The organism is Escherichia sp. WS1152, from assembly GCF_046487665.1.
Classification (GTDB): domain Bacteria; phylum Pseudomonadota; class Gammaproteobacteria; order Enterobacterales; family Enterobacteriaceae; genus Escherichia; species Escherichia coli.
This window is the reverse complement of the sequence record NZ_JBJQJA010000002.1, coordinates 115,343-230,685: the sequence shown is the minus strand read 5'-3', so window position 1 is coordinate 230,685 and position 115,343 is coordinate 115,343. Positions and strand designations below refer to the sequence as shown.

Genomic DNA, 115,343 nt, shown 5'->3' with positions numbered 1-115,343 from the left:
CGACCTCCCTGGTTCACATTGATGACAACCACGCTGTAATCAAAATGACGATTATGGATTCTGGAAGTGGATTATCGCAGGAAGAACAACAACAACTGTTTAAACGCTATAGCCAAACAAGTGCAGGTCGTCAGCAAACAGGTTCTGGTTTAGGCTTAATGATCTGCAAAGAATTAATTAAAAACATGCAGGGTGATTTGTCATTAGAAAGTCATCCAGGCATAGGAACAACATTTACGATCACAATCCCGGTAGAAATTATCCAACAAGTGGCGACTGTCGAGGCAAAAGCAGAACAACCCATCACACTACCTGAAAAGTTGAGCATATTAATCGCGGATGATCATCCGACCAACAGGCTATTACTCAAACGCCAGCTAAATCTATTAGGATATGATGTTGATGAAGCCACTGATGGTGTGCAAGCGCTACACAAAGTCAGTATGCAACATTATGATCTGCTTATTACTGACGTTAATATGCCGAATATGGATGGTTTTGAGTTGACTCGCAAACTCCGTGAGCAAAATTCTTCCTTACCCATCTGGGGGCTTACAGCCAACGCACAGGCTAACGAACGTGAAAAAGGGTTAAATTGCGGCATGAACTTATGTTTGTTCAAACCGTTGACCCTGGATGTACTGAAAACACATTTAAGTCAGTTACACCAGGTTGCGCATATTGCACCTCAGTATCGCCACCTTGATATCGAAGCCCTGAAAAATAATACGGCGAACGATCTACAACTGATGCAGGAGATTCTCATGACTTTCCAGCATGAAACGCATAAAGATCTACCCGCTGCGTTTCATGCACTAGAAGCTGGCGATAACAGAACTTTCCATCAATGTATTCATCGCATCCACGGTGCGGCTAACATCCTGAATTTGCAAAAGTTGATTAATATTAGCCATCAGTTAGAAATAACACCTGTTTCAGATGACAGTAAGCCTGAAATTCTTCAGTTGCTGAACTCTGTAAAAGAACACATTGCAGAGCTGGACCAGGAGATTGCTGTTTTCTGTCAGCAAAATGACTAAATAGCGGCTCCCACAATGTTCAAATGTGGGAGCTATTTACCAGCACATCTTACATTTATGATGAGAACTCCTGGCGAATTTGCTCCCCATGCTGGTCGAGCGTTGCCGCTCCCGGCATAACATGCGGGTCCGCGCAGCCACTGATTTTTATCGGATTACCCGGCATCATTATTCCCCCGGCTTCAATCAACATATTTCTCGCCTGAGTTTGTGGCAAATTAATGGCCTCAGCCACACTTAATAACGGCGCGACGGGCACACCGACTTCATGTATTTTGGCTAACCAAACTTCAGCTGCCTGCGTTTTTAACGTCCGCTCAATATATTGTTTAAGAATAGCCTGGTTTTGTACGCGTAAAATATTGCTGCTAAATCTGGGATCATTAACCAGTTCCGTAAGCTCCAGTGCCTGGCATAACGCAGAAAAAAGCTTGTCATTACCACAACAAATCGTAATCGGCTTATCCTGAGTATCGAAAACATCAAAAGGTGCCATGTAGGGATGGCGATTTCCCAGGCGTTGTGGTGACTTCCCTGTCGCAATATATGCCATCAGACCATGCTCCAGAAAACTCAGCGTGGCATCAAACATCGCTATATCGACATGCGCCCCTCTTTGGCTCTTTTCGCGGCCATAAAGTGCACTCACTATTCCGCTGAATAAATAAACACCGCCGCATAGATCCGCAAGAGAGGTACCAACACGCACTGGCGGAGCATCAGGGTACCCTGTTTCCATCATTATCCCGCTCATTGCCTGAATGATGGTATCGTAGGCAGGAGCATCTTTTAGCGGACCGGTATGTCCGAAACCTGACGATGAAGCATATATGAGGCGCGGGTTGATTTCTTGTAACCTTTCCCATGAAAACCCCAGTTTTTCCATTGTACCTGGGCGAAAATTCTCAGCTAATACATCAGCTTGTTTAAGCATATTTATAAATATACTTTTATCGTGATCATTCTTTAAATCAAGAACCACACTCTCTTTACCATGATTAATAAAACTGTAATAGAGTGACTGTCCATCCACATAGGGACCAAATGTGCGGGTATCATCACCATGACCTGGTGGCTCAACTTTAATTACCCTTGCGCCCATATTACAAAGAAGTTGAGTTCCGAAAGGTCCATTAAGGACATGTGTCATATCGATAACTAATAAGCCTTCAAACGGCCCTTTGCTTTCATTATTTGTCATTTGCTTATGCCTTGAAAAAAGCCGAAGGTGAAAAGACACTTCGGCATTTATGTAAAATCAATAACATGATTAATTATGAAACCAGTCGACTGACATAAATCCACAAGGGAGCCGTGACGACAAAACCCAGTACGCTCACAGCCAATGACGCTGTACCAGTGCGGGTGTAGACATTAAACCGGCTGGCAATAATGATTCCGGAGAATGCCGGCGGTAATGCGCCTGCCAGTACCATCATCTGCAGATGTTCGCTGTTCAGATGACATGCCATACCAACAAGAAGCAGCGCCAGTGGCATCAGAATCAGCTTCAGGAAGGTGTTATAAGCAATTTCGGCACTGAACTCGAATTTATGTGCAGCCAGAGTCAACCCCGCAGCGAATACCGCTACCCCTGAGTTAGCCTTCGCAATCAGATTAAAGGTTGGGTCCCATGCTGCCGGAATTTTTACCCCAACCAGCACCAGGATCGTTGCCAGAACAGGTGCCCATACTACAGGCTCCTTTGCCGCAGAAATTAATGCGCTCAGATTACTATTCTTCTTACCATCCGCTCCTGAGGAAGGATTCAGCAAATACAGACCAATAGGAATAGTAATTGCGTTAACAATAATAGAAATAATTGCTACCACTAAACCTGTTGATACGGAATCACCATAAATAGGATCGAGAACTGCAAATCCCAGGAATCCAATAGTAGGTGAACCTGCAATTAATGCACATACAGCTGCTTCTGCATGAGTACGTTTAAAAAATTTGTAGCAACCGAACCAGGAGAAAAAGAAACATCCGACAATAACCACAAGTGATACAAGGGTCAGACGAGTGTCCGCAAAAATCATTTCCCTGTTTGCCCGGGTAATAGATACAAATAGAGCCGCAGGAAGCGCGTAGTTTAATACCAGTTTATTAAATGCCCGAGCTTGATCTTCTGAAAATGTTTCTCGTCTGCCGCTAAAATAACCCAACAGCATGATTACGATAATAGGCAATAAATCGCCAATAAAAAATGTTAGCATAATAGTATTTCCGATAAGGGTCCCCTCACCATCGCATAATGAGTTGGCAAGAGGAGACGATGTCAGTATTTAATTACCAGCGACTTGTTTTGGGTTCAGTTTGGTAATATGGCCACTTTCAGTTCCTGCTGCAGGGTCGATGACCACGTTAATAATGGTCGGTTTGCGCGACTGAATACCGGTGGTTAAAGCATGACGAAGTTCATCTGTCGTGGTGACGTTATAGCCAACGCCACGAAACGCATCCATTAATTTGTCATACCTTGCATGGTGCAACAGATCCGTTGGTGATGGTGCACCAGCGCCACTGAGATCAACACCGTCTCCTCTGTAGATGCCGCCATTATTAAAAATAACGATTGTCACCGGCAGGTTATATCGACAAATCGTTTCAATTTCCATCCCACTGAAACCAAAAGCACTATCACCTTCAATGGCGACAACCGGAGAACCAGAAGTCACGCTAGCACCGATGGCATAGCCCATACCGATGCCCATGACACCCCAGGTGCCACAATCCAGACGACGACGTGGTTTATACATATCAATAATATTTCGTGCATTATCCAGGGTATTTGCCCCTTCATTAACTAAATAAATATCCTGGTTCTCACGCAATACATCGCGCACAGCACTCAATGCATTAAAGTAATTTAATGGTTGGGTATCTGTACTCAATTTTTCATGCATTTTTTGTGCATTTTGCTGCTTGTGGATATTTAAAATATCGCGCCATACCAGTGGAGTCGTAAATGTGTTTTGTTTCAGTTCTGCCAGCATACCTTGCATACTGGATGCAATATCGCCAACGACTGGCACAGCAATGGGGCGGTTGCTGTCAATTTCCTGCGGTTCAATATCCAGTTGAATAAACTGTGTATCTGCCGCCCATCCTTTTTTACCGTGTGCCAGTAACCAATTCAGTCGTGCACCAACAAGCATGACAACGTCAGCATTTGCCAGGGCAAACGAACGCGCAGCTGCCGCAGAAAGTGGATGCGTATCTTCGAGGATCCCTTTCGCCATAGACATTGGCAGGAATGGAATCTGGGCACTTTCAATAAATTCACGAAGCTGTTCGTCAGCTTGTGAATACGCCGCGCCTTTGCCAAGGATAATTAATGGCCGTTCAGCTTTTGCTAAAAGCGAAATTGCGCTAGTGACTGACTTCGGGCATGGCAATAATGCTGGCGACGGATTTTCAACTTTTACAATCGTGGTTAACGCTTCGTCTTTTTCCATCGTCGCGGCCAGGACATTTGCTGGCAAATCAAGATAAACTCCGCCAGGGCGACCCGATACTGAGACCCGGATAGCGCGTGCCAATGCAATGCCAAGATCCTGCGGCTGATTAACGCGAAATGCTGCTTTGGCATACGGTTTTGCCGCATTCATTTGGTCCAGCTCTTCATAATCACCTTGCTGTAGGTCGACGATCGCGCGGTCGCTGGAGCCGCTAATCATGATCATCGGAAAACCATTTACCGTTGCGTTGGCCAATGCGGTCAAACCATTGAGGAATCCTGGCGCAGACACTGTCAGGCAGATCCCTGGTTTTTGGGTAAGAAAACCGCTTGCCGCAGCGGCATAGCCTGCCGACTGCTCATGACGAAAACCAATATAACGAATGCCTTCCGCCTGGGCATGGCGCGCCATATCCGTCACAGGAATACCTACAACACCATAAATAGTGTCAATATTATTCTGTTTTAATGCTTCAACGATGATATGCATACCATCTGTCATTTGAAGTTGATCTGACATGATTAATAACCTCGAAATTTTTATAAATTGGGAGCCAGAAGCCCCCGTTAATATCAGATGGCGTGGTTTTGCTTCATTGCAGCAATTTCATCGTCGCTATAACCCAGCTCCTGCAATACAGCAGCGGTATGTTCACCTAATAGCGGCGCAGCTTTAATATCTGGCGTAAAGGCAGAGAATTTCATTGGACAACCAACTGTCAGATATTTTCCACGCAACGGTTGTTCCACTTCGACAACACTGCCACTTTGGCGCAAAGAGGGATCAAGTGAAATTTCTTTCATACTTAAAACCGGTGCACAAGGAATATCAAATTGAGTCAAATAGGCCACCGCTTCATGTTTATCAATAGTGACAGTGTATTTTTCGATTTCAGCAAAAATATCGAAAATATGTGGCTGTCGGGCATGGGCTGTACTGTATGCCGGATCGGTAATCCAATCTGGTTTGCCGATGGCTTTGCAGGTGTTTTCCCAGTTTTGCTCCTGAATAGTGAAATAAATATAGGCGTTAGGATCGGTTTCCCAACCTTTACATTTCAGGATCCAGCCAGGCTGACCGCCACCACCCGCATTACCTCCGCGGGGAACTGCATCACCAAATGTGCCATTCGGATACTGCGGGTATTCTTCCAGATAACCCAATTTATCGAGACGCTGCTGGTCGCGTAATTTCACGCGGCAAAGGTTCAATACGGCATCCTGCATTGACATGGTGACTCGTTGCCCACGCCCCGTTTTTTCGCGATGCAGCAAAGCAGCAAGTAAACCGATCAGTAAATGCATTCCGGTGTTGCTGTCACCCAACGCTGCAGCGCTTACCAGCGGCGGACCGTCCCAAAAACCCGTAGTGGATGCCGCGCCACCCGCTGCCTGAGCAACGTTTTCATAGGCTTTTACATTCACATAAGGCGAACACTCATCAAACCCTTTGATCGAACCAAAAATCAGACGTGGATTGATTTCTTGAATATGCTCCCAGGTGAAACCCATGTGATCAATGGCCCCTGGATGAAAGTTCTCGACTAAGATATCAGCTTCGCGGATCAGCTTTTCCATTACCTCTTTGCCTTCCGCTGTTTTGGTATTTAACTCAATAGAACGTTTGTTACTGTTAAGCATGGTGAAGTAAAGCGCATCGATATCAGGAATATCTCGCAGCTGGTGACGCGTTACGTCACCAACGCCGGGACGTTCAATTTTAATAACGTCAGCGCCAAACCAGGCCAGCATTTGAGTACAAGATGGGCCAGATTGCACACCGGTGAAATCGAGAACTTTAATTCCTTGAAGTGGAGTTGACATAGCAATACCTATTAGTTAATTAAATATGTGTTAATTTAGCGTTTATTTAAGGCATAACGCCTCTATAAATAATCCGCAAAATATCGTCGTAGCTGCACTCGATATTTTTACATTCCTGTATCAAGTGCTGAAAATCATTTCATCGCTACTTCCAATTCCTTTCTGCATGGTAAGTAGTGAGGACGAAAAGAAGAATATGATAAATATTGGTTCGTGGTAATCAGAGAGAGTCGCGACATTTGTGATGTTATTCTTACAACTGTAAGAAGCGCCGGTGATTTACAAGTAAGGGTATGATTACGCTTTTTAAAGCGTACCATAAAATATAACATATTAAATGATTTGTGATGACACGGGATTATTGCGGTTTACTTTGAGGAATATAAAATGCGAGTTTATAGAACAGCGAGCGCCAAATAATTTTATGACCACAACCTGTCGTATTGTGGTCATAAAAAATTGTCGTCTGGAGGGAGTTAAATCCTTTACCTCAATATACTGCCAGTCAGCATTAGTTCACAAACAGTGCTTCGCTATCGACGATGATTCCATCTTCCGCACCTTTAAGCGCCAGGTTTGCCTCGTAGTATTGCTTTTTATCAAGCAGTTTCTGCGCATCAGCAAGTGCATTACGAGTCTGTTTAAGCGGCATCAGATATTGGTTTTCCATTACACCAACACCGGCCAGGCGAAGCTCTTCCATTGCGCCCTTTTTATCCCCTTTCGCCATTTTTTCATTGGCAATTTTTATCGCGGCTTCTTTTTCGGGTGTCGCTACATAACTCTCAGAAATTCCGACAGATGCATTAATGACAATATATTGGTCATCATTGAGATTGGTCTTTTTACCTGGCTTAGCGAACTTTGCCCATTCGGTACTGTCATCTGACAACAAAGCGGAAGCTTCATTGGTCAGTTCTTTTGCCTTTTCCGGATCGCCATGAAACAGAGCCAGGCGCGCTACCTGCACGTCACGCATCGCATATAAACCTTGTTCAGAGATACGCTCTGCTGCTGCCGTTTTCTGGGTTTGCTGAACTTGCTGAGTTTGCTGTTGTGCCGCTACCGGTGCATTATCAGCAGCCCATACAGTTGAAGATGCCAGAATAGCTGTGACCATCGTAGCCATAATTAAACGTTTCATACTTACCTCATTCTTTAACAGTTTTAGAAAACGCCGCCATCATATTGGGTGAGCATGAAATGAGAAATCAGAGAGCAACGGTCATTTTGAAAGGGTTATCTTACACTTGTAGTTATTATCGCAAGAAGTATTTTAATCTTACAGTTGTAGGAATCTGCTTCCTGTCACAGAGAACTATTCTTATATACCACAAAGAGATGTCATTTATTATATCGATGTAAATACTGATTAATTATATGTAAATACAGCCATAACGTCGTAGGTTTTCAGTGAACCATTTTCAGGATAACTTTCTATGAAAGTAAACTTAATGCTTTTTAGCTTATTTTTATTGGTCTCTATTATGGCATGCAATGTTTTTGCATTTTCTATTTCTGGTGGTGGTAGTGAGGCGAGCTATAAAGAGACGGAAAAAACGTCAGCGATGACGACAACTCACTCTACAAAATTTCAGCCATCACAGGCGATTTTGTTTAAGATGAGAGAAGATGCGCCACCATTAAACCTCACAGAAGAAACCACGCCCACTTATCCGACAAAGGCGAGTTATCTTATTCATCCTGTGCGATAGCGTCTGTCACATGGCAGGTGAGCAATCATGTCTGATGCTGATGTGAACACCTGCCCAAATGAGCCATCCTGACCCACTACCGCCTGCCATACCCCACCATAAAGCGAATCATCAAGCCACAAGCCGGGGCAAGAAACATAAATATCCCCGTCACCAGTTCATTACCGCCTGTTAACCACATGGTGAAGTAATAAATGAGTGCAGCGAGGATCACCATGCCGAAGAAAGAAGAGACCGCCGATACCACGTTCAGTACCTGACCGATGTAGCCGCTTACGCAGACAATACACAGGGCGAGAAACATCCATAAATAAATCATAGCTCAACCTCCTGCCGCGCTAAAAAACCTGTAACTTCAGTCACTTTAATAGTAAGACAATCCTTAACCTCTGGCAATTTTTGCTAAGCATCAATGAAAACAGTATGTTAAATGCAAGACTGTTATGTACGGAAAAATATTTACTTTGCACGATTAATAATCAGTAGCTGAAAGCAGTCAGCCAGTGATAAAGTAGAGCCACCGCATTCATGCTCCTCGTGGTTATGTCCTGACTAGTCTTTACACTCTTTACAGGAACCATTGTCGTACATGATGGCCCAACCAATTGAGTGTACCGCTGTCGACATGGAATCTTCTGCGATACAACAATTCGTATCTACAGAAGGTAACTATGTTTCCACAATGCAAATTTTCCCGCGAGTTTCTACATCCTCGCTACTGGCTCACATGGTTTGGGCTTGGTGTACTCTGGCTTTGGGTACAGCTTCCTTATCCTGTTCTCTGCTTTCTCGGCACGCGTATTGGCGCAATGGCGCGACCATTCCTGAAACGGCGTGAATCTATCGCCCGTAAAAACCTGGAACTTTGCTTCCCGCAGCATTCTGCGGAAGAACGCGAGAAGATGATTGCCGAAAACTTTCGTTCACTCGGCATGGCGCTGGTAGAAACCGGCATGGCGTGGTTCTGGCCCGACAGTCGCGTACGTAAATGGTTTGATGTTGAAGGGCTGGATAACCTTAAACGCGCACAAATGCAAAATCGCGGCGTAATGGTTGTCGGCGTCCATTTTATGTCGCTGGAACTGGGCGGCCGCGTGATGGGACTTTGTCAGCCAATGATGGCTACCTATCGTCCACATAATAATCAGCTGATGGAATGGGTGCAGACCCGTGGTCGCATGCGCTCTAACAAAGCGATGATCGGCAGAAATAATCTGCGCGGCATTGTCAGTGCACTGAAGAAAGGTGAAGCGGTATGGTTTGCTCCCGATCAGGATTATGGTCGTAAAGGCAGCTCCTTCGCGCCGTTCTTTGCGGTAGAAAATGTCGCCACAACCAATGGCACCTATGTTCTCTCCCGTCTCTCTGGCGCAGCCATGTTGACCGTAACGATGGTAAGAAAAGCGGATTACAGCGGATATCGTTTGTTCATCACCCCAGAGATGGAAGGCTACCCGACAGATGAAAATCAAGCCGCTGCCTATATGAACAAGATTATCGAGAAAGAAATCATGCGCGCACCGGAGCAGTACCTCTGGATCCACCGTCGCTTTAAAACGCGCCCGGTGGGAGAATCGTCGTTATACATTTAACAAACTGCTCTGACTCTTTACCTCCTCACATAAGCCATAATAACCTCATGGTTTTTATGGCTTTTTTCTTAAGGTTTTTTCCTTCGCTGAATATCTAATTATTACCGTCAGAAATTAAACTGTCGCCGATATGAGACACCTGTAAGTTACTAAAAGTAAATAAGAAAATGCCTCTTGTCTCGTTTCAGTTTTAGGCGTACATTAGCGCCGTCTCGAGCAGTTTAGCTCAGAATTCTGGGGTGATGCCCACGGTAAAATACAGGACTTTTAAGGTCGTTTTGCCCGGTGTCAACTCACTGTATCAGGTGTAATGAAGTCATTCAGGCGTAACAGCAATTACGCGGAGAGATGTAAAGTGAAATATTTCTTTATGGGCATTTCTTTTATGGTCATCGTTTGGGCCGGTACTTTTGCCCTGATGATCTAAAAGCAAACTGTGCAATGAAAAACAGGAGCCATCAGGCTCCTGTTTGCATTTCTGAGGTCGGTGTTTATTCCGCGTTTTCGTGAATATGTTTGCTGCTGGCGGGTAGTAAACCGTCGGCACGGAACATCGCTTTAATCCCACGAATCGCCTGACGAATACGGTCGCGGTTTTCAATCAGTGCAAAGCGCACATGCGTATCACCATAGTCGCCAAAGCCAATCCCCGGAGAGACACAGACCTTCGCTTCGTTAAGCAATTTCTTGGCAAATTCCAGCGAGCCCATGGCAGCATACGGTTCCGGTATTTTCGCCCAGACATACATCGAAGCCTTCGGCATTTCGACCATCCAGCCCGCTTCATGCAGCCCTTTAACCAATACATCACGGCGGCGTTTGTACTGTTCGGCAATGTCGCGCACGCACTGTTGATCGCCCTCGAGTGCCGCAATCGCCGCCACCTGCAACGGCGTAAAGGTGCCGTAATCGTGATAGCTTTTAATACGTGCCAGGGCGCTGACCAGCGTTTTGTTGCCAACCATAAAGCCGATACGCCAGCCCGCCATGTTGTAGCTTTTCGACAGCGTAAAGAACTCGACCGCCACATCGCGTGCACCCGGCACCTGCATGATTGACGGCGCTTTCCAGCCATCGTAGACGATATCGGCATAGGCCAGGTCATGGACCACCAGCACATCGTAGCGTTTCGCCAGCGCCACAACCTTTTCGAAGAACTCCAGTTCCACGCATTGCGCGGTTGGGTTCGACGGGAAGCCGAGGATCATCATCTTCGGTTTCGGATAACTTTCACGAATGGCGCGCTCCAGTTCGTTGAAGAAATCGACACCTTCCACCAGCGGCACTGAGCGTACCTGAGCCCCGGCAATCACCGCGCCGTAAATATGAATGGGGTAACTTGGATTCGGCACCAGCACTGTGTCACCGTGATCCAGTGTCGCCAGCATCAGATGCGCCAGGCCCTCTTTCGAACCAATAGTGACGATGGCTTCTGATTCCGGGTCGATTTCAACGTCGTAGCGATCCTGATACCAGCGGGAAATGGCGCGACGTAGCCGCGGAATACCGCGTGAAGTGGAGTAACCATGCGTGTCCGGGCGCTGGGCCACAGTACATAATTTTTCGACGATATGCGGCGGAGTCGCACCGTCCGGGTTACCCATACTGAAATCGATAATATCTTCGCCGCGCCGACGCGCAGCCATTTTCAGTTCAGCGGTAATGTTAAAAACATAGGGCGGGAGACGATCAATGCGCGTAAAGCGACGTTCAGGGCGAGTGTCAGCCATAATTTCCTCAGATTAACGTTAGCGCCCGGACCGTCCGAGCGACGCTGCCACGATGGTGGCTGTTTTGAAAATAGCCTGATTAATTTCTGTCTGTCCAGCGTTTTAGAACATTTTTATTAATGACGTTAAATGAGGAACTCTGCTTTAAAAACAGGAAAATTATCTGCGCTAACAAGAAAATTACCACTCATTTTATTAACATAATAATTTCAATAAATTTACCAACCAGAAGTGCATTATCAAGAGATGCATTGCTAATACACCATTTATCTATCAATCCCCTTTTAAAATTGTGGTTTTTCCTCAAAAACGGCCTGCTGGTCATCAGCCTTCAGGTTACCTATCATAGAGGTTTAATCCTTATTCAGAGTCACCCGTGCACGAAATATTCAACATGCTGCTGGCGGTCTTCGATCGGGCAGCGTTAATGCTTATCTGCCTGTTCTTTCTCATCCGTATCCGCCTGTTTCGCGAACTGTTGCACAAGTCGGCACACTCACCGAAAGAGTTGCTCGCCGTTACCGCCATTTTCTCTCTGTTCGCCCTCTTCAGCACCTGGTCCGGCGTTCCCGTAGAAGGCTCGCTGGTGAACGTACGTATTATCGCGGTGATGTCCGGCGGGATTCTGTTTGGCCCGTGGGTGGGCATCATTACCGGCGTGATTGCGGGTATTCATCGTTATTTAATTGATATCGGTGGCGTGACGGCGATCCCCTGCTTTATCACCAGCATTCTGGCTGGTTGTATATCGGGCTGGATCAACCTGAAAATCCCCAAAGCACAGCGCTGGCGCGTCGGTATTCTCGGCGGCATGTTGTGTGAAACGTTGACCATGATTCTGGTGATTGTCTGGGCACCAACTACCGCGTTGGGGATCGATATCGTCTCTAAAATCGGGATTCCAATGATCCTCGGCAGCGTCTGTATCGGCTTTATTGTGCTTCTGGTGCAAAGCGTTGAGGGCGAAAAAGAGGCCAGCGCCGCGCGGCAGGCCAAGTTGGCGCTGGATATCGCCAACAAAACGCTACCTCTGTTTCGCCATGTCAATAGCGAGTCATTACGCAAAGTTTGTGAAATTATTCGCGATGACATTCACGCCGATGCGGTGGCGATTACCAATACCGATCATGTGCTGGCCTATGTTGGCGTGGGTGAACATAACTATCAGAATGGCGATGACTTCATTAGCCCGACTACCCGTCAGGCGATGAATTACGGAAAAATCATCATTAAAAACAATGATGAAGCCCACCGCACACCAGAGATTCATTCCATGCTGGTGATCCCATTGTGGGAGAAAGGCGTTGTGACCGGAACGCTGAAAATTTACTACTGCCACGCGCATCAGATAACCTCGTCATTACAGGAAATGGCGGTTGGTCTGTCGCAAATCATCTCCACGCAACTGGAGGTTTCACGCGCCGAGCAGCTACGTGAAATGGCAAATAAGGCAGAGCTTCGCGCCCTGCAAAGCAAAATTAATCCCCATTTCCTGTTTAACGCTTTGAACGCTATTTCATCGTCAATCCGTCTGAATCCGGATACTGCTCGCCAGCTGATCTTTAATCTGTCGCGTTATCTGCGCTATAACATTGAATTAAAAGACGATGAGCAAATCGATATCAAAAAAGAGCTGTATCAAATTAAAGACTATATTGCCATTGAGCAGGCCCGCTTTGGCGACAAGCTGACGGTTATCTATGATATTGATGAAGAGGTGAATTGCTGCATTCCCAGCCTGCTGATCCAGCCGTTGGTGGAGAATGCCATTGTCCACGGTATCCAGCCTTGCAAAGGTAAAGGCGTTGTCACCATCAGCGTTGCAGAGTGCGGCAATCGGGTACGCATTGCCGTGCGGGATACCGGGCACGGCATCGATCCAAAGGTGATTGAGCGGGTCGAAGCGAATGAAATGCCGGGCAATAAAATTGGCCTGCTGAATGTCCATCATCGCGTGAAGTTATTGTATGGCGAGGGGCTGCATATCCGCCGCCTGGAACCAGGAACGGAAATTGCGTTTTACATTCCTAACCAACGCACCCCAGTCGCCTCACAGGCTACGTTATTGCTTTGAGCCGGAGTGATATTGTGAAAGTCATCATTGTTGAAGACGAATTCCTGGCACAACAGGAACTGAGCTGGCTAATTAAAGAGCACAGCCAGATGGAGATTGTCGGCACCTTTGACGACGGTCTGGACGTGTTGAAGTTTTTGCAGCATAACCGCGTCGACGCCATTTTTCTGGATATCAATATTCCGTCGCTGGATGGTGTGTTGCTGGCGCAAAACATCAGCCAGTTCGCCCATAAACCGTTTATTGTGTTCATCACCGCGTGGAAAGAACATGCGGTAGAAGCGTTTGAACTGGAGGCGTTTGACTACATTCTCAAACCGTATCAGGAGTCACGCATTACCGGGATGCTGCAAAAACTGGAAGCGGCCTGGCAACAACAGCAGACCAGCAGCACGCCTGCCGCGACGGTAACGCGTGAGAATGACACCATTAATCTGGTGAAAGATGAGCGAATAATCGTCACGCCAATTAACGATATCTATTACGCCGAAGCGCACGAGAAAATGACCTTTGTCTATACGCGGCGTGAATCCTACGTAATGCCGATGAACATTACCGAATTTTGCAGCAAACTGCCGCCGTCGCATTTTTTCCGCTGCCATCGCTCATTTTGTGTCAATCTGAACAAAATCCGCGAAATCGAACCGTGGTTTAATAACACCTATATTCTGCGGCTGAAAGATCTGGATTTTGAAGTGCCAGTCAGCCGCAGCAAAGTAAAAGAATTTCGCCAGTTAATGCATCTTTAATCGGGAACTTTCATGAAAGCACCAGGCTTGCCCGCCGATCAACAATTTTTCGCCGATCTGTTCAGCGGCCTGGTGCTTAACCCGCAACTACTGGGGCGCGTCTGGTTTGCCAGCCAGCCTGCCTCGTTGCCGGTGGGCAGTTTATGTATTGATTTTCCCCGTCTGGATATCGTGCTGCGCGGCGAATACGGCAATCTGCTGGAAGCAAAGCAGCAACGTTTGGTGGAAGGAGAAATGCTGTTTATTCCGGCGCGCGCGGCTAATTTACCGATCAACAACAAACCGGTGATGCTGTTAAGTCTGGTGTTCGCACCGACCTGGCTTGGGTTATCGTTTTACGATAGCCGCACCACGTCGTTGTTGCATCCTGCTCGCCAGATCCAGCTTCCCAGCCTGCAACGCGGTGAAGGTGAAGCGATACTTACCGCCCTCACCCATCTTAGCCGTTCGCCGCTGGAGCAGAATATCATTCAGCCACTGGTGTTAAGTTTGCTGCATCTTTGCCGCAACGTGGTGAATATGCCACCGGGCAATTCGCAGCCGCGCGGCGATTTTCTCTATCACAGCATTTGTAACTGGGTTCAGGATAATTATGCCCAGCAGCTCACCCGCGAGAGCGTGGCACAGTTTTTTAATATCACGCCCAATCATCTGTCAAAACTGTTTGCTCAGCATGGAACAATGCGTTTTATCGAATATGTGCGTTGGGTGCGAATGGCGAAGGCGAGGATGATTTTGCAGAAATATCATCTGTCAATTCATGAAGTGGCACAGCGTTGCGGTTTTCCGGATAGCGACTATTTTTGTCGCGTTTTCCGGCGTCAGTTTGGTCTGACGCCGGGAGAGTACAGCGCCCGTTTTCAGGGCTAACGTCAGAAGGTTAATTCTGTTTCCAGCAGCGTCAGGATACTTTGTGCATCTTGCGCGGCAAACAACGACTGGCGGAAGTTTTTATTCACCAGTTTACGCGCCAGCTGCGAGAAGACTTTCACATGATTCATCCCTTCGTTAGCACCCAGCGTCAGCATGATCACCAGTTCGACTTCGCCCATTTCTGACTGCCAGTCAACCGGTTTCGCCAGCCGGGCAATGCTGATACTGGAATGACGGATCCACTGAGATTTGGTGTGCGGGATCGCCACGCCAAAACCAACGCCAGTGGTGACAATCTCTTCCCGCTGCCAGACATCCTCTTCCAGCTCGAACGGATGTTCAGTGCGCCCGTTAACGCCGAGGTTACCGCACAGGAACTGGATCGCCTGCTCTTTATTGCTAAAGGCCTGATCAACGAAGATATTCTCCAGCGCCAGCAGTGGGCGAACGTCTTCTTCCGGCGTAAAGGCGGTGAGTAACGCTTCAATTTCCTGCGCGCTGCGACATTCACACGCCTGACGTGCCAGTTCCCGACACGCCTCGCTATCCAGTTGACGAAGCTGGCTTTTCACCGCCGGAATGCGCGGGCTACTCATACTCAGCTCATCCAGGCCCAGCCCAAGCAGTAGCGACAGATAACGGCTTTCACCGCCCAGTTCACCGCAAATGCCTACCCATTTGCCCCGCTGATGCGCAGTGGTAACTATTTGCTGCAACATGCGCAGGAACGATGGCGTAATCGGGTTATATAGCGGCGATACGCGCGGGTTATTACGATCGACCGCATACAGATACTGGGTCATATCGTTGGAGCCGATACTGAAGAAATCGACCTCATCGCAGAAGTGATCGATGATGTAGCACACCGACGGTACTTCCACCATGATCCCCAGAGGGATCGTTTCTGCGTGACGCAAACCATCGCGCTTAAGCTCAACGATCGCCTTCTGGATCTCGCCCTTCACCCATAAGATCTGATCGAGACTGTGGACCATTGGGATCATCAACTGGGCGTTGCCGAAACTGGCTGCGCGCAAAATGGCCCGCAGTTGAGTGCGGAACAGGCCAGCAAATTCCGGGTAAATACGTACCGCGCGATAGCCGAGGAACGGGTTCTCTTCCTGGGGAATATTCAGATAAGGAATGCTTTTATCGCCTCCGATGTCCATTGTGCGGAAGATAATCGGCTTGTCGCCCGCTGCCAGTAGCACCTGCTGGTAGGCTTCAAATTGCTCCTGCTCGTCCGGCGCGCTGTCGCGATCCATATAGAGCATTTCGGTACGGAACAGCCCGACGCCTTCCGCGCCGTTGGCAAACGCGCCAGGCGCTTCCAGAGCGGTGCCAATATTCGCCGCGATATCAATACGCTTGTTATCACGGGAATAAGCCAGCTGCGCGGCAGCCTGCGCCTGTTGTTTTTGGCGTTTATCCGCCAGCGTCTGCGCGACCTGATAATAACCGCTCACCGCGTCATTCGGGTTAATCGCCAGCACGCCGCACTGGGCGTCAAGCACTGCAGGTTGCCCGGCATAACGGGCAATCGCATCCAGCGGCAGGCCGCTCAGTACCGGGATCGCCGAGGCGCGGGCCAGAATCAGGGTATGCGAGGTGCGCCCGGTTTTCTCCAGAATCATGCCCGCAAGATTTTTTAAATCCAGGCTTAAAAACTGGCTTGGGGCTAAATCCTCGGCCACCAGAATAGTCGGTTTTTCCAGCACCAGATTGTTGCGCGGCTTCAGTTCCGGCCAGGTAATATGCAGCAACTGTTCGCTAATATCGCGAATGTCGCTAACACGTTCGCGCAGATAATCGCTGGCAGAAGCAGAAAGTTTGGCGCAAACCTGCTCCATATTGCTGATGATCGCCGCCCCCAGCCCCTGATGCTGTTCTGTCATCAGGCGACGGATATTGCCCGCGAACTCATCATCCTGAATCAGCGACAAATGGGCGCTGAGGATAGTTTTGCTTTCGCCGTCACGCTCACGCAATTGCTGGTTCAGTTGCTCGGCAAGCGTTGCCAGGCTGTGCTCCAGCCGGGTGGAGTCTTGCGCACTGGCGGGGATTGCCCGATAACTGTCGAGGCTGTCGCTTTGTAACAGGGTCAGCGTACCCACGCCGACGCCGCTTGCCAGCACATTGCCGTACAGTAAATCCGGGTTAAGGCGGCTTAATGAACGCGGCAGCGGATGCGCCGTCAGTTCTGCCTGCGTTGGCTGAACGCTGTCGCTGTCAATAAAGCACACCTGGATGTACTCTTCCAGCACGCGCCGCGCCTGCTCTTCATCGCTGCCGCTAATGTTCAGGCTGCAACTGTCATTAAATAAGGTGCCGGTGCCAATCAGCGCCAGCGAGCTTTTGGCATCGGCCTTTGCGTTCTGGCGATGGTTGATGAAGGTGATTTCGCTTTGCCACTGGCTGCACTGTTCTTTAAGTTCCCACGCCGGACGGGCATGAAGACCGTTAGGCAAAGGACAGAGAAATTGAATCGTTAGCATAACCGCTCCGGGTTAATCAGGAGATCATCTGAAATCCGTCAGTTGAACAACCGTCTCACGCGTAAGACGTTGAATAAGGGCAGATAAAAGTTGCTGCATCTGCAAAATGTCGCGGCAATCGGCAATCGATGCGGCGCAATGTCCATGGCGGGTTGCTGGCCCCATCACCACTGTGGGCACGCCGGTGCCGGTTAAGTGCACCGCCCCGCCGTCCGTGCCGCCGTTGCTGAACATATCTGCCTGCAACGGCACGCCAATTTCTGCCGCCACGGTTTCGACCCAGGCGGTAAGTTTTGGCGGCGCAATCAGCGACTTGTCGCTTAACACCAGCATCGGCCCGTTACCAATCTGGCGATGGTTAGCCGCGCCATAATCAAAGTTTTTCGCCCAGCAGGCGGTATCAAGCACAATGGCGACGTCCGGCGACACCGCGCGGGTGGCAGTTTGCCCGCCGCGTAATCCCACCTCTTCGCTGGAACTTGCCACCAGCCACACTTCCGCAGGCAGTTCGGCGTCGTGCAGCTCACGTAGTAACGTCACCAGCAGATAGCAACCGAGGCGATCATCAAAGGCTTTCCCCATCACCCGCTGGTGAGGGAGAACCTGAAAAGTGGTATCGAACGTGACGCGATCGCCTGGACGAATTCCCGCCTGCATCACTTCGTCATACGAGCGCGCGCCAATATCCACGCGCATGGCGCTGACATCATTCCCCTGCCGGTCGCCGTCAAGCAGGCCTGGAATTTTGCACTCTTCACGGGTGGTGATGCGCACCGGCTGCAGCTGGCGGGCAGCCATGCGTACATTGCCAACCGGCAGCACATCAATCGCCCCTTCGCGGGAGATACTGCGCACCATAAATCCAACTTCGTCCATATGCGCACAGATCATCACTTTCGGACCTGTCGATTCATTGAGGCGGATCAGCACCGATCCCAGACCATCAAATCGCACTTCTTTTTGCAGGCGATCCGCTTCTTCCAGCAGGATCTGCCGCACTTCCTGTTCCGAGGAGGCGATCGCATCTGCCTCGCTCAACGCTTTTAATAGCGATAAATCCATTATGCCTCTCCCGTGAGCAACACTGTTTTCGGCATGGCGTAGAGCACTTCTGCGCCTTGCGGGGTGACCAGCACAACATCCTCGATGCGCACGCCCCCTTGCCCTGGCAAATAAATCCCCGGCTCCACGGTCAGTAACATGCCTGGCTGTAGCGTCGTGGTATCCCGCGGTGAAAAGCGCGGATCTTCGTGTACTTCAATGCCAATAGCATGACCGGTGTTGTGACCAAAATAGTCGCCAAATCCTGCCTCGGTAATCACCCGACGCGCGGCGTCGTCAACCTGCTGGCAGCGCACGCCGGGGCGAATTGCAGAGATTGCTGCGAGCTGTGCCTGCAAAACAATCTGATAGACGTTAAACAGCGGATGAGATTCGGCGCTCACCCCTTCGCCATTCACCAGCAAGGTGCGCGTCATATCAGAGCAGTAGCCCTGATACAGCGCACCGAAATCGAGAGTGACAAACTCGCCCGCTGCAACAATCTTGTCGCTGGCTTTGCCGTGCGGCAGCGCCCCACGCCAGCCACTGGCGACAATGGTGTCAAAAGAGGTTTTTTCTGCGCCCTGCTGGCGCATAAACCACTCCAGTTCAGCGGCAATCTCGCGCTCGCTCATCCCCGCCTGAATAAAGCGGCGAATATGCTCTGCACCGCGATCGGCAATCCCACTGGCAAGGCGGATTTTCTCCACCTCCTCTGGCGTTTTGATTTGCCGCAGCACATCCGGCGTGGCGCTAACCAGTTTCGCATTGAGTTCAGACTGCCAGCGGTGCGCGGTTTCCCAACTCACCTGCTGGCCTTCAAAACCGAGCGTTTGCAACTGCTCATCGGCAATGATTTGCCTGGCGATGGTTGCAAGCGTGTGCGTCGCGTCAAGCAAATGCAGCTGGTAGCCTTGCGTGCGGGCTTCCACATCCGCGTAATATCGCGAATCCACCAGAATGTGCGCACTTTCTCGGCTAATCACCACATAACCAGATCCGGTGGAGATCCCCAGATGCGGCTGTTTGTTCTGCCGTGATGAGAGAAGCACTGCATCCAGTTGTTGCGCCTTAAGCCAGTCGCGCAGCGAAGCGAGTAATGTCATCTGGATTTTCCTTCTTACAGGCTATCGATTAACAATTTGCCTTTACGGAACATCATCAGACGCAGGAACACCACCATCAGCGCAGTTATGACTGCCCCCAGCGCGATCCCCGCCATGTAGACGCCGAGGTTAGTGACCAGTGGCCATGCCCAGATAGCGGATTCCGGGAACCATTGCACTGCGCCCAGCCAGACAGCGGCGGTTGAGCCGACAATCGCGCCAACCATATACGACGGAATGGCGGTGATGGGGCTTTCCAGTGCAAACGGAATTGCACCCTCACTAATCCCCATAAAGGCAAGGAACATCGCGGTCTTACCCTGCGGATAAAGTTGTGCGTTGAACAGGCGTTTGCCGGTTAAACGACGGTCAATAATGGTCGCCAGACCCAGACCAATCGGCGGAATAACGATAGCGATAGAACGTGCGGTGACCGGTAATACGTGGTCAGTGGTAAAGCTGAAGGCAACAAAACCTGCGGCTTTGTTGATCGGGCCACCAAGGTCGATTGCTGTCGCCGCGGCGATCCCCATTGCGTACATCAGCGCGCCCTTCTCACCTGCGGCAGTCAGCACGGTACGGATACCGCCGTTGATCCAGCCACCAAATGGTGTGATGACGTAGTACATCGCCAGCATGACAAAAATAGCGGAAAGAATCGGTAGCAAAAATGTGGTTTTGAACGCTAACAGGAAATCCGGTAACTGGATTTTCTGGTTCATCCATTTCACAAGGTAACCGGCAACGATAGAAATAATCAGCGCACCAATAAAGGTGGACGGCACCGGCGAAGAGGTCGCCCATTGCATAGTGCTGGGATCGAAGTTCAGCAGTTGCGTCGGCTGGGTAGACATCAAGCCGCCGATAAAACCAGCCGGAAACGCCAGTTTGCCACCGATAGAGTTCGCCACAAAAGCAGCAAACATCGGAATGGCAAAACCAAACAACACGCCGCCGAAGGACTGCGACAACCAGGCAAATTTCAGTAAGGAGAGGTCGAAACCGGAGAATTTCCCGCTATTAAGAGCATCCATGATGCCGATCTCAGCAGGAATTTTAAGCCAGCTATAAGCAATCAGCTGGCTGAAAGCGAGGATCACACCGCCCATAATTAAGGTCGGCACCATGCGTGAAATCCCTGACATCACATGCTGCGGGAGTTCACCCCAGAAGCTGCTTTTAGAGGCCTGCGGATTCTTAACTGCCGCTGCCGCACCGGATGCGCCAGGCACAACGGTTGCACTGCGTTTTTTAATGGCCATAACAATTATCCCTGTCGAATATTACTGTTGTTCAGAGGCAATCATCTCTTCGATTTCTTTGATGATGCCCGCAGCGTTTTTAATTGCGTCCTGCAAAGTGATTTCATAAACGTCGCGTGATTCGAAACGTTCGTTATCTTCCGGGGTAACTGCCACGGAGTGGATGATGATGGTCGCTTCGGCGATATCCTGCGCCGTCAGGCGATTCTGGATACCGTCCGCGCCCTGGGTTTCAATTTTCACTTCATAACCGGCTTCTACCGCTGCTTCTTCCAGCGCCTGAGCGGCCATAAAGGTGTGAGCCAGGCCCATTGGGCAGGCACATAAGGCAATTAGTTTCTTACTCATCGTTAATTCCTCGTTCAGTGATAGTTGACGAGTGAAATTATGAACGTGCAAAACAAATCGCCGTTACCAGACAAATAATGCATTTACTGGAGAATTAATCCCGCTGTACGGAAGTGTGACGCAGGTCGGCCTTGTGAGGGGGACACAAAGAAAAATTGAATTAACTGTATGATTTAAAAGATTATCGGGAGAGTTACCTCCCGATATAACAGGAAGGATTTACAGAATGTGACCTAAGGTCTGGCGTAAATGTGCACCGGAACCGAGAAGCCCCGGATTGTCATGGACGATGAGATACACCGGAATATCATGGACATATTCTTTAAAGCGCCCTTTATCTTCAAATGCGGCACGGAAACCAGAGGCTTTGAAGAACTCAAGGAAGCGCGGCACGATACCGCCCGCAATAAACACGCCCCCAAATGTCCCGAGATTGAGCGCCAGATTGCCGCCAAAACGGCCCATAATGACGCAAAACAGCGACAACGCACGGCGGCAATCGGTGCAGCTGTCAGCCAGCGCGCGTTCGGTAATATCTTTTGGCTTGAGATTTTCTGGCAGGCGGTTGTCAGCTTTCACAATTGCGCGATACAAATTCACCAGCCCTGGGCCAGAAAGCACGCGTTCCGCCGAAACATGACCAATTTCCGCACGCAATATTTCGAGGATAATGGCCTCTTCTTCACTATTCGGCGCAAAATCAACGTGACCGCCTTCGCCCGGCAAGCTTACCCAACGCTTATCGACATGGACCAGATGCGCAACCCCAAGCCCCGTTCCGGCACCGTAAACCGCAATAGGCTTACCTTCTATCGGCTCTGCGCCACCAAACTGAATCAGATGCTCTTTTTTCAGCATCGGGATCGCCATCGATACAGCGGTAAAATCGTTAATAATTTCCAGATGGCTAAAACCGAGATTCTTTTTCATTTCGGCAATTGAGAACGCCCAGGTATGGTTGGTCATTGCCACCCAGTCACCGGTAATTGGGCAAGCGATGGCAATACAGCCGTCTTTCACCTCGACCTTATGTTCTTCAAGATAAACGCGAATGACCGCTTCGAGGCTGGGGTAATCAAGCCCTGAATAGGTCTTAGCCTGCGAGATTTCACCACTGGCAATATCACACAGAGCAAGACGTGCGTTGGTGCCGCCCACATCACCGACTAATGCATACTTTGTCATTCTTCAACTGCTCCGCTAAAGTCAAAATAATTCTTTCTCACACTGTAAATACCTGGGGGCATAACAACAACGCCGGAAAGGCAGGCTCCCTGTAAATATCGATCTGGGTCACACAATTACTTTATCGTTTCAGCACCAATTGCAGCGATGCCTTTTTGCAAGCTGGGCAAACTAAGTATCTGACCCCGCATAAGGAATAGAACATGCTCCATCCGCGAGCCAGAACCATGTTGTTATTATCGCTCCCCGCCGTGGCAATTGGGATTGCGTCCAGTCTTATTCTGATTGTGGTGATGAAAATCGCCTCGGTATTACAGAATTTGCTCTGGCAACGACTGCCGGGAACTCTGGGGATAGCCCAGGATTCACCCCTCTGGATCATCGGTGTATTAACGCTAACGGGTATTGCGGTGGGGTTGGTTATCCGTTTCAGCCAGGGTCATGCCGGACCAGACCCCGCCTGTGAACCGCTGATCGGCGCACCGGTTCCGCCCTCTGCGCTACCAGGACTTATCGTAGCATTAATTCTCGGTCTTGCTGGCGGCGTCAGCCTGGGGCCGGAACATCCGATCATGACCGTCAATATCGCCCTTGCGGTTGCCATTGGCGCTCGTCTGTTACCGCGCGTCAACCGAATGGAGTGGACTATTTTAGCCTCTGCCGGAACCATCGGCGCGCTGTTTGGTACACCTGCTGCGGCGGCGTTGATATTTTCGCAAACCTTAAATGGCAGTAGTGAAGTTCCGCTATGGGATCGTCTTTTTGCGCCGTTAATGGCGGCAGCAGCTGGTGCACTTACTACCGGATTATTTTTCCATCCCCATTTTTCACTGCCCATTGCGCATTACGGACAGATGGAAATGACCGATATTCTCAGCGGTGCAATTGTCGCGGCGATTGCCATCGCAGCAGGGATGGTCGCCGTATGGTGCTTACCACGGTTGCACGCGATGATGCATCAAATGAAAAATCCGGTGCTCGTGCTGGGTATTGGCGGATTTATTCTCGGTATTCTGGGGGTTATTGGTGGACCAGTTTCGCTGTTTAAAGGGCTGGATGAGATGCAGCAGATGGTGGCAAATCAGGCTTTCAGCACCAGCGATTACTTTTTGCTGGCGGTGATTAAACTGACCGCCCTGGTCGTTGCTGCCGCCAGTGGCTTTCGCGGTGGACGAATTTTCCCGGCAGTGTTCGTCGGCGTGGCATTAGGGTTGATGCTGCATGAGCACGTCCCCGCCGTTCCAGCGGCAATAACCGTTTCCTGCGCTATTCTCGGCATCGTGCTGGTGGTAACACGCGATGGCTGGTTAAGCCTTTTTATGGCGGCAGTCGTTGTACCCAATACCACATTGCTACCGCTGCTCTGTATCGTCATGCTTCCGGCATGGCTGTTATTAGCAGGTAAGCCGATGATGATGGTCAATCGTCCGAAGCAACAGCCCCCCCACGATAACGTTTAGCAAAAAATGCTCTCCTTTATGATTTAAGAGTTATGGCGATGATACGGGGCTTTACCTCCCCGTAATATTGCGTTAACAGGCCGCTGACGGCTTCGATCGTGAAGGAGAATAACAATGTTCAGGTCACTGTTTCTGGCGGCCGCCCTGATGGCATTTACCCCGCTTGCAGCAAACGCAGGCGAAATCACCCTACTGCCATCAATCAAATTACAAATTGGCGATCGCGATCATTACGGTAATTACTGGGACGGTGGTCACTGGCGCGACCGTGACTACTGGCATCGCAATTATGAATGGCGTAAAAACCGCTGGTGGCGTCATGATAATGGCTACCATCGTGGCTGGGATAAGCGTAAAGCATATGAGCGTGGCTATCGTGAAGGCTGGCGCGATCGTGACGATCATCGCGGAAAAGGCCGCGGACATGGACACCGCCATTAAACACATTCGCCAATGGAGCACAATGCCTGATGCGACACTAGCGCGTCTTATCAGGCATACAAACCGGCTCTTTAACGCGTAGGGCGGATAAGGCGTTTACGCCGCATCCGCCAATAGTGCCAGATGCGACGCTCATTCAACTACAATCCCAGCGCCGTCCCCACCAACAACCAGATATTCAGCGCCACGACCAGCACTACAATCACCCAGCCTGTCTGTTTTACACGTTTGCTGTTCACCAGATCGCCCATCAACTTGCTGTCACTGGTGAAAATCAGCAGTGGAACCAGCGCCAGGGCGATACCAAAACTTAACAGTACCTGACTCATAACCAGAATCCGTGTCGGATCTAATCCCATCAGAATGACAATAAATGACGGCAGCATGGTGACTGTACGACGCACCCACAGCGGGATATGAAAGCGAATGAAGCCCTGCATCACCACCTGCCCCGCCAGTGTCCCCACCACCGTTGAGGACAGTCCGGCAGCAACCAGGCTTAATCCAAAGACCGTTGCCGCAGCATGGCTTAACAGCGGTTGCAGCGTCAGATAAGCCTCATCAAGATCGGCAACACCAGTATGACCAGAAAAGTGGAACGCCGCCGCAGCTGTAGCCATCATCGCCAGATTGACAAAACCGGCAATCGTCATGGCGATAGCCACATCCCATTTGGTGGCGGAATAACGTTGTTGACGCGAACCGCCATGTAAATGCTGAGTGAGCGAAGAGTGCAAATAAATCACATGCGGCATAATCGTCGCCCCTAACACGCCTGCTGCCAGGAAGACCGCCTCCGAAGTAGGTAAACTCGGGATCACCATTCCTTTACCCAGCTGCGCCAGGTTAGGCTGGGAGAAAATCAACTCGACAATGTAAGCCGCGGCAACAAACAACAGTAACCCGCCAATCACTTTCTCCAGCGGTTTTTGCCCGCGACGTTGCAGCATTAAAATCAGGAAAGTCGCGATCCCCGTCAGCACCGCGCCCTGCAACAACGAAACACCAAGAATGAGTTTAAAACCGATCGCCGCACCAATAAATTCCGCAAGGTCGGTTGCCATCGCAATAATTTCTGCCTGAACCCAATAGAACCACACTACGGGACGCGGATAGTGATCGCGAATCTGCTCCGCCAGATTTTTACCGGTGGCAATCCCTAGTTTGGCAGAGAGGATCTGAATCAGCATCGCCATCAGGTTGGCCCAAACGACAACCCACAGTAGCTGATAGCCGAAGCTGGCACCCGCCTGAATATTGGTCGCAAAGTTACCGGGATCGATATAACCAATCGCCGCAATGAACGCAGGTCCCATTAATGCGAGCCTCATCTTGCGCGCCGCCCGTCCGCTGCTACTCTCAACGCGATAGTTCGTCATCTTGTGCCTCTAAAACATAGCCTTTGCTATGTTTCATGCTATGCCAAACGAGAATGATTATCAAATTCATTTAAATGGGTTGTGGTGATTTCTCTGATAGACCAGGATTATGACTACGAAAAGATTGATGACTTGAATGTTATGGTTATGTTTAATGTTAGCACATTTACATAACTTTCAGCTTCCATACACAACATAGCAGAAATGTATGACAGCTCACTATTTTTGAAGCTTGTCACAGGACGTCATTATAGTGTGTGTCAGATCTCGTTTTCCTTAACCATGTTACATAGAATGTGCACGGAAATTTAACCTGCCTCATATTTGGAGCAAATATGGACCGCGTCCTTCATTTTGTACTGGCACTTGCCGTTGTTGCGATTCTCGCACTGCTGGTAAGCAGCGACCGCAAAAAAATTCGTATCCGTTATGTTATTCAACTGCTTGTTATCGAAGTGTTACTGGCGTGGTTCTTCCTGAACTCCGACGTTGGTTTAGGCTTCGTGAAAGGCTTCTCCGAAATGTTCGAAAAACTGCTCGGATTTGCCAACGAAGGGACTAACTTCGTCTTTGGTAGCATGAATGATCAAGGCCTGGCATTCTTCTTCCTGAAAGTGCTGTGCCCAATCGTCTTTATCTCTGCACTGATCGGTATTCTCCAGCACATTCGCGTGTTGCCGGTGATTATCCGCGCAATTGGTTTCCTGCTCTCCAAAGTCAACGGCATGGGCAAACTGGAATCCTTTAACGCCGTCAGCTCTCTGATTCTGGGTCAGTCTGAAAACTTTATTGCCTATAAAGATATCCTCGGCAAAATCTCCCGCAATCGTATGTACACCATGGCAGCAACGGCGATGTCCACCGTATCTATGTCCATCGTTGGTGCATACATGACCATGCTGGAGCCGAAATATGTCGTTGCGGCGCTGGTACTGAACATGTTCAGCACCTTTATCGTGCTGTCGCTGATCAACCCTTACCGTGTTGATGCCAGTGAAGAAAACATTCAGATGTCCAACCTGCACGAAGGTCAGAGCTTCTTCGAAATGCTGGGTGAATACATTCTGGCAGGTTTCAAAGTTGCCATTATCGTTGCCGCAATGCTGATTGGCTTTATCGCCCTGATCGCCGCGCTGAACGCACTGTTTGCCACCGTGACTGGCTGGTTTGGCTACAGCATCTCCTTCCAGGGCATCCTGGGCTACATCTTCTATCCGATTGCATGGGTGATGGGTGTTCCGTCCAGCGAAGCACTGCAAGTGGGCAGTATCATGGCGACCAAACTGGTTTCTAACGAGTTCGTTGCGATGATGGATCTGCAGAAAATTGCTTCCACGCTCTCTCCGCGTGCTGAAGGCATCATCTCTGTGTTCCTGGTTTCCTTCGCTAACTTCTCTTCAATCGGAATTATTGCAGGTGCAGTTAAAGGCCTGAATGAAGAGCAAGGTAATGTGGTTTCTCGCTTCGGTCTGAAACTGGTTTACGGCTCTACCCTGGTGAGTGTGCTGTCTGCGTCAATCGCAGCACTGGTGCTGTAAGACCATACATAAAAAAGCCGGGGATAATTCCCCGGTTTTTTTACGCCTGTTAATCAGCTAATGGCTGCGGGCGACCAATCAAATACCCCTGCAGATATTGCACCCCGAGCTTATGCAATAACGCCTGCTGCTGTTGCGTCTCGACAAACTCCGCGACCACACTCAATGACTTCGCTTTCGCCAGATCGGTAATTGATCTCACAATCATCGCATCCAGCGTATTCGTGACAATATCTTTCACAAAGACGCCATCAATTTTGATGATATCAGCCTGCAAACGCTTTAACCGTTCGTAGTTGGCATAGCCGGTGCCAAAGTCATCAATCGCAATCCGGAAACCAAACTTATGCAGCTGCTCGATGTTGTACATGCTGCTTTCTGCGTTAGAAAACGCCTGCTCCTCGGTGATCTCAAGAATGACCGCCTGCGGGGAGATGTGATAACGCTTAAATAGACGAATAATCCGCCCGGCAATATTCTTTTGCAGCAGCGTGAGCGGCATTAAATTAACTGAAAAGCGCGGGCCTTTTTTGTCGCAAGGGTGTGTTGCCAGCCACTTCAACAAGGATTCCAGCACTTGCAAATCAAAACGCGCGCTAAGATTAAACTGAGCAATAAGGGGCAGAAACTTATCCGGGGTCATAATGCCGCCGTCATATTTCAGTCGCGCGAGGATCTCATCATAACCTTCACCCTCTTTGTTGCGAATTGGCTGGGCGTAGAGCAGCAAATCACCCTGATCTAACGCCGTGCGAATGGTATTCAGCAATAGCACCTGTTTAGTGGTCTGCCCGGAAACCATCTCCTCTCGGCTATCCAGCGCCAGCACATGATGATGTGCGCAGGATTGCTCCGCCAGCCAGCTTAACTGCCCCAACAAGGGTTGCAGGGTTTCCTGATTTCCATCAAAACGCCCCCAGGCAGCACCATAGCCCATATCCAGCCCGGTATTGTTCCAGTGAATTTGCCGACTATTCAGGATGTTAACCATATGCTGGAGTCGCCCTTCCGTTTCCGGCCCGCTCAGCACTAACAGCAGTTCACTACCCGGCAATTGATACAACTTTTCGTTTTCCTGCATCAACGGCAGCAGCGTACGGTAAATTGATCGGATACAGTGAACGCGCATCATTAACCCGTAATGACGACTCATAAACTCAAGATTATCAATGCGCAGGCAGCAAAAACTCTTGCCCGCCTCTTGCTCCGGCGCTTGTTCCAACGCACGAAAGTTGGGCAGGAGCGTTAACGGATCGGTCAGCGCCTGCAAATGCCAGCGGCGATTAAGCCATTCACTGCGATGATAAATGCGCACCATATAGAGCAGGCAAACGCTAAAGGAAATCAGCACCGCAAGAATAAATGCCAGCGAATATTCGGTTTCCACCCCTTGCAAAAAGTTCTGGTTGTAATTCAGCAGGCAAAGCGTTGAAACAGCCCAGGTGAGATTTAAAAACGGATAGCGAAGCTTACCGACCCCGAGGGTAAAGATGATGAAGAAAACGGGTACCAGGTAACCGGCAATAAAGTCGTTTTCATAAGGTGTGCACAACAGAAGTAGCAGCACGCTTAACGCTGCCAGCCAGCTTAAGGTAAATGCGCGTTTCTCTTTGCCCAACGACGGAGCGATATCCCTGCGCCACAATATCTGCGCAAAGTGGGGACTTACAATCATGCGAGTGAGATAGTAGAAAAGCATGTTGTAAATCAGCACCGCGGTGAAAAGGCTTAGCAAATCAACGACCGTGAAAATGGCATCCGCATCGCCGAAAAAGGTGGATATCTTTAGCGGGAAATCAAAGAAGCTCCCCACAAGATACATGCTGCATTTGATGCCGATCGGCGTCACCAAACCAAGCCAGAACAGACGTTGCCAGACATATCGGCTGGTCAATCCATAACGCCAACGCGTCCCCAGCTGCCAGCGTAATATTGCGCAGGCACATAACACGACAAACGTCTGGCTGCTGAGCATGACCGCAGTCTGTAAAAAAGAGAGATGAAAGTTCCACAGATTGGTGCAAAACATCCCGCATAAAACGGGAACGACACCGCGCCAGCCAAAGATAAACAAGATTGACAGCATTACGCACAGTGGCATCCACGCCAGAAAGATATAACTGGAATGGATAATGGCAAGTGGCGAAATAAAACGGGAAAGCTGAATAAGTACCACGGTGAGCGTAAACGCTAGTGTGAATATCTTGATATTTTTTATCAGGTTATGCTCCACAAACATGAGTACACTACTCTCACTGATCGGGGTTTTCAGGCACACAAATAATAAGTTTATTCGCATCGCGAAGCAAACAAGGGCCAGCCTGTTGCCGATTTTTCATCCAATGATGCTTTCACCAGGCGGCGCTAACCCGGACGTAGACTGTATTACAAAAGCGGCAAAAAGCAGAGACAAAAAACCCCCGCTTTGCAGCGAGGGTTGGAAATTTGGTGGAGCTAAGCGGGATCGAACCGCTGACCTCTTGCATGCCATGCAAGCGCTCTCCCAGCTGAGCTATAGCCCCACGATGCGTTTACGTACCAAATTTGCTGGGTGCAAAATTTGGTGGAGCTAAGCGGGATCGAACCGCTGACCTCTTGCATGCCATGCAAGCGCTCTCCCAGCTGAGCTATAGCCCCGTCACGTAAAGCTTGTCGAGTTGACGGGCGGCATCATATGAATTCCGCCCGAATGTGTCAACGGCAAATTGCAACGTGTAGTTTCAATCGCTGAAAAATCAGGCAAATGAACAATTTTGGAAAACCGCTCGCATTCAGTAGTTATTCATGTCACGGTTTCCTGTAAAGTGGTGCTATAAAATGAACTACTAATAGACCCACATACATTCAGGGAATTGTTATGTTCAAGGAGAGGATGACGCCAGATGAACTTGCCAGACTGACCGGCTATAGCCGCCAGACCATTAATAAATGGGTACGCAAGGAAGGCTGGACGACGTCACCAAAACCAGGCGTCCAGGGTGGCAAAGCCCGACTGGTTCACGTCAATGAACAGGTTCGTGAATATATTCGTAATGCTGAACGTCCAGAAGGTCAGGGAGAAGCGCCTGCCCTTTCTGGTGATGCGCCGCTTGAAGTATTGCTGGTGACACTGGCGAAAGAGATGACGCCAGTTGAACAAAAACAGTTTACATCCTTGCTTCTGCGGGAAGGGATTATCGGATTGTTACAACGCTTAGGGATTCGCGATAGCAAATAATATGAAAAGATTACGCAATAAAATGACCACCGAAGAACTGGCTGAATGCCTCGGTGTGGCTAAACAAACTGTTAACCGTTGGATCAGAGAAAAAGGCTGGAAAACGGAAAAATTTCCCGGCGTGAAAGGCGGTCGTGCCAGACTTATTCTGGTCGATACGCAAGTTTGCGAGTTTATTCAGAACACGCCTGCGTTCCATAACACACCAATGTTGATGGAAGCTGAAGAGAGAATTGCTGAATACGCTCCTGGAGCACGCGCCCCGGCGTATCGACAAATCATCAACGCGATAGATAATATGACAGACATTGAGCAGGAAAAAGTCGCGCAATTTTTGTCACGTGAAGGAATTCGCAATTTCCTCGCCCGTCTCGATATTGACGAATCAGCATAAATAAAAAACGGCAGGATATTATCTCCTGCCGTTTATCTTTTTACACGCTAATTACTGCTGGTTTTCGCGTTCAGCAATAAAGGCCAGCGCTTTGTTGATACGCTCAATGCTACGTGTCTTACCGATTGCGTGAACGGTAACATCCAGTGCCGGAGACTGCCCCGCACCGGTTACGGCGACACGCAGCGGCATACCAACTTTACCCATACCCACTTCCAGCTCATCCGCCGTCGCCTGAATAGCGTGATGAACGTTTTCAGCTGTCCAGTCAGTAATCGCGGCCAGTTTGTCACGAACTACTTCCAGCGGCTGACGCGCTACCGGACGCAGATGTTTTTTCGCGGCATCGGCATCGAACTCAGCAAAATCTTCGTAGAAATAACGGCAGCTCTGTGCCATCTCTTTCAGCGTCTTGCAGCGTTCGCCCAGCAGTTTCACCAGATCAGCCAGCTGCGGGCCGTTACGGGTATCGATATTTTCCTGCTCAATGTGCCACTGTAAGTGAGTAGCAACATACTCCGGCGGCAGCGCATTAATGTAGTGATGGTTCAGCCACAGCAACTTGTCGGTGTTGAACGCACTGGCAGATTTGCTGACGGCATTCAGAGTGAAGTATTTGATCATCTCTTCACGAGTGAAGATTTCCTGATCGCCGTGGGACCAGCCCAGACGCACCAGATAGTTCAGCAGTGCTTCGGGCAAATAACCGTCATCACGATACTGCATTACGCTGACTGCCCCGTGACGTTTGGACAGTTTTTTGCCGTCATCGCCGTTGATCATAGAAACGTGCGCGTAAACCGGTACCGGCGCTTTCAGGGCTTTAAGAATGTTGATCTGGCGTGGCGTGTTGTTGATATGGTCTTCGCCACGGATAACGTGGGTGATTTCCATATCCCAGTCATCGACAACCACACAGAAGTTATAGGTTGGGGAACCATCGGTACGGCGGATAATCAGATCATCCAGCTCCTGGTTGCTGAACTCGATCGGACCACGGATCTGATCGTCAAAAACAACAGAACCTTCCTGCGGGTTAGCAAAACGTACGACACACGGCTCATCATCAGCGTGATGCTCATGACTGTGGCGGCAGCGACCGTCATAACGCGGCTTCTCACCTTTCGCCATTTGTTCTTCGCGCAGCGCTTCCAGGCGCTCTTTAGAGCAATAGCATTTATAAGCAGTGCCCTCCTCCAGCATCTGATCGATCACTGCGTTGTAGCGATCAAAACGTTTGGTCTGGTAGTACGGACCTTCATCCCACTCCAGGCTCAGCCAGTTCATGCCATCCATAATGGCTTCGATAGCTTCCGGCGTGGAACGCTCAAGATCGGTGTCTTCAATACGCAGCACGAACTCACCGCCGTGGTTACGTGCAAAAAGCCAGGAGTAAAGAGCAGTACGCGCGCCGCCAACGTGCAGATAGCCTGTTGGGCTTGGCGCGAAGCGAGTTTTGATTTTCATGAAATGGCCTTACGTTTAGAAAGATGCCGACAACCGGCAAATCCTGGAAAAATTGAGTGGGCGATATTCTATCACTCCCGCCTGATTCCTCAATGTAGTTCGGGTTTCTACCTTACGCATTATTGTTTTCGTTGACAAATTGCGCAACACGGTCTGTTTTGCGATCATCTTGCTTAAATTTACGACGAACGAACAATTTCTTTAGAAAATGCGTTGACTCATTTTGAACTCTCCCTATAATGCGACTCCACACAGCGGGGGTGATTAGCTCAGCTGGGAGAGCACCTCCCTTACAAGGAGGGGGTCGGCGGTTCGATCCCGTCATCACCCACCAACTACTTTATGTAGTCTCCGCCGTGTAGCAAGAAATTGAGAAGTGGGTGATTAGCTCAGCTGGGAGAGCACCTCCCTTACAAGGAGGGGGTCGGCGGTTCGATCCCGTCATCACCCACCACTTTCTCGCCAGCTAAATTTCTTGTAACAATGTGAAGTACCGAAGTGGGTGATTAGCTCAGCTGGGAGAGCACCTCCCTTACAAGGAGGGGTCGGCGGTTCGATCCCGTCATCACCCACCACTTCGGGTCGTTAGCTCAGTTGGTAGAGCAGTTGACTTTTAATCAATTGGTCGCAGGTTCGAATCCTGCACGACCCACCAATGTAAAAAAGCGCCCTAAAGGCGCTTTTTTGCTATCTGCGATACTCAAAGATTCGAACCTGCAGCAGGTTCGAGTTGAGCGCAGCGAAACAACGGAGCCGCTCGCGGCGACGGCCCGAAGGGCGAGCGAAGCGAGTCATCCTGCACGACCCACCAATGTAAAAAAGCGCCCTAAAGGCGCTTTTTTGCTATCTGCGATTTGTAAGATTGATTTTTCTTCTCAAGTTCCTTGTTCTTCTACCGATATTACCTCGTACAGTGACGAGGACTGAACAATGGCCACTATCTCTTCAACTTCAATTCCTTCCATACAAACACAGAGTAGTAACATGGCATCACAAGGTAGCGATGTTGCTTCACAAATCGCGCGGATAAGTCAGCAAATCATCAAACTCACTCAACAAATTAAAGAGATTGTAGACACTAGCGGCAGTGCTGAAGACAAACAAAAACAGGCCGAATTGATTCAACAGCAAATCACCCTACTGGAAACACAACTGGCGCAGTTGCAGAGACAGCAGGCAGAAAAGGCGCAGGAAAAAGAGCAGCGTTTGTCTCTGAATGTATCCCTTCTAAATCCTGTTGAAAAAACGACTCATATCGATATCTATATCTGATACAACGGATCCCCTTCCCGCCCAGCCATTAGCGCATTGCCCTGGTCTCGTACCACGTCCCATAACGCTTCAGCGGCGGTGGAAAGTGAACGGTTCTTCCTGCGCACCAGCATCAACTGGCGTTCAACAACCGGCGTAATGCGCTTTACCACCAGCGGGCTACCTTCAGGCAATGGTAGCGCCAGTGCGGGAAGAATACTGATGCCGATGCCTGCGGCTACCATCGGGAATAGCGTCGCCGGATGTCCAATCTCCTGCACAATATTCGCCTGAATACCATTGCGCGCCAGCGCTGCGTCAATCAGCGGTCGGCTGCCTGACGCGTAATCCTGCAACACCAATTTCGCTCCCTGTAATGCCTGCCAGGGTACATAATCTTCCGCGGCCAAAGCGCTATCCCGATGGCAAAGCAGAAAGAAAGGCTCGGAAAGAATCGCTTCACATTGCAGATCGCCCACTGGGCCTGGATCGATGACGATGCCAAAGTCGACATCTCCCTGGCGAATACTTTCCATCACCCACTGCTGCGGACGATCGTGCAGGACAAACTGAATATCTGGATAGCGGCGATGGCTTTCAGCAATGCATTGCGGAATAAGATGCGCGGAAATGGTCTGGCTGGCAGCGACCCGAACTTTTCCGCTCAGTTGTTGCCCCATACGCCCGGTATCGCGCAACGTGCTGTTAAGTTCATCCAGCAGTCGCTCAAGACGCAAAGCCAACTGCTGCCCTGCATCTGTAAGCACCACTTCACGCGTGGTTCTGTCCAGCAGGCGAACACCAGTATGATTTTCCAGCTCCTTCACACTGTGACTTACTGCCGACTGGCTCAGGCCGATACGCTCTCCTGCACGACTAAAACTTTTCTCCTGCGCTACTGTGACGAAAACCTTTAATTGTTTTAAAGAATAATTCATCTGTTTTCTTCATGAATGGATGCAATAAATCAATTTTATTTCTCAAACTGGAAGAAGCACAATAGAACCATCGATCATCTGGAGTCTTTATGAAACTTTTTCGTATCCTCGATCCTTTCACCTTAACCCTGATCACGGTGGTGTTGCTGGCCTCTTTCTTTCCGGCCAGAGGCGATTTCGTCCCCTTCTTTGAAAATCTGACCACCGCAGCTATTGCCCTGCTGTTCTTTATGCACGGCGCGAAGTTGTCGCGTGAGGCGATTATTGCTGGCGGTGGTCACTGGCGACTGCATTTGTGGGTAATGTGCAGCACCTTCGTGCTGTTTCCGATTCTGGGTGTACTGTTTGCCTGGTGGAAACCGGTAAATGTCGACCCGATGCTCTACTCCGGTTTTCTCTACTTGTGCATTCTCCCGGCTACCGTGCAGTCTGCAATCGCCTTCACGTCAATGGCGGGCGGTAACGTCGCGGCGGCGGTTTGTTCTGCGTCAGCATCCAGCCTGCTGGGGATTTTCCTTTCACCATTGCTGGTTGGTCTGGTGATGAATGTTCACGGTGCAGGGGGCAGCCTTGAGCAGGTCGGTAAAATTATGCTGCAACTGCTGCTGCCGTTTGTGTTGGGGCATCTTTCCCGGCCGTGGATTGGTGACTGGGTGTCGCGCAATAAAAAATGGATTGCGAAAACTGACCAGACGTCCATTCTGTTGGTGGTTTATACAGCGTTCAGCGAAGCCGTCGTTAATGGTATCTGGCATAAAGTTGGCTGGGGATCATTGCTGTTTATCGTGGTGGTCAGCTGCGTTCTTCTGGCTATCGTGATTGTAGTTAACGTCTTTATGGCACGCCGACTGGGCTTCAATAAGGCAGATGAAATTACTATCGTCTTTTGTGGTTCGAAAAAGAGTCTGGCAAATGGCATCCCGATGGCAAACATTCTGTTCCCCACATCGGTGATCGGTATGATGGTGCTGCCCCTGATGATTTTCCATCAGATCCAATTGATGGTCTGTGCGGTGCTGGCGCGTCGATACAAACGCCAGACCGAACAGTTACAGGCGCAGCAGGAAAGCAGCACCGATAAAGCTTAAAGCGGACGCTTCAGGGGCTGGACCAGTTGCGTCAGCCCCTCGGTTTTAATCAGCAGCGTGATTTGCATTAGCTCACCGAGCTTCCCTGCCGGAAACTCATCTTTGCGGGCAAACCACAGCAGATACTCCTCCGGCAGGTCGATTAAGCGACGCCCTTTGTATTTGCCAAACGGCATTATCGTATTGGCTATTTCAATCAGCTGCTCTTTTTCCATCTCAGCTACCCAGCAAACGCAGCATTTCCGCTTCGTCGATGACTTCAATGCCCAGTTCCTGCGCCTTCGCCAGTTTAGATCCTGCAGCTTCACCCGCTATCACCAGATCGGTTTTCTTCGACACGCTGCCCGCGACTTTCGCGCCCAGTTCGACCAGTCGAGCTTTAGCGTCATCACGCGACATCTGGCTTAAGCTGCCCGTAAGCACCACGGTTTTACCAGCAAACGGGCTGTCAATCTCTTCCGCGTTGATAACGATCGGCGCAGGCCAGTGAACACCTTCCGCCAACAGCTCGCTGATGACATTGCGGTTGCTTTCTTCGGCAAAGAAGTTGTGAACGTGGGATGCAACGACAATGCCAACATCAGGCACCTTTTGCAGCTCTTCAATCGAAGCGGCTTCCAGCGCTTCCAGCGTGCCGAAATATGCCGCCAGACCTGCTGCGGTGGCCTCGCCGACTTCACGGATGCCAAGTGCATAGAGGAAGCGAGCAAAGGTGGTTTCTTTCGCTTTTTCCAGCGCGTTAACCACGTTTTGTGCCGATTTTGGCCCCATACGCTCCAGCCCGGTCAGTTTGCCTGCGGTGAGTTTGAACAGATCCGCCGGAGTGTGGACATATTCTTTTTCAACCAGCTGATCGATGATTTTGTCGCCCATTCCGTCAACATCCATCGCACGGCGGGAAACAAAGTGTTTCAGCGACTCTTTACGCTGCGCACCGCAAATCAGGCCACCGGTACAGCGGGCAACCGCTTCACCTTCCACACGCTCAACGTCAGAACCACATACCGGACAATGCGTCGGGAATACAACCTCACGGGTATCTTCCGGGCGTTCAGAAAGCACGACGTTAACCACCTGCGGGATCACGTCGCCAGCGCGGCGAATCACCACTTTATCGCCAATGCGTAAACCAAGACGTTCGATTTCATCCGCATTGTGTAAGGTTGCGTTACTCACCAGCACGCCTGCAACATGGACAGGTTCCAGACGCGCAACAGGCGTAATCGCGCCAGTACGCCCAACCTGAAACTCGACGTCACGCACAAAGGTCATCTGTTCCTGCGCCGGGAATTTAAACGCTACCGCCCAGCGCGGGGCTCGCGCGACAAAGCCAAGCTGCTCCTGCTGTTCCAGTGAGTTGACCTTAATCACCACGCCGTCGATATCAAAGCCCAGCGTCGGGCGGTCTTCTTCCACTTTGTGATAGAACGCCAGCACTTCTTCCGCCGATTCACAAAGCGTTACCCGATCGCTGACCGGCAACCCCCACTTTTTAAATTGCAGTAAACGGCCAAGATGAGTATCCGGCAGCTCGCCACCTTCCAGAACACCAACGCCATAGCAGAAAAAAGTGAGCGGTCGCTTCGCTGTAATACGCGGATCAAGCTGACGCAGTGAACCAGCTGCCGCATTACGTGGGTTAGCAAACACTTTCCCGCCCGTGCGTCGCGCATCTTCGTTAATCTTTTCGAACCCCGCCTGCGGCAGGAACACTTCACCACGCACTTCCAGACGCGCCGGGATATTCTCTCCGTGCAGCTTCAGCGGAATGGCGCGAATGGTACGCACGTTAGACGTGATATCTTCCCCGGTGGTGCCATCGCCACGGGTCGCGGCACTGACTAAAACGCCATTTTCATACAGAATACTGACAGCAAGGCCATCCAGCTTCAGCTCACAGCACCAGGTGACTTTCTCGTTGCTTTTCAGACGGTCCTGCACTCGTTTGTTGAAGGCAAGAAAGCTTTCTTCATCAAAAACGTTATCCAGCGACAGCATTGGCACTTCATGGCGAATCTGGCTGAAAGCCGCCAGCGGCGCAGCACCTACACGTTGGGTAGGCGAATCAGGCGTAATCAGTTCTGGATGTTTGGTTTCCAGCTCGCGCAGTTCGCGCATCAGCCTGTCGTATTCAGCGTCGGGAATTTCCGGCGCATCCATCACATGATAAAGATATTCATGATGGCGAAGCGTCGTTCGCAGTTCTGTCAGTTGTTGTTCGATTGATTCCATATCGCACCATCAATGCTAAAAACCCCCGACAAGCGGGGGTTCGAAGAGGAGTTAATTTGCCTTAAGTGTATCAGGCGTTGGCGTCTTTAACTTCGCGGATGATGTCCTGGTACTCGCGCAATTTCTGCGGAGTCATCATACGGCGCTGATCGTCAAGCACGACACCGCCCACTTCATCGGCAATATGCTGCGCAGATTGCAGCATCAGCTTGAAGTTCTGCAGCTCGTCACCGTAAGACGGTACCTGCATAAAGATAGTGACGCCCGGAGTAGTGAAATCCTTCATTTCAGGATCAAAGGTTCCCGGTTTCACCATATTCGCCAGGCTGAATAACGCCGGGCCGCTGCCATCCGGGCTAAGATGACGATGGTAAATATTCATATCGCCAAAAATGAAGCCCGCTTGTTGAATGCTGTTAAGAAGCAGTTCACCGTTTAGCTCGCTACCGTGATGCGCCGCGACGTTCATGATAATCACCGCTTCTTTGCGCTTCGGTTTATCCATAACTGGAGCCGGTTCCGCTACAGGCTCAGGCTGTGGTGCCGCTACGGGTTCTGCAGGCTGGAAAGCCTGTTGTGCCGGTTGCGGTGCTGAATGCACTGGCTGCGGCGCTGGCGCGACCTGTGGCGAAACTGGCTGCTGCAACGGCTGTTCAGGTTGCGGCTGATAGGCAGGCTGCTGCACGGGTTGCTGCACCGGCTGCGCTGGACGCGGAGCATGTTGCGGCGGTACCTGCGCTTCAGGCGGCTGCTGGATCGGTTGACGCGGCTGCGCAGACGCATAAGGCGGTTGGTACTGGTGTTGCGGCGACGGACGAGCAGCCTCATGCTCCTGGGCGTTAGCCGGGGCATGATTCACGCGGTGAACACGAACCTCACCAACGCCCTCATCATCTTCGACATCCTCGTCATAAGAATCGTCGTCACGTTTTGACTTCATTCGTTTTAATGGCCGATCGCGGAACATAGAAGATCGTTCTTTACGGCTGGTCCAGAAACCATGTACCAGTAAAGCGATTATGGCGATCGCGCCAACAATGATTAATATCAGACGCAAATCCTGCATCATTATATTCTCTGTTGTTCTAACACCTTGCCACCACGGCAAACATTTACTCACTAAGAGTATTTGCCGATTACCTCAAGTGCAAGTGCACTATTAACTTTCACAGCACAAAGATAGATGAAATCGTGCTTTTTGCTGTTTTTTCGAACATATCCTAACTGTCCATTGCGCAATTACCCGGTAAAATACGCACAATTTTCCTGGGATTGGTCAAAAGGAGCTCATCCTGATTATGGTTTCATCATTCACATCTGCCCCACGCAGCGGTTTTTACTATTTTGCGCAAGGCTGGAAGCTCGTCTCGCAACCTGGGATTCGGCGTTTCGTTATTTTACCGCTGCTGGTCAATATTTTGTTGATGGGGGGCGCATTCTGGTGGCTCTTTACGCAACTCGATGTCTGGATCCCGACTCTCATGAGTTATGTTCCGGACTGGTTACAATGGCTGAGCTATCTGTTGTGGCCTCTGGCTGTCATCTCTGTGCTGTTAGTGTTTGGCTATTTCTTCTCCACGATTGCTAACTGGATTGCCGCTCCGTTCAACGGTTTATTGGCTGAACAACTGGAAGCACGATTGACTGGCGCTACACCGCCAGATACCGGGATTTTCGGTATCATGAAAGATGTGCCGCGAATCATGAAACGCGAATGGCAAAAATTTGCCTGGTATCTGCCACGCGCAATTGTATTACTAATTCTTTACTTCATCCCTGGTATTGGGCAAACCGTCGCGCCGGTACTGTGGTTCCTGTTTAGCGCCTGGATGTTAGCCATCCAGTATTGCGATTACCCCTTCGATAACCACAAAGTGCCGTTTAAAGAGATGCGCACCGCCCTGCGCACACGCAAAATCACCAATATGCAGTTTGGTGCTTTAACCAGCCTGTTTACGATGATCCCGCTGCTTAATCTGTTCATCATGCCCGTTGCCGTTTGTGGCGCGACGGCGATGTGGGTCGATTGCTATCGCGATAAACACGCGATGTGGCGGTAACAATCTACCGGTTATTTTGTAAACCGTTTGTGTGAAACAGGGGTAGCTTATGCCGCCCCTTATTCCATCTTGCATGTCATTATTTCCCTTCTGTATATAGATATGCTAAATCCTTACTTCCGCATATTCTCTGAGCGGGTATGCTACCTGTTGTATCCCAATTTCATACAGTTAAGGACAGGCCATGAGTAAGATTTTTGAAGATAACTCGCTGACTATCGGTCACACGCCGCTGGTTCGCCTGAATCGCATCGGTAACGGACGCATTCTGGCGAAGGTGGAATCTCGTAACCCCAGCTTCAGCGTTAAGTGCCGTATCGGTGCCAACATGATTTGGGATGCCGAAAAGCGCGGCGTGCTGAAACCAGGCGTTGAACTGGTTGAACCGACCAGCGGTAATACCGGGATTGCACTGGCCTATGTAGCTGCCGCTCGCGGTTACAAACTCACCCTGACCATGCCAGAAACCATGAGTATTGAACGCCGCAAGCTGCTGAAAGCGTTAGGTGCAAACCTGGTGCTGACCGAAGGTGCTAAAGGCATGAAAGGCGCAATCCAAAAAGCAGAAGAAATTGTCGCCAGCAATCCAGAGAAATACCTGCTGCTGCAACAATTCAGCAATCCGGCAAACCCTGAAATTCACGAAAAAACCACCGGTCCGGAGATCTGGGAAGATACCGACGGTCAGGTTGATGTATTTATTGCTGGCGTTGGGACTGGCGGTACGCTGACTGGCGTCAGCCGCTACATTAAAGGCACCAAAGGTAAGACCGATCTTATCTCTGTCGCCGTTGAGCCAACCGATTCTCCAGTTATCGCCCAGGCGCTGGCAGGTGAAGAGATTAAACCTGGCCCGCATAAAATTCAGGGTATTGGCGCTGGTTTTATCCCGGCTAACCTCGATCTCAAGCTGGTCGATAAAGTCATTGGCATCACCAATGAAGAAGCCATTTCTACCGCCCGTCGTCTAATGGAAGAAGAAGGTATTCTTGCAGGTATCTCTTCTGGAGCAGCTGTTGCCGCGGCGTTGAAACTACAAGAAGATGAAAGCTTTACCAACAAGAATATTGTGGTTATTCTACCATCATCGGGTGAGCGTTATTTAAGCACCGCATTGTTTGCCGATCTCTTCACTGAGAAAGAATTGCAACAGTAATGCCAGCTTGTTAAAAATGCGTAAAAAAGCACCTTTTTAGGTGCTTTTTTGTGGCCTGCTTCAAACTTTCGCCCCTCCTGGCATTGATTCAGCCTGTCGGAACTGGTATTTAACCAGACTAATTATTTTGATGCGCGAAATTAATCGTTACAGGAAAAGCCAAAGCTGAATCGATTTTATGATTTGGTTCAATTCTTCCTTTAGCGGCATAATGTTTAATGACGTACGAAACGTCAGCGGTCAACACCCGCCAGCAATGGACTGTATTGCGCTCTTCGTGCGTCGCGTCTGTTAAAAACTGGCGCTAACAATACAGGCTAAAGTCGAACCGCCAGGCTAGACTTTAGTTCCACAACACTAAACCTATAAGTTGGGGAAATACAATGTTCCAGCAAGAAGTTACCATTACCGCTCCGAACGGTCTGCACACCCGCCCTGCTGCCCAGTTTGTAAAAGAAGCTAAGGGCTTCACTTCTGAAATTACTGTGACTTCCAACGGCAAAAGCGCCAGCGCGAAAAGCCTGTTTAAACTGCAGACTCTGGGCCTGACTCAAGGTACCGTTGTGACTATCTCCGCAGAAGGCGAAGACGAGCAGAAAGCGGTTGAACATCTGGTTAAACTGATGGCGGAACTCGAGTAATTTCCCGGGTTCTTTTAAAAATCAGTCACAAGTAAGGTAGGGTTATGATTTCAGGCATTTTAGCATCCCCGGGTATCGCTTTCGGTAAAGCTCTGCTTCTGAAAGAAGACGAAATTGTCATTGACCGGAAAAAAATTTCTGCCGACCAGGTTGATCAGGAAGTTGAACGTTTTCTGAGCGGTCGTGCCAAGGCATCAGCCCAGCTGGAAACGATCAAAACGAAAGCTGGTGAAACGTTCGGTGAAGAAAAAGAAGCCATCTTTGAAGGGCATATTATGCTGCTCGAAGATGAGGAGCTGGAGCAGGAAATCATAGCCCTGATTAAAGATAAACACATGACAGCTGACGCAGCTGCTCATGAAGTTATCGAAGGTCAGGCTTCTGCCCTGGAAGAGCTGGATGATGAATACCTGAAAGAACGTGCGGCTGACGTACGTGATATCGGTAAGCGCCTGCTGCGCAACATCCTGGGCCTGAAGATTATCGACCTGAGCGCCATTCAGGATGAAGTCATTCTGGTTGCCGCTGACCTGACGCCGTCCGAAACCGCACAGCTGAACCTGAAGAAGGTGCTGGGTTTCATCACCGACGCGGGTGGCCGTACTTCCCACACCTCTATCATGGCGCGTTCTCTGGAACTGCCTGCTATCGTGGGTACCGGTAGCGTCACCTCTCAGGTGAAAAATGACGACTATCTGATTCTGGATGCCGTAAATAATCAGGTTTACGTCAATCCAACCAACGAAGTTATTGATAAAATGCGCGCTGTTCAGGAGCAAGTGGCTTCTGAAAAAGCAGAGCTTGCTAAACTGAAAGATCTGCCAGCTATTACGCTGGACGGTCACCAGGTAGAAGTATGCGCTAACATTGGTACGGTTCGTGACGTTGAAGGTGCAGAGCGTAACGGCGCTGAAGGCGTTGGTCTGTATCGTACTGAGTTCCTGTTCATGGACCGCGACGCGCTGCCCACTGAAGAAGAACAGTTTGCTGCTTACAAAGCAGTGGCTGAAGCGTGTGGCTCGCAGGCGGTTATCGTTCGTACCATGGACATCGGCGGCGACAAAGAGCTGCCATACATGAACTTCCCGAAAGAAGAGAACCCGTTCCTCGGCTGGCGCGCTATCCGTATCGCGATGGATCGTAAAGAGATCCTGCGCGATCAGCTCCGCGCTATCCTGCGTGCCTCGGCTTTCGGTAAATTGCGCATTATGTTCCCGATGATCATCTCTGTTGAAGAAGTGCGTGCACTGCGCAAAGAGATCGAAATCTACAAACAGGAACTGCGCGACGAAGGTAAAGCGTTTGACGAGTCAATTGAAATCGGCGTAATGGTGGAAACACCGGCTGCCGCAACAATTGCACGTCATTTAGCCAAAGAAGTTGATTTCTTTAGTATCGGCACCAATGATTTAACGCAGTACACTCTGGCAGTTGACCGTGGTAATGATATGATTTCACACCTTTACCAGCCAATGTCACCGTCCGTGCTGAACTTGATCAAGCAAGTTATTGATGCTTCTCATGCTGAAGGCAAATGGACTGGCATGTGTGGTGAGCTTGCTGGCGATGAACGTGCTACACTTCTGTTGCTGGGGATGGGTCTGGACGAATTCTCTATGAGCGCCATTTCTATCCCGCGCATTAAGAAGATTATCCGTAACACGAACTTCGAAGATGCGAAGGTGTTAGCAGAGCAGGCTCTTGCTCAACCGACAACGGACGAGTTAATGACGCTGGTTAACAAGTTCATTGAAGAAAAAACAATCTGCTAATCCACGAGATGCGGCCCAATTTACTGCTTAGGAGAAGATCATGGGTTTGTTCGATAAACTGAAATCTCTGGTTTCCGACGACAAGAAGGATACCGGAACTATTGAGATCATTGCTCCGCTCTCTGGCGAGATCGTCAATATCGAAGACGTGCCGGATGTCGTTTTTGCGGAAAAAATCGTTGGTGATGGTATTGCTATCAAACCAACGGGTAACAAAATGGTCGCGCCTGTAGACGGCACCATTGGTAAAATCTTTGAAACCAACCACGCATTCTCTATCGAATCTGATAGCGGCGTTGAACTGTTCGTCCACTTCGGTATCGACACCGTTGAACTGAAAGGCGAAGGCTTCAAGCGTATTGCTGAAGAAGGTCAGCGCGTGAAAGTTGGCGATACTGTCATTGAATTTGATCTGCCGCTGCTGGAAGAGAAAGCCAAGTCTACCCTGACTCCGGTTGTTATCTCCAACATGGACGAAATCAAAGAACTGATCAAACTGTCCGGTAGCGTAACCGTGGGTGAAACCCCGGTTATCCGCATCAAGAAGTAATTCTTGCCGCAGTGAAAAATGGCGCCCATCGGCGCCATTTTTTTATGCTTCCGCCAGCGGCGGCAAAATCAATTCATCGCTCTCATGCTGCTGGGTGTAGCGCATCACTTCCAGTACGCGCAACCCCGCTCGGTGCACTGCATCGGTTAACGCCTTCCCTTTCAGCAAGCCACTGATGAGCTGAGCACAAAACAGGTCGCCAGTCCCTTTAAGGTCGGTTTTTACCCGTGAATGGGAAATGACATTCACGCTGTCGGCACTGACCACCACCACCTGCATCTCCTGATTTTCTTCATTACCGGAGGCGCTGGTAATCACCACCCATTTTAATGTGTCTGAAAGCAGACTTTTTGCGGCAGCAATGGCACTGTCGAGATCGCGGCAATTTTTACCGGTCAGGATTTCCAGCTCAAAGATATTGGGGGTAATTCCCTGCGCTAGTGGCAGTAAATATTGTCGATACGCCTCGGGAAGGTCAGGTTTGACATAAATTCCGCTATCAATATCGCCAATCACCGGATCGACCATGATCAATAGGTCAGGATGGTCTTTGCGTAGCGCAGTCAGCCACTCGGCAAGGATTTTGATTTGCGATGCCGTTCCCATATAGCCCGTGGTTACAGCTCGAAGTTGGCGCAGCGCATCACGCTCCTGAAGCGCACGCAAATAGCCGCTAAACCATTCGTCCGGAATCGCACCACCGTAGAAAGTGTCATAATGCGGCGTATTGCTCAGCAATACCGTCGGCACGGCAAAGACATTCAGACCGTTCTGTTTGATAGCAGGCACCGCAATGCTGTTGCCTACGCTGCCGTACACTACCTGCGACTGCACGGCGACGATATCCGCCTGCAGTGCCCTGCTCTTATCGTTAAACAACAACAAACTACTCATTTAATTTTTTCTCCTTGCCGATGATCCTCATCGTATTCCAACCGAAACTTTACCTGATTCTGGCAGTCAAATCGGCTATCACAAAACAAGGATAAGGTAATTCAATGAAGAAAATCATTTGTCTGGTCATTACACTACTAATGACACTCCCCGCTTACGCGAAGTTAACTGCCCATGAAGAAGCCCGCATCAACGCCATGCTGGAGGGATTAGCACAGAAAAAGGATTTGATATTTGTGCGCAACGGTGATGAACATACCTGCGATGAAGCGGTTTCTCATCTGCGTCTGAAGCTCGGCAATACCCGTAACCGCATTAACACTGCCGAGCAGTTTATTGATAAGGTTGCTTCGTCATCATCGATTACCGGGAAGCCGTATATCGTGAAGATGCCCGGTAAGAGCGATGAGAATGCACAGCCTTTTTTACATGCGTTAATTGCGCAGACGGATAAAACAGTGCCTGCGCAATAATCTTAAATCCCCGCCCCCTGGCTAAAATGCTCTTCCCCAAACACCCCGGTAGAAAGGTAGCGATCGCCACGATCGCAGATGATCGCCACCACCACCGCGTCAGGGTTAGCTTTTGCCACCCGCAGTGCTCCGGCAACCGCGCCGCCGGAGCTGACGCCACAGAATATTCCTTCCCGCACCGCCAGTTCGCGCATGGTGTTTTCCGCATCGCGCTGATGAATATCCAGCACCTCATCCACCAGCGAAGCGTTGAAAATCCCCGGCATATACTCCGCAGGCCAGCGGCGAATGCCGGGAATGCTGCTGCCCTCTTCCGGCTGTAGGCCGACAATCGTTACCGGTTTGGATTGTTCGCGCATAAAGCGTGAAACGCCGGTGATAGTGCCGGTCGTCCCCATGCTGGAGACAAAATGAGTGATGCGCCCGCCGGTTTGCTGCCAGATTTCCGGCCCGGTGGTGGTGTAATGCGCATAAGGGTTATCGGGATTATTGAACTGATCGAGCAGCTTTCCTTCGCCACGATTCGCCATCTCCAGCGCCAGATCGCGCGCACCTTCCATGCCCTGCTCTTTGGTGACAAGAATCAGTTCCGCACCATAAGCACGCATCGCCGCACGGCGTTCCTGGCTCATGTTGTCGGGCATCAGCAATTTCATGCGATAGCCTTTAAGCGCGGCAATCATTGCCAGCGCAATGCCGGTGTTACCACTGGTGGCTTCGATTAACACATCACCCGGTTTAATTTCCCCGCGCTTTTCCGCCTCGACGATCATCGAAAGCGCCGCACGATCTTTCACCGAACCGGCCGGGTTATTGCCTTCCAGTTTTAACCACACTTCACTGCCGTTATTCGGCCCCATTCGCTGCAACTTCACCAGAGGCGTATTGCCTATTGTTTGTTCTAATGTACTCACGATCTCTGTCCATACGTGGTGTTGCCTGATGCGACGCTTGCGCGTCTTATCAGGCCTACAGGTTACAAACCTTGCCATTAAAAAGCCCGGATCGCGGGAAGCGCCTCCGGGCGTTTAACATTCACTCAACCTATCAGGCGCTTTGTGCGAGAGCAAGTTCCTCATCTCGGGTTTCGATACGCTCGTCGCCGTTATACAGCCGCGCATGTTGCAGACCAACGAATAAACGCTCGCCACGCTGCGGGGCATCGTCGCCATGCATCACGACCGTCAGCGGTTCGTTGTACCACCCCAGCGGCTGCACCACTAATTGGGTGTAGTGACCTTTCGGGCTGGCTTCCAGTACCTGTACCGGCAGCGGCGAATCGAGACTGGTACGGCGGCTGATATCCACTTCCCACGGGCGCAGGAAGAGATCCACCGGCCCCTGATACGCAGGTGTGTAGCCCAGCGGCCAGCGATGTGCGCCAACATGGAACTGCCCGCCGCGAATGGTTCCCTGCAGGCGGTTCACTTCGCCCATAAATTCGAGTACAAAACGGGTCGCTGGTTCGCGCCATACCTGGTCCGGCGCATCAGCCTGCTCGATATTGCCCTGGCTCATCACCACTACACGATCAGCTACTTCGGTCGCTTCTTCCTGGTCATGGGTCACGAACACGCTGGTGAATTTCAGCTCTTCATGGAGTTGACGCAGCCAGCGACGCAGCTCTTTACGCACCTGCGCATCCAACGCGCCAAACGGTTCATCAAGCAGCAGAATTTGCGGTTCCACAGCCAGCGCGCGCGCCAGCGCCACACGCTGTTTCTGGCCGCCGGAAAGCTGCGCCGGATAACGATCCGCCAGATGGGCAAGCTGCACCATTTCCAGCAATTTTGTCACTTTCGCTTTGATGGCTGCGGCATTCGGGCGCTCGCGACGCGGCAGCACCGTCAGGCCAAAAGCGATATTGTCGAACACCGTCATATGGCGGAACAGCGCGTAATGCTGGAACACGAAACCGACTTTACGATCACGTGCGTGCAGGCGGCTCACGTCGGTGCCGTGGAAGCGAATATGCCCGCTGGTTTGATGCTCCAGCCCAGCGATAATGCGCAGCAGCGTGGTTTTCCCGGAACCGGACGGCCCCAGCAACGCGACCATCTGACCTGAAGGAATATCCAGTGAGATATCGTTCAGCACCTGGGTGCGACCAAACGACTTCTTAATATTGGCAATCTCAATGCTCATGATGTTCCTCCTGCTGTGCGCGTTTTTCCTGATTCTCCAGGCGCCACTGCAACATACTTTTTAAAAACAGGGTGATAATCGCCATCAGCGTTAACAGCGCCGCAGCGGTAAAGGAGCCGACGGTGTTGTAGTCCTGCTCCAGCAATTCAATCTGTAACGGCAGCGACAGGGTTTCGCCGCGAATCGAGCCGGAAACCACCGACACCGCGCCAAACTCGCCAATTGCGCGGGCGTTGGTCAACACCACGCCATAAAGCAGCGCCCAGCGAATGTTCGGCAATGTGACGCGGCGAAACATCTGCCAGCCAGACGCGCCAAGCAAAATCGCCGCTTCGTCTTCCTGGCTGCCCTGGCTTAACATCACCGGCACCAGCTCGCGCACCACAAACGGACACGTCACAAAGATGGTGACCAGCACCATTCCCGGCCAGGAGAACATAATTTGCAGATTATGTTCATCCAGCCAGCCGCCCAGCGGGCCGTTAGAGCCGTAGAACAGCAGATACACCAGACCGGCAACCACCGGCGATACGGCAAACGGAATGTCCAGTAGCGTCAGCAGTAACTGGCGTCCAGGGAAGTTAAAGCGCGTCACCAGCCAGGCCAGCAGAATGCCGAACACCAGGTTTACCGGTACGGCAATCAGCGCGATCATCACCGTCAGCCAAATCGCGTGCAGCATGTCCGGATCGGCCAGATTCTGTAAAACCGGCATCAGCCCCTTGCTGAATGCCTGCACGAAGATGTAAATCATCGGCACCAGCAGGATGAACGCCGATACCAGCATCCCGATGCCAATCAGAAACCATTTGCCCCAGTTAATCGGGCGCGCGTCATAACGCTTCAATTGGGTAACTTCCGCCATTAATGACCTACCACACGCCGACCAAAGCGACTTTGCAGAGTGTTAATTGAGAACAGCAGTATCAGGGATGCCGCGAGGATCACCGAAGCAATCGCGCTCGCCGCCGGGTAATCAAACTCCTGCAAGCGCACAAAAATCATCAGCGACGTCACTTCCGTCTTCCAGGCGATGTTCCCGGCGATAAATATCACCGCGCCAAACTCACCAAGACTACGGGTAAACGACAACGCCACGCCCGCCACCAGCGCCGGAGAAAGTTCCGGCAGCACCACTTTGCAGAAACTCTGCCAGCGCGTTGCACCAAGCGTTTCCGCCGCTTCTTCATATTCCGGGCCTAACTCTTCCAGCACCGGCTGCACGGTACGTACCACAAACGGAATGCTAGTAAAGGCCATCGCCACCGCAATCCCCAGCCATGTATAGGTGACTTTGATATCAAACTTCGCCAGCCATTCACCGTAAAAACCGTTTACAGAAAAGAGCGAGGCCAGCGTTAAACCGGCGACTGCCGTTGGCAGCGCAAAGGGTAAATCCATCAGCGCATCAAGCAGCGTGCGGCCCGGAAAGCGATAACGGGTTAAAATCCACGCCATCAGCAGGCCGAAAACGCCGTTAAAAATTGATGCCACAAACGCCGACAGCAGCGTCACTTTGTAGGCCGCGACCACCTGCGGGTTGGTGATCACTTCCCAGTACTGCGCCCAGCTCATCTCAGAAAGCTGCATCACCAGCGCGGAAAGCGGCAGCAGCAAAATCAGGCAAACAAACAGCAGACTGGTGCCGAGGCTTAAGGTAAAGCCCGGCAGCACGCGTCTTGAAGAAACTGCAAACATTAATTACGCCCCGCCGCTAACAGCTTGTCTAACTCGCCGCCGCTGGTGAAGTGGGTTTTCATCACTTCCGGCCAGGAGCCAAATTTGTCTTCCACGCGGAACAGCTCGGTCTGCGGGAATTTATCTTTCAGTTTGTCCATGACTTCCGGGTTATTCACGCGGTAGTAATAGTCGGTGATGATGGTTTGCGCCTGCGGGCTGTAGAGCCAGTTCAGGTAGGCTTTTGCTGCTTTTTCCGTACCGTTGGCCTGCACGTTTTTATCGACCCACGCCACCGGGAATTCCGCCAGAATGTTGGTTTTCGGAATCACCACTTCAAAGCCCTGCGCTTCATACTGTTTGCGGATGTTGTTCACTTCCGACTCGAAGCTGATCAGCACATCGCCCAGGCCGCGCTCGGCAAAAGTGGTGGTCGCGCCACGACCGCCAGTATCGAACACTTCAACGTTTTTCAGGAACTGGGTCATAAACTGTTCGGTTTTGGCTTTGTCGCCACCGTCAGCTTTATCCGCTGCGCCCCATGCCGCCAGATAGGTATAACGCGCGTTACCCGACGTTTTCGGGTTCGGGAAAATCAGTTTCACGTCGGAGCGCACCAGGTCGTTCCAGTCGTGGATATTCTTCGGGTTGCCCTTACGCACCAGGAAGCCCATGGTGGAGTAGAACGGCGAGCTATTATTCGGCAGGCGCGACTGCCAGTCCGCCGGGATAAGCTTGCCTTTATCGTGCAGAATTTGTACGTCGGTCACCTGGTTATAAGTGACAACGTCGGCTTTTAAGCCCTGCAAAATTGCCAGCGCCTGTTTTGATGACCCGGCATGAGATTGTTTTATCGTCAGTTTGTCGCCGCCGTTATCTTTGGCCCATTGCTGTTCAAACGGCGGGTTCAGGGCGGCAAACAGCTCGCGGGAGACGTCATAAGAACTGTTCAGCAGTTCCGTTGCCTGTACATGGCCCGCCAGCAGCAGAGAAGCGACCAGCGCGAGTGAGTTCTTTTTCAGTAAGTTAACGGCCATTGCGCACCCTTATAAATTTAATGACTTTCTAATAGCCATCATATTTATAACGGACGTGAAAGGAGTAACGGTTTTATATACCGTTTGGTGATTTGGAAGTTGAAAAGGGAATAAGACGAAATCCTCCCCACACATGCAGGGAGGAAACAGAGGTGAATCAGATACCGACGCTAACCGTCTCCGGCAGTGTGCTGCCGCCATCAATCACATTCTGTGTACCGGTTAAATAGCTGGATTCATCCGATGCGAGGAAGGCCGCCAGTTCGCCGACTTCCAGCGGATCGGCGAGGCGACGCAGCGGGATTGCTTTTGCCATTTCAGTCAGCACTGACTCTGGATCTTCCGGGTTCGACTGGCGGGCAATGCTTTCCGCCATTGGTGTGCGAACGTATCCAGGGCATATGGCGTTAACGCGAATACCAGACTGCGCATACTCCACCGCCAGCGATTTTGTCAGGCCAACAATCGCCGCTTTCGTTAAGGCGTACGCCGTTTCACCCGGATCGGCCACCATATCGCCAGTGACCGAAGACATCATCACAATGCGACCATCTTTGCGGGCAATCATCTCCGGCAGCACCGCCTTCGTGACGTTCCATACGCCTTTAATATTGATGTCAATATGGAAATCGCGATCGTCATCGCTCATATCGAGGAAACTGCCCAGACGACAAACGCCTGCGTTATTCACCAGGATATCAATGCGCCCTTCTTTTTCCTTCGCGCGTTTGATAGCTGCGGCTACCGACGCCGGGTCACGCACATCGGCGACAACCGCCGTACAGCGATGACCACGACCACACAGTTCGTCCGCCAGCTTTTCGATCTCAGGGGAGATATCCAGCAAGATTAGGTTTGCGCCATGACGCGCAAAAGTTCTGGCAATTCCTTCGCCAATTCCCTGCAATGCGCCCGTAATCAGTGCTGTCTTGCCCGTGAGTTTACCCATTTTAATGCTCTCCTTGTTAATACAGAGCGTTACACTCCATTCCCTCTGAAAATACAGGATAAACAAAATATTGCTGCGGATCAGCTCACTAATTCAGGAAAATCTCAATCCAGTCGCTGCTTTATGCATCATTTCAGGCGTTGTGTTAGCTCACTGCTGCGCTGAATCATTTTCAATGACTCCACATCATTGAGTTGCACAAGACCAACAAACAGTAAATCGGTAACAGAATTTTGCGCCGTGCGGGTAGACATCGACGAGCTACGCCATTCGGTTTCACCGGAAACGGTATCGAGCGTGAAATGCGCCAGCCGCCGCAGCGGAGAGTCAGCCAGAGAAGTAATGGCAATCACCGTTGCCCCCTGCTTTCGTGCCGCTTCTGCGCACAAGACAATCTCTTTTTTACTGCCGCTGTAAGAGATAGCGATTTGTACATCGCCTTTTTTCAACGCCTGGGAAACGGTGGCTTGTACGTGCGTGTCGGCTTCGCAGGCCACGCGATAGCCAATTTTCATCAGTTTGAACGACAGATCGCGCCCCACCAGCGCCGATCCGCCCAGGCCCGTTATCTGGATAAACGGTGCTTTACTGATGACCTCAATGATTTTTTGCAGCCGCGCGTAGTCGAACAACGTGCAGGTTTGCTCCAGCGCCAGCTCTTTTTCGCGATTCAGTTTGCGGGCAATCACTTCCAGCGAATCATCACTGGTAATCGAACTGTGCAGGTGCAGCGCAGTGGCATTCGTTTTCTCCCGGCTGGCACTGTATTCGCCTATTAACGCCATACGCAATTCAGTAAATCCTTGTGCGCCGAGCTTCTGGGCAAACTTCACAATACTCGACTGGCTGATGCCGAGCTGTTTCGCCATCTTGCGCGAAGAGACGGATTTCAGCTCACTCACGTTGGCCCGCAGAAAGTCAGCAATTTTTTGCTCGTTCTCGGTAAATTCACTTTCCGCATTGCGTATTTTCGTCAGGTACAACATCTTCCACTCTCCTGGGCTGGCAGCAAAAATTCCGCTTAAGTTCTTATGACGCTCTTCACACTCTGCGAGTGTAGACTCAATGATTCCTTTAAGTCTGTCAATTCGGGATATATGATTCCATACATCTGCAATTATTTGATCGTAAATAGTAAGGTCACCACCGATGCAACTTGAAAAGATGATTACCGAAGGCTCGAACGCCGCCTCGGCTGAAATTGACCGCGTATCAACGCTGGAAATGTGCCGGATTATCAACGATGAAGATAAAACTGTACCACTCGCCGTTGAGCGCGTACTGCCGGATATCGCCGCGGCGATCGATGTTATCCACGCCCAGGTCAGCGGCGGCGGTCGTCTGATTTATCTCGGTGCGGGAACATCCGGTCGTCTGGGGATTCTGGATGCCAGCGAATGTCCGCCCACCTATGGCGTGAAACCGGGTTTGGTGGTTGGTTTGATTGCTGGAGGCGAATATGCCATTCAGCACGCGGTGGAAGGCGCTGAAGATAGCCGGGAAGGTGGTGTTAACGACCTGAAAAACATCGGCTTAACCGCGCAGGATGTGGTGGTTGGCATTGCGGCCAGTGGTCGCACGCCGTATGTAATTGCCGGACTGGAATACGCACGCCAGCTCGGCTGCCGCACAGTGGGAATTTCCTGTAATCCGGGGAGCGCCGTTTCAACCACCGCAGAGTTTGCCATTACACCGATTGTAGGTGCCGAAGTGGTTACCGGTTCTTCGCGGATGAAAGCAGGTACAGCGCAGAAACTGGTGCTCAATATGCTCTCCACCGGGCTGATGATTAAATCTGGCAAAGTGTTCGGCAACCTGATGGTCGATGTGGTCGCCACCAACGAAAAACTGCATGTGCGCCAGGTCAATATTGTTAAAAACGCCACCGGATGTAATGCCGAACAAGCGGAAGCGGCGTTAATTGCCTGCGAGCGCAACTGTAAAACGGCCATTGTGATGGTACTGAAAAATCTCGATGCCGCAGAAGCTAAAAAACGCCTGGATCAACACGGCGGCTTTATTCGTCAGGTTTTAGACAAGGAATAACCCATGGTCAAAGAGATCAGCAGTGAACTTCTGAACACCATTCTTACCCGTGTCGGCGGACCGGGAAATATCGCCAGTTGTGGTAACTGTATGACGCGCCTGCGTCTGGGTGTACATGACAGTTCACTGGTTGATCCCGATATCAAAACGCTGGAAGGCGTGAAGGGCGTCATTTTGACCAGTGACCAGGTGCAGGTCGTTTTTGGGCCTGGTAAAGCGCATCGTGCCGCAAAAGCGATGAGCGAGCTGCTGGGAGAAGCACCGGTACAGGATGCCGCAGAAATCGCCGCCCAGAACAAACGTCAGTTAAAAGCCAAACAAACCTCCGGCGTGCAACAATTTCTCGCCAAATTCGCCACCATCTTCACGCCGCTTATCCCCGGTTTTATTGCCGCCGGTCTGCTGCTGGGAATAGCGACGTTAATTGCCACGGTGATGCACGTTCCGGCAGATGCTCAGGGCACGCTACCCGACGCGCTGAATTTTATGAAGGTGTTCAGCAAAGGTTTGTTCACCTTCCTGGTGATTCTGGTGGGCTATAACGCCGCCCAGGCATTTGGCGGCACGGGCGTCAATGGCGCAATTATTGCCGCACTCTTTTTGCTCGGTTATAACCCCGCTGCAACCACCGGTTACTACGCCGGTTTTCACGATTTCTTTGGTCTGCCCATCGATCCGCGCGGCAATATTATCGGCGTGTTGATTGCCGCGTGGGCCTGCGCCCGCATCGAAGGCATGGTGCGCCGCTTTATGCCGGACGATCTCGACATGCTGCTGACCTCGTTAATCACCCTACTGATCACCGCTACGCTGGCCTACCTGATCATTATGCCGCTGGGCGGCTGGTTATTCGAAGGTATGTCGTGGCTGTTTATGCACCTGAACAGTAATCCGCTCGGTTGTGCGGTTTTAGCCGGGCTGTTCCTGATCGCCGTGGTATTTGGCGTGCATCAGGGCTTTATTCCTGTTTACCTCGCGTTAATGGACAGCCAGGGATTCAACAGCTTATTTCCTATCCTTTCGATGGCAGGCGCGGGCCAGGTGGGCGCGGCGCTGGCGCTCTACTGGCGGGCGCAACCGCACAGTGCATTACGCAGTCAGGTGCGAGGGGCGATTATTCCCGGTCTGCTGGGCGTTGGCGAACCATTGATTTACGGCGTCACCCTGCCCCGCATGAAACCGTTTGTTACCGCTTGTTTAGGCGGCGCGGCGGGCGGTTTGTTTATCGGGCTGATAGCCTGGTGGGGTCTGCCAATGGGCTTAAACAGCGCCTTTGGGCCGTCTGGTCTGGTGGCGCTGCCGCTGATGACTTCCGCGCAAGGCATCCTTCCGGCAATGGCGGTATATGCAGGTGGGATTCTGGTGGCATGGGTTAGTGGGTTTATTTTCACCACGCTCTTTGGCTGCCGTAACGTCAATCTGGACTGATTATGAAACGGACAATGCTCTATCTTTCTCTGCTGGCTGTCAGCTGTAGCGTCAGCGCCGCAAAATACCCTGTTCTGACAGAAAGTTCGCCAGAGAAAGCAGGGTTCAACGTCGAACGGCTTAACCAGATGTCGAACTGGATAAGCCAGCAAGTTGAAGCCGGTTATCCCGGCGTAAACCTGCTGATTATTAAAGATAATCAGATTGTGTATCGCAAAGCCTGGGGAGCGGCGAAAAAATACGATGGCAGCGTATTGATGGCACAGCCTGTAAAAGCCACCACCGATACACTGTATGACCTGGCCTCAAACACAAAAATGTACGCCACTAACTTCGCCCTGCAAAAGCTAATGAGCGAAGGCAAACTGCATCCTGACGATCGGATTGCGAAATATATTCCAGGGTTTGCCGATAGCCCGAGCGATACGATTAAAGGCAAAAACACGCTGCGGATAGCCGACCTGCTGCATCACAGCGGCGGTTTCCCGGCAGATCCACAATACCCTAATAAAGCGGTCGCGGGCGCGTTATATTCCCAGGATAAAGGCCAGACGCTGGAGATGATTAAACGTACACCGCTGGAGTATCAGCCCGGCAGCAAGCATATCTACAGCGATGTCGATTACATGCTGCTTGGATTTATCGTCGAGTCGGTCACCGGTCAGCCGCTTGACCGCTATGTTGAAGAGTCGATTTATCGCCCGCTCGGCCTGACGCACACAATGTTTAATCCACTGCTGAAAGGCTTTAAACCGCAGCAAATTGCCGCGACTGAACTGAACGGCAATACCCGCGATGGCGTGATCCACTTCCCGAATATCCGCACCACCACGATTTGGGGTCAGGTACACGATGAAAAAGCCTTTTATTCGATGGGCGGCGTTTCCGGGCACGCAGGTTTGTTTTCCAATACCGGCGATATTGCGGTGTTAATGCAAACGATGCTGAACGGCGGGGGCTATGGCGATGTGCAGCTGTTCAGTGCGGAAACGGTGAAGATGTTCACCACCAGCTCTAAGGAAGATGCCACTTTTGGCCTCGGCTGGCGCGTGAATGGTAATGCCACCATGACGCCGACGTTTGGCACGCTGGCAAGCCCGCAAACCTACGGTCACACTGGCTGGACCGGAACGGTGACCGTTATCGATCCGGTGAATCATATGGCGATTGTGATGTTAAGCAACAAGCCACATTCGCCGGTTGCCGATCCGCAACAGAATCCCAATATGTTCGAAAGCGGTCAGCTGCCGATTGCAACGTATGGTTGGGTAGTTGATCAGGTGTATGCGGCGTTAAAACAAAAGTAATAAAAAGGCCAGTCAGTAATGTTACTGCCTGGCCTTTAATCAATGAATCAGAAACGCTTACAGCGCCATCAACTTGTCCAGCGACGGTGCGAAATAATAGCCGCCGGTTACCGGTTTGGTGAAACGCAACATCGCATCACGCTTACCATCGGTATCGCCAAACATGCTCAGCAGTTGCTGCTCAATGTTATGCAGACGCGCGCAGTAGGCGCAGAAGTACAGACCGTGAGTGCCACTGGCGGTGCCGTACGGCAGGCTCTGGCGAACAATCTTCAGCCCTTTGCCATCTTCTTTCAGATCAACGCGGGTGAGGTGAGAGGTTTCCGGACGTTCGTCGCCGTCGATCTCTTCGTTGGCCTCTTTGGTGCGCCCGATCATCATCTCCTGATCGTGAACGCTCATCCGGTTGAGCTGCTTCAGGTTGTGCTCCCAACGCTGCACAAACACATAGCTGCCGCCGGCATCCACGCCGTCTTTGATAACCGCCACTTCGCGACGCGTCTCTTCACCCGCCGGGTTTTCTGTACCGTCAACAAAGCCGCTCAGGTCACGCTCTTCCACCCAACGGAAGCCGTGGATCTCTTCTTTCACTTCAATGCAGTCACCAAAGGCTTCCATCGCCGCCTGGGCGACAGAGAAGTTTACGTCGTGACGCAGAGAAAGAATGTGGATCAACACATCGAACTGGGTGGTCGGCGCAAGGCCTTTACCGTAGCCCGGAAAATCTTTCAGCTCTTCTGCCCCAACGCCGCCGCTCAGAGCGCGCCAGGTGTTGTTACCAAAGGCAACCACCGCACCAAGATGCGCGTCCGGGAATTTCGCTTCAAAAGTTGCCAGTTTGTCGGCAAATGTTTTACTGGCCGCACGCAGGGCGTCAACTTCCCCTTTTACGTTGGCTTCGATCCAAATCGCCGCGCGGCAATGTTCTGGCAAAATGCCACTCTGAACCTGAGACATTGTTCCTCCTGAAAATAAGAATGCCACGCAATCCGTGGCATTGTTGGGCGCTATTTTACGTGTTTTTTCGCGGCGGCGGTTTGTTCAGACGCAAATTAACGCCGCCAGATAATTTTACTGACTTTCCAGTTTTTCAGGGTATCGTCCGAAGGCATTAACCCTTCAGGACCACTCCATTCCCCGCTGAACTGGTAGCTAATATGTTGACTGCCTTCGGCTTTACATTCGACGGCACGATTATCATCACCATCAGCTTTTTGGCAATTGCCAAATGCTTTGCTGTAAAGGTCGCTAAACGGTGTACCGATTTTAACACCGGTGTCAGCAGGAATATCGCTATCCAGCACATCAATGCGGCTGATCGTGCCTTGATCGCCGTTAATCACCATCGCCACGTTGTCGCCTTTCATCACTTCAAAAAAGCGCACCACGTTGCCGTTCGCGGTTTTCATTCCGCTGCGCAGGCGATAATCGCCATCAAGCGCATCAGCAATGGCTTGTTCTTGCAGTGGTGTGGACGCCGTTAATTCACCCACGCCCTGCTCGCTCACTTTGGTGGACGATCCAAACCAGTTCCACGGATTAGCGGCAGACCAGTTAACTGACGACATCGTGGAACAGCCGGTCAGCATCAACGGCATAGCGCATAACATTAAACGCAGCGATTTCATGTCACTTCCTTTGGTTATTCAATAACGTTGCTTGGAGTGCAAATTCACCAAAAAGTGCCGTTATTCTTTTACTTCATTAAAACAAGCGCGTAAACGTCGATTGGTCAGCAGCCAGATTAACGCCACAATATCCGCCACTACCAGCGCCAGACCGAAACCGCTAACGGATTCACCGTTCAGCCACAGCCACGGTTGCCAGCAAAGTAAAACCACCTGCGCCAACAGCAACAGAAAATAGAGTACACGCCAGGTGCGAGGAAACGTAGCCCGCCGACCGCTCAACAAAAATGCCAGCACCGCCGGAATGCCAGGAATCAGCCCCAGCCAGAAATTATCGTGATCGGGATAAAACAGATTTAGCAGCGCAGTACCCTGCTCGCGCGACGCACCGGCAATGACAAACAGCACCCAGGTTCGCGCCTGAAGCAATAGCACAAGCCAGAAGAGCAAGGGTAAACGCAGGCGACCGTGCGCATCATAATGGACAGGATGAAACTCAGTACTCTTCATCTTCAATCAAACGCTTACCCAGACTCAGCACGTCGGCGTGTTCATATCCCAGGCGTTCATACATTCCGAGCACCATGTCGTTATCTTCCGGCACGTTGATCTGAATTTTCGGGCAGCCGCGAGCAATCAGCTTTTTCTCCAGCCGGTTAAGCAACGCATTGGCAATTCCACGCCCACGAAACTCTGGATGCACGCCAAGATAATAAGCGGACCCGCGATGCCCGTCATAACCGCCCATCACCGTTCCGACCACTTCACCGTTTACCTCAGCGACCAGAAACAAACTGACGTCATGGTTCATCTTACGCTCGATGTCCATTTCCGGATCGTTCCACGGACGCAGCAAGTCGCAACGCTCCCAAAGGGTGATGACCTCTTCGAAATCTTCCTGGCGAAATACGCGTATCTCCATGGTATTCGTTACCTTTTTGCGGGTTAAAAGGCTGATTATGGCGTGAACGGTCGAATTAGCCAATATCTGACGAAAATCGGTTGAAAAAGTGGCATAATGGGGAGTTGTCAACTATTGAAATGAAAAGTAAAACAATTCTCAACAGCAAACGGTCGTAACGGATTACGCGATACGATATAACATCTGGAACTTTATTATTACAACTCAGGCCGTATGAGCACTTTTAAACCACTAAAAACACTCACTTCGCGCCGCCAGGTGCTGAAAGCCGGTTTGGCTGCCCTGACGTTGTCAGGAATGTCGCAAGCCATCGCCAAAGACGAACCTTTAAAAACCAGCAACGGACACAGCAAGCCGAAAGCCAAAAAATCTGGCGGCAAACGTGTCGTTGTTCTCGATCCAGGCCACGGCGGAATTGATACCGGAGCGATCGGACGCAACGGTTCGAAAGAAAAACATGTGGTGCTGGCGATTGCTAAAAACGTCCGTTCCATTTTGCGTAATCATGGGATTGATGCGCGTTTAACGCGTTCTGGCGATACGTTTATCCCACTTTACGATCGCGTTGAAATCGCCCATAAACATGGCGCAGATCTGTTTATGTCAATTCATGCCGATGGCTTTACCAACCCGAAAGCTGCCGGTGCTTCGGTATTTGCCCTCTCTAACCGTGGGGCAAGTAGCGCAATGGCGAAATACCTGTCTGAACGCGAAAACCGCGCCGATGAAGTTGCCGGTAAAAAGGCGACTGACAAGGATCACCTATTGCAGCAAGTGCTGTTTGATCTGGTGCAAACCGATACTATTAAAAACAGCCTGACGCTTGGCTCGCATATTCTGAAAAAGATTAAGCCGGTGCATAAACTGCACAGCCGCAACACCGAACAAGCCGCGTTTGTGGTGTTGAAATCGCCGTCGGTTCCTTCGGTGCTGGTGGAAACCTCGTTTATCACCAACCCGGAAGAAGAGCGACTGTTAGGCACGGCGGCGTTTCGTCAGAAAATCGCCACAGCGATTGCTGAAGGCGTGATCAGTTATTTCCACTGGTTCGACAACCAGAAAGCACATTCGAAAAAGCGATAAGTTATGAAACCCGACGCACACCAGGTTAAACAGTTTCTGCTCAACCTTCAGGATACGATTTGTCAGCAGCTGACCGCCGTCGATGGCACAGAATTTGTCGAAGATAGCTGGCAGCGCGAAGCTGGCGGCGGCGGACGTAGCCGGGTGTTGCGTAATGGTGGTGTTTTCGAACAGGCGGGCGTCAACTTTTCTCACGTCCACGGTGAGGCGATGCCTGCTTCCGCCACCGCTCATCGCCCGGAACTTGCCGGGCGCAGTTTCGAGGCGATGGGCGTTTCACTGGTAGTGCATCCGCATAATCCGTATGTTCCCACCAGCCACGCGAATGTGCGCTTTTTTATTGCCGAAAAACCGGGTGCAGAGCCCGTCTGGTGGTTTGGCGGCGGCTTCGATTTAACCCCTTTCTATGGTTTTGAAGAAGATGCCATTCACTGGCACCGCACCGCCCGTGACCTGTGCCTGCCATTTGGTGAAGATGTTTATCCCCGTTACAAAAAGTGGTGCGACGATTACTTCTACCTCAAACATCGCAACGAACAGCGCGGTATTGGCGGGCTGTTCTTTGATGATCTGAACACGCCAGATTTCGACCACTGTTTTGCCTTTATGCAGGCGATAGGCAAAGGCTACACCGACGCTTATTTACCAATTGTAGAGCGACGTAAAGCGATGGCCTACGGCGAGCGCGAGCGCAATTTTCAGCTCTACCGTCGCGGTCGTTATGTCGAGTTCAATCTGGTCTGGGATCGCGGCACTCTGTTTGGCCTGCAAACTGGCGGGCGCACCGAGTCGATCCTGATGTCAATGCCGCCACTGGTACGCTGGGAGTATGATTATCAGCCAAAAGATGGCAGCCCAGAAGCGGCGTTGAGTGAGTTTATTAAGGTCAGGGATTGGGTGTAACTCCCTCACCCCCATTCCCGCATCCGCTGATGCAACGTCAACGACGGCTTCTCGGCAAACAGCTGCTGGTAATCCGTGGCAAATTGCCCCAGATGCCAGAATCCCCACTGCATGGCGGCGTCTTTTACCGTTGTGCTTTGCGACCACGGGCTTATCAGTTCGCGGCGTACGGCGTTCAGGCGAATGCGTTTCAGCCACGCGTTCGGGCCAATTCCTAAAATAGCGTGAAACGCGTTTTGTAGCGTGCGGCGGCTGACATGCAGTTGATTACACAAGTCCAGCACCGTCACCGGTTCGGACATGTTTTCCAGCACATATTCACGGGCGCGGGAAAGCAACCGACGGTAACTCTGATGACTGATGCTTTCCGCCGTCACCATTGGCTGCGCTTCTTCCAGCATCGCCCCCATCGCCATTAGCAAATTATCCCCCAGCACTTTTCGCACTGCAGGCTGATGAAGATTTTCCGGGTTCTCGCAAAACGTCGCCAGCGCCTGTTGGACAAAGCCCCACAGCGCGGCTTTATGCTGCTCTTTCACTTCCAGCGCCGACTGGCTACGCAACATATGTAATACCCGATCCGGATTATGCAAAAAGTTAGCCTGCCGGGTGATGACATCTTCAGAAAGCACTACGCCCAGGATCGTGTAATCGTCCGGCGTACTTAATTCAAACTCGGTTCCACCAGGGCGCGTCGCTATTTCTGCGCTTCCCAGACATTGCGAACCGATAAATCCCTGCTCACCGCGCGTCGCCGGAATGCCAAACCAGAACGAGTTCGGCCAGACCAGACACGACTGACGCAGCGCCAGACCGGTGTATTCACGAAAAACCTGAATATCATCGAGTAGAATTTCCGTAAATTCACCATGAAACTTGCCCGGATGCAGCTGATCGTAAATCTGCTGCCAGGCGGTAATCGTCAAAGCATGTTCATAGACATCCGTTGTCTGTCGTTGATGAACATTATCCACTTCGACCTTCGGCGTGAGCTTCAGGTTTTCGGGTAAGGGTTCATGATAAAGATGGTGCAAATTGGCTGTACGGGTCTTTTTCATGATGTTAATGCCGGGTGTTGTAGGACACCCGGCACCTCCGACAGGTTAATGGGGCTTGAGACGATAACGACTACTGCGTTTACGTAACGTCCCGGCAGAAAAGAGCTGTTCGAGCGCATTTCTGGCTTTTTCCAGCGGCCAGCCAAAGTGGGCAGCCACTTCTCCTGCCGTCATTCCCTGACGTACTGATGTTAACAGCGCCAACAACTCGTCAGCAGATTCCGCGACGATAACTGGCGCGTCGGGTTCCTTTACGGGTTGCTTCGGCTGGCGGTTAAAGCCAGTAACCAGCCACTGGGTGTCATCGTCTGGCCGACCGATCTCCTTACGGCTGATGACACGCCCGGTACGCATCGCGGCAGCACAACCTGCGTCCAGCGCCGCACGACACGCCGCTAGATCGCCTTCCACCACCAGCGTTAAGCGACCAGGGTCAAGCACTTCGTGACTGAGCAGACGAACGTTAGCTGCTTTGAGCATGGCATCCGCTGCATCTATCGCAGCGACCATGCCGTCCACTTCCAGCAATCCCAGTGCATTGATCATCGGCAACCTCCATTACGCACGCTGGATTGGATTACGCGCGATTTCCAGCACTGCATCGGTAAAGGCGTTACAGGCCGCTTTACACGCTGCCTGGCTACCGGTTAAAAATGCTGCCGAGTAGTTGGTTTCAGACGGTGGCGAGACATAGGTCACCAGCTGTACGTCGGCAGATTTCAACGCTGCATCAATGCCGTAGGTCGCTTCCAGCGGCGGTGCCACCAGATACGCCATCGGATCGCCAAGCGTGATCCCGGCGGTTGATGAGAGATAAGAACCGGTACGCGAAACTACATGTGCCAGGAATGCCGTATCTTGCGCATCATTAGCCCACTGGAAAGCAGCGCCATTTTCAATATGCGCAACCATCGCATCCAGACCGGCACGCACTTCCGCCGGGTTTGGCCCACCAAGCATAATCAGCACTTCACCGGCAGTCGGTGACGGGCCGTGTGCAGCGCCCGCATACAGCGAGCGGCCATACACCACTTCCACCATCGCCTGCTTGGTCGCTTCATCAGCGGCAATGTAGGTGACGTCATCGGAATCAGCAGAAATCAGCCCGAGGCTACGAATATGCGGCGGCAATTTCAGTTCACGCGCAAATTCGGCGTTAACGGAGGCAATCACCCGCATGGCGGTTACCGACGGTCGAATCAAATCTAAAGCTGGCATGATGCCTCCTTATCGGGTCATGTTGATGCCGGATGCTTTCTGCTCCAGCATACGTTTCGCCAAATCCACAATGACGGCTGCGGCTTCAACCGGCGGCGTGCCGCCCTGGTGAATGTTAGAGATGCAGGTGCGATCGGCCTCAACGGTGGTCGCCATACGCGGCGAGTAAACGGCGTAGCAGGAGAGGCTTTCTGACTGCCCTAACCCCGGACGTTCCCCCACCAGCAGGATCACCACTTTCGCGCCGAGGATCTCACCGATCTGATCTTCAATCTTCACGCGACCATAACGAACAAAGAATGGCGTGCCGACTTTCAGCCCGGCCTGTTTCAGGCCCGCCATCAGCGGCGGCAGGATCTCTTCGTAGTTCACAGTGATGGCATCAGTTGACAGGCCATCAGAAATAACGACCTGTACGTCCGGATTAGCAACACACTGTGCTTTCAGCGCTTCAACAGCTTCTGCACACAGGCGGCGGCCCATATCCGGGCGAGTCAGGTAGAGATTTTTGTCGCTAATTTCGGAGCGTACTTCCAGCAAGCCCTGCGCTTTCACCCACTCTTCCGGCACTTCTTTAAGTACGGTATCTTTCGAACGAGAGTGATCGGCCAGGAAACGCAGCAACGCCTGGGTACGCGGACGCGGACCGGCACGACCGGTACAAACGCGGGCCACGGTGCTGCGACGCAGTTCTGTTAACACATCCGCACGATGTGGGTTTTCAACACCAATCCACGCTTTTGCTTCAGCGGAACCTAAATCCAGCGCGCAGCTTTCCGAGGTCACCGGTGCCGCACAGGTGGTAGTGGCGCACTTTGCTTCTGACGGCGCGGGGGCCGTTTGTCCCATTGACGCCATCACGCTGCGTACAATTTCTTCAATCTGTTTTTGATCCATGATGTGTTATCTCCGCGTCATCAGAAGAACAGTGACGGATCGCCCGCCCGTTTGGTCAGGCGACCGTTTGCCATAATGCCCATACTTTCCAGCCAGCGTTCAAACTCCGGTGACGGGCGCAGGTTGAGTAACTGACGCACAGTGGCGGTGTCGTGGAAGGCCGTGGTCTGGTAGTTGAGCATGATGTCATCGCCCAGCGGCATCCCCATGATGTAGTTGCAGCCTGCGGTGGCGAGCAGGATCATCAGGTTTTCGTTGAGGTTCTGGTCAGCGTCAGCGTGGTTGGTGTAGCAGCAGTCACAGCCCATAGAGATGCCGCTCAGCTTACCCATAAAGTGATCTTCTAAGCCCGCACGAATAATCTGGCGGTCATTGTAGAGATACTCCGGCCCAATAAAGCCGACCACGGTGTTGACGATAAACGGATCGTAATGACGCGCCAGCCCGTAGTTACGCGCTTCCATGGTCACCTGGTCTGCGCCGTAGTTGGCACCCGCCGACAGCGCAGAGCCTTGTCCGGTTTCGAAGTAGAGGCAGTTTTCCCCGGCGATACGGTTGAACTCTGCACCCACTGCGCGCGCTTCGTCGAGCATCGCCAGTTCCACGCCAAACTCTTTCAGCCCTTTTTCACTGCCACAGATACTCTGGAAAATCAGCCCGCCTGGTGCGCCACGACGAATCGCTTCGATCTGGGTGGTGACGTGCGCCAGTACGCAGCCCTGAGTTGGGATGTTGAATTTGTCGATCACGCCATAGATGGTGTCCAGCACGCGGCTTAAGTTTTCCACGTCGTCAGTTACCGGGTTGACGCCGATCACCGCATCGCCCACCCCGAAGGAAAGCCCTTCGTAGATTTGCGCGGCGATACTTTGCACGTCGTCACGGGTGTCATTTGGCTGCAAACGGGCGCTGAAGGTGCCCGGAATACCGATGGTGGTATTGGCCTTTTTGATTACCGGCATTTTCTTCGCGCCGTAGATCAGGTCCGCGTTGGAGCAAATCTTCGCTACCGCCGCGACCACTTCCGAGGTCAGCCCTTTGCGGGTAAAGGCAATGTCGTCCACGCTGGTTTCATCGCTCAGCACATACTCACGCAGTTCGCTGATGCTCCAGTTTTTAATCTGGTTGTAGGCCGTTTCGTTAACATCGTCCTGAATCAGCCGCGTCACGCAGTCATCTTCATAGGCAATCACCGGATTATTGCGGATGTCCGCTACGGTCATTTCCGACAACACCTGCTTTGCCGCCACGCGCTCCTGTGAGCTTGCCGCTGCGACGCCCGCCAGCACATCCCCCGAACGCAGTTCGTTGGCTTTAGCCAGCACCTCTTTTACATCCTTAAACTGATATACATTGCCGAACAATGTGGTCTTTAGTTTCATAAGTCGTTCCCTCAGGAAGGAAATGCGAGTGATTTCACCGTCACCGGCACAACCGATCCGCCAAAAAGAGGCGTACCAATGTCGATATAGTCCCCCGCGCGGACAATCACTTCGTCAATGACTGCCAACGGGAGTTGTTGTAGCTGTGGGCGCAACAACATGCCCAGAGCTTTACCAAAGTCCTGCCCGGCCACCACCAGCAGGGGATGCGGATTCGGAAAACGCGCGACGAAATCGACCAACGCGTTGATGACCGTCAGTACCGCGGCGTAACGCACAGGCAGCGAGGCGGGAAGCGCCAGCACGTACGCGTCAGTTTTGGGATCAAGATCCAGCTGAATCAGCGCCTGTTGCCAGGCACCCACCAGATCCGTTTCATCAATCGGGATCGCCACCGGCAAATTGCGCAGCGGCAGTTGTACGCCCTCAAGCCAGATTGTGCTGCCAGAGAGCGAAAGGGTATGCGCGCCCGCGCCAATCACCGTGGCGCGCACGGTTTGCGCCGGAAACTGTACGTTCATCTCACGCAGGCGCGGATGGTCATGCAGCGCCGTTGCCAGCAGCGGGCCAATATCGGCAAAACAGAACGGGTCGGCGGGCTGGTGGCGATAACATTCGCCCACGCCGCCAGAAAGCGTAATGATTTCGGGCGTAACACCTGCGGGCAGCAAACCGGTTTGCATCAATGCCTGCGCGAGCGGTGAGAGCGTTCCGTCAATCACTTCGACAATCAGTTCTGCCATCCGCCGGGTAACCTGCACCAGCTGCGCGCCGGTCAGCGAACGGACGTCAGTGCCTGCACCGAAGCACTCATCCACAATCATCTGCCCCGGTTTATGAGCGTAAACCACGCGCCCCTGGCTGTCGGTTTCCAGCAGGCGACCACCGACGTTGAGGCAGGCGGTGCCGCTGATTTTTCCGGCATCGAACAGGGCGTAGTTCGCGGTGCCACCGCCGATGTCGATATTCAGTACCCGACACAGCCGTTGTTCAGAAAGGGTTTGTGCCCCGGCTCCGTGACCGGCGATCACGGATTCGAGGTGCGGCCCGGCGCTGGCAACGACAAAATCGCCCAGCGACTGAGAGAGCGCCATCACCGCCGGGCGAGCATTGCGGGTTTTCGCGCTTTCACCGGTGATGATGATGGCACCAGAATCAACGCTTTCCGGCTCAATACCCGCAGCCTGATATTGCTCGAGTATTAAGGTTTTCAGTTCCGCTTCTTTTAAACCGCCCTGTTTATCGACAGGGGTAAAGAACACCGGACTTTGCCAGCTAATTTCGCGTTTAATGAATTCGTAGCGCGGCACCTGCGACACCGCCGCACGGTTAACCAGCTCCAGGTGGGAGAAAATCACCTGGGTGGTGGTGGTGCCGATATCGATACCGACGCTCAATAGCTGGCGAGTGTTCACGATTGCGCCTCCGCTTCGGTTTTAGCCGTGGTCGCGTCTTCTTTTGGCACCAGCATCATCGCCACGCCAATCGCCGTTACGCCGCCGATCAATTTGCCGACAATCATCGGGAAGATCATGGCGTTCATGTTGGCAGCGGCGAAGCCTAAGTGGTCGCCCAGGGCGAAAGCCGCGGAAACGGCGAAGGCGCAGTTGATCACTTTGCCGCGGGTATCCATCTGCTTCATCATGCCGAACATCGGAATGTTGTTGGCAAGCGTTGCCACCATGCCGGCTGCCGCGATGTTGTTCATATTCAGTACCTTACCGACGCTCATCAGCGGTTTTTCAAACCAGCGGGTCAGCAGCAGCACCATCGGATACGCCCCTAACAGAACGCAGGAGATAGAACCGATAACTTCAATGGCGCGCATCACCTCACCGGGTTTATCGCCAGGGGCCATAAAGATAGGATCCAGACCGGGGATCAGTTCCCAGCCAAGCAGGAATTTCACTACCGCAGCGGCAAGACCGAGGGTGATCAATGCAACGAGGAATTTGGCGAAGATCTGGAAGCCGTTGATCATTTTTTCCGGGATGAATTTCAGCCCCAGCGCCACCAGAATCGCAACAATGATCACCGGGATCATGTTCATCAGGATCAGGGCGAAAGTGAATTCCACCGGCTGGCCGTTGATCTGAACACCGGAGTACATAGCTACCAGACCACCAGCGATACAACCAATCGGAATGGTCACAATGCCCGCCAGCACGCCGAGCGCCAGATAACGACGGTCAGAAGGTTCGATAATGCCGAGCGCCACCGGAATGGAAAACACAATCGTTGGCCCCATCATCGACCCGAGAATTAACCCAGAGTATAGCCACGCTGCTACGTCGCCGCCCGCCAGCTCTTTGGCGAGGAAGAAGCCGCCCATATCGCACGCCAGCAGCGTTCCGGCGAACATTGACGGGTTTGCGCCGAGCATTTCGTAAACCGGGATAATTACCGGCCCGAGTACGTGAGCCAGTACCGGTGCCAGCGCGGTCATACCGACCATCGCCAGACCCAGAGCGCCCATTGCCATAAAGCCTTCTTCGAACTGACCGCCTGATCCTTCGATACTTTTACCGAACTTACCGAGGAAACGAGCAGAACCGCCGAACTGTGACAGGATCCTGTCTACGGCAGCTATCAGCATAAAGAACATCATGATGTACATGATGATTTCGTTAATTCCCATCGCCTTTACTCCCTGTTAGTTGTTATTTATTAGCGGATGCTGCGTGAAGCCTTATCCGCACTACATGTGCAATCCCACAGACCGGATAAGACGCGGCATTTATTGCGCCGCCGCGTACAGGCCGACAATCTGTTCCAGGCTGGCGGTACGCGGGTTGCTGCGCAGACAAATATCTTCCTGCGCGGCCTGCGCCCATGCACCGTAATGCGCAGATGTCGCGCCAACATCGCCCAGTCGTTTACCAATCCCAACTTCCGCAATCAGCTCACTTACCGCGTTAATAGCGTCACGATCGTCGGATTTTTTAGTTCGCAGTGCCCGACCAATCTGACTAAAGCGTTCGCGACATACCATCCGGTTAAACTCCATCACCGTTGGCAGCAACATAGCGTTCGCCAGACCGTGCGGAATATGCAGCGCCGCGCCCGGCTGATGCGCCATCGCGTGGCACAACCCAAGACCCGCACTGGAAAACGCCATTCCCGCCATACATGAAGCCAGCAACATGCTCTCGCGCGCGGCAAGGTCGTGACCGTAGCCCACCGCTTTCGGCAGCGATTTGCCAATCATCGCAATGGCACCAATCGCCAGACTGTCGGTAAACGGTGTAGCGTTCAGGGCGCTGTATGCTTCAATGGCATGGGTTAACGCATCAATGCCGGTCATCGCCGTGACATGCGACGGCACACCTTCGGTCAATGCGGCGTCGAGGATCGCCACATCCGGCATCAGCGAGGCATGGGCTAACACCTGCTTGCGCCCGCTCACCGCGTCGATAATCACCGTTACATTGGTGGTTTCAGAGCCGGTTCCGGCGGTAGTTGGAATGGCAATCAGCGGCAAGCGCGGTTGCAGAACGCTGGTTTCTGACATCTCTGCCAGCGTGCTATCCGGGTTCGTCACCAGCAACGCCACGGCTTTCGCCGCATCCAGCACCGAGCCGCCGCCAAATGCGATCACCCCGTCACAACCTGACTCACGCAACTGCGCCACGGCTGCACACACGTCGGTAATGCACGGTTCGCCCACCGGACATGGCCAGAGCGTCATGGCGATACCTTTAACGGCCAGGCTACGCGTCAGCCCGGCGGTCATCCCTGCCTGATGCAAAAAGCTGTCTGCCATCACGAACAGATGTTTCAGCCCACGCGTTTGCGCTTGCTGTCCGCAACTGCTCACCGAGCCCGGACCGCAAAGCGTCACCGGTGGAACGCTAAATGTTTTTACCCGTTGCAGATTCAGGGTATCGAACGCCTGAAAGAGCGCGGTCTGCAATTCATTTTGCATATAGCCCCTCCGCTTTCTCTCGCCCACTACTGGCGATCGCCAGCGGGGTCATAAACAAACTGTGCTGCGGTAAATGCACCTGTAACGCCGGGAATTGTTTGCGAAACAGTTCTGCCACGCCCGGTTGCATACAGGAGCCGCCCGCCAGCCATAAATCAGTAATGCCCTGCCCTTCAATATGCCGGGCGACAATGTCCGCCATTTTTTCGTACACCGGTTTCACCGCAGGCCAAATCTCTTCACCGTGACCGCGCTTGTACTGCTCTGCCTCTTCCAGCGGAATACGGCGATTTCCGGCGAGAGTCAGAGAGATGTGATGTCCGCCGGTGGCTTCATCCGCCGAGTACGTCACTTTGCCCTTTTTCACGATGGCAATGCCGGTAGTGCCACCGCCGATATCCACTACGCCTGCGTTATCCAGTTGCAGCAGATCCGCGACTGCGGTTGGCTCATCCAGCACATGGCTCACTTCCAGCCCGGCAGATTCCAGCACGTTGATGGAAATACGCGGGTCCGTACCTGGAGGAAATGAAGTCGCCGCATGGCTAAAACGACGACCGAATTGCTGCTCGAGCGTGTCAAGATGGCGACGAACAATGGTGACCGCGCCGAAGAAATCCCAGACGATGCCGTCGCGAACCACATCGGCCCAGTCGAGGCATACCGCCACCGGCTGACCGTCGCGGTCGACAACCATCGACACCACATCGCAGGTGCCCAGATCCACCCCCAGCCACAGCGGAGATTCCGTCGCGGCGGGCGTCTGGTTACACAGCGTTGCCGCCGTTTGCAGACGTGGGGTGAGCCATTGTTCGTCGTGCGCCATCTGTTACTCCTTAAACAATGCGAAACGCATCGACTAATACACAGCGACGCAGACGGACAAACGTCCGCGCGCTGGTTACCCCTTCACCGGTTGGCGTGGTGATGGTCATGGTGGTCCAGCCTTCCCCGCCCAGCCCCAGCCCGGCAATGCACGGTCCGTTCTTAACGAAAATGCTGGTATCAATGGCATTCGCCATCTGGTTCATGTTCTCGATATTGCGCGAGTGCATTGCCGCCGTGTGGTGGCAACCGCCTTCCAGTTTCACCGCCAGCGCAATGGCATCCGCCACGTTGGCGACGCGCACGACGGGCAACACCGGCATCATCAGTTCAGTCACGGCAAACGGATGTTCTGCGGTGGTTTCCACAAACAGCAGGCGCGTTTCTTGCGGAACTTTAAGGCCGATTGCCGCCGCGATTTTGCCTGCATCGCGACCTACCCAGTCACGGCTGACAGTACCTTTTCCGCGCTCGTCGATATTTTTCAGCAACACCGGTTGCAGCTGCTGCGCCTGTTCTGCGGTCAGTTTCACCGCGTGCTGGCCTTCCATCAGACGCATCAGTTCATCGGCTACGCTATCAACAACAATCAGTACCTTTTCGTCGGCACAAATGATGTTGTTATCGAAAGACGCGCCTTTGACGATGGACTGAGCAGCACGGGCGAGGTCAGCGGTTTCATCCACCACTACCGGCGGGTTGCCAGCGCCTGCGGCAATCAGACGTTTATTGGTGTGTTTACGCGCCGCTTCTACTACCGCTTCGCCGCCAGTCACCACCAGCAGGCCGATACCCGGAAACTTGAACAAGCGTTGCGCGGTTTCGATATCCGGATTTGCCACAGTAACCAGTAAGTTTTCCGGCCCGCCTGCGGCAACAATCGCCTGGTTGAGCAGCGTGATCGCCCGCTGGGAGACTTTTTTCGCCGCCGGATGCGGGGCAAAAATGACGCTGTTGCCCGCGGCAATCAGGCTGATGGCGTTATTAATTACGGTTGCCGCCGGGTTAGTGGAAGGCGTCACCGAAGCCACCACGCCCCAGGGTGCGTTTTCAATTAGGGTCAGGCCGTTGTCGCCAGTCAGCACTTGCGGAGAGAGGCACTCAACGCCTGGTGTACCGCGCGCCTGAGCGACGTTTTTTGCAAATTTATCTTCAACGCGCCCCATGCCGGTTTCACTGACGGCAAGTTCCGCTAAATCTCTGGCGTGTTTTTCGCCTGCTTCACGAATGGCAGCAATGGCTAACTGGCGCATTGCCACGCTCTTTAACCCTTGCTGGGCAATTTTGGCTGCCGCAACAGCGTCATCCAGGGACGCGAAAACGCCCATCTCATGAACGGCGGCGGGCGGCGTGTCACTGCTTTGCATTTTCAGCAGTACCGCTTTCACCACCTGTTCAATATCCTGTTGATTCATGATGTTCTGCCTTATTTGTGGAAAATTACCTGACCGCCAGACACCACCTCATCGACGATGCCAATCACGCACAGATCGACCGGTGACGTTTCGCTTTTATGCGCCTGGCGGGCGGAACTGCCACTCACCAGCAACACCCACTCCCCGGTTCCCGCGCCAATATTGTCGATGGCGACGGCACATTGCCCGTCAGGATTACCTTGTGGATCAATCATTTCCACCATCAGCAATTTGTCATGCGCCAGTCCGTGATGGCGTACGGTACAAACAATTTGTCCAGTGACGACTGCCAGTTTCATACCCGCCTCCGTGGCGTATTTCAGGTAAAAGCTCCCCCTACCCTCCGCGGAAGGTAAAATGAAAAATGAGAGAGCGTGACGCCCGAATCGACGTCACACAGGGTGATTACAGGTTGCTGCTATCGCCTTTCAGGCCGATCGGGAACACTTCTTCCAGGTCGCCGTGCGGACGCGGGATAACGTGTACAGATACCAGCTCGCCGATACGCTGTGCCGCTGCGGCACCTGCATCGGTCGCCGCTTTACAGGCTGCAACATCACCACGAACCATGGCAGTACACAGGCCGCCGCCAATCTGCTTAACACCAACCAGCTTGACGCGCGCAGCTTTCACCATCGCGTCAGAAGCCTCAATCAGTGCAACCAGGCCCCGGGTTTCGATCATTCCTAATGCTTCCATTGTGCTTTCCTCTTTATCAGGGTCCAGAACGGGACCGTTCATTCAACCAGTGTTTGTAAACTGCTTTCGCGGTTCATTTCTGTCTGACGCGGCACAGCTGCCACCAGCGCCAGCTCGATAATTTCCTGCACGCTACAACCACGAGAGAGATCGTGCATCGGCGCGGCAAGTCCTTGTATCAATGGCCCGACGGCACGATATCCGCCGAGTCGTTGTGCGATTTTGTAGCCAATATTTCCGGCTTCCAGCGACGGAAAAACCATCACATTGGCCTTGCCCTGTAGCGGGCTGGCAGGCGCTTTTTGCGCCGCCACTTCCGGCACGAAGGCGGCGTCAAACTGCAACTCGCCATCGACTACCAGCTGCGGCGCGCGCTCACGGACGATTTCTGTCGCCTGCTGGACGTTGGCTACGCAGGGGTGACGGGCGCTACCGTTGCTGGAAAACGACAACATCGCCACGCGCGGCTCTTCTCCGGTGATGGCGCGCCAGGTTTCAGCGCTGGCAAGTGCGATATCCGCCAGCTGCGCCGCCGTCGGCTGTGGCACCACGCTGCAATCGGCAAAACCCAACGCCGGACCGCTGTACTGTGGCAGCATCAGGAAAATGGATGAGAGCGTTTTACAGCCAGGCTGCAAGCCAATAATGCGTAATCCGGCACGCAGCACATTCGCCGTGGAAGAGAGGTTGCCCGCGATACAGACATCCGCTTTACCGGCGCTGACCATTGCGGCGGCGAACATCAGCGGTTCGGTGAGTTTTTCCAGCGCATCCGGCGGCGTTTTTTCGCCCGCACGGGCCAACCAATGCTGAGCAAATTCTTCCCGCATTGCGAGGTTGCCATGCGGATCAATCACCTGTAGCCCGTCCATCGCTACGCCATGACTGAGCGCAAACTGACGAAGTTCAAACGGATTGGCGACCAGAATGGGCGTTGCCAGACCTTGTTGATGTAAATATTGCGCCGCTTTCAGCACACGTTGATCTAACGCATCCGGAAAAACCACTCTGGCGGGCGCTCGCAACGCCAGTTCACGACAACGTTCAATAATCATTGCGTTTCCCCCAGTCGTTGTTGGATCTGCTTCACCGTTAGCGGCGGCTTCGTTACGCTCAGGATCATCATCACGTAGACCGTGCTGGAAAGGCGGTTCAGCGCCTGCAAGATATCCGGGCGTAATACTTCAAAGCTGCGAGTGATAAACACCTGCGCCGCTACGGTTTCGGTTTCCCGCACTTTGGTGCGTAGCAGATTCAGCAACGCCGCATCGCGCCCGTGGCTGGCTTCCGGCACCAGATGATCGTGACCAAGATAACGCAGCGGCTGATGAGAAAGCCGATGCAGATCTTCGTCAGAAAGCCCGACAATCGCTTGATCGCCCAGCGGTTCCCCCAGCGCATCGGCACGCATAATGTTGCCAAGACGCGAACGCATATCCGCAAGCCACGGCTGCCACGGTTCCGCCAGTTCAATTTGCAGCCACACTGCCAGCGCAATGGTGCTGTCGAGAACCGCGCGAAAACCCAGGCGCGGATCGCTTTTGGCGACCATTTTTTCCGCCGACAGGTGAGTCAGCGTATCCGGCTTTTTTGCCACCGGCTGGCGGCACAGTTCGCAGCACGCCTGCGGATGTTCATCGCTGCTGGTCAGCCCATGAACGGGCTGCGGCTGCTGCTGTTCATCGTCAACAAACAGGCGGCCCTGCTCGTCAATAAACTTGATGCGCAGATGGCGGCTTTCCAGCAACTCCCGGGCAGAGGGCGTCAGGCGACTGTCCGCAGGGAGATGGATCTCTGCGCCTTCGCTGAGCGTATGGTTCGCTCTTAGCCATGCTTCGGTGATGAAATCTTTCATAGGGATTGCCAGTTAGCCGGCCAGGCGACATACAGGAATTTCACGCTGGATGTCGTACCAAATTCGATGCTGGAGCCTTTCGGGATAAACATCACGTCGCCTGCTTTAGCGATCATGGTTTCGCCTGCGTGGCGAACATGCAGCTCCCCTTCCAGCACCATGTCGATTTCGTCGTAGTTCAGGGTCCACGGGAAGAATGCGTTCTCCCACTGCATAAAACCGGCGGCCATGCTGCTGCCGTCGTCTCCGGTCACAAGATCAGTCAAGCCCACGCAATGCGGTTGTGCGCCATCAAAGCGACCAAACTTGACGCTGCTACCATCAATAACTTTGATGCCGCCTTTGCCGGTCACCGATTTAAAGCTCGGCTGCATTGCACCCTGCTCCAGCGACTGTTTTTCCTTCATCACTTTTTCCATCAGCTGCGCGACCAGGCTTTCGGTAAACTGGCCTTCCGGCAGCTGGGCAATGATGGTTTCGCGGATGCGCTGGCTTTCGGTTTTATCGGCTGGCACGCTGGCGGGCACGGACGCCGTTACCGGGATCGATTCATCACATTCGGTGATGGTAAAACCCAGTAAATCCGCCACTTCTCGGGCTTCCGGGGTAATAATGCTGGCGCGCAGAACCACGGACATTGCCTGTTCGCCGCGCGCGTGTGCTTCACGAATATCATTCGCTGTGATGAGTTTTTTCACCTGCTTCCTCCTGTTTGGTGAGAGATGCCAGATAATCCACCAGTTGCTGCACGCTTTGCGGGTCGTGGCTGTTTAGCTCGAAAATCGGCTCTTCGAAGCCCGTCTCAAGCAATAACTTTCGCGTTGCGGCGACGTCAGCATCTGGCATGTCCGTTTTACTGATGACGGCGATTTGCCGTTTGCTGACGCCAATATCCAGCAACCCGGCAGGCAACCGACTTTCCGGGTCATTTGCGCCGTGGACATAGATCAGCATGTCCACATCCTGTAGCGTGGTAATTAAGGCGTGATACCAGCGGGGATGGCTAAAATATTCACCCGGCGTATCAATATCGCCCTTATCATTAAATTCCACGGCCTGTGTTTTTCTGGCGAAGGTATAATTCCCCTGCAACGCATTAAATAACGTTGTTTTTCCTGCCCCGACGGTACCCACAAACGCAATTCGTTTCATGAATGCCTCGTATTAACTTTTGGTCATTTCACAAAGCGTATAATTTAATAAGCGACCTAAACCACTGACGGTTTGTGATAATGCTTCTTCTACTGCACCCACCGAGCCATAAATCACCAGCGCGCCGCTAAAACGGTCGAGAAAACCGATATGCACATCGGCGGCTTTCAGTGCTAAATCACCGGCGATCATCGCCGTTTCGCCAGGAGTTAACGTCATAATGCCGATTGCGCCAGCATCCGGAACGCCGATTTTCTTCGCCAGTTCCTCGCCGGGATGCGCGATGAGATGCGCCAGTGTGACCTGTTTGCCGGGCACAAATTCCTGAATGATGCGTTCTTTATCCATGAGTCGCCGCCTGTGAAAAACTTGCGTGTATCGTGACAATTTTTCGTCAGAGTAAATAACAAAATTCGGCAAGCGCGTTTAAAAGGTGAGGTAGATCACTAAGAATGGAGAGATATTTACTGTTATGAATAAACTTTCATATGCGACGCATGAATATAAATAAAATAATATCGAGATATTTTATATTGCTTTTTTTATTATTCGTAAACTCAGTAATAAGCTTTACTAATATATTGCAGCTGGACCGCTTACCCTGAATATTCAGGGTAAGCGTGAGAGTTAAAAAAGAATTACAGCGGTTGGGTTTGCGCTTCAACCACGGCCAGCGCCACCATGTTGACGATACGACGTACCGATGCGATCGGCGTTAACACGTGAACCGGTTTCGCCACGCCCATCAGCACCGGACCGACAGTCACACCTTCCGAGCTGGAAACGCGCAGTAAGTTGTAACTAATGCGGGCAGCTTCCATGTTTGGCATTACCAGAATATTGGCGGAACCTTTCAAAGGGCTGTCCGGCATACGGTCGTTGCGAATCGCTTCCACCAGCGCTGCATCGCCGTGCATTTCACCATCAATCATCAGTTCTGGCGCACGTTCCCTGACCAGTTCCAGCGCCTGACGCATTTTGCTCGACGACGGGCAGTCAGAAGAACCAAAGTTGGAGTGCGACAACAGAGCAACGCGCGGCTCAATACCAAAACGACGGACAGTTTCTGCCGCCATCAAGGTGATCTCCGCCAGCTCTTCTGCATCCGGTTCATCATTAACATATGTATCGGCAATAAAGGTGTTACCACTCGGCAGCAGCAGCGCGTTCATTGCACCTGCGGTGTGAACGCCATCGCGATAACCAAAGACATTTTTCACCACGCTAAAATGTTCATGATAATCGCCCACCGTACCGCAGATCATTGCATCGGCTTCCCCACGCTGAACCATGATCGCGCCGATCACTGTCGGGTTACCGATCAGCGCACGCTGCGCCTGTTCCTGAGTGACGCCGCGACGCTTCATGATCTGGAAGTATTCGGTCCAGTACTCTTTAAAGCGCGGATCGGATTCGTTATTGACGATCTCAAAATCAACGCCCGCTTTGATCTGCAAGCCCAGTTTCTGAATGCGCATTTCGATCACGTTCGGACGACCGATAAGGATCGGTTTCGCCAGTCCCAGCGTTACCAGTTCCTGAGTGGCATGCAGAACGCGCGCCTCTTCCCCTTCCGGCAGAACTACGCGCTTCGGCGCTTTGCGAGCCTGGGAGAAAATCGGCTTCATAAACAGGTTGGTTTTGTAAACGAACTCAGTCAGCTTGTCGATGTAGACGTCGAAATCAGCAATCGGACGCGTCGCCACGCCCGACTCCATCGCCGCTTTCGCGACCGCAGGAGCAATCTTGACTATCAGACGCGGATCAAACGGTTTTGGAATGATGTATTCAGGGCCAAAGCTAAGATCCTGATCGCCATACGCAGAAGCCACCACTTCACTCTGTTCCGCATGGGCCAGTTCTGCAATCGCACGTACCGCCGCCAGTTTCATCTCTTCGTTGATGGCGGTTGCGCCAACGTCCAGCGCGCCACGGAAGATAAACGGGAAGCACAGGACGTTGTTCACCTGGTTCGGGTAGTCGGAACGGCCGGTACAGATGATGGCATCCGGACGCACTTCTTTCGCCAGCGGCGGCAGAATTTCCGGTTCCGGGTTCGCCAGCGCCAGGATCATTGGCGCTCGAGCCATTTTCTTCACCATTTCCTGGGTCAGCACTTTCGGGCCGGAACAGCCGAGGAAAATATCCGCGCCTTCAATCACATCATCGAGGGTTCGTTTGCCGTCATCCACCACCGCATATGCGGCTTTGGTTTCCGCCATGTTTGGCTCACGGCCCTGATAGATAACGCCTTTTGAATCGCAAACCACGATGTTATGTTTTTGCAGCCCCAGAGCCACCAGCAGGTTCATACAGGCGATTGCTGCAGCACCCGCGCCGGAAACCACCATACGCACGTCAGAGATGTTTTTCTCCACCACGCGCAAGCCGTTGAGGATGGCGGCAGTGCTGATAATTGCCGTGCCGTGCTGATCGTCGTGGAATACCGGAATATTCATCCGCTCGCGCAGTTTCTGTTCAATATAGAAACATTCTGGCGCTTTAATGTCTTCGAGGTTGATGCCGCCGAAGGTCGGTTCGAGCGCAGCGACGACTTCAATAAATTTGTCCGGGTCGAGTTCATCAACTTCAATGTCAAATACATCAATCCCGGCGAATTTCTTAAACAGAACGCCCTTGCCTTCCATCACCGGTTTGCCCGCCAGCGCGCCAATGTTGCCTAACCCCAGCACCGCCGTACCGTTAGAGATCACCGCCACCAGGTTACCGCGCGCGGTATATTTGTAGGCTTTTAACGGGTCTTTTTCGATTTCAAGACAAGGTGCGGCAACGCCTGGTGAGTAGGCCAGCGCCAGATCGCGCTGCGTTGCCAGAGGCTTGGTTGGAGAAACCTGGATTTTCCCTGGAACTGGAAATTCATGGAAATCAAGTGCACTTTGTTTTAACTGGTCATCCATTTGGTTGTTCCTTTCACGTAACGTTCACAAATAAAGTGTGTGGGCAACAGCCCCTGCCCACAACGTGGCGCACATTATTACCCTGCCGGAGTCTACAGACTTTGAGCAAGTCCAAACTCTCACCATTAATATAATGTTTTGGTAATAATCCTATAACACTGATGTTACCTGCTTAATCCAGCAATACCATGCCTGTCTGCTATGCTTTTTTGATGCGTTTAGCGAAATTTCTCAGAAGTGTGAATTAACGCACTCATCTAACACTTTACTTTTCAAGGAGTATTTCCTATGAACGAGTTAGACGGCATCAAACAGTTCACCACTGTCGTGGCAGACAGCGGCGATATTGAGTCCATTCGCCATTATCATCCCCAGGATGCCACCACCAATCCTTCGCTGTTACTCAAGGCTGCCGGATTATCACAATATGAGCATTTAATAGACGATGCTATCGCCTGGGGTAAAAAAAATGGCAAGACCCAGGAACAACAGGTGGTCGCAGCGTGTGACAAACTGGCGGTCAATTTCGGTGCTGAAATCCTCAAAATCGTACCCGGTCGCGTGTCAACAGAAGTTGATGCACGCCTCTCTTTTGATAAAGAAAAGAGTATTGAGAAGGCGCGCCATCTGGTGGACTTGTATCAGCGACAAGGCGTTGAGAAATCACGCATTCTGATCAAGCTGGCTTCGACCTGGGAAGGAATTCGCGCGGCAGAAGAGCTGGAAAAAGAAGGTATTAACTGCAACCTGACGCTGCTGTTTTCTTTTGCCCAGGCACGGGCCTGTGCAGAAGCAGGCGTTTTTCTGATTTCGCCGTTTGTCGGGCGTATTTATGACTGGTATCAGGCACGCAAGCCGATGGACCCGTATGTGGTGGAAGAAGATCCGGGCGTTAAATCGGTGCGCAATATCTACGACTACTATAAGCAACACCACTATGAAACCATTGTGATGGGCGCGAGCTTCCGTCGCACCGAACAAATCCTCGCCTTAACCGGCTGCGATCGACTGACTATCGCACCGAATTTGCTGAAGGAGCTGCAGGAAAAAGTTTCGCCAGTGGTACGTAAATTAATCCCACCTTCTCAGACGTTCCCACGCCCAGCTCCCATGAGCGAAGCGGAGTTCCGTTGGGAGCACAATCAGGATGCGATGGCGGTAGAAAAACTGTCTGAAGGCATTCGTCTGTTCGCCGTTGATCAACGCAAACTGGAAGATCTTCTTGCCGCCAAACTATAAACCAGCCACGGAGTGTTATATGTCCCGAAAAGACCTTGCCAATGCGATTCGCGCACTCAGTATGGATGCGGTACAAAAAGCCAATTCTGGTCATCCCGGCGCGCCGATGGGCATGGCTGATATTGCCGAAGTGCTGTGGAACGATTTTCTTAAACATAACCCTACCGACCCAACCTGGTATGATCGCGACCGCTTTATTCTTTCCAACGGTCACGCGTCGATGCTGCTCTACAGTTTGCTACATCTGACCGGTTACGACCTGCCGCTGGAAGAGCTGAAGAACTTTCGTCAGTTGCATTCGAAAACCCCTGGCCACCCGGAAATCGGCTATACGCCCGGTGTTGAAACCACCACCGGTCCACTTGGACAAGGTTTGGCGAACGCCGTCGGACTGGCGATAGCAGAGCGTACACTGGCGGCGCAGTTTAACCAGCCGGATCATGAAATTGTCGATCACTTCACCTATGTGTTTATGGGCGACGGCTGCCTGATGGAAGGTATTTCCCACGAAGTCTGTTCGCTGGCGGGCACGCTGGGACTGGGCAAGCTGATTGGTTTTTACGATCACAACGGTATTTCGATTGATGGAGAAACCGAAGGCTGGTTTACCGACGATACGGCAAAACGTTTTGAAGCCTATCACTGGCATGTGATCCATGAAATCGACGGTCACGATCCGCAGGCGGTGAAGGAAGCGATCCTTGAAGCGCAAAGCGTGAAAGATAAGCCGTCGCTGATTATCTGTCGTACGGTGATTGGCTTTGGATCGCCGAATAAAGCAGGTAAGGAAGAGGCGCACGGCGCACCACTGGGGGAAGAAGAAGTGGCGCTGGCACGGCAAAAACTGGGCTGGCACCATCCGCCATTTGAAATCCCTAAAGAGATTTATCACGCCTGGGATGCCCGCGAAAAAGGCGAAAAAGCGCAGCAGAGCTGGAATGAGAAGTTTGCCGCCTATAAAAAGGCTCATCCGCAACTGGCAGAAGAGTTTACCCGTCGGATGAGCGGTGGTTTACCGAAGGACTGGGAGAAAACGACTCAGAAATATATCAATGAGTTGCAGGCGAATCCGGCGAAAATCGCTACCCGTAAGGCTTCGCAAAATACGCTTAACGCTTACGGGCCAATGCTGCCTGAGTTGCTCGGCGGTTCGGCGGATCTGGCTCCCAGCAACCTGACCATCTGGAAAGGTTCTGTTTCGCTGAAGGAAGATCCGGCGGGCAACTACATTCACTACGGGGTGCGTGAATTTGGCATGACCGCTATCGCCAACGGCATCGCGCACCACGGCGGCTTTGTGCCTTATACCGCAACGTTCCTGATGTTTGTTGAATACGCCCGTAACGCCGCGCGGATGGCGGCACTGATGAAAGCGCGGCAGATTATGGTTTATACCCACGACTCAATTGGTCTGGGCGAAGATGGTCCGACGCACCAGGCTGTTGAGCAACTGGCCAGTCTGCGCTTAACGCCAAATTTCAGCACCTGGCGACCGTGCGATCAGGTGGAAGCGGCGGTGGGCTGGAAGCTGGCGGTTGAGCGCCACAACGGACCGACGGCACTGATTCTCTCCAGGCAGAATCTGGCCCAGGTGGAACGTACGCCGGATCAGGTTAAAGAGATTGCTCGTGGCGGTTATGTGCTGAAAGACAGCGGCGGTAAGCCAGATATTATTTTGATTGCCACCGGTTCAGAGATGGAAATCACCCTGCAAGCGGCAGAGAAATTAGCGGGAGAAGGTCGCAATGTTCGCGTAGTTTCCCTGCCCTCGACCGATATTTTCGACGCCCAGGATGAGGAATATCGGGAGTCGGTGTTGCCTTCTAACGTTGCGGCTCGCGTGGCGGTGGAAGCAGGTATTGCCGATTACTGGTACAAGTATGTTGGTCTGAAAGGGGCAATTGTCGGGATGACGGGTTACGGGGAATCTGCTCCGGCGGATAAGCTGTTCCCGTTCTTTGGCTTTACCGCCGAGAATATTGTGGCAAAAGCGCATAAGGTGCTGGGAGTGAAAGGTGCCTGATGGTGATTGCCGGATGCTGATTGCCGGATGCTGATTGCCGGATGCGACGCTGACGCGTCTTATCCGGCCTACATGTCCCGCCATTTTGTTTAACGGGTGATCCACAACGTGGGCCAGGCATCTGGCCCATGCCAGTTATCGCAGGTCGGTTCTGCGGCGTAACGCACCAGGCGAAAACGCTGACCGTCAAAGCGCCAGCGCGCCTGAATGCCACAATCGCTTAATCCGCGCCCTTTCGCTAAGGTCACCAGCTCACGCGATTTCTCATCAAATGTTGCGTTCATCAGTTCCAGTTCATTCGTCTCCTGACCGTTGTTGAACGGCAAACGCAACCGAACCGGACGCGAGGCTAGTGGCTTTTTACGCGACACAATCCATGCCAAATCAATGGTGTTATAGGCCCCTGCCTCACAGCTAATCATCATCAGCGCTTTATCATCAGTCAGCGCAGTGACATTCACCTCACGACGCAATGGATCAAGCGAGCAGCGCAGACCATTCATCCGCCAGTTTCCATAATCCAGCAAATCGTTGCGTTCTTCGAGTGAGAGTGGCGTCGGCGTTGGGTTAACCACCACGACCTCTTTCAGCGCAGGCGCGGGCGGTACGCTGAGCGGCGGTTCGTCCCCTTTCTTGATCCACGCGGTTTCACTGCCAACGCGCTTTTGCTGAGCATCAATAAACAACAACGCCGCTTTTAAGCCACTCAGAGAAATGGTCTGATTGCCGTCGCGTAAGGTGATCGCCTTCCCTTCCTGAATCATCTGCAAAAACTCGGTGATGGTTGCCGTATCATCGGTTACTAATAACCATGGTGAAATCCGCCACTTGTCACCACTTAACGCCAACGGCTCACCATCTAACAGCAGCCGTGGCGCTATCTCCCCTTCAGACGCATCCGGCGACTTCAACCCGCCGCGCTCAATACGTAAAACGGCATCGGTATGCGCCCCGGCGCTGCGGCTCAGGGTCATCACCAGTCCATTATGATCGCCCGTATTACGCGCCACGCAGAAGTTTTGGTTATTACAGGTGACCTGCCAGTCGGAAAACGCCCGTTGCGCTGGTGCCGCCCACACCAAAGACGTCGGCAACAAAGCGAAAAAAAAGAGAAGGAAAATGCGATAGCGCATGGACGGTACGACCCCAGAAGTTCAAACAAACAGCACAAGTCGTATCTTCGTTGCGCAGGTAGCGCGGCTCAATCGGATTTGTCGGATTGAGCCAACAATAAACAACGAAATATTATTGTTATTTTTCAGTCCATTAAATGTGACGTTTGCAAATAGTTAAGCAATAACACCGTCTTACCGTCACGTATCTCGCCGGTTTTGATCATCTCCAGCGCCTGGCTGAACGGCAGCTCGAGCACTTCAATATCTTCATCTTCGACACCGCCACCGGCGTTAGCGCGCTGATTGTCACTGTATTCGGCGATAAAAAAGTGGATTAGCTCAGTCACACCGCCTGGCGACATATACAGTTCAAATAATTTTCGCACTTCACCCACTTCATAGCCCGTCTCTTCAATCGCTTCTTTGCGAATGCACACTTCCGGTTCGTCGTTATCCAGCAGCCCGGCGCAGGTTTCAATCAGCTGCCCGCTTTCATTGCCATTAACCCAGGTAGCGACACGGAACTGACGAATCAGAACCACGGTCTTTTTCTTCGCGTTGTACAGGAGGATCGTCGCACCATTACCGCGATCGTAAACTTCACGTTTATGGCGGATAACTTCGCCATCTTTGCGCGTGAGATCGTAAGTAATGTTGTGCAGGGTGAAATAGTTATCGGAGAGAATTTTGTCTTTAATGAGGGTGATTTGTTGCGTCATACCGACTCCACAGCGCGAAATGAACAATTATCTTACGCTGTGAAGTCGGGTTTGTCTGCGCAGGCTATCAGTGAGATTTGACTGATTTTACCCCCAGCCAGTCAATAATCCCCTGTGCCGCATGACGTCCTTCTGCCATTGCGGTAACCACCAGATCCGCACCACGCACGGCGTCGCCACCGGCGAAGATTTTCGGATTGGTGGTCTGGTAACGGTACTGGCTTTCCACATCCGCGATGATGCGGCCCCATTTGTCTACCGTTACACCGTGCGACTCCAGCCACGGCATCCCGTGCGGATTGAAGCCAAACGCCATAATCACCGCGTCGGCTGGCATGACAAATTCACTGCCTTCCACCGGCACTGGACGCCTACGCCCCTGGGCATCCGGCTCGCCAAGACGCGTGCGCAGGAAACGAATCCCGCAGACGTGACCTTGTTCATTCAGCTCAAGCGCCACCGGCTGGACGTTAAATTCGAAGTTGGCCCCCTCTTCGCGGGCGTTCTTCACCTCTTTCTTCGAGCCTGGCATGTTAGCTTCATCACGACGATAAGCGCAGGTGACGTTACTCGCGCCGTGGCGCAGCGCAGTACGCACACAGTCCATCGCGGTGTCGCCGCCGCCCAGTACCACGACGTTAAGTCCGGCGGTATTGATAAACGGCTCTTCCGGTAGCTCTTCGAGCCCCATCACCTGTTTAGTGTTGGCGATGAGGAACGGCAGCGCGTCATAAACGCCCGGCGCATCTTCATTGGGTAAACCCGCTTTCATGGAACGGTAAGTGCCTACGCCAACGAAGACCGCGTCGTATTGTTCCAAAAGCGAATCCAAAGAGACATCTTTACCCACTTCACAATTGAGTTCGAAGTGAATCCCCATCGCGCTGAAGATTTCCCGACGGCGTGCCAGCAGGGATTTATCCAGTTTGAAAGAAGGAATGCCGAAAGTGAGCAAGCCACCGATTTCTGGATGGCGATCGTACACCGTCACCGCCACGCCATTGCGGGTCAGAACATCCGCACAGGCCAGCCCTGCCGGACCTGCACCGATAATCGCCACCCGCTTGTCCACTTTGGTGACATGGCTTAAGTCAGGGCGCCAACCTTTCGCCAGCGCCTGATCCGAAATGTAGCGTTCAATGTTGCCGATAGTTACCGCGCCGTGCTCATCGCGAATGGTGCAGGCACCTTCGCACAGCCGGTCTTGCGGGCAAACGCGCCCGGTAATTTCAGGCAGGGTGTTGGTCTGGTGAGAAAGCTCGACGGCGGCGTCGATATCTCCGGCTTTCACCAGTTCAATCCACTGCGGAATATGGTTATGCAGCGGGCAGGTCCATTCACAAACGCTATGCTCGCCGCACTTAAGGCAGCGCGAGGCTTCCCGTTGTGCCTGATCGGCACGGAATGGCAGATAAATTTCATCAAAACCGGTTTTTCGCGCTTCAATCGCCAGTTTATCCGGCTCGCCACGCGCGGGCGTTGCCTGCATTTGTTCGACTTTACTCATTACCGGCATTTCTTGTGCAGCGGTACTGGCATGCCACGGTTGATGTTCCTGACGTGCGGTGCGCAAGCGGCGGGATTTCGCCATGCCGGAGAGTGCGGCATCAGTGACCAGTTGCAGCGCGTCCGCCGGGCAATTCTCGACACAGGCAGGACCATTTTCGCGCCCTGCACAAAGGTCGCATTTATGCGCCGTGGCTTTAACTTTGCCCGCTGCGACGGGTGTCAGGACGATTTGCATCGTACCAAACGGACAGGCCACCACGCAGGATTTACAGCCAATACACTTTTGCTGATTGACCTGAATGCTGTCATCAACGTGGCTGATTGCGCCATTAGGGCAGCTACGGGCGCAGGGCGCATCTTCACAATGGTGACAGGTCACTGCACTACGTTGCTGCTGATGTTTGATAACCGTAATTCGGGGATGAAAATGATGTTGGCTCAGGACATGTTGCTCATCATTGTGAGCCATGACACAAGCGATTTCACAAGCATGACAACCCAGACATTGCTGACTGTTGGCCATAATAAAACGATTCATAACGACCTTCTTTTTTGGTTGTAAAAACCTTATTCTTTATATGAGTGTTGTTATTACCCGACTTACAGGGGAATCGGCAATGTTCATGTGCCCAGAATAAGTAACTATTTCGCTATAAACTGTGGCAGATCAAATAATCCCATCACTGACTAAATTGCGTTTCAGCGAACTGGAACATTAATGATTTTTTGTGGAGAAGACGCGTGTGATTGTTAAACGACCCGTCTCGGCCAGTCTGGCCCGGGCCTTTTTTTACATTGTGCTGCTGTCGATTCTTTCCACGGGTATCGCTCTGCTAACTCTGGCGAGCAGTTTGCGCGACGCTGAGGCTATCAATATTGCCGGATCGCTGCGTATGCAGAGTTACCGCCTGGGCTACGACTTGCAAAGTGGCAGTCCACAACTCAATGCACATCGCCAGTTATTTCAGCAGGCACTGCATTCACCGGTATTAACCAATCTCAACGTCTGGTATGTGCCAGAAGCAGTAAAAACTCGCTATGCGCATCTGAATGCCAACTGGCTGGAGATGAATAATCGGCTCAGCAAGGGCGATTTGCCGTGGTATCAGGCCAATATTAATAATTATGTTAATCAGATAGACCTGTTCGTGCTGGCTTTACAGCACTACGCTGAACGCAAAATGCTGCTGGTGGTGGCGATTTCCCTGGCTGGCGGCATCGGTATTTTCACGCTGGTCTTTTTTACTTTGCGCCGCATACGCCATCAGGTGGTTGCCCCGCTGAATCAGCTGGTTACCGCCAGTCAGCGTATTGAACACGGACAGTTCGACTCGCCACCGCTGGATACCAGCCTGCCGAATGAGCTTGGCCTGCTTGCAAAAACCTTTAACCAGATGTCGAGCGAGCTACATAAATTGTACCGTTCGCTGGAGGCGTCAGTAGAAGAAAAGACCCGCGATCTCCACGAGGCCAAGCGTCGTCTGGAGGTGTTGTATCAATGTTCGCAGGCGCTGAACACCAGCCAGATTGATGTGCATTGTTTCCGCCATATTTTGCAGATTGTTCGCGACAATGAAGCGGCTGAATATCTGGAGTTAAATGTCGGTGAAAACTGGCGGATTAGCGAAGGGCAACCAAACCCGGAATTGCCGATGCAGATTTTACCGGTGACAATGCAAGAGACGGTTTACGGCGAACTGCACTGGCAAAATAGTCACGTTTCATCATCAGAACCGCTGCTTAACAGCGTTTCGTCGATGCTGGGACGCGGTTTGTACTTTAATCAGGCGCAGAAGCATTTTCAGCAGTTATTGTTGATGGAAGAACGTGCAACCATCGCCCGCGAATTGCACGACTCGCTGGCTCAGGTACTTTCTTACTTACGTATCCAGTTGACGTTACTGAAGCGTTCGATACCGGAAGATAACGCCACCGCACAAAGTATCATGGCCGATTTTTCCCAGGCGTTGAATGATGCTTATCGGCAGTTACGCGAGCTGTTGACTACTTTCCGCCTGACGCTGCAGCAGGCGGATCTCCCCTCCGCGTTGAGGGAAATGCTGGATACGTTACAAAATCAAACCAGCGCCAAACTGACCCTCGACTGCCGTCTGCCAACCCTGGCACTGGATGCGCAAATGCAGGTGCATTTGTTGCAAATTATTCGCGAAGCGGTGCTGAATGCGATGAAGCACGCCAACGCCAGCGAAATCGCCGTCAGTTGCGTCACCGCGCCGGACGGCAATCACACGGTTTATATCCGTGATAACGGGATTGGTATCGGTGAACCGAAAGAACCCGAAGGTCATTATGGTCTGAATATCATGCGCGAACGCGCGGAACGGCTAGGTGGGACGCTGACTTTTTCACAACCTTCCGGCGGCGGCACGTTAGTGAGTATTAGCTTTCGCTCTGCGGAGGGTGAGGAAAGTCAGTTGATGTAATGCCTCCTACTGACCAAAGAATACTTGCACTTAAGATTCAGTATAAAAGGGCATGATAATTTACATTAACTCCTTTTTTTCTCCACGATTGGCTCGTACCTTGCCGCTACAGTGAAGCAAGTCAAGCCTACAACGATACGCAGAAACACGAGGTCCTCTTTTAATGGCGAATTTCTTTATTGATCGCCCCATTTTTGCCTGGGTGCTGGCAATCCTGTTGTGTCTGACAGGTACCCTGGCGATTTTTTCATTGCCCGTTGAACAATACCCCGATCTCGCGCCACCGAATGTGCGAGTGACCGCTAACTATCCCGGCGCATCGGCCCAGACGCTGGAAAACACCGTGACCCAGGTTATCGAGCAAAATATGACCGGCCTCGATAATCTCATGTATATGTCATCTCAGAGCAGTGGCACCGGTCAGGCATCTGTCACTTTAAGTTTTAAAGCAGGCACCGATCCGGACGAAGCCGTGCAGCAAGTACAAAACCAGCTGCAATCAGCCATGCGAAAGTTACCGCAGGCGGTGCAAAATCAGGGCGTGACGGTGCGTAAAACCGGCGATACCAACATTCTGACCATTGCCTTCGTCTCTACCGATGGTTCGATGGATAAACAGGATATTGCTGATTATGTTGCCAGTAATATTCAGGACCCGTTAAGCCGCGTGAATGGCGTCGGGGATATCGATGCCTATGGTTCGCAATATTCCATGCGTATCTGGCTGGACCCGGCGAAACTCAACAGTTTCCAGATGACGGCTAAAGATGTCACTGATGCCATTGAGTCACAGAACGCGCAGATTGCGGTTGGGCAACTTGGGGGTACACCTTCCGTCGATAAGCAGGCGCTCAACGCCACCATTAACGCCCAGTCACTGCTGCAAACACCAGAACAGTTCCGCGATATCACCTTGCGGGTGAATCAGGACGGCTCAGAGGTAAGGCTGGGCGATGTCGCCACCGTCGAAATGGGGGCGGAGAAATACGATTATCTTAGCCGCTTCAATGGTAAGCCAGCCTCCGGGCTGGGGGTAAAACTGGCCTCCGGCGCAAACGAAATGGCGACAGCGGAGCTGGTGCTCAATCGTCTCGACGAGCTGGCGCAGTACTTCCCGCACGGACTGGAATACAAGGTGGCGTATGAAACCACCTCGTTTGTTAAAGCCTCCATTGAAGACGTGGTGAAAACGCTGCTGGAAGCTATCGCCCTGGTTTTCCTCGTTATGTATCTGTTCCTGCAAAACTTCCGCGCCACGCTGATACCCACTATCGCCGTGCCGGTGGTGTTGATGGGAACCTTCTCCGTACTTTACGCCTTCGGTTACAGCGTCAACACCTTAACCATGTTCGCGATGGTGCTGGCGATCGGTCTGCTGGTGGATGACGCCATCGTGGTGGTGGAAAACGTCGAACGTATTATGAGTGAGGAAGGACTCACTCCTCGCGAAGCCACACGTAAATCGATGGGGCAGATCCAGGGGGCACTGGTCGGGATTGCGATGGTGCTTTCGGCGGTATTTGTACCAATGGCCTTCTTCGGCGGCACCACCGGTGCCATCTATCGCCAGTTCTCTATTACCATTGTTGCGGCGATGGTGCTGTCAGTACTGGTAGCGATGATCCTCACTCCGGCTCTGTGTGCCACACTACTTAAGCCACTGAAAAAAGGTGAGCATCACGGGCAAAAAGGCTTTTTTGCCTGGTTTAACCAGATGTTTAACCGCAACGCCGAACGCTACGAAAAAGGGGTGGCGAAAATTCTCCACCGTAGCCTGCGCTGGATTGTGATTTATGTCCTGCTGCTTGGCGGCATGGTGTTCCTGTTCCTGCGTTTGCCGACGTCGTTCTTACCGCTGGAAGACCGTGGCATGTTTACTACCTCGGTACAATTGCCCAGCGGTTCAACCCAACAACAGACCCTGAAAGTCGTTGAGCAAATCGAGAAATATTACTTCACCCATGAAAAAGACAACATCATGTCGGTGTTTGCCACCGTTGGCTCTGGCCCTGGGGGCAACGGGCAAAACGTGGCGCGAATGTTTATCCGCCTGAAAGACTGGAGCGAACGCGACAGTAAGACCGGCACCTCATTTGCCATTATCGAGCGTGCAACGAAGGCGTTTAACAAGATTAAAGAAGCTCGCGTTATCGCCAGCAGCCCGCCAGCAATTAGCGGTCTTGGTAGTTCTGCGGGTTTTGATATGGAGTTGCAGGACCACGCTGGAGCAGGTCACGATGCGCTGATGGCAGCACGTAACCAGTTGCTGGCGCTGGCGGCGGAAAACCCGGAGCTAACCCGTGTGCGCCATAACGGCCTCGACGACAGTCCGCAGTTGCAGATTGATATCGACCAGCGTAAAGCTCAGGCGCTGGGCGTTGCTATCGACGATATTAACGACACACTGCAAACCGCCTGGGGTTCGAGCTATGTGAATGACTTTATTGATCGCGGTCGCGTGAAGAAAGTCTATGTGCAGGCAGCTGCGCCGTATCGCATGCTGCCAGATGACATTAATCTCTGGTATGTCCGAAATAAAGATGGCGGCATGGTGCCCTTCTCTGCTTTCGCGACCTCACGCTGGGAGACAGGCTCGCCGCGTCTGGAACGCTATAACGGTTATTCTGCGGTTGAGATTGTTGGGGAAGCCGCACCGGGGGTCAGTACCGGTACGGCGATGGATATTATGGAATCGTTAGTGAAGCAGTTGCCAAACGGCTTTGGTCTGGAGTGGACGGCGATGTCGTATCAGGAGCGGCTTTCCGGCGCGCAGGCTCCGGCGCTGTACGCTATTTCCTTGCTGGTGGTATTCCTGTGTCTGGCGGCGTTGTATGAAAGCTGGTCGGTACCGTTCTCGGTAATGCTGGTCGTGCCGCTGGGGGTAATCGGCGCGCTGCTGGCAACCTGGATGCGCGGGCTGGAAAACGACGTTTACTTCCAGGTGGGCCTGTTAACGGTCATTGGTTTATCGGCGAAAAACGCCATCCTAATCGTCGAGTTTGCTAACGAGATGAACCAAAAAGGCCACGACCTGTTTGAAGCGACGCTCCACGCCTGCCGTCAGCGTTTACGCCCGATTCTAATGACCTCGCTGGCATTTATCTTCGGCGTATTGCCAATGGCAACCAGCACGGGTGCCGGTTCCGGTGGTCAGCATGCGGTGGGTACTGGCGTAATGGGCGGGATGATTTCAGCCACTATTCTGGCTATTTACTTCGTGCCGCTGTTCTTTGTGCTGGTGCGCCGCCGCTTCCCGCTGAAGCCGCGCCCGGAATAAGCAATAAAAAAGGCGACATGCTAATGTGTCGCCTTTTTCAACTTTCCGATTAAGAACCTGCTCAGCGGGTTCTTGCTGTTTGTACTTTGTCTCAGGAATTACTTACGAAGCATAACTTCGATAAAGTCTTTCCAGTTCCCCAGTTCACGTTCAATCATAACAACCTCTCTTATAATTATGGGTATTCTACGGAAACAATATACCGTGGTGAAGCTAATTTACTCGATTGCTGCGAAGACTACCTCCGGGGGACAAACCTTATGTAAATACTATGGTCCTGCGGTGATGATTTGTATGTGATACACAGCAACATTTCGAGATATTCATACGGCATCTAATACTGATTTAATTCTGGTTAAAATACAGACAGATAACAAGATGAATATTCTTAATGTTTACGTTAAAAATGTTTAATATTATTTAATAGTTGTTAATTTGAATACTTCGATAATGTTATATTTCCTGATAATCATTTGCAGGCAAAATGTTTTCACTCTTAAATGAGTATTTATTCTCATAAATCGAAAAAGGATTCATTATGGTTACACTTTACGGCATCAAAAATTGTGACACCATTAAAAAGGCTCGCCGTTGGCTGGAAGCCAATAACATCGACTATCGTTTTCATGATTACCGCGTCGATGGGCTGGACAGCGAATTATTGAACGGTTTTATCAACGAATTAGGCTGGGAAGCGTTACTCAACACCCGTGGTACAACCTGGCGTAAACTGGACGAAACCACCCGCAATAAAATCACCGATGCGGCCTCTGCGGCGGCATTAATGACTGAAATGCCTGCAATTATCAAACGTCCATTGCTCTGCGCGCCTGGTAAGCCTATGCTGCTGGGTTTCAGTGATTCCAGTTATCAGCAATTTTTCCATGAGGTGTAGTCTATGTCGTGCCCGGTTATTGAGCTGACACAACAGCTTATTCGCCGCCCTTCCCTGAGTCCTGATGACGCAGGATGCCAGGCTTTGTTGATTGAACGTTTGCAGGCGATCGGTTTTACCGTTGAACGCATGGACTTTGCCGATACGCAGAATTTTTGGGCATGGCGTGGGCAAGGTGAAACATTGGCCTTTGCCGGGCATACCGACGTGGTGCCGCCTGGCGACGCCGACCGTTGGATCAATCCGCCGTTTGAACCGACCATTCGTGACGGCATGTTATTCGGGCGCGGTGCGGCAGATATGAAAGGCTCACTGGCGGCAATGGTGGTAGCTGCAGAACGTTTTGTCGCACAACATCCCAACCATACGGGGCGACTGGCATTTCTGATCACCTCTGATGAAGAAGCCAGTGCACACAATGGTACGGTAAAAGTCGTCGAAGCGTTAATGGCACGTAATGAGCGTCTCGATTACTGCCTGGTCGGCGAACCGTCGAGTATCGAAGTGGTAGGTGATGTGGTGAAAAATGGTCGTCGCGGATCGTTAACCTGCAACCTAACCATTCATGGCGTTCAGGGGCATGTTGCCTACCCACATCTGGCTGACAATCCGGTACATCGCGCAGCACCTTTCCTTAATGAATTAGTGGCTATTGAGTGGGATCAGGGCAATGAATTCTTCCCGGCGACCAGTATGCAGATTGCCAATATTCAGGCGGGAACGGGCAGTAACAACGTTATTCCGGGTGAACTGTTTGTGCAGTTTAACTTCCGCTTCAGCACCGAACTGACTGATGAGATGATCAAAGCGCAGGTGCTTGCCCTGCTTGAAAAACATCAACTGCGCTATACGGTGGATTGGTGGCTTTCCGGGCAGCCATTTTTGACCGCGCGCGGTAAACTGGTGGATGCGGTCGTTAACGCGGTTGAGCACTATAATGAAATTAAACCGCAGCTACTGACCACAGGCGGAACGTCCGACGGGCGCTTTATTGCTCGCATGGGGGCGCAGGTGGTGGAACTCGGGCCGGTCAATGCCACTATTCATAAAATTAATGAATGTGTGAACGCTGCCGACCTGCAGCTACTTGCCCGTATGTATCAACGTATCATGGAACAGCTCGTCGCGTGATGAGTGGTTCTGCAAGAGGAAATAAGCATGGACTGGCTGGCTAAATATTGGTGGATTCTGGTGATTGTCTTTTTGGTAGGCGTCCTGCTGAACGTGATTAAAGATCTCAAGCGCGTCGACCATAAGAAATTTCTCGCCAACAAGCCGGAGCTTCCCCCGCATCGTGATTTCAACGATAAGTGGGACGATGACGACGACTGGCCGAAAAAGGATCAACCGAAGAAGTAAGCTAAGTGGCCGGATAAGGCGTTAACGCCGCATCCGGCCATGATGCCTGATACGGTCTTATCAGGCCTACCCGGCTATTATTACATCATTTCAATCACATCATCATCGCCAGGCTTACCGCCGCTTAGCGCTTCGTCGAAATAATGTTTCGGAATGGTATAACGCAAGTGATCCAGGGCAAATTGCATACTGCGATTGTCGATCGCATGGCCTAAATCCTCCACGATATCCAGCGTCACGTCACCACCGGCACTGATTAACGCTTCCTGCGCCGCAACCGCATGCGCCAGATCGATAACCGGATCTTCACCACCATGAATCAAGTGAATTGTCGTGGCTGTAGACGCGGTTTCCGGCAGGCTCGCATAGCGTCCGTTAAAGGCAATGACGCGCGAAGCAAGGCCCGGTTCGGCTTTAATGCTCTCCAGCGCCATAATCGCGCCTTGTGAGAAACCAATTAGCGCCGTGGCGTTAGCCCCTACTCCGCTCTGTTTCTGCCAGTAGCGCACCGTCTCAATAAACGTCGGCATGATGGCATCCACACGCGCCTGGCGATTATCTTCCGTAATACCCTGCACCGAAAACCACTGACGCCCCGCCGGATTACCGCTCGGCTCCGCGCCACCGACACTCACCACCAGCGCATCAGGAAATAGCGGCGCAAACCAGCTGCCTATTTCCCCCATTGCCACCGGGTTATCCCCGACACCGTGGAAAAGCAGTAACAACTGTTGCGCAGGTTTATCCGGGCTTTGAACAACAAAATGGTCATGTTTCATGGCGAACTCCTTAACTGATGTCATTAATTTTACGCCGCTGACTCACAATGACCATGGGAGAAAATTGAAGGAGTCAGTGAAAAAATTGCCATTGCGTTATGCGATCGCGCAGACGCTCAGTGCGAACATCATTAAGTGCGAACAGCGCCTGTGCGGCCTCTTCCCGCTGACGGACCAGTAACATCTTGCGGCCTGAAAGTTTAAGTGTGGTACATAACTGCGCGTCGCTGACGTTTTTCTGTAAACGCCCACGCAGCGCCGGTAATGCCAGTTCACTGGTTTGTAGCAGACGCAATAAGCAACCTAACGATGTTAATAGCGGACGATGAGCGAAAGCAAAACCGGCCAGTTCAAGCCAGTCGTCGTCAGAAAGGACGGCATTGTTTAGTGGATCAACAGGGAGTGTTTCGCCATTCCACTGCGCGAGAGCTTGCGCATCGCGACGTAAACGGTAATGCTCACGTTCAGCCAGCTGTTTACCCGCATCACTCATCGGTAACAGCGCCATCGCCGTATAGCAACCGCTGCTGGCTTCACGATGATTACCCATTCGCACCAGCACAAAACCGCAGCGTTGCCAGAAACGCCATAACTCCCCGGTGTAACCAAAACTCACCGAAAGATAGTCGAGGCCAGGCCTATATTGCAAAGCGCTGGCAATGAGCTGTTGCCCAACGCCTTCGCGCTGACGCGCCGGATGAACTGCTATCCGGCTGACCCGCCGTCCACGCAATGTCGCCGCCAGTGGATTGCTGCCGTGCGCCGCCAGCGACTGGGCCACCAGATTACCCCGCGGGCGACGAAAACCTGCCCATACCGCCTGACTGAGTTCTTGAGATAATCCACCCTCATCCACCAGCCACAGCGCTCCGGCAATCTCGTTTTCGCCAGCCGCCTGTAAAAAATGTTGCCCTGGTGCATCCATCATGCGGCGTAAATCCAGTGGCGAAGTCCGGTAGTGCGCACCAGACAATAACTGATAAACCTTTAACGGCGTTTCTGGCTCGATTCGCCATAACGTCTGTTCAAATGCGGAAATGACAATATTGCCTTGTGGTGTATGGGTGAAGTTTTCATCGTCAAAAACCAGTGCATTACTAACCATTTTTTCCAGCGGGCATCCCTGTGCCCAGCGGATCGGCTGTTGCAGTTCAAAACGGTGTAAATGCGGAAAGCGAGCGCAAAATTTCAGCAAAAAACCACGTCCGGTGCCTTCGTAGCCCTGCACCGTAGTGGTTAACAACGTTCGAGGAAAACGCGATACCAGTTGATGCAACAACGGCGCAGGTATGGCTGCGGCTTCATCGACCACCAGCCAGTCGGCTTGCTCATCGCTGGCTAACAAGGCATCCGGCGCAATAAAGCGAAACTTCTCGCCCGCAAATTGTGCCAGTACATCCGTTGCCGCTTTTGCGGGCGCGGTGACAATCGCACTGCCCGCAATACGAGAAATGAGTTGCCCTGCCAGCGCCGATTTACCGCGCCCACGCGCAGCAGTTACCGCTGCCACGCCCGACGGCATGGTCAGTAGCTGCTGTAAGATTTGCTGTTGTTCTGGTTGTGGTGCGCCGGTCGCGGGGTGCCAGTCAGTACGGGGAGTAAAATGCGCCAACGAGAACGGCTGGTTTTGCCGCCAGAAGATAGCGTCGTTATCCGCCGTAAGTACGCGTTTGAAATGCTGGACAAAATGCGGCGTCGCAATAGGGTCAGGGCAATCACTCCAGCGCAGCGAGTCGGCATCAGGTTGGTTTTCCCACTCTTCCCATACAGGGAGTAACAAAACCAGCCAGCTTCCCGCTTTCAACGTTCCGCTAAGTGCGGCAAAGGCAGCGGCATCAAAGCCGTGGCGGGCGTCGAATACCGCATGCCGGAACTCGCGCCCAAGTAAAGTTTGTAGCGCCGAGGGAGAACAGTGGTTTTCAGCATCTGGCTGCGGCGAAATCCACAGCCAGTCGCCAGGTAAGGCATCACGTAACTTAAGCGCATGATCAAAACACCAACCCTCTTCCCCGCTCAACACCAGCAAGCGGCGGATCCCTTCACGTTTCATTTGCGCTGTTAATGTGTGAAGCGCAGTCAGTTCAGCCATCCCTGCCCCGGAAGTTAAATGCTTTTACCAAAAGTATTGCATTGTGCCGGATCGCCGCTGTCGAAACCACGTTTAAACCAGCTGTAGCGTTGCTGAGAAGTGCCATGAGTGAAACTGTCTGGTACTACTCGCCCCTGACTTTGCTGTTGTAAACGGTCATCGCCGATGGCCTGCGCCGCGTTCAGCGCCTCTTCCAGATCGCCGGTTTCCAGAACGCCTTGCTGCTGCATACTATGCCCCCAGACACCGGCAAAACAGTCGGCCTGGAGTTCCATACGCACAGATAAGCGGTTCACTTCCGCCTGCGTCGCGTTTTGTTGCAGTTGACGAACTTTCGGCTCGATGCCTAACAGTTTCTGCACATGATGACCGACTTCATGGGCGATAACGTACCCCTGGGCAAAATCGCCATCCGCGCCAAGTTTGTCTTTCATGTCATCATAGAAGGAGAGATCGATATAAACCGTGCCATCCGCCGGGCAATAGAACGGCCCCATTATGGACTGGCCCGCCCCGCATCCGGTACGCGTCATTCCACGGTACATGACCAGCTTCGGTTGCTGATAGGTCTTACCCATCTTCTCGAACTGTTGTCCCCAGGTGTCTTCCGTGGTTGCCAGAATCACCGAGGTGAATTTTGCGGCTTCGTCTTCATTTGGGCTAATTGACCGCGTTGATTGCTGTTGAGAAACCGGCTGCCCGGTCACCAACCCGGTTAAATCAACGCCATAGTAGCCTGCAACCAGCACGACTATCAGTAAAATCAGCCCGCCTTTACCGCTCGGCAGACGGAAACCGGGACCGCCCATTGACGGACCGCCGGAGCTATTGCGCCTGTCTTCAACATTGTCACTTTCACGTCGCCCTTGCCAACGCATAGATACCTCAACAATATATTCATTATAGAAATGATCGTAGGTGGTTCAGAGGAAGATTACCACAGGAAAGCGGGATGAAATGGCGGAGGAATGAGCGTTCAATGCACATCTTACGAGAATGGTTGTCTTGCCGTGCCAGCAGCACGGCAAGATGATGAACAGAAAAATCAGTCCAGCTGTACACCCAGGCGGCGGGCGACGGCTTCATAGGCCTCGATCAGGCCACCGAGGCTCTGGCGGAAACGGTCTTTGTCCATTTTCTCCAGCGTTTCTTTGTCCCACAGGCGGCTACCGTCCGGGGAGAACTCATCACCCAGTACCACTTCGCCTTTGTACAGACCAAATTCCAGCTTGAAGTCGACCAGAATCAGACCAGCATCATCGAACAGTTTTTTCAGCACGTCGTTCGCTTTGTAGGTCAGCTCTTTCATACGCGCCAGGTTCTCTTTGCTCACCCAGCCAAAGGTTTCGCAGTAAGATTCGTTGACCATCGGATCGTGCATGGCGTCGTTTTTCAGGAACAGATCAAACAGCGGCGGGTTCAGCTCAATACCTTCTTCGATTCCAAGACGTTTCACCAGAGAGCCAGCAGCACGGTTACGCACGACACACTCAACCGGCACCATATCCAGCTTTTTCACCAGACATTCGGTATCGGAGAGCAGACGCTCCATTTGAGTCGGGATACCCGCTTCAGCCAGTTTGCTCATAATGAAGTAGTTGAACTTGTTGTTCACCATACCTTTGCGATCAAACTGCTCAATGCGCGCGCCATCCCCTGCTGACGTATCATTGCGGAATTCGAGCACCAACAGGTCCGGGTTTTCCGTGCTGTATACGGTTTTCGCTTTACCACGATACAACTCAGCTTGCTTTTGCATCTTTATCACTCCTGGGTGTGAATTAACGTTTTAAAATCTTTTGCTGTCTGGTGTGCCGGATGTTTTGTCGGATGCGGCGTGAACGCCTTATCCGAACTACGTCCGACAAACAAATTTCGTGCGAATTACCGCTAAAATCGCGTTTTCCTGCCGACGCACACGTTTGCGTATCATATCAGAAAAAAGGGCCGGATGATTCCAGCCCTGTATTTTTACTTGCTAAACGCAGCCTGGAAGACAGCTACCAGCGCGTCGTTCTGACTCTGAGTCAGAGTATGACCTTTCGGATCGATGAACTGTAGGCTGCTACGGTTATCTAAATCGCCAACCTGCAGTTTATAGTCACCGGATGCCAGGCCTGGATCGCTCGCGCCCAGTTCCTGCCAGTCGCTGTCAGACAGCGGCTTATAAGTTACGGCCATGTTGCCCTGCGAACGGGTGCTGTCGGTCACTTTCATGCCCACTTTTTCCAGCGCCGCTGGCAGACGTTGCCAAACCACATTGAACGGCCCGCGTACGACCAGCATTGGTAAACCGGTGTCATCAGCTGCACTTTGTACGTCCATAGTGGTGGAGGCACGATTTTGCGCAGCGTTCGCGGCGTCAGTGGCAGATTTATCCAGACCAGCGGAAATAACGTTCATCATCTCCGTGCTGTAACGCTGCATGGAAGCCACGTCTGCAACCGGTTTGCCCGCCTGTTCCAGGTTCAGCAGTTTAACCGTAACCGCCTGCTGATAACCCTGCGGCTTAACAGAGATTTGATAACGACCACGATACTGCTCGTCTTCGTCCAGACGGTTCCATTGTACCCAATCGGTGGTCAGTGTCTGACCAGCATCATCACGTTGGGTGATGGTGTAGTTTTTCGCCTGCAGCACGCTAACCACCTGCGGCCACAGAGTATTGCCACGACCATTTTCCACCAGCAATGAAGCGGTATCGCCCGTGAACTGGGTACGCGCGCCAGAAACCAGTGCCAGCGGCTGGGCTGGTGGACGAATGTCCAGCGCCTTACCGACAGCACCACTACCGTTGGTCACCGGGATTGCATAATCACCGGAGGTCACCGGCAAAATCATTCCAGCCGGGGCATGAAGCTCCGCAAGCGGTGCCGCTTCCAGGTAGGCTTCATCACCACTGACCTGACGCTTATAGCGTGAGTCAGAACTACAGGCAGCGAGTAATAAAACAAGCGAAACACCCGCAACCTTTGCCAGGCGCGACTTTTGAACAGAGTAAGCCATCAAATCTCCCTAAACTTTACAGCAAACCGGCATGCTTAAGCGCCGCTCTGACCGTCTCACGACCACTGTCGGTGATTGGTGTCATTGGCAGGCGCAGCGTATCGGTCGCCACAAGACCCAGTTCCTTACATGCCCATTTCACCGGGATTGGATTGGGTTCGACAAATAGTTTGTTGTGTAATGGCATCAGACGCTGATTAATAACGCGTGCCTCGGCAAAATGCCCTTCTGCTGCCAGTTTGCACATCTGGGCCATATCACGCGCTGCGACGTTAGCCGTAACGGAAATAACCCCATGACCGCCTAATTGCATGAAGTCCAGCGCGCTCGCATCATCGCCGCTCAGCAGAACAAAATCATCTGAAACCAGCTCTTTGATCTGGTTTACACGCGTTAAGTTCCCTGTTGCCTCTTTGATTCCGATAATATTTTTTACTTTCGCCAGACGGCCCACCGTTTCCGGGAGCAGATCGCAGCCAGTACGGGACGGCACATTATACAGAATTTGCGGCAGGTCAGTATGCTCAGCGATGGCTTTGAAATGCTGATACAAACCTTCTTGCGACGGACGATTGTAGTAAGGGGTTACCGTCAGGCAGCCGACGATACCACTGTCATTGAAGCGCTGCGTCAGGCTAATGGCTTCCGCAGTAGCGTTAGCACCGGTCCCGGCAATCACCGGAATGCGCCCGTCAGCCAGCTCCAGCGTCATCATCACCACATCAGCATGTTCGTCATGATTTAAGGTAGCGGACTCGCCAGTGGTGCCAACAGAAACGATCGCCGAAGTACCGCTGGCGACATGATAATCAATCAGTTTTTTCAAGCTAGCCCGACAGACATTACCTTTTTCATCCATCGGAGTAACAATCGCGACAATACTTCCCGTGAACATGGGCCATCCTCTGTGCAAACAAGTGTCTCAATGGTACGTTTGGTATGGCATTAAAAGCAAGCAGACAGAACCGTTCTGATTGTTGTATGCATGTTTTTTTTATGCTTTCCTTAAGAACAACTCACCCCTTAAAGGAATAACCAGTTTGACACTGTCATCGCAACATTATCTGGTGATCACTGCGTTGGGTGCCGATCGCCCTGGAATTGTGAACACCATCACCCGTCATGTCAGTAGTTGCGGCTGTAATATTGAAGACAGTCGCCTGGCGATGCTGGGAGAAGAGTTCACGTTTATCATGCTGCTTTCCGGTTCATGGAATGCCATTACTCTGATTGAATCAACGTTACCGTTGAAAGGTGCCGAACTGGATCTTTTAATCGTGATGAAGCGCACGACGGCGCGTCCGCGTCCGCCAATGCCAGCATCTGTCTGGGTTCAGGTCGATGTTGCAGACTCCCCGCATTTAATTGAACGCTTCACAGCACTTTTCGACGCGCATCATATGAACATTGCGGAGCTGGTGTCGCGCACACAACCTGCTGAAAATGAACGGGCTGCGCAGTTGCATATTCAGATTACTGCCCACAGCCCCGCATCTGCGGACGCAGCAAATATTGAGCAAGCGTTCAAAGCCCTATGTACAGAACTCAATGCACAAGGCAGTATTAACGTCGTCAATTATTCCCAACATGATGAACAGGATGGAGTTAAGTAATGAATCCACTGAAAGCCGGTGATATCGCACCGAAATTTAGCTTGCCGGATCAAGACGGAGAACAAGTTAATTTGACCGACTTCCAGGGACAGCGTGTTCTGGTTTATTTCTACCCGAAAGCCATGACCCCCGGCTGTACCGTACAGGCCTGCGGCTTACGCGATAACATGGATGAGTTGAAAAAAGCGGGCGTTGATGTGCTGGGTATCAGCACCGATAAACCCGAAAAACTCTCCCGTTTTGCGGAAAAAGAGCTGCTTAACTTTACGCTCCTGTCTGATGAGGACCACCAGGTGTGCGAGCAATTCGGCGTCTGGGGGGAAAAGTCCTTCATGGGCAAAACCTACGATGGTATTCATCGCATCAGCTTCCTGATTGACGCTGATGGCAAAATCGAACATGTCTTTGACGATTTCAAAACCAGCAATCACCACGACGTTGTGCTGAACTGGCTGAAAGAACACGCCTGATTACTTTGCTCCATTCCGTGCTGGCTGCGCTTGCGGTCAGCACACCTCACTTATCGTGATCAAGATCACATTCTCGCTTTCCCCTGCGACACGGGTGTCGAATCCATTTTTTGCTGAACGTTAATGACCATCATTTTTGTACCGTTCAGAATCCAGTTAATTCATAACTTATTGAATATATTAAATTAATCAGACTGGCATCCTTTATGCAATATGAAATGCAATGTTTCATATCATTTTCAAGGAGCCGACATGAACCGCTTTGTGGTGGCCGAACCACTGTGGTGTACAGGATGTAATACCTGTCTCGCTGCCTGTTCGGACGTGCATAAAACGCAAGGTTTACAGCAACACCCGCGCCTGGCCCTGGCGAAGACGTCAACACTCACTGCCCCTGTCGTGTGTCATCACTGTGAGGAAGCCCCTTGCCTGCAGGTCTGCCCGGTCAATGCCATCTCCCAGAGGGATGATGCGATCCAACTCAACGAAAGCCTCTGTATTGGCTGCAAGCTTTGCGCCGTGGTCTGCCCATTTGGCGCAATCAGCGCTTCAGGAAGCCGTCCGGTGAATGCCCCTGCGCAATATGTTTTTCAGGCTGAAGGCTCACTCAAAGACGGCGAAGAAAACGCGCCAACCCAACATGCTTTGCTGCGCTGGGAACCGGGTGTCCAGACCGTCGCGGTGAAATGCGACCTGTGTGATTTCTTGCCACAAGGTCCGGCCTGCGTTCGCGCTTGCCCGAATCAGGCGTTACGGCTGATCACCGACGATAGCCTGCAACGTCAGATGAAAGAAAAACAGCGCCTTGCCGCAAGCTGGTTTGCCAATGGCGGGGAGGATCCCCTTTCCCTCACTCAGGAGCAACGCTAATGGATGCCCTGCAATTATTAACCTGGTCGCTGATCCTCTATCTGTTTGCCAGTCTGGCTTCGCTGTTTTTACTCGGTCTGGACAGACTGGCTATTAAGCTTTCCGGCATCACATCGCTGGTGGGCGGCGTGATTGGCATCATCAGCGGAATTACGCAATTACATGCAGGCGTAACTTTAGTCGCCCGTTTTGCCACCCCTTTTGACTTTGCCGATTTAACCCTGCGAATGGATAGCCTCTCGGCATTTATGGTGCTGGTTATCTCCTTGCTGGTGGTGGTTTGTTCGCTCTATTCATTGACTTATATGCGCGAATACGAGGGCAAAGGCGCGGCGGCGATGGGCTTCTTTATGAATATTTTCATCGCATCGATGGTTGCCCTGCTGGTGATGGACAACGCTTTTTGGTTCATCGTGCTGTTTGAAATGATGTCGCTGTCTTCCTGGTTTCTGGTCATTGCCAGGCAGGATAAAACGTCGATCAACGCTGGCATGCTCTACTTTTTTATCGCCCACGCCGGATCGGTGCTGATTATGATCGCCTTCTTGCTGATGGGGCGCGAAAGCGGCAGCCTCGATTTTGCCAGTTTCCGCACGCTTTCACTTTCTCCGGGGCTGGCGTCGGCGGTGTTCCTGCTGGCCTTTTTCGGTTTTGGCGCGAAAGCCGGGATGATGCCGTTGCACAGCTGGTTGCCGCGCGCTCACCCTGCCGCACCATCGCACGCTTCGGCGTTGATGTCTGGCGTAATGGTCAAAATCGGTATTTTCGGCATCCTGAAAGTAGCGATGGATCTGCTGGCGCAAACGGGTTTGCCTCTGTGGTGGGGCATTCTGGTGATGGCGATCGGCGCAATCTCCGCGCTCCTGGGCGTGCTATATGCGCTGGCGGAACAGGATATCAAACGGCTGCTGGCCTGGAGTACCGTCGAAAACGTCGGCATTATTTTGCTGGCAGTCGGTGTGGCGATGGTCGGTCTGTCACTGCACGACCCGCTGCTCACCGTGGTTGGACTGCTCGGCGCACTGTTTCATCTGCTCAACCATGCGCTGTTCAAAGGGCTGCTATTTCTCGGCGCGGGCGCGATTATTTCGCGTTTGCATACCCACGACATGGAAAAAATGGGGGCACTGGCGAAACGGATGCCGTGGACAGCCGCAGCATGCCTGATTGGTTGCCTCGCGATATCAGCCCTTCCTCCGCTGAATGGTTTTATCAGCGAATGGTACACCTGGCAGTCGCTGTTCTCACTAAGTCGTGTGGAAGCCGTAGCGCTACAACTTGCGGGTCCTATTGCTATGGTAATGCTGGCAGTCACTGGTGGGCTGGCAGTAATGTGCTTCGTAAAAATGTACGGTATTACTTTCTGTGGTGCGCCGCGCAGTACACACGCTGAAGAGGCACAGGAAGTGCCAAATACGATGATCGTCGCCATGCTACTGCTCGCGGCACTCTGCGTATTAATTGCGCTTAGTGCCAGTTGGCTGGCACCGAAGATAATGCATATTGCCCATGCGTTTACCGATACCCCTCCCGTCACTGTCGCCAGCGGAATAGCACTTGTACCCGGCACGTTTCATACACAGGTCACCCCCTCATTACTGTTGCTGTTACTACTGGCGATGCCTTTGCTGCCTGGCCTTTACTGGCTGTGGTGTCGTTCGCGCCGCGCAGCGTTTCGTCGCACAGGAGATGCCTGGGCATGCGGCTACGGCTGGGAAAATGCGATGGCCCCGTCAGGCAATGGCGTGATGCAGCCGCTGCGTGTGGTCTTTTCTGCGCTATTTCGTCTACGACAACAGCTCGACCCTACGCTGAGGCTAAATAAAGGTCTTGCGCACGTCACCGCCAGGGCCCAGAGCACAGAACCCTTCTGGGATGAGCGGGTGATCCGCCCCATCGTGAGCGCCACCCAACAGCTGGCCAAAGAAATACAGCATCTGCAAAGCGGCGACTTTCGTCTCTATTGCCTGTATGTGGTCGCCGCACTGGTTGTGCTGCTAATCGCTATTGTCGTCTAAGGAAATAACCATGAGACAAACTCTTTGCGACGGATATTTGGTCATTTTTGCGTTAGCACAGGCCGTGATTCTGCTGATGCTAACCCCACTTTTTACGGGTATTTCCCGGCAGATACGCGCGCGAATGCACTCCCGCCGCGGACCGGGGATCTGGCAGGATTATCGCGATATCCACAAACTGTTTAAACGGCAGGAAGTTGCGCCGACATCTTCAGGTCTGATGTTCCGCCTGATGCCGTGGGTATTAATCAGCAGCATGCTGGTGCTGGCGATGGCCCTACCACTATTTATTACCGTTTCCCCTTTTGCGGGCGGCGGCGATCTGATCACCCTTATCTATCTTCTTGCCCTGTTTCGTTTTTTCTTTGCTCTTTCAGGGCTGGATACCGGAAGCCCGTTTGCGGGAGTCGGTGCCAGTCGCGAGTTGACGCTCGGCATTCTGGTCGAACCCATGCTCATTCTCTCACTGCTGGTATTGGCGCTGATAGCAGGTTCCACGCATATCGAGATGATCAGCAATACGCTGGCAACGGGCTGGAACTCGCCGCTAACCACCGTACTGGCGTTACTGGCCTGTGGTTTTGCCTGCTTCATTGAGATGGGAAAAATTCCCTTTGATGTTGCTGAAGCAGAACAGGAATTACAGGAAGGCCCGCTGACCGAATATTCCGGTGCCGGGCTGGCGCTAGCGAAATGGGGGCTGGGGCTGAAACAGGTCGTGATGGCAGCACTGTTTGTGGCCCTGTTTCTGCCCTTTGGGCGCGCGCAAGAGCTTTCTCTCGCCTGCCTGCTGACTTCACTTGTCGTTACGCTGCTCAAGGTTTTGCTGATTTTTGTTCTGGCCTCTATCGCAGAAAACACGCTGGCACGCGGGCGTTTTTTACTCATTCACCATGTGACCTGGCTTGGCTTCAGCCTTGCTGCGCTTGCATGGGTCTTCTGGTTAACCGGTCTGTAAGGAGCACTGACGGAATATGGAAAATCTTGCTCTGACGACGTTATTGCTGCCTTTTATCGGCGCACTGGTCGTTTCGTTTTCGCCACAACGTCGGGCCGCCGAATGGGGGGTTTTGTTCGCCGCGCTGACCACGCTGTGCATGTTGTCGCTGATCTCCGCGTTTTATCAGGCCGATAAAGTTGCCGTCACGTTGACGTTGGTCAACGTGGGGGATGTGGCATTGTTTGGCCTGGTCATTGATCGCGTGAGTACGCTGATTCTGTTTGTGGTGGTGTTTCTCGGTTTGCTGGTCACGATCTACTCCACGGGTTATCTGTCGGATAAAAATCGCGAACACCCGCATAACGGCACGAATCGTTATTACGCATTTTTGCTGGTGTTTATCGGCGCGATGGCGGGACTGGTACTCTCCTTGACGCTGCTCGGTCAGTTGTTGTTTTTTGAAATTACGGGCGGCTGCTCCTGGGCGTTGATCAGTTATTACCAGAGCGATAAAGCGCAGCGTTCAGCACTAAAAGCGTTGCTTATCACCCATATCGGTTCGTTGGGGTTGTATCTTGCCGCCGCCACGCTGTTTTTGCAGACCGGAACGTTTGCGCTTAGCGCGATGAGCGAGTTACACGGCGACGCACGTTATCTGGTTTATGGCGGCATCCTGTTTGCCGCGTGGGGGAAATCGGCCCAGCTACCGATGCAAGCGTGGCTACCGGACGCAATGGAAGCGCCAACACCGATCAGCGCCTATCTCCACGCCGCATCGATGGTGAAAGTGGGCGTTTACATTTTTGCCCGCGCCATTATCGACGGCGGCAATATCCCGCATGTGATTGGCGGCGTTGGCATGGTCATGGCGCTGGTCACCATTCTTTATGGATTTCTGATGTATTTGCCACAGCAGGATATGAAGCGGTTGCTGGCCTGGTCGACCATCACTCAACTTGGCTGGATGTTCTTCGGCTTGTCGCTCTCCATCTTCGGCTCGCGGCTGGCGCTGGAGGGTAGCATCGCCTACATCGTCAACCACGCGTTCGCTAAAAGCCTGTTTTTCCTTGTAGCAGGTGCGCTGAGTTACAGCTGCGGCACGCGCTTGTTGCCGCGTCTGCGTGGCGTATTGCACACCCTGCCGTTGCCAGGCGTGGGTTTCTGCGTGGCAGCGCTGGCGATTACCGGCGTACCGCCGTTCAACGGCTTCTTCAGTAAATTCCCGCTTTTTGCCGCCGGTTTTGCGTTGTCAGTGGAGTACTGGATCCTGCTGCCCGCCATGATTCTGCTGATGATTGAATCGGTCGCCAGTTTCGCCTGGTTTATTCGCTGGTTTGGTCGCGTCGTCCCCGGCAAACCGAGCGAGGCCGTCGCCGATGCCGCACCGCTGCCAGGGTCAATGCGCCTGGTGCTGATTGTACTGATTGTGATGTCGCTGATTTCCAGCGTAATCGCCGCGACCTGGTTGCAGTAAGGAGATGATGAATGGCCGGTTCTATGATCGTAAATAATCTAGCGGGACTGATGATGCTGACATCGCTGTTTGTGATTAGCGTCAAAAGCTATCGCCTGTCATGCGGATTTTACGCCTGCCAGTCGCTGGTGCTGGTGTCTATTTTCGCCACCCTCTCGTGCCTGTTCGCCGCAGAGCAACTGCTGATCTGGTCCGCCAGCGCCTTTATCACCAAAGTGCTGCTGGTACCGTTAATCATGACTTACGCTGCACGAAATATTCCCCAGAACATCCCGGAAAAAGCCTTATTCGGTCCGGCAATGATGGCACTGCTCGCGGCGTTAATTGTCCTGCTTTGCGCATTTGTCGTTCAGCCCGTGAAGCTACCGATGGCTACCGGGCTGAAACCGGCGCTGGCGGTGGCGTTAGGTCATTTTCTGCTTGGCCTGCTGTGCATTGTTAGCCAGCGCAATATCCTGCGGCAAATTTTTGGTTACTGCCTGATGGAAAACGGCTCCCATCTGGTGCTGGCGCTTCTAGCCTGGCGTGCACCGGAACTGGTGGAAATTGGTATCGCTACCGACGCCATCTTCGCCGTCATTGTGATGGTGTTACTGGCAAGAAAAATATGGCGTACCCACGGCACGCTGGACGTGAACAACTTGACCGCGCTGAAGGGATAATGAGATGAGTTATTCTGTGATGTTCGCTTTACTCCTGCTCACGCCGCTGCTTTTTTCGCTGCTCTGTTTTGCCTGCCGGAAACGGGGGCACTCTGCGACTCGCACGGTGACAGTATTACATTGCTTAGGGATCACACTGCTGCTGATTCTGGCACTCTGGGTGGTCCAAACTGCCGCTGATGCAGGAGAAATATTCGCTGCGGGACTGTGGCTTCATATTGATGGTCTGGGCGGTTTGTTCCTCGCCATTCTTGGTGTGATTGGCTTTCTCACCGGTGTTTACTCGATTGGCTACATGCGTCATGAAGTGGCACACGGCGAGCTTTCACCCGTTACGCTGTGCGATTACTACGGTTTCTTCCATCTGTTTTTGTTCACCATGCTGCTGGTTGTTACCAGCAATAACCTGATTGTGATGTGGGCGGCGATCGAAGCCACCACCTTAAGCTCGGCGTTTCTGGTAGGCATTTACGGTCAGCGTTCATCGCTGGAAGCAGCATGGAAGTACATCATTATTTGTACTGTTGGTGTCGCTTTTGGTCTGTTCGGTACCGTGCTGGTATACGCCAACGCCGCCAGCGTTATGCCGCAGGCAGAAATGGCGATATTCTGGAGCGAGGTTCTTAAGCAATCGTCCTTGCTTGACCCAACATTAATGCTGTTGGCCTTTGTGTTTGTGCTAATTGGCTTTGGCACTAAAACCGGGCTATTCCCCATGCACGCCTGGCTGCCAGATGCTCACAGTGAAGCGCCGAGTCCGGTCAGCGCCCTGCTCTCCGCCGTATTGCTGAACTGCGCGCTGTTGGTGCTTATTCGCTATTACATCATTATTTGCCAGGCCATCGGCAGCGATTTCCCCAACCGGTTATTGCTCATCTTCGGCATGTTGTCGGTTGCCGTGGCGGCATTTTTCATTCTGGTACAGCGGGACATTAAGCGTCTGCTGGCGTACTCCAGCGTGGAGAACATGGGACTGGTCGCGGTGGCGTTAGGCATTGGCGGGCCGCTGGGAATTTTTGCCGCGCTGCTGCACACCTTAAACCACAGTCTGGTAAAAACGCTGCTGTTCTGCGGTTCCGGCAATGTACTGCTCAAGTACGGCACACGCGATCTCAACGTCGTCTGTGGGATGCTCAAAATCATGCCATTTACCGCCGTGCTGTTTGGCGGCGGTGCGCTGGCGCTGGCAGGGATGCCGCCCTTCAACATTTTTCTTAGCGAATTTATGACCGTTACCGCCGGACTGGCACGTAATCATCTGCTGATTATCGTCCTGCTGTTATTGCTGTTAACGCTGGTGCTGGCGGGCCTGGTACGGATGGCTGCGCGGGTGTTAATGGCGAAACCGCCGCAGGCCGTTAACCGGGGTGATCTCGGCTGGTTGACCACCTCGCCAATGGTGATTCTGCTGGTCATGATGCTGGCGATGGGAACGCATATTCCACAACCTGTCATCAGGATCCTGGCGGGCGCTTCCACTATAGTCCTCTCAGGGACGCACGACCTGCCTGCACAACGTAGCACCTGGCATGATTTTTTGCCTTCAGGCACCGCATCTGTTTCGGAGAAACACAGTGAACGTTAATTCATCGTCAAATCGTGGCGAAGCGATTCTCGCCGCCCTGAAAACGCAGTTCCCCGGCGCGGTGCTGGATGAAGAGCGACAAACGCCTGAACAGGTCACCATTACGGTGAAAATCAATCTGCTGCCTGACGTTGTACAGTATCTTTATTATCAACATGATGGCTGGCTTCCGGTCCTGTTTGGCAACGACGAGCGGACACTTAACGGTCATTACGCGGTTTATTATGCCCTTTCTATGGAAGGGGCCGAAAAATGCTGGATCGTGGTGAAGGCACTGGTCGATGCCGACAGTCGGGAGTTTCCGTCAGTCACACCGCGCGTCCCTGCCGCGGTCTGGGGCGAGCGAGAAATTCGCGATATGTACGGGCTGATTCCGGTTGGCCTGCCGGATCAGCGTCGCCTGGTGTTGCCCGATGACTGGCCGGAAGATATGCATCCGCTGCGCAAAGATGCGATGGATTATCGACTGCGCCCTGAACCGACGACTGATTCCGAAACGTATCCGTTTATCAATAAGGGCAACAGCGATGCGCGGGTGATCCCTGTCGGCCCGCTGCATATCACCTCCGATGAACCGGGTCACTTCCGCTTGTTTGTGGATGGCGAGCAAATTGTCGATGCTGATTACCGCCTGTTTTATGTCCATCGCGGCATGGAGAAACTGGCAGAAACGCGGATGGGCTACAACGAAGTGACCTTCTTATCGGACCGCGTGTGTGGGATTTGCGGTTTTGCCCACAGTGTGGCCTATACCAACTCGGTTGAAAATGCACTGAGGATTGAGGTGCCGCAACGAGCGCATACCATTCGCTCGATTCTGCTGGAAGTCGAACGGTTACACAGTCATTTGCTCAACCTTGGCCTCTCCTGCCATTTTGTTGGTTTTGATACCGGCTTTATGCAATTTTTCCGCGTGCGGGAAAAGTCGATGACAATGGCGGAATTGCTGACCGGGTCGCGTAAAACCTACGGTCTGAATCTGATTGGTGGTGTTCGCCGCGATATTCTCAAAGAGCAACGTCTGCAAACGCTGAAACTGGTGCGCGAGATGCGCGCCGACGTGTCGGAGCTGGTAGAAATGCTGCTTGCCACGCCGAATATGGAACAACGCACTCAGGGCATTGGCATTCTAGACCGACAAATCGCCCGTGATTATAGCCCTGTAGGGCCGCTGATCCGCGGCAGTGGTTTTGCCCGTGATTTGCGCTTTGATCACCCCTACGCCGACTACGGCAATATTCCAAAAACACTGTTTACCTTCACCGGCGGCGATGTTTTCTCCCGCGTGATGGTCCGTGTCAAAGAGACGTTTGATTCGCTGGCAATGCTGGAATTTGCTCTCGACAACATGCCGGATACCCCACTGCTGACCGAAGGCTTTAGCTATAAACCTCACGCATTCGCGCTCGGCTTTGTTGAAGCGCCACGCGGTGAAGACGTGCACTGGAGCATGCTCGGTGATAACCAAAAATTGTTCCGCTGGCGCTGTCGTGCCGCCACCTACGCCAACTGGCCGGTGCTGCGTTACATGCTACGCGGCAATACCGTTTCTGACGCACCGCTGATTATCGGTAGCCTTGATCCCTGCTACTCCTGTACCGACCGTGTGACGCTGGTTGATGTGCGCAAGCGCCAGTCAAAAACCGTGCCGTATAAAGAGATCGAACGCTACGGCATTGATCGTAACCGTTCGCCGCTGAAGTAAGGACAGAAGATGCTGAAGTTACTGAAAACTATTATGCGCGCCGGAACCGCGACGGTGAAATATCCCTTCGCGCCACTGAAGGTCAGCCCAGGCTTTCGCGGGAAACCGGACCTGATGCCCAGCCAATGTATTGCCTGTGGTGCCTGCGCCTGTGCTTGTCCGGCAAATGCGCTGACTATCCAGACCGACGACCAGCAAAATTCGCGCACCTGGCAGCTCTATCTGGGGCGTTGTATTTACTGCGGACGTTGTGAAGAAGTGTGCCCGACCAGAGCCATCCAGCTTACCAATAACTTTGAACTGACCGTCACCAATAAAGCCGATCTCTATACCCGCGCGACGTTCCATCTACAACGTTGCAGCCGTTGCGAACGCCCGTTTGCCCCGCAAAAAACCGTCGCACTGGCTGCTGAATTGTTGGCACAGCAACAAAATGCGCCACAAAACCACGAAATGTTGCGGGCGCAAGCGAGCGTCTGCCCGGAGTGCAAACAACGCGCGGCGCTGATCAACGACGATACAGATGTACCGCTGGTGGCTAAGGAGCAGCTATGAGTCCAGTGCTTACACAACATGTCAGCCAGCCCATCACGCTGGACGAGCAAACGCAAAAGATGAAGCGGCATTTGCTACAGGATATCCGTCGCTCAGCCTACGTTTATCGCGTCGATTGCGGCGGCTGCAACGCCTGTGAAATCGAAATTTTTGCCGCCATCACACCAGTATTCGACGCAGAACGTTTTGGCATTAAGGTTGTTTCATCACCGCGTCACGCCGATATTTTGTTATTTACTGGCGCAGTCACCCGGGCGATGCGTATGCCTGCACTTCGGGCGTATGAGTCTGCCCCCGATCATAAAATCTGTGTTTCCTACGGCGCGTGCGGTGTCGGCGGCGGTATTTTCCACGATCTCTACAGCGTCTGGGGCGGCAGCGACACCATTGTCCCCATTGATGTTTGGATCCCCGGCTGCCCGCCAACACCGGCCGCCACCATTCACGGTTTCGCCGTGGCGCTCGGTTTGCTGCAACAGAAGATTCACGCGGTGGATTATCGCGATCCCACCGGGGTGACTATGCAACCGTTGTGGCCGCAGATCCCGCCATCACAGCGTATCGCCATTGAGCGAGAAGCGCGGCGGCTGGCGGGCTATCGTCAGGGGCGAGAAATTTGCGATCGGCTCCTGCGCCATTTAAGCGACGATCCTACAGGAAATCGGGTTAACACCTGGTTGCGCGATGCCGACGATCCACGTCTCAATAGTATCGTTCAGCAACTCTTTCGCGTACTCCGGGGGTTACATGACTGAAGAGTGCGGGGAAATTGTTTTCTGGACGCTGCGAAAAAAATTTATCGCCAGTAGCGACGAGATGCCGGAACACAGCTCCCAGGTAATGTATTACTCGTTGGCTATCGGTCATCACGTTGGCGTGATTGATTGTCTGAATGTCGCCTTCCGCTGCCCACTGACGGAATACGAAGATTGGCTTGCACTGGTCGAAGAGGAGCAAGCCCGACGTAAGATGCTGGGGGTGATGACTTTTGGTGAGATTGTTATTGACACCAGCCACACCGCCCTGTTGACCCGGGCATTCGCGCCACTGGCGGATGACGCGACGTCTGTGTGGCAGGCGCGTAGCATTCAATTCATTCATCTGTTGGATGAAATTGTGCAGGAACCGGCCATCTATCTGATGGCCAGAAAAATTGCGTGAGAAGGATTTCTCATTAATAAGGACTGTTGATGGCTATGTCAGACGAGGCGATGTTTGCCCCGCCGCAAGGAATAACAATTGAAGCGGTAAACGGAATGCTCGCGGAGCGGTTAGCGCAGAAACACGGCAAGGCGTCTTTATTACGCGCCTTCATCCCGCTGCCGCCGCCGTTCAGCCCGGTACAACTTATTGAACTGCATGTTCTCAAAAGCAACTTCTATTACCGCTACCATGATGATGGCAGCGATGTGACGGCAACAGTAGAGTATCAGGGCGAGATGGTCGATTATTCGCGTCACGCCGTCCTTCTCGGCAGTAGTGGAATGGCGGAGCTACGCTTTATTCGCACCCACGGCAGTCGTTTTACTCCCCAGGATTGCACACTGTTTAACTGGCTGGCACGCATTATCACCCCGGTTCTGCAATCATGGCTCAATGATGAAGAACAGCAGGTGGCGCTGCGTTTGCTGAAGAAAGATTGCGATCATCATCGGGTACTGGTTGATATTACTAATGCAGTGCTGTCACATCTTGATCTCGACGATCTGATCGCTGACGTCGCCCGTGAGATCCATCATTTTTTCGGTCTGGCTTCAGTCAGTATGGTACTGGGCGATCATCGAAAGAACGAGAAGTTCAGCCTGTGGTGCAGCGATCTTTCTGCCTCACATTGTGCGTGTCTGCCACGCAATATGCCTGGCGACAGTGTATTGCTGATACAAACGCTACAAACCCGACAACCGACCTTGACGCACCGTGCAGATGATCTGTTTCTCTGGCAACGCGACCCGTTATTACACTTACTTGCATCTAACGGCTGCGAATCTGCGCTCCTTATACCGCTTACCTTTGGCAACCATACACCGGGTGCATTGTTGCTGGCGCATACCTCTTCCACTCTCTTTAGTGAGGAAAACTGCCAGCTACTACAACACATAGCCGATCGCATCGCTATTGCCGTTGGCAATGCCGATGCCTGGCGTAGCATGACCGATTTGCAGGAAAGTTTGCAGCAAGAAAACCACCAGCTTAGCGAGCAGCTCCTTTCGAATCTGGGCGTCGGTGACATTATCTATCAAAGCCAGGCAATGGAAGACCTGCTCCAGCAGGTAGATATTGTGGCGAAGAGCGACAGTACGGTGTTGATTTGCGGTGAAACCGGAACTGGCAAAGAGGTAATCGCCAGAGCGATCCATCAACTTAGCCCGCGACGCGACAAGCCGCTGGTCAAAATCAACTGCGCTGCCATCCCCGCCAGTCTTCTGGAAAGTGAGTTATTCGGTCATGACAAAGGGGCGTTTACTGGTGCGATTAATACCCATCGTGGTCGTTTTGAAATTGCCGATGGCGGCACGTTGTTTCTCGATGAAATTGGCGATCTGCCGTTAGAACTTCAGCCTAAACTGCTGCGCGTATTGCAGGAGCGGGAGATTGAGCGTCTCGGCGGGAGTAGAACGATCCCGGTGAATGTCAGAGTCATTGCCGCCACCAACCGTGATTTGTGGCAAATGGTTGAAGATCGCCAGTTTCGCAGCGATCTCTTTTATCGCCTGAATGTCTTCCCACTGGAATTGCCGCCGCTACGCGACCGTCCGGAAGATATCCCTCTTTTAGCAAAACATTTCACGCAAAAAATGGCGCGCCATATGAATCGCGCAATTGACGCCATCCCGACCGAGGCGCTACGCCAGTTGATGTCGTGGGATTGGCCGGGCAACGTGCGCGAGCTGGAAAACGTGATTGAGCGGGCGGTACTGTTGACTCGTGGTAACAGTCTGAATTTACATCTTAATGTCCGACAAAGCCGTTTACTGCCGACGCTAAATGAAGATTCAGCGCTTCGCAGTTCAATGGCGCAGTTGCTGCACCCGACGACGCCAGAGAATGACGAAGAAGAACGTCAGCGCATTGTTCAGGTATTGCGAGAAACCAATGGCATTGTTGCCGGGCCCCGTGGCGCGGCGACACGATTAGGGATGAAGCGCACCACGCTGCTGTCACGAATGCAGCGTCTGGGGATCTCGGTTCGCGAGGTGTTGTAATCTGCTTTTGCAGGAGTATGCATGAGAAACAAACTCTCTTTCGACTTGCAGTTGAGCGCCAGAAAAGCGGCAATCGCTGAACGGATTGCCGCCCATAAAATTGCCCGCAGTAAAGTGTCGGTCTTTTTAATGGCGATGTCCGCTGGCGTGTTTATGGCGATCGGATTTACTTTTTACCTTTCCGTTATCGCCGATGCCCCGTCTTCACAGGCATTAACCCATCTGGTGGGCGGCCTTTGCTTTACACTCGGCTTTATTTTGCTGGCGGTTTGCGGCACCAGCCTGTTCACCTCGTCGGTAATGACGGTGATGGCAAAAAGTCGGGGCGTTATTAGTTGGCGAACTTGGCTGATTAACGCACTTCTGGTGGCCTGCGGTAATCTGGCAGGTATTGCCTGTTTCAGTTTGTTAATCTGGTTTTCCGGGCTGGTGATGAGTGAAAACGCGATGTGGGGAGTCGCGGTTTTACACTGCGCCGAGGGCAAAATGCATCATACATTTACTGAATCTGTCAGCCTCGGCATTATGTGCAATCTGATGGTTTGCCTGGCGCTGTGGATGAGTTATTGCGGGCGTTCGTTATGCGACAAAATCGTCGCCATGATTTTGCCCATCACCCTGTTTGTCGCCAGTGGCTTTGAGCACTGTATCGCCAATTTGTTTGTGATTCCGTTCGCCATTGCCATTCGCCATTTCGCCCCTACCTCCTTCTGGCAACTGGCGCACAGTAGCGCAGACAATTTTCCGGCACTGACGGTAAGCCATTTTATTACCGCCAATCTGCTCCCGGTGATGCTGGGTAATATTATCGGCGGTGCAGTGCTGGTGAGTATGTGTTATCGGGCTATTTATTTACGTCAGGAATCCTGAAAAATCAGCCCGGCGAAACAGTTCGTCGGGCTGAAGATTATTCTTGCGCTATTTGCCCATCGGGCCAGGCGTGGATCACGGCTTTGATCAGCGTCGCCAATGGAATGGCGAAGAATACGCCCCAGAATCCCCACAAACCACCGAAGATCACCACCGATAAAATAATCACCAGCGGATGCAGGTTAACCGCTTCGGAGAACAACACCGGTACTAACAGGTTGCCGTCCAGCGCCTGAATAATCAGATACACTGCGAAGCAGCTCCAGAATTCCGTGCCTGCACCAAACTGGAATAGCGCCACGCCAACCACCGGAATGGTCACCACAAATGCGCCAATGTACGGAATAAGTACCGAGAAGCCGACCAGCACCGCCAGCAGCAGCGAATAGTTCAGCCCAAAGAGCAAGAACCCCAGCCAGGTGGCGATCCCCACCACGATCATCTCCAGCACTTTGCCGCGGATATAGTTGGTGATTTGTTGATTCATCTCCTTCCACACCTGTCCTGCCAGTCCACGGTTGCGCGGCAGCACCCGACGAACGGCGTTCAGCATCTGCTCTTTGTCTTTCAGCAGGAAGAAGACCATCAATGGCACCAGCACCAGATAGACGGCAATGGTCAGCAAACCGACCAGCGAGGCGAGGGAAATTTTCACCACCGAATCGCCCATGGTCAGCATCCGACTGCGCATATTTTCGGCCATTGCATCAATAATGCCCGCGTCCATTAACGCCGGATAGCGGCGCGGCAACGTGGCGGCAAAGTCAGAAAGCTTATTGAGCATCCCCGGCATATCGCGGATTAAGTAGATGCCCTGTTGCCAGGCGATAGGCAGTACCACGAACGCCATCAGTAGCAATATACCGACGAAAACCACCAATACAATCGACGTCGCCCAGCGGCGGGAGCAGCCAATAGATTGCAGGCGCACGGTTGGCCATTCCAGCAAATAGGCCAGCACAATAGCCACCAGCAACGGAGCAAGCAGGCCACTAAAGAAAAAGATA

General features: G+C 52.2%; 107 protein-coding genes, 6 tRNA genes and 1 other RNA gene (2 of these 114 running past the window's edge). 51 read left to right on the top strand and 63 right to left on the bottom strand.

The features are described from left to right. Positions 1–1,040 carry the final stretch of an acid-sensing system histidine kinase EvgS gene (gene evgS, locus ACJHW7_RS05030; protein WP_071843980.1) on the top strand. It extends 2,554 nt beyond the left edge of the window, so the window shows 1,040 of its 3,594 coding nt (coding positions 2,555–3,594); the start codon falls outside the window, past its left edge; the stop codon is at positions 1,038–1,040. A gap of 55 nt (positions 1,041–1,095) precedes the next feature. On the opposite strand, the gene yfdE is transcribed toward evgS, so the two are convergent. The 5 genes from yfdE to ACJHW7_RS05005 all read right to left on the bottom strand — a co-directional run bounded on the left by yfdE (position 1,096) and on the right by ACJHW7_RS05005 (position 7,471). Further along, on the bottom strand, positions 1,096–2,241 hold the full coding sequence (gene yfdE, locus ACJHW7_RS05025; RefSeq protein ID WP_001433504.1) for a CoA:oxalate CoA-transferase: 1,146 nt from the start codon (positions 2,239–2,241) through the stop codon (positions 1,096–1,098). A 73-nt stretch (positions 2,242–2,314) separates the two neighbouring features. Further along, complete coding sequence (yfdV, locus tag ACJHW7_RS05020; RefSeq protein ID WP_000955028.1) at positions 2,315–3,259, bottom strand: transporter YfdV; 945 nt, start codon at positions 3,257–3,259, stop codon at positions 2,315–2,317. Between the two features lie 69 nt (positions 3,260–3,328). Continuing rightward, on the bottom strand, positions 3,329–5,023 hold the full coding sequence (gene oxc / locus ACJHW7_RS05015; RefSeq protein ID WP_001283490.1) for an oxalyl-CoA decarboxylase: 1,695 nt from the start codon (positions 5,021–5,023) through the stop codon (positions 3,329–3,331). A 53-nt stretch (positions 5,024–5,076) separates the two neighbouring features. Next, positions 5,077–6,327 carry a formyl-CoA transferase gene (frc, locus tag ACJHW7_RS05010; RefSeq protein ID WP_000106757.1) on the bottom strand — a complete coding sequence of 417 codons (1,251 nt, stop codon included), beginning with the start codon at positions 6,325–6,327 and terminating at the stop codon, positions 5,077–5,079. A gap of 511 nt (positions 6,328–6,838) precedes the next feature. Then, positions 6,839–7,471 carry a YfdX family protein gene (locus tag ACJHW7_RS05005; protein WP_000825604.1) on the bottom strand — a complete coding sequence of 211 codons (633 nt, stop codon included), beginning with the start codon at positions 7,469–7,471 and terminating at the stop codon, positions 6,839–6,841. Between the two features lie 295 nt (positions 7,472–7,766). On the opposite strand from ACJHW7_RS05005, the gene ypdI reads away from it, so the two are divergent. Beyond that, a complete protein-coding gene (ypdI, locus tag ACJHW7_RS05000) occupies positions 7,767–8,042 on the top strand; it encodes a colanic acid biosynthesis lipoprotein YpdI (protein ID WP_000867657.1) in 276 nt (91 codons plus the stop codon). A gap of 76 nt (positions 8,043–8,118) precedes the next feature. Here ypdI and ACJHW7_RS04995 read toward each other — a convergent pair whose 3' ends face one another. Continuing rightward, on the bottom strand, positions 8,119–8,361 hold the full coding sequence (locus tag ACJHW7_RS04995; protein WP_000639883.1) for a YfdY family protein: 243 nt from the start codon (positions 8,359–8,361) through the stop codon (positions 8,119–8,121). A 352-nt stretch (positions 8,362–8,713) separates the two neighbouring features. On the opposite strand from ACJHW7_RS04995, the gene lpxP reads away from it, so the two are divergent. Continuing rightward, entirely contained in the window at positions 8,714–9,634 is a 921-nt protein-coding gene (gene lpxP, locus ACJHW7_RS04990; RefSeq protein ID WP_000484406.1) for a kdo(2)-lipid IV(A) palmitoleoyltransferase, read from the top strand. 355 nt (positions 9,635–9,989) lie between these two features. Then, positions 9,990–10,061, top strand: a complete 72-nt coding sequence (ypdK, locus tag ACJHW7_RS04985) for a membrane protein YpdK (RefSeq protein ID WP_010723117.1) — start codon at positions 9,990–9,992, stop codon at positions 10,059–10,061. A 64-nt stretch (positions 10,062–10,125) separates the two neighbouring features. On the opposite strand, the gene alaC is transcribed toward ypdK, so the two are convergent. Beyond that, entirely contained in the window at positions 10,126–11,364 is a 1,239-nt protein-coding gene (gene alaC / locus ACJHW7_RS04980) for an alanine transaminase (RefSeq protein WP_000785931.1), read from the bottom strand. A 376-nt stretch (positions 11,365–11,740) separates the two neighbouring features. Here alaC and ypdA point away from each other — a divergent pair, with 376 nt between their 5' ends. From ypdA to ACJHW7_RS04965, 3 genes are read left to right on the top strand one after another with little or no spacing between them, the layout of a single operon-like run. Further along, positions 11,741–13,438 carry a two-component system sensor histidine kinase YpdA gene (gene ypdA, locus ACJHW7_RS04975; RefSeq protein WP_000544359.1) on the top strand — a complete coding sequence of 566 codons (1,698 nt, stop codon included), beginning with the start codon at positions 11,741–11,743 and terminating at the stop codon, positions 13,436–13,438. Between the two features lie 14 nt (positions 13,439–13,452). Further along, positions 13,453–14,187 carry a two-component system response regulator YpdB gene (gene ypdB, locus ACJHW7_RS04970; RefSeq protein ID WP_001295458.1) on the top strand — a complete coding sequence of 245 codons (735 nt, stop codon included), beginning with the start codon at positions 13,453–13,455 and terminating at the stop codon, positions 14,185–14,187. Between the two features lie 12 nt (positions 14,188–14,199). After that, entirely contained in the window at positions 14,200–15,057 is an 858-nt protein-coding gene (locus tag ACJHW7_RS04965) for an AraC family transcriptional regulator (RefSeq protein WP_021557051.1), read from the top strand. A 2-nt stretch (positions 15,058–15,059) separates the two neighbouring features. Here ACJHW7_RS04965 and ptsP read toward each other — a convergent pair whose 3' ends face one another. The 6 genes from ptsP to glk all read right to left on the bottom strand — a co-directional run bounded on the left by ptsP (position 15,060) and on the right by glk (position 22,497). Continuing rightward, positions 15,060–17,555 (bottom strand): phosphoenolpyruvate--protein phosphotransferase, encoded by a 2,496-nt coding sequence (gene ptsP, locus ACJHW7_RS04960; RefSeq protein ID WP_021557052.1) that lies wholly within the window; start codon positions 17,553–17,555, stop codon positions 15,060–15,062. A gap of 24 nt (positions 17,556–17,579) precedes the next feature. Beyond that, positions 17,580–18,617, bottom strand: a complete 1,038-nt coding sequence (gene ypdE / locus ACJHW7_RS04955) for an aminopeptidase (protein ID WP_000366028.1) — start codon at positions 18,615–18,617, stop codon at positions 17,580–17,582. Next, a complete protein-coding gene (gene ypdF / locus ACJHW7_RS04950; RefSeq protein ID WP_000173265.1) occupies positions 18,617–19,702 on the bottom strand; it encodes an aminopeptidase in 1,086 nt (361 codons plus the stop codon). The genes ypdE and ypdF overlap by 1 nt, the downstream gene beginning before the upstream one ends. A 14-nt stretch (positions 19,703–19,716) precedes the next feature. Further along, positions 19,717–20,964, bottom strand: coding sequence for a PTS fructose transporter subunit IIC (locus ACJHW7_RS04945; protein ID WP_000985336.1), 1,248 nt, complete (start codon positions 20,962–20,964; stop codon positions 19,717–19,719). Between the two features lie 21 nt (positions 20,965–20,985). Next, positions 20,986–21,312: a PTS fructose transporter subunit IIB gene (locus ACJHW7_RS04940; RefSeq protein ID WP_000038456.1), complete on the bottom strand. Its 327-nt coding sequence runs from the start codon at positions 21,310–21,312 to the stop codon at positions 20,986–20,988. 219 nt (positions 21,313–21,531) lie between these two features. Beyond that, on the bottom strand, positions 21,532–22,497 hold the full coding sequence (gene glk / locus ACJHW7_RS04935; RefSeq protein ID WP_000170342.1) for a glucokinase: 966 nt from the start codon (positions 22,495–22,497) through the stop codon (positions 21,532–21,534). A gap of 203 nt (positions 22,498–22,700) precedes the next feature. Between glk and ACJHW7_RS04930 the strand changes: the two genes are divergently transcribed. Both ACJHW7_RS04930 and ypeC read left to right on the top strand, forming a co-directional pair. After that, entirely contained in the window at positions 22,701–23,957 is a 1,257-nt protein-coding gene (locus ACJHW7_RS04930) for an ion channel protein (protein ID WP_040234853.1), read from the top strand. A 114-nt stretch (positions 23,958–24,071) separates the two neighbouring features. Further along, entirely contained in the window at positions 24,072–24,398 is a 327-nt protein-coding gene (ypeC, locus tag ACJHW7_RS04925; protein WP_000490072.1) for a DUF2502 domain-containing protein YpeC, read from the top strand. A 140-nt stretch (positions 24,399–24,538) separates the two neighbouring features. Here ypeC and ACJHW7_RS04920 read toward each other — a convergent pair whose 3' ends face one another. Further along, a complete protein-coding gene (locus tag ACJHW7_RS04920; RefSeq protein WP_000186369.1) occupies positions 24,539–25,777 on the bottom strand; it encodes an Nramp family divalent metal transporter in 1,239 nt (412 codons plus the stop codon). A gap of 335 nt (positions 25,778–26,112) precedes the next feature. Here ACJHW7_RS04920 and nupC point away from each other — a divergent pair, with 335 nt between their 5' ends. Beyond that, entirely contained in the window at positions 26,113–27,315 is a 1,203-nt protein-coding gene (nupC, locus tag ACJHW7_RS04915) for a nucleoside permease NupC (RefSeq protein WP_000376337.1), read from the top strand. A 49-nt stretch (positions 27,316–27,364) separates the two neighbouring features. Here the strand turns inward: nupC and ACJHW7_RS04910 are convergent, their stop codons facing one another. From ACJHW7_RS04910 to ACJHW7_RS04900, 3 genes are all read right to left on the bottom strand, one after another. Further along, positions 27,365–29,554 (bottom strand): sensor domain-containing phosphodiesterase, encoded by a 2,190-nt coding sequence (locus ACJHW7_RS04910; RefSeq protein WP_021557053.1) that lies wholly within the window; start codon positions 29,552–29,554, stop codon positions 27,365–27,367. Between the two features lie 207 nt (positions 29,555–29,761). Beyond that, positions 29,762–29,837 (bottom strand) — tRNA-Ala (locus tag ACJHW7_RS04905). A gap of 39 nt (positions 29,838–29,876) precedes the next feature. Then, a tRNA-Ala gene (locus ACJHW7_RS04900) sits at positions 29,877–29,952 on the bottom strand. Between the two features lie 220 nt (positions 29,953–30,172). On the opposite strand from ACJHW7_RS04900, the gene ACJHW7_RS04895 reads away from it, so the two are divergent. Both ACJHW7_RS04895 and ACJHW7_RS04890 read left to right on the top strand, forming a co-directional pair. Further along, positions 30,173–30,532, top strand: a complete 360-nt coding sequence (locus tag ACJHW7_RS04895; RefSeq protein ID WP_000472021.1) for a YfeC-like transcriptional regulator — start codon at positions 30,173–30,175, stop codon at positions 30,530–30,532. A gap of 1 nt (position 30,533) precedes the next feature. Then, on the top strand, positions 30,534–30,926 hold the full coding sequence (locus tag ACJHW7_RS04890; RefSeq protein ID WP_000826503.1) for a MerR family transcriptional regulator: 393 nt from the start codon (positions 30,534–30,536) through the stop codon (positions 30,924–30,926). Between the two features lie 51 nt (positions 30,927–30,977). On the opposite strand, the gene gltX is transcribed toward ACJHW7_RS04890, so the two are convergent. Further along, entirely contained in the window at positions 30,978–32,393 is a 1,416-nt protein-coding gene (gene gltX, locus ACJHW7_RS04885; RefSeq protein WP_000695653.1) for a glutamate--tRNA ligase, read from the bottom strand. A gap of 258 nt (positions 32,394–32,651) precedes the next feature. Between gltX and ACJHW7_RS04880 the strand changes: the two genes are divergently transcribed. From ACJHW7_RS04880 to ACJHW7_RS04855, 6 genes are all read left to right on the top strand, one after another. After that, positions 32,652–32,727 (top strand) — tRNA-Val (locus ACJHW7_RS04880). 44 nt (positions 32,728–32,771) lie between these two features. After that, a tRNA-Val gene (locus ACJHW7_RS04875) sits at positions 32,772–32,847 on the top strand. Between the two features lie 46 nt (positions 32,848–32,893). Continuing rightward, positions 32,894–32,968: transfer RNA gene (locus tag ACJHW7_RS04870), tRNA-Val, on the top strand. A 4-nt stretch (positions 32,969–32,972) separates the two neighbouring features. Next, positions 32,973–33,048, top strand: a tRNA-Lys gene (locus ACJHW7_RS04865). 30 nt (positions 33,049–33,078) lie between these two features. Then, positions 33,079–33,204, top strand: a non-coding RNA gene (locus tag ACJHW7_RS04860) — RtT sRNA. A gap of 119 nt (positions 33,205–33,323) precedes the next feature. Next, complete coding sequence (locus ACJHW7_RS04855; protein WP_001625605.1) at positions 33,324–33,665, top strand: FlxA-like family protein; 342 nt, start codon at positions 33,324–33,326, stop codon at positions 33,663–33,665. Here the strand turns inward: ACJHW7_RS04855 and ACJHW7_RS04850 are convergent. Next, positions 33,656–34,582 (bottom strand): LysR family transcriptional regulator, encoded by a 927-nt coding sequence (locus ACJHW7_RS04850; RefSeq protein WP_001109789.1) that lies wholly within the window; start codon positions 34,580–34,582, stop codon positions 33,656–33,658. The two genes, ACJHW7_RS04855 and ACJHW7_RS04850, sit on opposite strands and share 10 nt — an antisense overlap. An 89-nt stretch (positions 34,583–34,671) precedes the next feature. Here ACJHW7_RS04850 and ACJHW7_RS04845 point away from each other — a divergent pair, with 89 nt between their 5' ends. Next, positions 34,672–35,670: a bile acid:sodium symporter family protein gene (locus ACJHW7_RS04845; protein WP_000765605.1), complete on the top strand. Its 999-nt coding sequence runs from the start codon at positions 34,672–34,674 to the stop codon at positions 35,668–35,670. On the opposite strand, the gene ACJHW7_RS04840 is transcribed toward ACJHW7_RS04845, so the two are convergent. The 3 genes from ACJHW7_RS04840 to zipA form a co-directional block, all read right to left on the bottom strand. Further along, the gene (locus tag ACJHW7_RS04840; protein WP_000410201.1) at positions 35,667–35,885 is read right to left on the bottom strand and encodes a DUF3820 family protein; all 219 of its coding nucleotides are present in this window, start codon (positions 35,883–35,885) and stop codon (positions 35,667–35,669) included. The two genes, ACJHW7_RS04845 and ACJHW7_RS04840, sit on opposite strands and share 4 nt — an antisense overlap. A gap of 1 nt (position 35,886) precedes the next feature. Next, positions 35,887–37,902 carry an NAD-dependent DNA ligase LigA gene (gene ligA, locus ACJHW7_RS04835; protein WP_000443694.1) on the bottom strand — a complete coding sequence of 672 codons (2,016 nt, stop codon included), beginning with the start codon at positions 37,900–37,902 and terminating at the stop codon, positions 35,887–35,889. Between the two features lie 70 nt (positions 37,903–37,972). Beyond that, positions 37,973–38,971: a cell division protein ZipA gene (gene zipA, locus ACJHW7_RS04830; RefSeq protein ID WP_040234854.1), complete on the bottom strand. Its 999-nt coding sequence runs from the start codon at positions 38,969–38,971 to the stop codon at positions 37,973–37,975. A 229-nt stretch (positions 38,972–39,200) separates the two neighbouring features. On the opposite strand from zipA, the gene cysZ reads away from it, so the two are divergent. From cysZ to crr, 5 genes are all read left to right on the top strand, one after another. Continuing rightward, positions 39,201–39,962 carry a sulfate transporter CysZ gene (gene cysZ, locus ACJHW7_RS04825; RefSeq protein WP_000254839.1) on the top strand — a complete coding sequence of 254 codons (762 nt, stop codon included), beginning with the start codon at positions 39,201–39,203 and terminating at the stop codon, positions 39,960–39,962. 184 nt (positions 39,963–40,146) lie between these two features. Then, positions 40,147–41,118, top strand: a complete 972-nt coding sequence (gene cysK, locus ACJHW7_RS04820; RefSeq protein ID WP_000034402.1) for a cysteine synthase A — start codon at positions 40,147–40,149, stop codon at positions 41,116–41,118. 383 nt (positions 41,119–41,501) lie between these two features. Beyond that, the gene (gene ptsH, locus ACJHW7_RS04815) at positions 41,502–41,759 is read left to right on the top strand and encodes a phosphocarrier protein Hpr (protein ID WP_000487600.1); all 258 of its coding nucleotides are present in this window, start codon (positions 41,502–41,504) and stop codon (positions 41,757–41,759) included. A 44-nt stretch (positions 41,760–41,803) separates the two neighbouring features. Then, the gene (gene ptsI / locus ACJHW7_RS04810; RefSeq protein ID WP_000623136.1) at positions 41,804–43,531 is read left to right on the top strand and encodes a phosphoenolpyruvate-protein phosphotransferase PtsI; all 1,728 of its coding nucleotides are present in this window, start codon (positions 41,804–41,806) and stop codon (positions 43,529–43,531) included. Between the two features lie 40 nt (positions 43,532–43,571). Continuing rightward, positions 43,572–44,081 (top strand): PTS glucose transporter subunit IIA, encoded by a 510-nt coding sequence (gene crr, locus ACJHW7_RS04805; protein ID WP_000522247.1) that lies wholly within the window; start codon positions 43,572–43,574, stop codon positions 44,079–44,081. Positions 44,082–44,123: 42 nt separating this feature from the next. Here crr and pdxK read toward each other — a convergent pair whose 3' ends face one another. Continuing rightward, positions 44,124–44,975, bottom strand: a complete 852-nt coding sequence (gene pdxK, locus ACJHW7_RS04800; RefSeq protein WP_000096663.1) for a pyridoxine/pyridoxal/pyridoxamine kinase — start codon at positions 44,973–44,975, stop codon at positions 44,124–44,126. A 104-nt stretch (positions 44,976–45,079) separates the two neighbouring features. On the opposite strand from pdxK, the gene ACJHW7_RS04795 reads away from it, so the two are divergent. Continuing rightward, the gene (locus ACJHW7_RS04795) at positions 45,080–45,448 is read left to right on the top strand and encodes a YfeK family protein (protein WP_000719948.1); all 369 of its coding nucleotides are present in this window, start codon (positions 45,080–45,082) and stop codon (positions 45,446–45,448) included. A 2-nt stretch (positions 45,449–45,450) separates the two neighbouring features. Here ACJHW7_RS04795 and cysM read toward each other — a convergent pair whose 3' ends face one another. The 7 genes from cysM to murR all read right to left on the bottom strand — a co-directional run bounded on the left by cysM (position 45,451) and on the right by murR (position 52,242). Further along, entirely contained in the window at positions 45,451–46,362 is a 912-nt protein-coding gene (gene cysM, locus ACJHW7_RS04790; protein ID WP_040234855.1) for a cysteine synthase B, read from the bottom strand. Between the two features lie 133 nt (positions 46,363–46,495). Beyond that, positions 46,496–47,593 carry a sulfate/thiosulfate ABC transporter ATP-binding protein CysA gene (gene cysA / locus ACJHW7_RS04785; RefSeq protein ID WP_000021036.1) on the bottom strand — a complete coding sequence of 366 codons (1,098 nt, stop codon included), beginning with the start codon at positions 47,591–47,593 and terminating at the stop codon, positions 46,496–46,498. After that, on the bottom strand, positions 47,583–48,458 hold the full coding sequence (gene cysW / locus ACJHW7_RS04780; protein ID WP_000852686.1) for a sulfate/thiosulfate ABC transporter permease CysW: 876 nt from the start codon (positions 48,456–48,458) through the stop codon (positions 47,583–47,585). The genes cysA and cysW overlap by 11 nt, the downstream gene beginning before the upstream one ends. Next, on the bottom strand, positions 48,458–49,291 hold the full coding sequence (gene cysT, locus ACJHW7_RS04775) for a sulfate/thiosulfate ABC transporter permease CysT (RefSeq protein ID WP_000458418.1): 834 nt from the start codon (positions 49,289–49,291) through the stop codon (positions 48,458–48,460). The genes cysW and cysT overlap by 1 nt, the downstream gene beginning before the upstream one ends. Continuing rightward, positions 49,291–50,307: a thiosulfate/sulfate ABC transporter substrate-binding protein CysP gene (gene cysP / locus ACJHW7_RS04770; protein WP_000290223.1), complete on the bottom strand. Its 1,017-nt coding sequence runs from the start codon at positions 50,305–50,307 to the stop codon at positions 49,291–49,293. Before cysP ends, cysT begins: the two co-directional genes overlap by 1 nt. 157 nt (positions 50,308–50,464) lie before the next feature. Then, positions 50,465–51,256, bottom strand: a complete 792-nt coding sequence (gene ucpA, locus ACJHW7_RS04765; protein WP_000517430.1) for an SDR family oxidoreductase UcpA — start codon at positions 51,254–51,256, stop codon at positions 50,465–50,467. Between the two features lie 128 nt (positions 51,257–51,384). After that, positions 51,385–52,242 carry an HTH-type transcriptional regulator MurR gene (gene murR, locus ACJHW7_RS04760; RefSeq protein ID WP_040234856.1) on the bottom strand — a complete coding sequence of 286 codons (858 nt, stop codon included), beginning with the start codon at positions 52,240–52,242 and terminating at the stop codon, positions 51,385–51,387. A 163-nt stretch (positions 52,243–52,405) separates the two neighbouring features. Between murR and murQ the strand changes: the two genes are divergently transcribed. From murQ to pbp4b, 3 genes are read left to right on the top strand one after another with little or no spacing between them, the layout of a single operon-like run. Beyond that, positions 52,406–53,302, top strand: a complete 897-nt coding sequence (murQ, locus tag ACJHW7_RS04755) for an N-acetylmuramic acid 6-phosphate etherase (RefSeq protein ID WP_001175611.1) — start codon at positions 52,406–52,408, stop codon at positions 53,300–53,302. Between the two features lie 3 nt (positions 53,303–53,305). Next, complete coding sequence (gene murP / locus ACJHW7_RS04750; RefSeq protein WP_040234857.1) at positions 53,306–54,730, top strand: PTS N-acetylmuramic acid transporter subunit IIBC; 1,425 nt, start codon at positions 53,306–53,308, stop codon at positions 54,728–54,730. 2 nt (positions 54,731–54,732) lie between these two features. Then, positions 54,733–56,037 (top strand): penicillin binding protein PBP4B, encoded by a 1,305-nt coding sequence (gene pbp4b, locus ACJHW7_RS04745; protein WP_040234858.1) that lies wholly within the window; start codon positions 54,733–54,735, stop codon positions 56,035–56,037. 57 nt (positions 56,038–56,094) lie between these two features. Here the strand turns inward: pbp4b and yfeX are convergent, their stop codons facing one another. The 4 genes from yfeX to ACJHW7_RS04725 form a co-directional block, all read right to left on the bottom strand. After that, a complete protein-coding gene (gene yfeX / locus ACJHW7_RS04740; protein WP_000084590.1) occupies positions 56,095–56,994 on the bottom strand; it encodes a porphyrinogen peroxidase in 900 nt (299 codons plus the stop codon). Between the two features lie 95 nt (positions 56,995–57,089). Then, entirely contained in the window at positions 57,090–57,665 is a 576-nt protein-coding gene (locus ACJHW7_RS04735) for an RpoE-regulated lipoprotein (protein WP_000838945.1), read from the bottom strand. A gap of 60 nt (positions 57,666–57,725) precedes the next feature. Then, a complete protein-coding gene (locus ACJHW7_RS04730; RefSeq protein WP_001313137.1) occupies positions 57,726–58,175 on the bottom strand; it encodes a DUF2919 domain-containing protein in 450 nt (149 codons plus the stop codon). Continuing rightward, complete coding sequence (locus tag ACJHW7_RS04725) at positions 58,162–58,587, bottom strand: GNAT family acetyltransferase (RefSeq protein WP_000406000.1); 426 nt, start codon at positions 58,585–58,587, stop codon at positions 58,162–58,164. The genes ACJHW7_RS04730 and ACJHW7_RS04725 overlap by 14 nt, the downstream gene beginning before the upstream one ends. Before the next feature lie 213 nt (positions 58,588–58,800). Between ACJHW7_RS04725 and amiA the strand changes: the two genes are divergently transcribed. Both amiA and hemF read left to right on the top strand, forming a co-directional pair. Continuing rightward, a complete protein-coding gene (gene amiA / locus ACJHW7_RS04720; RefSeq protein WP_000102891.1) occupies positions 58,801–59,670 on the top strand; it encodes an N-acetylmuramoyl-L-alanine amidase AmiA in 870 nt (289 codons plus the stop codon). 3 nt (positions 59,671–59,673) lie between these two features. Continuing rightward, entirely contained in the window at positions 59,674–60,573 is a 900-nt protein-coding gene (gene hemF, locus ACJHW7_RS04715) for an oxygen-dependent coproporphyrinogen oxidase (RefSeq protein WP_040234859.1), read from the top strand. A 5-nt stretch (positions 60,574–60,578) separates the two neighbouring features. On the opposite strand, the gene eutR is transcribed toward hemF, so the two are convergent. The 18 genes from eutR to maeB form a co-directional block, all read right to left on the bottom strand. Continuing rightward, positions 60,579–61,631, bottom strand: coding sequence for an HTH-type transcriptional regulator EutR (eutR, locus tag ACJHW7_RS04710; RefSeq protein WP_000753709.1), 1,053 nt, complete (start codon positions 61,629–61,631; stop codon positions 60,579–60,581). Positions 61,632–61,676: 45 nt separating this feature from the next. Continuing rightward, positions 61,677–62,177, bottom strand: coding sequence for an ethanolamine utilization microcompartment protein EutK (gene eutK / locus ACJHW7_RS04705; RefSeq protein WP_001295463.1), 501 nt, complete (start codon positions 62,175–62,177; stop codon positions 61,677–61,679). Positions 62,178–62,189: 12 nt separating this feature from the next. After that, the gene (gene eutL / locus ACJHW7_RS04700; RefSeq protein ID WP_040234860.1) at positions 62,190–62,849 is read right to left on the bottom strand and encodes an ethanolamine utilization microcompartment protein EutL; all 660 of its coding nucleotides are present in this window, start codon (positions 62,847–62,849) and stop codon (positions 62,190–62,192) included. A gap of 9 nt (positions 62,850–62,858) precedes the next feature. Continuing rightward, positions 62,859–63,746 (bottom strand): ethanolamine ammonia-lyase subunit beta, encoded by an 888-nt coding sequence (gene eutC / locus ACJHW7_RS04695; protein WP_000372367.1) that lies wholly within the window; start codon positions 63,744–63,746, stop codon positions 62,859–62,861. Between the two features lie 20 nt (positions 63,747–63,766). Then, a complete protein-coding gene (gene eutB / locus ACJHW7_RS04690) occupies positions 63,767–65,128 on the bottom strand; it encodes an ethanolamine ammonia-lyase subunit alpha (protein WP_040234861.1) in 1,362 nt (453 codons plus the stop codon). Positions 65,129–65,139: 11 nt separating this feature from the next. Further along, positions 65,140–66,543 (bottom strand): ethanolamine ammonia-lyase reactivating factor EutA, encoded by a 1,404-nt coding sequence (gene eutA / locus ACJHW7_RS04685; protein WP_040234863.1) that lies wholly within the window; start codon positions 66,541–66,543, stop codon positions 65,140–65,142. Then, positions 66,540–67,766 carry an ethanolamine utilization protein EutH gene (gene eutH / locus ACJHW7_RS04680; RefSeq protein WP_000512373.1) on the bottom strand — a complete coding sequence of 409 codons (1,227 nt, stop codon included), beginning with the start codon at positions 67,764–67,766 and terminating at the stop codon, positions 66,540–66,542. The genes eutA and eutH overlap by 4 nt, the downstream gene beginning before the upstream one ends. 99 nt (positions 67,767–67,865) lie before the next feature. Next, on the bottom strand, positions 67,866–69,053 hold the full coding sequence (eutG, locus tag ACJHW7_RS04675) for an ethanolamine utilization ethanol dehydrogenase EutG (RefSeq protein WP_001330930.1): 1,188 nt from the start codon (positions 69,051–69,053) through the stop codon (positions 67,866–67,868). Beyond that, entirely contained in the window at positions 69,043–69,879 is an 837-nt protein-coding gene (gene eutJ / locus ACJHW7_RS04670; RefSeq protein ID WP_040234865.1) for an ethanolamine utilization protein EutJ, read from the bottom strand. The genes eutG and eutJ overlap by 11 nt, the downstream gene beginning before the upstream one ends. A gap of 10 nt (positions 69,880–69,889) precedes the next feature. Continuing rightward, positions 69,890–71,293 carry an aldehyde dehydrogenase family protein gene (locus ACJHW7_RS04665; RefSeq protein ID WP_001075665.1) on the bottom strand — a complete coding sequence of 468 codons (1,404 nt, stop codon included), beginning with the start codon at positions 71,291–71,293 and terminating at the stop codon, positions 69,890–69,892. Positions 71,294–71,304: 11 nt separating this feature from the next. Continuing rightward, entirely contained in the window at positions 71,305–71,592 is a 288-nt protein-coding gene (eutN, locus tag ACJHW7_RS04660; RefSeq protein ID WP_000762196.1) for an ethanolamine utilization microcompartment protein EutN, read from the bottom strand. A gap of 106 nt (positions 71,593–71,698) precedes the next feature. Next, on the bottom strand, positions 71,699–71,992 hold the full coding sequence (gene eutM, locus ACJHW7_RS04655) for an ethanolamine utilization microcompartment protein EutM (protein WP_000387713.1): 294 nt from the start codon (positions 71,990–71,992) through the stop codon (positions 71,699–71,701). 38 nt (positions 71,993–72,030) lie between these two features. Further along, positions 72,031–73,047: a phosphate acetyltransferase gene (pta, locus tag ACJHW7_RS04650; protein ID WP_040234866.1), complete on the bottom strand. Its 1,017-nt coding sequence runs from the start codon at positions 73,045–73,047 to the stop codon at positions 72,031–72,033. Continuing rightward, on the bottom strand, positions 73,044–73,847 hold the full coding sequence (gene eutT / locus ACJHW7_RS04645; protein WP_040234867.1) for an ethanolamine utilization cob(I)yrinic acid a,c-diamide adenosyltransferase EutT: 804 nt from the start codon (positions 73,845–73,847) through the stop codon (positions 73,044–73,046). Before eutT ends, pta begins: the two co-directional genes overlap by 4 nt. Then, positions 73,844–74,545 (bottom strand): ethanolamine utilization acetate kinase EutQ, encoded by a 702-nt coding sequence (gene eutQ / locus ACJHW7_RS04640; RefSeq protein ID WP_040234868.1) that lies wholly within the window; start codon positions 74,543–74,545, stop codon positions 73,844–73,846. The genes eutT and eutQ overlap by 4 nt, the downstream gene beginning before the upstream one ends. Beyond that, positions 74,520–74,999, bottom strand: a complete 480-nt coding sequence (eutP, locus tag ACJHW7_RS04635; RefSeq protein WP_040234870.1) for an ethanolamine utilization acetate kinase EutP — start codon at positions 74,997–74,999, stop codon at positions 74,520–74,522. Before eutP ends, eutQ begins: the two co-directional genes overlap by 26 nt. A gap of 12 nt (positions 75,000–75,011) precedes the next feature. Then, a complete protein-coding gene (gene eutS, locus ACJHW7_RS04630) occupies positions 75,012–75,347 on the bottom strand; it encodes an ethanolamine utilization microcompartment protein EutS (RefSeq protein ID WP_000356956.1) in 336 nt (111 codons plus the stop codon). A gap of 290 nt (positions 75,348–75,637) precedes the next feature. Next, positions 75,638–77,917, bottom strand: a complete 2,280-nt coding sequence (gene maeB, locus ACJHW7_RS04625) for an NADP-dependent oxaloacetate-decarboxylating malate dehydrogenase (RefSeq protein WP_000342637.1) — start codon at positions 77,915–77,917, stop codon at positions 75,638–75,640. A 288-nt stretch (positions 77,918–78,205) separates the two neighbouring features. Between maeB and tal the strand changes: the two genes are divergently transcribed. Beyond that, positions 78,206–79,156: a transaldolase gene (tal, locus tag ACJHW7_RS04620; RefSeq protein WP_040234871.1), complete on the top strand. Its 951-nt coding sequence runs from the start codon at positions 78,206–78,208 to the stop codon at positions 79,154–79,156. Positions 79,157–79,175: 19 nt separating this feature from the next. Beyond that, positions 79,176–81,179 (top strand): transketolase, encoded by a 2,004-nt coding sequence (gene tkt, locus ACJHW7_RS04615; RefSeq protein ID WP_000087280.1) that lies wholly within the window; start codon positions 79,176–79,178, stop codon positions 81,177–81,179. Between the two features lie 89 nt (positions 81,180–81,268). Here tkt and ACJHW7_RS04610 read toward each other — a convergent pair whose 3' ends face one another. From ACJHW7_RS04610 to aegA, 3 genes are all read right to left on the bottom strand, one after another. Further along, positions 81,269–82,312 carry a DUF1176 domain-containing protein gene (locus tag ACJHW7_RS04610; RefSeq protein ID WP_001270536.1) on the bottom strand — a complete coding sequence of 348 codons (1,044 nt, stop codon included), beginning with the start codon at positions 82,310–82,312 and terminating at the stop codon, positions 81,269–81,271. A 125-nt stretch (positions 82,313–82,437) separates the two neighbouring features. Further along, the gene (gene nudK, locus ACJHW7_RS04605; protein WP_000193711.1) at positions 82,438–83,013 is read right to left on the bottom strand and encodes a GDP-mannose pyrophosphatase NudK; all 576 of its coding nucleotides are present in this window, start codon (positions 83,011–83,013) and stop codon (positions 82,438–82,440) included. Positions 83,014–83,080: 67 nt separating this feature from the next. Continuing rightward, entirely contained in the window at positions 83,081–85,060 is a 1,980-nt protein-coding gene (gene aegA, locus ACJHW7_RS04600) for a formate-dependent uric acid utilization protein AegA (protein ID WP_001078835.1), read from the bottom strand. Positions 85,061–85,265: 205 nt separating this feature from the next. Here aegA and narQ point away from each other — a divergent pair, with 205 nt between their 5' ends. Both narQ and acrD read left to right on the top strand, forming a co-directional pair. Then, the gene (gene narQ, locus ACJHW7_RS04595; RefSeq protein WP_001307936.1) at positions 85,266–86,966 is read left to right on the top strand and encodes a nitrate/nitrite two-component system sensor histidine kinase NarQ; all 1,701 of its coding nucleotides are present in this window, start codon (positions 85,266–85,268) and stop codon (positions 86,964–86,966) included. Between the two features lie 163 nt (positions 86,967–87,129). Further along, a complete protein-coding gene (gene acrD / locus ACJHW7_RS04590) occupies positions 87,130–90,243 on the top strand; it encodes a multidrug efflux RND transporter permease AcrD (RefSeq protein WP_021557068.1) in 3,114 nt (1,037 codons plus the stop codon). Positions 90,244–90,341: 98 nt separating this feature from the next. Here acrD and ypfM read toward each other — a convergent pair whose 3' ends face one another. Next, positions 90,342–90,401 (bottom strand): protein YpfM, encoded by a 60-nt coding sequence (ypfM, locus tag ACJHW7_RS04585; RefSeq protein WP_001386977.1) that lies wholly within the window; start codon positions 90,399–90,401, stop codon positions 90,342–90,344. Positions 90,402–90,781: 380 nt separating this feature from the next. On the opposite strand from ypfM, the gene ACJHW7_RS04580 reads away from it, so the two are divergent. Genes ACJHW7_RS04580 through ACJHW7_RS04570 form a run of 3 tightly spaced genes read left to right on the top strand, consistent with a single transcriptional unit; the run spans position 90,782 to position 92,497 of the window. Further along, positions 90,782–91,138, top strand: a complete 357-nt coding sequence (locus ACJHW7_RS04580; RefSeq protein WP_000258247.1) for an ArsC family reductase — start codon at positions 90,782–90,784, stop codon at positions 91,136–91,138. Positions 91,139–91,141: 3 nt separating this feature from the next. Then, positions 91,142–92,269 (top strand): succinyl-diaminopimelate desuccinylase, encoded by a 1,128-nt coding sequence (dapE, locus tag ACJHW7_RS04575; protein WP_001277801.1) that lies wholly within the window; start codon positions 91,142–91,144, stop codon positions 92,267–92,269. 27 nt (positions 92,270–92,296) lie between these two features. Next, on the top strand, positions 92,297–92,497 hold the full coding sequence (locus ACJHW7_RS04570) for a YpfN family protein (RefSeq protein ID WP_000383836.1): 201 nt from the start codon (positions 92,297–92,299) through the stop codon (positions 92,495–92,497). Positions 92,498–92,577: 80 nt separating this feature from the next. Here the strand turns inward: ACJHW7_RS04570 and ypfH are convergent, their stop codons facing one another. The 6 genes from ypfH to dapA all read right to left on the bottom strand — a co-directional run bounded on the left by ypfH (position 92,578) and on the right by dapA (position 99,266). Next, positions 92,578–93,276 carry an esterase gene (gene ypfH, locus ACJHW7_RS04565; protein WP_000679812.1) on the bottom strand — a complete coding sequence of 233 codons (699 nt, stop codon included), beginning with the start codon at positions 93,274–93,276 and terminating at the stop codon, positions 92,578–92,580. Positions 93,277–93,349: 73 nt separating this feature from the next. Further along, positions 93,350–95,365, bottom strand: coding sequence for a tRNA cytosine(34) acetyltransferase TmcA (gene tmcA, locus ACJHW7_RS04560; RefSeq protein WP_021557069.1), 2,016 nt, complete (start codon positions 95,363–95,365; stop codon positions 93,350–93,352). A 14-nt stretch (positions 95,366–95,379) separates the two neighbouring features. Beyond that, positions 95,380–96,243 carry a neutral zinc metallopeptidase gene (locus tag ACJHW7_RS04555; protein ID WP_021557070.1) on the bottom strand — a complete coding sequence of 288 codons (864 nt, stop codon included), beginning with the start codon at positions 96,241–96,243 and terminating at the stop codon, positions 95,380–95,382. A 167-nt stretch (positions 96,244–96,410) separates the two neighbouring features. Further along, complete coding sequence (purC, locus tag ACJHW7_RS04550; RefSeq protein WP_001295467.1) at positions 96,411–97,124, bottom strand: phosphoribosylaminoimidazolesuccinocarboxamide synthase; 714 nt, start codon at positions 97,122–97,124, stop codon at positions 96,411–96,413. Between the two features lie 212 nt (positions 97,125–97,336). Then, on the bottom strand, positions 97,337–98,371 hold the full coding sequence (bamC, locus tag ACJHW7_RS04545; RefSeq protein WP_218355750.1) for an outer membrane protein assembly factor BamC: 1,035 nt from the start codon (positions 98,369–98,371) through the stop codon (positions 97,337–97,339). A 16-nt stretch (positions 98,372–98,387) separates the two neighbouring features. Then, on the bottom strand, positions 98,388–99,266 hold the full coding sequence (gene dapA / locus ACJHW7_RS04540; RefSeq protein WP_001295469.1) for a 4-hydroxy-tetrahydrodipicolinate synthase: 879 nt from the start codon (positions 99,264–99,266) through the stop codon (positions 98,388–98,390). Between the two features lie 145 nt (positions 99,267–99,411). Here dapA and ACJHW7_RS04535 point away from each other — a divergent pair, with 145 nt between their 5' ends. The 14 genes from ACJHW7_RS04535 to focB all read left to right on the top strand — a co-directional run bounded on the left by ACJHW7_RS04535 (position 99,412) and on the right by focB (position 114,336). Next, positions 99,412–99,984: a glycine cleavage system transcriptional repressor gene (locus tag ACJHW7_RS04535; protein WP_000176187.1), complete on the top strand. Its 573-nt coding sequence runs from the start codon at positions 99,412–99,414 to the stop codon at positions 99,982–99,984. Then, positions 99,984–100,454, top strand: coding sequence for a thioredoxin-dependent thiol peroxidase (gene bcp, locus ACJHW7_RS04530; RefSeq protein WP_001068682.1), 471 nt, complete (start codon positions 99,984–99,986; stop codon positions 100,452–100,454). The genes ACJHW7_RS04535 and bcp overlap by 1 nt, the downstream gene beginning before the upstream one ends. Before the next feature lie 252 nt (positions 100,455–100,706). Then, on the top strand, positions 100,707–101,324 hold the full coding sequence (gene hyfA / locus ACJHW7_RS04525; RefSeq protein ID WP_001400729.1) for a hydrogenase 4 subunit HyfA: 618 nt from the start codon (positions 100,707–100,709) through the stop codon (positions 101,322–101,324). Next, a complete protein-coding gene (gene hyfB, locus ACJHW7_RS04520; RefSeq protein WP_021557071.1) occupies positions 101,324–103,342 on the top strand; it encodes a hydrogenase 4 subunit B in 2,019 nt (672 codons plus the stop codon). The genes hyfA and hyfB overlap by 1 nt, the downstream gene beginning before the upstream one ends. A 10-nt stretch (positions 103,343–103,352) precedes the next feature. Continuing rightward, positions 103,353–104,300: a hydrogenase 4 subunit HyfC gene (gene hyfC, locus ACJHW7_RS04515; protein ID WP_001441047.1), complete on the top strand. Its 948-nt coding sequence runs from the start codon at positions 103,353–103,355 to the stop codon at positions 104,298–104,300. Between the two features lie 16 nt (positions 104,301–104,316). Continuing rightward, positions 104,317–105,756 (top strand): hydrogenase 4 subunit HyfD, encoded by a 1,440-nt coding sequence (gene hyfD / locus ACJHW7_RS04510; protein ID WP_000429092.1) that lies wholly within the window; start codon positions 104,317–104,319, stop codon positions 105,754–105,756. A gap of 11 nt (positions 105,757–105,767) precedes the next feature. Next, complete coding sequence (gene hyfE, locus ACJHW7_RS04505; protein WP_021557072.1) at positions 105,768–106,418, top strand: hydrogenase 4 membrane subunit; 651 nt, start codon at positions 105,768–105,770, stop codon at positions 106,416–106,418. A gap of 4 nt (positions 106,419–106,422) precedes the next feature. Next, on the top strand, positions 106,423–108,003 hold the full coding sequence (hyfF, locus tag ACJHW7_RS04500) for a hydrogenase 4 subunit F (RefSeq protein ID WP_021557073.1): 1,581 nt from the start codon (positions 106,423–106,425) through the stop codon (positions 108,001–108,003). Further along, a complete protein-coding gene (hyfG, locus tag ACJHW7_RS04495; RefSeq protein WP_021557074.1) occupies positions 107,993–109,708 on the top strand; it encodes a hydrogenase 4 catalytic subunit HyfG in 1,716 nt (571 codons plus the stop codon). The genes hyfF and hyfG overlap by 11 nt, the downstream gene beginning before the upstream one ends. Before the next feature lie 9 nt (positions 109,709–109,717). Continuing rightward, positions 109,718–110,263: a hydrogenase 4 subunit H gene (gene hyfH, locus ACJHW7_RS04490; protein WP_021557075.1), complete on the top strand. Its 546-nt coding sequence runs from the start codon at positions 109,718–109,720 to the stop codon at positions 110,261–110,263. Then, the gene (gene hyfI / locus ACJHW7_RS04485; RefSeq protein ID WP_000075558.1) at positions 110,260–111,018 is read left to right on the top strand and encodes a hydrogenase 4 catalytic subunit HyfI; all 759 of its coding nucleotides are present in this window, start codon (positions 110,260–110,262) and stop codon (positions 111,016–111,018) included. Before hyfH ends, hyfI begins: the two co-directional genes overlap by 4 nt. After that, positions 111,011–111,424 carry a hydrogenase 4 assembly chaperone HyfJ gene (gene hyfJ, locus ACJHW7_RS04480; RefSeq protein WP_021557076.1) on the top strand — a complete coding sequence of 138 codons (414 nt, stop codon included), beginning with the start codon at positions 111,011–111,013 and terminating at the stop codon, positions 111,422–111,424. The genes hyfI and hyfJ overlap by 8 nt, the downstream gene beginning before the upstream one ends. Before the next feature lie 29 nt (positions 111,425–111,453). After that, complete coding sequence (hyfR, locus tag ACJHW7_RS04475) at positions 111,454–113,466, top strand: DNA-binding transcriptional regulator HyfR (protein WP_001625647.1); 2,013 nt, start codon at positions 111,454–111,456, stop codon at positions 113,464–113,466. Between the two features lie 21 nt (positions 113,467–113,487). Next, positions 113,488–114,336 carry a formate transporter FocB gene (gene focB / locus ACJHW7_RS04470; RefSeq protein WP_021557077.1) on the top strand — a complete coding sequence of 283 codons (849 nt, stop codon included), beginning with the start codon at positions 113,488–113,490 and terminating at the stop codon, positions 114,334–114,336. Between the two features lie 37 nt (positions 114,337–114,373). Here the strand turns inward: focB and ACJHW7_RS04465 are convergent, their stop codons facing one another. Next, positions 114,374–115,343, bottom strand: the 3' portion of a protein-coding gene (locus ACJHW7_RS04465) for an AI-2E family transporter (protein WP_000892044.1). 92 nt of this gene lie beyond the right edge of the window; the window shows 970 of its 1,062 coding nt (coding positions 93–1,062); the start codon falls outside the window, past its right edge; the stop codon is at positions 114,374–114,376.

What these genes read in the sequence shown, in the direction of transcription:
- yfdE (WP_001433504.1), bottom strand. Translation starts at nt 2,241, where the DNA reads ATGACAAATAATGAAAGCAAAGGGCCGTTTGAAGGCTTATTAGTTATC.
- yfdV (WP_000955028.1), bottom strand. Translation starts at nt 3,259, where the DNA reads ATGCTAACATTTTTTATTGGCGATTTATTGCCTATTATCGTAATCATG.
- oxc (WP_001283490.1), bottom strand. Translation starts at nt 5,023, where the DNA reads ATGTCAGATCAACTTCAAATGACAGATGGTATGCATATCATCGTTGAA.
- frc (WP_000106757.1), bottom strand. Translation starts at nt 6,327, where the DNA reads ATGTCAACTCCACTTCAAGGAATTAAAGTTCTCGATTTCACCGGTGTG.
- ACJHW7_RS05005 (WP_000825604.1), bottom strand. Translation starts at nt 7,471, where the DNA reads ATGAAACGTTTAATTATGGCTACGATGGTCACAGCTATTCTGGCATCT.
- ypdI (WP_000867657.1), top strand. Translation starts at nt 7,767, where the DNA reads ATGAAAGTAAACTTAATGCTTTTTAGCTTATTTTTATTGGTCTCTATT.
- ACJHW7_RS04995 (WP_000639883.1), bottom strand. Translation starts at nt 8,361, where the DNA reads ATGATTTATTTATGGATGTTTCTCGCCCTGTGTATTGTCTGCGTAAGC.
- lpxP (WP_000484406.1), top strand. Translation starts at nt 8,714, where the DNA reads ATGTTTCCACAATGCAAATTTTCCCGCGAGTTTCTACATCCTCGCTAC.
- alaC (WP_000785931.1), bottom strand. Translation starts at nt 11,364, where the DNA reads ATGGCTGACACTCGCCCTGAACGTCGCTTTACGCGCATTGATCGTCTC.
- ACJHW7_RS04965 (WP_021557051.1), top strand. Translation starts at nt 14,200, where the DNA reads ATGAAAGCACCAGGCTTGCCCGCCGATCAACAATTTTTCGCCGATCTG.
- ptsP (WP_021557052.1), bottom strand. Translation starts at nt 17,555, where the DNA reads ATGCTAACGATTCAATTTCTCTGTCCTTTGCCTAACGGTCTTCATGCC.
- ypdE (WP_000366028.1), bottom strand. Translation starts at nt 18,617, where the DNA reads ATGGATTTATCGCTATTAAAAGCGTTGAGCGAGGCAGATGCGATCGCC.
- ypdF (WP_000173265.1), bottom strand. Translation starts at nt 19,702, where the DNA reads ATGACATTACTCGCTTCGCTGCGCGACTGGCTTAAGGCGCAACAACTG.
- ACJHW7_RS04945 (WP_000985336.1), bottom strand. Translation starts at nt 20,964, where the DNA reads ATGGCCATTAAAAAACGCAGTGCAACCGTTGTGCCTGGCGCATCCGGT.
- ACJHW7_RS04940 (WP_000038456.1), bottom strand. Translation starts at nt 21,312, where the DNA reads ATGAGTAAGAAACTAATTGCCTTATGTGCCTGCCCAATGGGCCTGGCT.
- glk (WP_000170342.1), bottom strand. Translation starts at nt 22,497, where the DNA reads ATGACAAAGTATGCATTAGTCGGTGATGTGGGCGGCACCAACGCACGT.
- ACJHW7_RS04930 (WP_040234853.1), top strand. Translation starts at nt 22,701, where the DNA reads ATGCTCCATCCGCGAGCCAGAACCATGTTGTTATTATCGCTCCCCGCC.
- ypeC (WP_000490072.1), top strand. Translation starts at nt 24,072, where the DNA reads ATGTTCAGGTCACTGTTTCTGGCGGCCGCCCTGATGGCATTTACCCCG.
- ACJHW7_RS04920 (WP_000186369.1), bottom strand. Translation starts at nt 25,777, where the DNA reads ATGACGAACTATCGCGTTGAGAGTAGCAGCGGACGGGCGGCGCGCAAG.
- nupC (WP_000376337.1), top strand. Translation starts at nt 26,113, where the DNA reads ATGGACCGCGTCCTTCATTTTGTACTGGCACTTGCCGTTGTTGCGATT.
- ACJHW7_RS04910 (WP_021557053.1), bottom strand. Translation starts at nt 29,554, where the DNA reads ATGTTTGTGGAGCATAACCTGATAAAAAATATCAAGATATTCACACTA.
- ACJHW7_RS04895 (WP_000472021.1), top strand. Translation starts at nt 30,173, where the DNA reads ATGTTCAAGGAGAGGATGACGCCAGATGAACTTGCCAGACTGACCGGC.
- ACJHW7_RS04890 (WP_000826503.1), top strand. Translation starts at nt 30,534, where the DNA reads ATGAAAAGATTACGCAATAAAATGACCACCGAAGAACTGGCTGAATGC.
- gltX (WP_000695653.1), bottom strand. Translation starts at nt 32,393, where the DNA reads ATGAAAATCAAAACTCGCTTCGCGCCAAGCCCAACAGGCTATCTGCAC.
- ACJHW7_RS04855 (WP_001625605.1), top strand. Translation starts at nt 33,324, where the DNA reads ATGGCCACTATCTCTTCAACTTCAATTCCTTCCATACAAACACAGAGT.
- ACJHW7_RS04850 (WP_001109789.1), bottom strand. Translation starts at nt 34,582, where the DNA reads ATGAATTATTCTTTAAAACAATTAAAGGTTTTCGTCACAGTAGCGCAG.
- ACJHW7_RS04845 (WP_000765605.1), top strand. Translation starts at nt 34,672, where the DNA reads ATGAAACTTTTTCGTATCCTCGATCCTTTCACCTTAACCCTGATCACG.
- ACJHW7_RS04840 (WP_000410201.1), bottom strand. Translation starts at nt 35,885, where the DNA reads ATGGAAAAAGAGCAGCTGATTGAAATAGCCAATACGATAATGCCGTTT.
- ligA (WP_000443694.1), bottom strand. Translation starts at nt 37,902, where the DNA reads ATGGAATCAATCGAACAACAACTGACAGAACTGCGAACGACGCTTCGC.
- zipA (WP_040234854.1), bottom strand. Translation starts at nt 38,971, where the DNA reads ATGATGCAGGATTTGCGTCTGATATTAATCATTGTTGGCGCGATCGCC.
- cysZ (WP_000254839.1), top strand. Translation starts at nt 39,201, where the DNA reads ATGGTTTCATCATTCACATCTGCCCCACGCAGCGGTTTTTACTATTTT.
- cysK (WP_000034402.1), top strand. Translation starts at nt 40,147, where the DNA reads ATGAGTAAGATTTTTGAAGATAACTCGCTGACTATCGGTCACACGCCG.
- ptsH (WP_000487600.1), top strand. Translation starts at nt 41,502, where the DNA reads ATGTTCCAGCAAGAAGTTACCATTACCGCTCCGAACGGTCTGCACACC.
- ptsI (WP_000623136.1), top strand. Translation starts at nt 41,804, where the DNA reads ATGATTTCAGGCATTTTAGCATCCCCGGGTATCGCTTTCGGTAAAGCT.
- crr (WP_000522247.1), top strand. Translation starts at nt 43,572, where the DNA reads ATGGGTTTGTTCGATAAACTGAAATCTCTGGTTTCCGACGACAAGAAG.
- pdxK (WP_000096663.1), bottom strand. Translation starts at nt 44,975, where the DNA reads ATGAGTAGTTTGTTGTTGTTTAACGATAAGAGCAGGGCACTGCAGGCG.
- ACJHW7_RS04795 (WP_000719948.1), top strand. Translation starts at nt 45,080, where the DNA reads ATGAAGAAAATCATTTGTCTGGTCATTACACTACTAATGACACTCCCC.
- cysA (WP_000021036.1), bottom strand. Translation starts at nt 47,593, where the DNA reads ATGAGCATTGAGATTGCCAATATTAAGAAGTCGTTTGGTCGCACCCAG.
- cysW (WP_000852686.1), bottom strand. Translation starts at nt 48,458, where the DNA reads ATGGCGGAAGTTACCCAATTGAAGCGTTATGACGCGCGCCCGATTAAC.
- cysT (WP_000458418.1), bottom strand. Translation starts at nt 49,291, where the DNA reads ATGTTTGCAGTTTCTTCAAGACGCGTGCTGCCGGGCTTTACCTTAAGC.
- cysP (WP_000290223.1), bottom strand. Translation starts at nt 50,307, where the DNA reads ATGGCCGTTAACTTACTGAAAAAGAACTCACTCGCGCTGGTCGCTTCT.
- ucpA (WP_000517430.1), bottom strand. Translation starts at nt 51,256, where the DNA reads ATGGGTAAACTCACGGGCAAGACAGCACTGATTACGGGCGCATTGCAG.
- murR (WP_040234856.1), bottom strand. Translation starts at nt 52,242, where the DNA reads ATGTTGTACCTGACGAAAATACGCAATGCGGAAAGTGAATTTACCGAG.
- murQ (WP_001175611.1), top strand. Translation starts at nt 52,406, where the DNA reads ATGCAACTTGAAAAGATGATTACCGAAGGCTCGAACGCCGCCTCGGCT.
- murP (WP_040234857.1), top strand. Translation starts at nt 53,306, where the DNA reads ATGGTCAAAGAGATCAGCAGTGAACTTCTGAACACCATTCTTACCCGT.
- pbp4b (WP_040234858.1), top strand. Translation starts at nt 54,733, where the DNA reads ATGAAACGGACAATGCTCTATCTTTCTCTGCTGGCTGTCAGCTGTAGC.
- yfeX (WP_000084590.1), bottom strand. Translation starts at nt 56,994, where the DNA reads ATGTCTCAGGTTCAGAGTGGCATTTTGCCAGAACATTGCCGCGCGGCG.
- ACJHW7_RS04735 (WP_000838945.1), bottom strand. Translation starts at nt 57,665, where the DNA reads ATGAAATCGCTGCGTTTAATGTTATGCGCTATGCCGTTGATGCTGACC.
- ACJHW7_RS04730 (WP_001313137.1), bottom strand. Translation starts at nt 58,175, where the DNA reads ATGAAGAGTACTGAGTTTCATCCTGTCCATTATGATGCGCACGGTCGC.
- ACJHW7_RS04725 (WP_000406000.1), bottom strand. Translation starts at nt 58,587, where the DNA reads ATGGAGATACGCGTATTTCGCCAGGAAGATTTCGAAGAGGTCATCACC.
- amiA (WP_000102891.1), top strand. Translation starts at nt 58,801, where the DNA reads ATGAGCACTTTTAAACCACTAAAAACACTCACTTCGCGCCGCCAGGTG.
- hemF (WP_040234859.1), top strand. Translation starts at nt 59,674, where the DNA reads ATGAAACCCGACGCACACCAGGTTAAACAGTTTCTGCTCAACCTTCAG.
- eutR (WP_000753709.1), bottom strand. Translation starts at nt 61,631, where the DNA reads ATGAAAAAGACCCGTACAGCCAATTTGCACCATCTTTATCATGAACCC.
- eutK (WP_001295463.1), bottom strand. Translation starts at nt 62,177, where the DNA reads ATGATCAATGCACTGGGATTGCTGGAAGTGGACGGCATGGTCGCTGCG.
- eutL (WP_040234860.1), bottom strand. Translation starts at nt 62,849, where the DNA reads ATGCCAGCTTTAGATTTGATTCGACCGTCGGTAACCGCCATGCGGGTG.
- eutC (WP_000372367.1), bottom strand. Translation starts at nt 63,746, where the DNA reads ATGGATCAAAAACAGATTGAAGAAATTGTACGCAGCGTGATGGCGTCA.
- eutB (WP_040234861.1), bottom strand. Translation starts at nt 65,128, where the DNA reads ATGAAACTAAAGACCACATTGTTCGGCAATGTATATCAGTTTAAGGAT.
- eutH (WP_000512373.1), bottom strand. Translation starts at nt 67,766, where the DNA reads ATGGGAATTAACGAAATCATCATGTACATCATGATGTTCTTTATGCTG.
- eutG (WP_001330930.1), bottom strand. Translation starts at nt 69,053, where the DNA reads ATGCAAAATGAATTGCAGACCGCGCTCTTTCAGGCGTTCGATACCCTG.
- eutJ (WP_040234865.1), bottom strand. Translation starts at nt 69,879, where the DNA reads ATGGCGCACGACGAACAATGGCTCACCCCACGTCTGCAAACGGCGGCA.
- ACJHW7_RS04665 (WP_001075665.1), bottom strand. Translation starts at nt 71,293, where the DNA reads ATGAATCAACAGGATATTGAACAGGTGGTGAAAGCGGTACTGCTGAAA.
- eutN (WP_000762196.1), bottom strand. Translation starts at nt 71,592, where the DNA reads ATGAAACTGGCAGTCGTCACTGGACAAATTGTTTGTACCGTACGCCAT.
- eutM (WP_000387713.1), bottom strand. Translation starts at nt 71,992, where the DNA reads ATGGAAGCATTAGGAATGATCGAAACCCGGGGCCTGGTTGCACTGATT.
- pta (WP_040234866.1), bottom strand. Translation starts at nt 73,047, where the DNA reads ATGATTATTGAACGTTGTCGTGAACTGGCGTTGCGAGCGCCCGCCAGA.
- eutT (WP_040234867.1), bottom strand. Translation starts at nt 73,847, where the DNA reads ATGAAAGATTTCATCACCGAAGCATGGCTAAGAGCGAACCATACGCTC.
- eutP (WP_040234870.1), bottom strand. Translation starts at nt 74,999, where the DNA reads ATGAAACGAATTGCGTTTGTGGGTACCGTCGGGGCAGGAAAAACAACG.
- eutS (WP_000356956.1), bottom strand. Translation starts at nt 75,347, where the DNA reads ATGGATAAAGAACGCATCATTCAGGAATTTGTGCCCGGCAAACAGGTC.
- maeB (WP_000342637.1), bottom strand. Translation starts at nt 77,917, where the DNA reads ATGGATGACCAGTTAAAACAAAGTGCACTTGATTTCCATGAATTTCCA.
- tal (WP_040234871.1), top strand. Translation starts at nt 78,206, where the DNA reads ATGAACGAGTTAGACGGCATCAAACAGTTCACCACTGTCGTGGCAGAC.
- tkt (WP_000087280.1), top strand. Translation starts at nt 79,176, where the DNA reads ATGTCCCGAAAAGACCTTGCCAATGCGATTCGCGCACTCAGTATGGAT.
- ACJHW7_RS04610 (WP_001270536.1), bottom strand. Translation starts at nt 82,312, where the DNA reads ATGCGCTATCGCATTTTCCTTCTCTTTTTTTTCGCTTTGTTGCCGACG.
- nudK (WP_000193711.1), bottom strand. Translation starts at nt 83,013, where the DNA reads ATGACGCAACAAATCACCCTCATTAAAGACAAAATTCTCTCCGATAAC.
- aegA (WP_001078835.1), bottom strand. Translation starts at nt 85,060, where the DNA reads ATGAATCGTTTTATTATGGCCAACAGTCAGCAATGTCTGGGTTGTCAT.
- acrD (WP_021557068.1), top strand. Translation starts at nt 87,130, where the DNA reads ATGGCGAATTTCTTTATTGATCGCCCCATTTTTGCCTGGGTGCTGGCA.
- ACJHW7_RS04580 (WP_000258247.1), top strand. Translation starts at nt 90,782, where the DNA reads ATGGTTACACTTTACGGCATCAAAAATTGTGACACCATTAAAAAGGCT.
- dapE (WP_001277801.1), top strand. Translation starts at nt 91,142, where the DNA reads ATGTCGTGCCCGGTTATTGAGCTGACACAACAGCTTATTCGCCGCCCT.
- ACJHW7_RS04570 (WP_000383836.1), top strand. Translation starts at nt 92,297, where the DNA reads ATGGACTGGCTGGCTAAATATTGGTGGATTCTGGTGATTGTCTTTTTG.
- ypfH (WP_000679812.1), bottom strand. Translation starts at nt 93,276, where the DNA reads ATGAAACATGACCATTTTGTTGTTCAAAGCCCGGATAAACCTGCGCAA.
- tmcA (WP_021557069.1), bottom strand. Translation starts at nt 95,365, where the DNA reads ATGGCTGAACTGACTGCGCTTCACACATTAACAGCGCAAATGAAACGT.
- ACJHW7_RS04555 (WP_021557070.1), bottom strand. Translation starts at nt 96,243, where the DNA reads ATGCGTTGGCAAGGGCGACGTGAAAGTGACAATGTTGAAGACAGGCGC.
- purC (WP_001295467.1), bottom strand. Translation starts at nt 97,124, where the DNA reads ATGCAAAAGCAAGCTGAGTTGTATCGTGGTAAAGCGAAAACCGTATAC.
- bamC (WP_218355750.1), bottom strand. Translation starts at nt 98,371, where the DNA reads ATGGCTTACTCTGTTCAAAAGTCGCGCCTGGCAAAGGTTGCGGGTGTT.
- dapA (WP_001295469.1), bottom strand. Translation starts at nt 99,266, where the DNA reads ATGTTCACGGGAAGTATTGTCGCGATTGTTACTCCGATGGATGAAAAA.
- bcp (WP_001068682.1), top strand. Translation starts at nt 99,984, where the DNA reads ATGAATCCACTGAAAGCCGGTGATATCGCACCGAAATTTAGCTTGCCG.
- hyfA (WP_001400729.1), top strand. Translation starts at nt 100,707, where the DNA reads ATGAACCGCTTTGTGGTGGCCGAACCACTGTGGTGTACAGGATGTAAT.
- hyfB (WP_021557071.1), top strand. Translation starts at nt 101,324, where the DNA reads ATGGATGCCCTGCAATTATTAACCTGGTCGCTGATCCTCTATCTGTTT.
- hyfC (WP_001441047.1), top strand. Translation starts at nt 103,353, where the DNA reads ATGAGACAAACTCTTTGCGACGGATATTTGGTCATTTTTGCGTTAGCA.
- hyfD (WP_000429092.1), top strand. Translation starts at nt 104,317, where the DNA reads ATGGAAAATCTTGCTCTGACGACGTTATTGCTGCCTTTTATCGGCGCA.
- hyfE (WP_021557072.1), top strand. Translation starts at nt 105,768, where the DNA reads ATGGCCGGTTCTATGATCGTAAATAATCTAGCGGGACTGATGATGCTG.
- hyfF (WP_021557073.1), top strand. Translation starts at nt 106,423, where the DNA reads ATGAGTTATTCTGTGATGTTCGCTTTACTCCTGCTCACGCCGCTGCTT.
- hyfH (WP_021557075.1), top strand. Translation starts at nt 109,718, where the DNA reads ATGCTGAAGTTACTGAAAACTATTATGCGCGCCGGAACCGCGACGGTG.
- hyfI (WP_000075558.1), top strand. Translation starts at nt 110,260, where the DNA reads ATGAGTCCAGTGCTTACACAACATGTCAGCCAGCCCATCACGCTGGAC.
- hyfJ (WP_021557076.1), top strand. Translation starts at nt 111,011, where the DNA reads ATGACTGAAGAGTGCGGGGAAATTGTTTTCTGGACGCTGCGAAAAAAA.
- hyfR (WP_001625647.1), top strand. Translation starts at nt 111,454, where the DNA reads ATGGCTATGTCAGACGAGGCGATGTTTGCCCCGCCGCAAGGAATAACA.
- focB (WP_021557077.1), top strand. Translation starts at nt 113,488, where the DNA reads ATGAGAAACAAACTCTCTTTCGACTTGCAGTTGAGCGCCAGAAAAGCG.